This is a genomic window from Janthinobacterium sp. LS2A (genome assembly GCF_036543145.1).
Taxonomy (GTDB): domain Bacteria; phylum Pseudomonadota; class Gammaproteobacteria; order Burkholderiales; family Burkholderiaceae_D; genus Janthinobacterium; species Janthinobacterium aestuarii.
In genome coordinates this window covers 339,698-455,040 of record NZ_JAZHPB010000005.1, presented here as the reverse complement: position 1 = coordinate 455,040, position 115,343 = coordinate 339,698, and the positions used below count along the sequence as shown (strand labels likewise).

94 protein-coding genes and 1 pseudogene (2 of these 95 running past the window's edge) are annotated in these 115,343 nt (G+C 63.1%); 65 read left to right on the top strand and 30 right to left on the bottom strand.

The genetic code is table 11. The features are described from left to right. The 3 genes in view from V3C40_RS17400 to V3C40_RS17390 are tightly spaced (each overlapping or abutting the next) and all read left to right on the top strand, a layout consistent with a single transcriptional unit that may run on beyond the window. Window positions 1–606, top strand: the 3' portion of a protein-coding gene (locus V3C40_RS17400) for an efflux RND transporter periplasmic adaptor subunit (protein WP_331778084.1). Its footprint begins 561 nt before the window's first position; 606 of the gene's 1,167 nt are visible here — the last part of the coding sequence; its start codon lies beyond the left edge, outside the window; the stop codon is at window positions 604–606. After that, a complete protein-coding gene (locus V3C40_RS17395) occupies window positions 606–3,794 on the top strand; it encodes an efflux RND transporter permease subunit (protein ID WP_331778083.1) in 3,189 nt (1,062 codons plus the stop codon). The genes V3C40_RS17400 and V3C40_RS17395 overlap by 1 nt, the downstream gene beginning before the upstream one ends. Beyond that, the gene (locus tag V3C40_RS17390) at window positions 3,791–5,284 is read left to right on the top strand and encodes a TolC family protein (protein WP_331778082.1); all 1,494 of its coding nucleotides are present in this window, start codon (window positions 3,791–3,793) and stop codon (window positions 5,282–5,284) included. Before V3C40_RS17395 ends, V3C40_RS17390 begins: the two co-directional genes overlap by 4 nt. Before the next feature lie 22 nt (window positions 5,285–5,306). Here V3C40_RS17390 and V3C40_RS17385 read toward each other — a convergent pair whose 3' ends face one another. The 3 genes from V3C40_RS17385 to V3C40_RS17375 are packed head-to-tail and all read right to left on the bottom strand — an operon-like array spanning window position 5,307 to window position 7,047. Next, window positions 5,307–6,146 carry an MBL fold metallo-hydrolase gene (locus V3C40_RS17385; RefSeq protein WP_331778081.1) on the bottom strand — a complete coding sequence of 280 codons (840 nt, stop codon included), beginning with the start codon at window positions 6,144–6,146 and terminating at the stop codon, window positions 5,307–5,309. Window positions 6,147–6,167: 21 nt separating this feature from the next. After that, window positions 6,168–6,494 (bottom strand): hypothetical protein, encoded by a 327-nt coding sequence (locus tag V3C40_RS17380; protein WP_331778080.1) that lies wholly within the window; start codon window positions 6,492–6,494, stop codon window positions 6,168–6,170. Between the two features lie 7 nt (window positions 6,495–6,501). Beyond that, window positions 6,502–7,047: a sugar ABC transporter gene (locus tag V3C40_RS17375; RefSeq protein WP_331778079.1), complete on the bottom strand. Its 546-nt coding sequence runs from the start codon at window positions 7,045–7,047 to the stop codon at window positions 6,502–6,504. A gap of 158 nt (window positions 7,048–7,205) precedes the next feature. Here V3C40_RS17375 and V3C40_RS17370 point away from each other — a divergent pair, with 158 nt between their 5' ends. From V3C40_RS17370 to V3C40_RS17355, 4 genes are all read left to right on the top strand, one after another. After that, on the top strand, window positions 7,206–8,114 hold the full coding sequence (locus V3C40_RS17370; RefSeq protein WP_331778078.1) for a LysR substrate-binding domain-containing protein: 909 nt from the start codon (window positions 7,206–7,208) through the stop codon (window positions 8,112–8,114). Window positions 8,115–8,301: 187 nt separating this feature from the next. Next, window positions 8,302–10,314: a S9 family peptidase gene (locus V3C40_RS17365; RefSeq protein ID WP_331778077.1), complete on the top strand. Its 2,013-nt coding sequence runs from the start codon at window positions 8,302–8,304 to the stop codon at window positions 10,312–10,314. A 479-nt stretch (window positions 10,315–10,793) separates the two neighbouring features. Further along, a complete protein-coding gene (locus V3C40_RS17360) occupies window positions 10,794–18,410 on the top strand; it encodes a putative Ig domain-containing protein (protein WP_331778076.1) in 7,617 nt (2,538 codons plus the stop codon). 165 nt (window positions 18,411–18,575) lie between these two features. Further along, a complete protein-coding gene (locus tag V3C40_RS17355) occupies window positions 18,576–18,869 on the top strand; it encodes a DUF6916 family protein (protein ID WP_235194233.1) in 294 nt (97 codons plus the stop codon). Window positions 18,870–18,932: 63 nt separating this feature from the next. On the opposite strand, the gene V3C40_RS17350 is transcribed toward V3C40_RS17355, so the two are convergent. The 4 genes and pseudogenes from V3C40_RS17350 to V3C40_RS17335 all read right to left on the bottom strand — a co-directional run. Then, entirely contained in the window at window positions 18,933–19,466 is a 534-nt protein-coding gene (locus tag V3C40_RS17350) for a phage tail protein (RefSeq protein WP_331778075.1), read from the bottom strand. Window positions 19,467–19,514: 48 nt separating this feature from the next. Then, a complete protein-coding gene (locus tag V3C40_RS17345; protein ID WP_331778074.1) occupies window positions 19,515–20,048 on the bottom strand; it encodes a phage tail protein in 534 nt (177 codons plus the stop codon). Between the two features lie 30 nt (window positions 20,049–20,078). Then, on the bottom strand, window positions 20,079–20,336 hold the full coding sequence (locus V3C40_RS17340) for a phage tail protein (RefSeq protein WP_331778102.1): 258 nt from the start codon (window positions 20,334–20,336) through the stop codon (window positions 20,079–20,081). Window positions 20,337–20,435: 99 nt separating this feature from the next. Then, a pseudogene (locus V3C40_RS17335) lies at window positions 20,436–20,579 on the bottom strand (phage tail protein); the annotation flags it as partial. Window positions 20,580–20,935: 356 nt separating this feature from the next. On the opposite strand from V3C40_RS17335, the gene V3C40_RS17330 reads away from it, so the two are divergent. Then, the gene (locus tag V3C40_RS17330; RefSeq protein WP_331778073.1) at window positions 20,936–28,570 is read left to right on the top strand and encodes an IPT/TIG domain-containing protein; all 7,635 of its coding nucleotides are present in this window, start codon (window positions 20,936–20,938) and stop codon (window positions 28,568–28,570) included. 73 nt (window positions 28,571–28,643) lie between these two features. Here the strand turns inward: V3C40_RS17330 and V3C40_RS17325 are convergent, their stop codons facing one another. The 6 genes from V3C40_RS17325 to V3C40_RS17300 form a co-directional block, all read right to left on the bottom strand. Beyond that, a complete protein-coding gene (locus V3C40_RS17325) occupies window positions 28,644–29,672 on the bottom strand; it encodes an acyl-CoA dehydrogenase (protein ID WP_331778072.1) in 1,029 nt (342 codons plus the stop codon). A 128-nt stretch (window positions 29,673–29,800) separates the two neighbouring features. Continuing rightward, a complete protein-coding gene (locus tag V3C40_RS17320) occupies window positions 29,801–30,409 on the bottom strand; it encodes a hypothetical protein (protein ID WP_331778071.1) in 609 nt (202 codons plus the stop codon). A 141-nt stretch (window positions 30,410–30,550) separates the two neighbouring features. Then, window positions 30,551–32,614, bottom strand: a complete 2,064-nt coding sequence (locus V3C40_RS17315) for a methyl-accepting chemotaxis protein (protein WP_331778070.1) — start codon at window positions 32,612–32,614, stop codon at window positions 30,551–30,553. Window positions 32,615–32,671: 57 nt separating this feature from the next. Continuing rightward, complete coding sequence (locus V3C40_RS17310) at window positions 32,672–33,463, bottom strand: TorF family putative porin (protein WP_331778069.1); 792 nt, start codon at window positions 33,461–33,463, stop codon at window positions 32,672–32,674. Window positions 33,464–33,703: 240 nt separating this feature from the next. Then, a complete protein-coding gene (locus V3C40_RS17305) occupies window positions 33,704–34,117 on the bottom strand; it encodes a hypothetical protein (protein ID WP_331778068.1) in 414 nt (137 codons plus the stop codon). An 81-nt stretch (window positions 34,118–34,198) separates the two neighbouring features. Then, the gene (locus tag V3C40_RS17300) at window positions 34,199–34,912 is read right to left on the bottom strand and encodes a FadR/GntR family transcriptional regulator (RefSeq protein ID WP_331778067.1); all 714 of its coding nucleotides are present in this window, start codon (window positions 34,910–34,912) and stop codon (window positions 34,199–34,201) included. A gap of 139 nt (window positions 34,913–35,051) precedes the next feature. Here V3C40_RS17300 and V3C40_RS17295 point away from each other — a divergent pair, with 139 nt between their 5' ends. The 4 genes from V3C40_RS17295 (at window position 35,052) to V3C40_RS17280 (ending at window position 39,798) form a co-directional block, all read left to right on the top strand. Beyond that, entirely contained in the window at window positions 35,052–35,843 is a 792-nt protein-coding gene (locus V3C40_RS17295) for a (Fe-S)-binding protein (protein ID WP_034752112.1), read from the top strand. After that, window positions 35,840–36,556: a LutC/YkgG family protein gene (locus V3C40_RS17290; RefSeq protein WP_331778066.1), complete on the top strand. Its 717-nt coding sequence runs from the start codon at window positions 35,840–35,842 to the stop codon at window positions 36,554–36,556. Before V3C40_RS17295 ends, V3C40_RS17290 begins: the two co-directional genes overlap by 4 nt. Then, entirely contained in the window at window positions 36,553–37,998 is a 1,446-nt protein-coding gene (locus tag V3C40_RS17285) for a LutB/LldF family L-lactate oxidation iron-sulfur protein (RefSeq protein ID WP_331778065.1), read from the top strand. The genes V3C40_RS17290 and V3C40_RS17285 overlap by 4 nt, the downstream gene beginning before the upstream one ends. 93 nt (window positions 37,999–38,091) lie before the next feature. Then, window positions 38,092–39,798, top strand: a complete 1,707-nt coding sequence (locus tag V3C40_RS17280) for a lactate permease LctP family transporter (RefSeq protein WP_219327463.1) — start codon at window positions 38,092–38,094, stop codon at window positions 39,796–39,798. Window positions 39,799–39,856: 58 nt separating this feature from the next. Here V3C40_RS17280 and V3C40_RS17275 read toward each other — a convergent pair whose 3' ends face one another. Together V3C40_RS17275 and V3C40_RS17270 are read right to left on the bottom strand one after the other, a co-directional pair. Continuing rightward, the gene (locus V3C40_RS17275; protein WP_331778064.1) at window positions 39,857–40,384 is read right to left on the bottom strand and encodes an NADPH-dependent FMN reductase; all 528 of its coding nucleotides are present in this window, start codon (window positions 40,382–40,384) and stop codon (window positions 39,857–39,859) included. A gap of 98 nt (window positions 40,385–40,482) precedes the next feature. Further along, window positions 40,483–40,716 carry a DUF3563 family protein gene (locus V3C40_RS17270; RefSeq protein WP_080698581.1) on the bottom strand — a complete coding sequence of 78 codons (234 nt, stop codon included), beginning with the start codon at window positions 40,714–40,716 and terminating at the stop codon, window positions 40,483–40,485. 436 nt (window positions 40,717–41,152) lie between these two features. Between V3C40_RS17270 and fucP the strand changes: the two genes are divergently transcribed. Beyond that, window positions 41,153–42,454, top strand: coding sequence for an L-fucose:H+ symporter permease (gene fucP, locus V3C40_RS17265; RefSeq protein WP_034752146.1), 1,302 nt, complete (start codon window positions 41,153–41,155; stop codon window positions 42,452–42,454). A gap of 51 nt (window positions 42,455–42,505) precedes the next feature. On the opposite strand, the gene V3C40_RS17260 is transcribed toward fucP, so the two are convergent. Beyond that, on the bottom strand, window positions 42,506–43,399 hold the full coding sequence (locus V3C40_RS17260; RefSeq protein WP_331778063.1) for a LysR substrate-binding domain-containing protein: 894 nt from the start codon (window positions 43,397–43,399) through the stop codon (window positions 42,506–42,508). A 159-nt stretch (window positions 43,400–43,558) separates the two neighbouring features. Here V3C40_RS17260 and V3C40_RS17255 point away from each other — a divergent pair, with 159 nt between their 5' ends. After that, a complete protein-coding gene (locus V3C40_RS17255; RefSeq protein WP_331778062.1) occupies window positions 43,559–45,055 on the top strand; it encodes a succinate CoA transferase in 1,497 nt (498 codons plus the stop codon). A 61-nt stretch (window positions 45,056–45,116) separates the two neighbouring features. On the opposite strand, the gene V3C40_RS17250 is transcribed toward V3C40_RS17255, so the two are convergent. After that, window positions 45,117–45,488 carry a hypothetical protein gene (locus tag V3C40_RS17250; protein ID WP_331778061.1) on the bottom strand — a complete coding sequence of 124 codons (372 nt, stop codon included), beginning with the start codon at window positions 45,486–45,488 and terminating at the stop codon, window positions 45,117–45,119. Between the two features lie 96 nt (window positions 45,489–45,584). After that, entirely contained in the window at window positions 45,585–46,247 is a 663-nt protein-coding gene (locus V3C40_RS17245; protein WP_331778060.1) for a TetR/AcrR family transcriptional regulator, read from the bottom strand. A 302-nt stretch (window positions 46,248–46,549) separates the two neighbouring features. On the opposite strand from V3C40_RS17245, the gene V3C40_RS17240 reads away from it, so the two are divergent. Then, a complete protein-coding gene (locus tag V3C40_RS17240) occupies window positions 46,550–47,671 on the top strand; it encodes a M14 family metallopeptidase (protein ID WP_219327459.1) in 1,122 nt (373 codons plus the stop codon). Window positions 47,672–47,683: 12 nt separating this feature from the next. Continuing rightward, window positions 47,684–48,148, top strand: a complete 465-nt coding sequence (locus V3C40_RS17235) for a CYTH domain-containing protein (protein ID WP_219327458.1) — start codon at window positions 47,684–47,686, stop codon at window positions 48,146–48,148. Between the two features lie 165 nt (window positions 48,149–48,313). On the opposite strand, the gene V3C40_RS17230 is transcribed toward V3C40_RS17235, so the two are convergent. The 5 genes from V3C40_RS17230 to V3C40_RS17210 all read right to left on the bottom strand — a co-directional run bounded on the left by V3C40_RS17230 (window position 48,314) and on the right by V3C40_RS17210 (window position 55,257). Then, window positions 48,314–49,567, bottom strand: coding sequence for a DUF2863 family protein (locus V3C40_RS17230; RefSeq protein ID WP_072452577.1), 1,254 nt, complete (start codon window positions 49,565–49,567; stop codon window positions 48,314–48,316). A 213-nt stretch (window positions 49,568–49,780) separates the two neighbouring features. Then, the gene (gene acnA, locus V3C40_RS17225) at window positions 49,781–52,501 is read right to left on the bottom strand and encodes an aconitate hydratase AcnA (protein ID WP_331778059.1); all 2,721 of its coding nucleotides are present in this window, start codon (window positions 52,499–52,501) and stop codon (window positions 49,781–49,783) included. Window positions 52,502–52,589: 88 nt separating this feature from the next. After that, entirely contained in the window at window positions 52,590–53,144 is a 555-nt protein-coding gene (locus tag V3C40_RS17220; protein ID WP_331778058.1) for a hypothetical protein, read from the bottom strand. Between the two features lie 13 nt (window positions 53,145–53,157). Further along, a complete protein-coding gene (locus tag V3C40_RS17215) occupies window positions 53,158–54,156 on the bottom strand; it encodes an HpcH/HpaI aldolase/citrate lyase family protein (RefSeq protein WP_034752086.1) in 999 nt (332 codons plus the stop codon). A 111-nt stretch (window positions 54,157–54,267) separates the two neighbouring features. Then, complete coding sequence (locus V3C40_RS17210) at window positions 54,268–55,257, bottom strand: malate dehydrogenase (RefSeq protein ID WP_034752084.1); 990 nt, start codon at window positions 55,255–55,257, stop codon at window positions 54,268–54,270. Window positions 55,258–55,562: 305 nt separating this feature from the next. Between V3C40_RS17210 and V3C40_RS17205 the strand changes: the two genes are divergently transcribed. The 29 genes from V3C40_RS17205 (at window position 55,563) to V3C40_RS17065 (ending at window position 89,388) form a co-directional block, all read left to right on the top strand. Then, window positions 55,563–56,453: a GntR family transcriptional regulator gene (locus V3C40_RS17205; RefSeq protein ID WP_331778057.1), complete on the top strand. Its 891-nt coding sequence runs from the start codon at window positions 55,563–55,565 to the stop codon at window positions 56,451–56,453. 306 nt (window positions 56,454–56,759) lie between these two features. After that, window positions 56,760–57,182, top strand: coding sequence for a succinate dehydrogenase, cytochrome b556 subunit (gene sdhC / locus V3C40_RS17200; protein ID WP_034752080.1), 423 nt, complete (start codon window positions 56,760–56,762; stop codon window positions 57,180–57,182). A gap of 2 nt (window positions 57,183–57,184) precedes the next feature. After that, complete coding sequence (gene sdhD / locus V3C40_RS17195; protein ID WP_034752078.1) at window positions 57,185–57,550, top strand: succinate dehydrogenase, hydrophobic membrane anchor protein; 366 nt, start codon at window positions 57,185–57,187, stop codon at window positions 57,548–57,550. A 2-nt stretch (window positions 57,551–57,552) separates the two neighbouring features. Continuing rightward, window positions 57,553–59,334, top strand: coding sequence for a succinate dehydrogenase flavoprotein subunit (sdhA, locus tag V3C40_RS17190; RefSeq protein WP_035820761.1), 1,782 nt, complete (start codon window positions 57,553–57,555; stop codon window positions 59,332–59,334). 9 nt (window positions 59,335–59,343) lie between these two features. Further along, window positions 59,344–60,054 carry a succinate dehydrogenase iron-sulfur subunit gene (locus tag V3C40_RS17185; RefSeq protein ID WP_034752075.1) on the top strand — a complete coding sequence of 237 codons (711 nt, stop codon included), beginning with the start codon at window positions 59,344–59,346 and terminating at the stop codon, window positions 60,052–60,054. A gap of 117 nt (window positions 60,055–60,171) precedes the next feature. Beyond that, window positions 60,172–60,453: an FAD assembly factor SdhE gene (locus V3C40_RS17180; RefSeq protein WP_034752073.1), complete on the top strand. Its 282-nt coding sequence runs from the start codon at window positions 60,172–60,174 to the stop codon at window positions 60,451–60,453. Window positions 60,454–60,575: 122 nt separating this feature from the next. Further along, window positions 60,576–61,877 (top strand): citrate synthase, encoded by a 1,302-nt coding sequence (gltA, locus tag V3C40_RS17175; protein ID WP_034752071.1) that lies wholly within the window; start codon window positions 60,576–60,578, stop codon window positions 61,875–61,877. Between the two features lie 99 nt (window positions 61,878–61,976). Next, window positions 61,977–62,318, top strand: a complete 342-nt coding sequence (locus V3C40_RS17170; protein WP_072452581.1) for a winged helix-turn-helix transcriptional regulator — start codon at window positions 61,977–61,979, stop codon at window positions 62,316–62,318. A gap of 216 nt (window positions 62,319–62,534) precedes the next feature. Next, window positions 62,535–63,077 (top strand): NAD(P)H-dependent oxidoreductase, encoded by a 543-nt coding sequence (locus V3C40_RS17165; RefSeq protein WP_331778056.1) that lies wholly within the window; start codon window positions 62,535–62,537, stop codon window positions 63,075–63,077. A gap of 231 nt (window positions 63,078–63,308) precedes the next feature. Next, a complete protein-coding gene (locus tag V3C40_RS17160; protein WP_072452583.1) occupies window positions 63,309–64,283 on the top strand; it encodes a LysR family transcriptional regulator in 975 nt (324 codons plus the stop codon). 257 nt (window positions 64,284–64,540) lie between these two features. Beyond that, window positions 64,541–67,393 carry a 2-oxoglutarate dehydrogenase E1 component gene (locus V3C40_RS17155; protein WP_034752063.1) on the top strand — a complete coding sequence of 951 codons (2,853 nt, stop codon included), beginning with the start codon at window positions 64,541–64,543 and terminating at the stop codon, window positions 67,391–67,393. A 117-nt stretch (window positions 67,394–67,510) separates the two neighbouring features. Then, window positions 67,511–68,767 carry a 2-oxoglutarate dehydrogenase complex dihydrolipoyllysine-residue succinyltransferase gene (gene odhB / locus V3C40_RS17150; protein ID WP_072452587.1) on the top strand — a complete coding sequence of 419 codons (1,257 nt, stop codon included), beginning with the start codon at window positions 67,511–67,513 and terminating at the stop codon, window positions 68,765–68,767. A 94-nt stretch (window positions 68,768–68,861) separates the two neighbouring features. Next, window positions 68,862–69,251, top strand: coding sequence for a PspC domain-containing protein (locus tag V3C40_RS17145; RefSeq protein ID WP_034752060.1), 390 nt, complete (start codon window positions 68,862–68,864; stop codon window positions 69,249–69,251). Beyond that, window positions 69,241–70,671, top strand: coding sequence for a dihydrolipoyl dehydrogenase (gene lpdA, locus V3C40_RS17140; RefSeq protein WP_034752057.1), 1,431 nt, complete (start codon window positions 69,241–69,243; stop codon window positions 70,669–70,671). The genes V3C40_RS17145 and lpdA overlap by 11 nt, the downstream gene beginning before the upstream one ends. Before the next feature lie 70 nt (window positions 70,672–70,741). Continuing rightward, window positions 70,742–71,839 (top strand): cell division protein ZapE, encoded by a 1,098-nt coding sequence (zapE, locus tag V3C40_RS17135; protein ID WP_072452591.1) that lies wholly within the window; start codon window positions 70,742–70,744, stop codon window positions 71,837–71,839. Window positions 71,840–71,855: 16 nt separating this feature from the next. Next, entirely contained in the window at window positions 71,856–72,575 is a 720-nt protein-coding gene (locus V3C40_RS17130) for a hypothetical protein (RefSeq protein ID WP_219327454.1), read from the top strand. Between the two features lie 128 nt (window positions 72,576–72,703). Next, window positions 72,704–72,904: a YdcH family protein gene (locus V3C40_RS17125; protein WP_034752051.1), complete on the top strand. Its 201-nt coding sequence runs from the start codon at window positions 72,704–72,706 to the stop codon at window positions 72,902–72,904. A gap of 43 nt (window positions 72,905–72,947) precedes the next feature. Continuing rightward, window positions 72,948–75,002, top strand: a complete 2,055-nt coding sequence (locus tag V3C40_RS17120; RefSeq protein WP_034752050.1) for an ATP-dependent DNA helicase — start codon at window positions 72,948–72,950, stop codon at window positions 75,000–75,002. 270 nt (window positions 75,003–75,272) lie between these two features. Then, window positions 75,273–75,878, top strand: a complete 606-nt coding sequence (locus tag V3C40_RS17115) for a toll/interleukin-1 receptor domain-containing protein (RefSeq protein ID WP_034752049.1) — start codon at window positions 75,273–75,275, stop codon at window positions 75,876–75,878. A gap of 19 nt (window positions 75,879–75,897) precedes the next feature. Beyond that, window positions 75,898–78,363, top strand: coding sequence for a tetratricopeptide repeat protein (locus tag V3C40_RS17110; protein WP_331778055.1), 2,466 nt, complete (start codon window positions 75,898–75,900; stop codon window positions 78,361–78,363). 95 nt (window positions 78,364–78,458) lie between these two features. Next, the gene (gene surE, locus V3C40_RS17105; RefSeq protein WP_230519001.1) at window positions 78,459–79,196 is read left to right on the top strand and encodes a 5'/3'-nucleotidase SurE; all 738 of its coding nucleotides are present in this window, start codon (window positions 78,459–78,461) and stop codon (window positions 79,194–79,196) included. A 9-nt stretch (window positions 79,197–79,205) separates the two neighbouring features. Further along, entirely contained in the window at window positions 79,206–80,096 is an 891-nt protein-coding gene (locus V3C40_RS17100; RefSeq protein ID WP_331778054.1) for a protein-L-isoaspartate(D-aspartate) O-methyltransferase, read from the top strand. A gap of 42 nt (window positions 80,097–80,138) precedes the next feature. Beyond that, complete coding sequence (locus V3C40_RS17095; RefSeq protein ID WP_331778097.1) at window positions 80,139–81,059, top strand: peptidoglycan DD-metalloendopeptidase family protein; 921 nt, start codon at window positions 80,139–80,141, stop codon at window positions 81,057–81,059. A gap of 8 nt (window positions 81,060–81,067) precedes the next feature. Continuing rightward, window positions 81,068–82,099, top strand: coding sequence for an RNA polymerase sigma factor RpoS (gene rpoS / locus V3C40_RS17090; RefSeq protein WP_128142399.1), 1,032 nt, complete (start codon window positions 81,068–81,070; stop codon window positions 82,097–82,099). A 132-nt stretch (window positions 82,100–82,231) separates the two neighbouring features. After that, window positions 82,232–83,572 carry a 23S rRNA (uracil(1939)-C(5))-methyltransferase RlmD gene (gene rlmD / locus V3C40_RS17085; protein WP_219327452.1) on the top strand — a complete coding sequence of 447 codons (1,341 nt, stop codon included), beginning with the start codon at window positions 82,232–82,234 and terminating at the stop codon, window positions 83,570–83,572. A 482-nt stretch (window positions 83,573–84,054) separates the two neighbouring features. Then, entirely contained in the window at window positions 84,055–86,001 is a 1,947-nt protein-coding gene (locus V3C40_RS17080) for a glycosyl hydrolase family 18 protein (RefSeq protein WP_331778053.1), read from the top strand. Window positions 86,002–86,078: 77 nt separating this feature from the next. Beyond that, entirely contained in the window at window positions 86,079–87,113 is a 1,035-nt protein-coding gene (locus V3C40_RS17075) for a cupin-like domain-containing protein (protein ID WP_331778052.1), read from the top strand. Between the two features lie 240 nt (window positions 87,114–87,353). Further along, window positions 87,354–88,514: a cyclopropane fatty acyl phospholipid synthase gene (gene cfa / locus V3C40_RS17070; RefSeq protein ID WP_442907279.1), complete on the top strand. Its 1,161-nt coding sequence runs from the start codon at window positions 87,354–87,356 to the stop codon at window positions 88,512–88,514. Between the two features lie 28 nt (window positions 88,515–88,542). After that, window positions 88,543–89,388: a LysR family transcriptional regulator gene (locus V3C40_RS17065; RefSeq protein WP_331778050.1), complete on the top strand. Its 846-nt coding sequence runs from the start codon at window positions 88,543–88,545 to the stop codon at window positions 89,386–89,388. A gap of 58 nt (window positions 89,389–89,446) precedes the next feature. Here the strand turns inward: V3C40_RS17065 and V3C40_RS17060 are convergent, their stop codons facing one another. Next, window positions 89,447–90,133 carry a Bax inhibitor-1/YccA family protein gene (locus V3C40_RS17060; protein WP_034752039.1) on the bottom strand — a complete coding sequence of 229 codons (687 nt, stop codon included), beginning with the start codon at window positions 90,131–90,133 and terminating at the stop codon, window positions 89,447–89,449. Window positions 90,134–90,354: 221 nt separating this feature from the next. Here V3C40_RS17060 and ndk point away from each other — a divergent pair, with 221 nt between their 5' ends. The 19 genes from ndk (at window position 90,355) to V3C40_RS16965 (ending at window position 109,060) form a co-directional block, all read left to right on the top strand. After that, window positions 90,355–90,771, top strand: coding sequence for a nucleoside-diphosphate kinase (gene ndk, locus V3C40_RS17055; protein WP_034752036.1), 417 nt, complete (start codon window positions 90,355–90,357; stop codon window positions 90,769–90,771). Window positions 90,772–90,896: 125 nt separating this feature from the next. Next, the gene (gene rlmN, locus V3C40_RS17050; RefSeq protein WP_034752035.1) at window positions 90,897–92,072 is read left to right on the top strand and encodes a 23S rRNA (adenine(2503)-C(2))-methyltransferase RlmN; all 1,176 of its coding nucleotides are present in this window, start codon (window positions 90,897–90,899) and stop codon (window positions 92,070–92,072) included. Window positions 92,073–92,083: 11 nt separating this feature from the next. Beyond that, complete coding sequence (gene pilW / locus V3C40_RS17045) at window positions 92,084–92,872, top strand: type IV pilus biogenesis/stability protein PilW (protein ID WP_331778049.1); 789 nt, start codon at window positions 92,084–92,086, stop codon at window positions 92,870–92,872. A 13-nt stretch (window positions 92,873–92,885) separates the two neighbouring features. After that, window positions 92,886–93,854 (top strand): RodZ domain-containing protein, encoded by a 969-nt coding sequence (locus tag V3C40_RS17040; RefSeq protein WP_331778048.1) that lies wholly within the window; start codon window positions 92,886–92,888, stop codon window positions 93,852–93,854. 38 nt (window positions 93,855–93,892) lie between these two features. Continuing rightward, entirely contained in the window at window positions 93,893–95,167 is a 1,275-nt protein-coding gene (ispG, locus tag V3C40_RS17035; RefSeq protein ID WP_070301527.1) for a flavodoxin-dependent (E)-4-hydroxy-3-methylbut-2-enyl-diphosphate synthase, read from the top strand. 66 nt (window positions 95,168–95,233) lie between these two features. Beyond that, a complete protein-coding gene (gene hisS / locus V3C40_RS17030) occupies window positions 95,234–96,595 on the top strand; it encodes a histidine--tRNA ligase (protein ID WP_070301526.1) in 1,362 nt (453 codons plus the stop codon). Between the two features lie 54 nt (window positions 96,596–96,649). Continuing rightward, the gene (locus V3C40_RS17025) at window positions 96,650–97,318 is read left to right on the top strand and encodes a YfgM family protein (protein WP_034752031.1); all 669 of its coding nucleotides are present in this window, start codon (window positions 96,650–96,652) and stop codon (window positions 97,316–97,318) included. 85 nt (window positions 97,319–97,403) lie between these two features. Further along, a complete protein-coding gene (gene bamB, locus V3C40_RS17020; protein WP_331778047.1) occupies window positions 97,404–98,549 on the top strand; it encodes an outer membrane protein assembly factor BamB in 1,146 nt (381 codons plus the stop codon). Window positions 98,550–98,553: 4 nt separating this feature from the next. Beyond that, entirely contained in the window at window positions 98,554–99,900 is a 1,347-nt protein-coding gene (der, locus tag V3C40_RS17015) for a ribosome biogenesis GTPase Der (RefSeq protein WP_034752028.1), read from the top strand. 241 nt (window positions 99,901–100,141) lie between these two features. Beyond that, window positions 100,142–100,378, top strand: a complete 237-nt coding sequence (gene hfq / locus V3C40_RS17010) for an RNA chaperone Hfq (protein ID WP_008450615.1) — start codon at window positions 100,142–100,144, stop codon at window positions 100,376–100,378. A 114-nt stretch (window positions 100,379–100,492) separates the two neighbouring features. Further along, window positions 100,493–101,716: a GTPase HflX gene (gene hflX / locus V3C40_RS17005; RefSeq protein ID WP_034752026.1), complete on the top strand. Its 1,224-nt coding sequence runs from the start codon at window positions 100,493–100,495 to the stop codon at window positions 101,714–101,716. Between the two features lie 2 nt (window positions 101,717–101,718). Continuing rightward, a complete protein-coding gene (gene hflK, locus V3C40_RS17000) occupies window positions 101,719–103,014 on the top strand; it encodes an FtsH protease activity modulator HflK (RefSeq protein ID WP_035820706.1) in 1,296 nt (431 codons plus the stop codon). Further along, the gene (hflC, locus tag V3C40_RS16995; RefSeq protein WP_331778046.1) at window positions 103,014–103,901 is read left to right on the top strand and encodes a protease modulator HflC; all 888 of its coding nucleotides are present in this window, start codon (window positions 103,014–103,016) and stop codon (window positions 103,899–103,901) included. The genes hflK and hflC overlap by 1 nt, the downstream gene beginning before the upstream one ends. Before the next feature lie 269 nt (window positions 103,902–104,170). Beyond that, complete coding sequence (locus tag V3C40_RS16990) at window positions 104,171–105,331, top strand: ATP phosphoribosyltransferase regulatory subunit (RefSeq protein WP_034752022.1); 1,161 nt, start codon at window positions 104,171–104,173, stop codon at window positions 105,329–105,331. A 3-nt stretch (window positions 105,332–105,334) separates the two neighbouring features. After that, window positions 105,335–106,648, top strand: a complete 1,314-nt coding sequence (locus V3C40_RS16985; RefSeq protein WP_034752021.1) for an adenylosuccinate synthase — start codon at window positions 105,335–105,337, stop codon at window positions 106,646–106,648. 66 nt (window positions 106,649–106,714) lie between these two features. After that, window positions 106,715–107,260, top strand: a complete 546-nt coding sequence (locus V3C40_RS16980) for a phosphoribosyltransferase (RefSeq protein ID WP_034752020.1) — start codon at window positions 106,715–106,717, stop codon at window positions 107,258–107,260. A 65-nt stretch (window positions 107,261–107,325) separates the two neighbouring features. Beyond that, on the top strand, window positions 107,326–107,835 hold the full coding sequence (locus V3C40_RS16975) for a GNAT family N-acetyltransferase (RefSeq protein WP_331778045.1): 510 nt from the start codon (window positions 107,326–107,328) through the stop codon (window positions 107,833–107,835). Continuing rightward, a complete protein-coding gene (locus V3C40_RS16970) occupies window positions 107,832–108,758 on the top strand; it encodes a WD40 repeat domain-containing protein (RefSeq protein WP_331778044.1) in 927 nt (308 codons plus the stop codon). Before V3C40_RS16975 ends, V3C40_RS16970 begins: the two co-directional genes overlap by 4 nt. Further along, window positions 108,755–109,060 (top strand): NIPSNAP family protein, encoded by a 306-nt coding sequence (locus V3C40_RS16965; protein ID WP_034752016.1) that lies wholly within the window; start codon window positions 108,755–108,757, stop codon window positions 109,058–109,060. Before V3C40_RS16970 ends, V3C40_RS16965 begins: the two co-directional genes overlap by 4 nt. A gap of 19 nt (window positions 109,061–109,079) precedes the next feature. Here the strand turns inward: V3C40_RS16965 and V3C40_RS16960 are convergent, their stop codons facing one another. The 4 genes from V3C40_RS16960 to V3C40_RS16945 form a co-directional block, all read right to left on the bottom strand. Continuing rightward, a complete protein-coding gene (locus V3C40_RS16960) occupies window positions 109,080–109,739 on the bottom strand; it encodes a glutathione S-transferase family protein (protein ID WP_331778043.1) in 660 nt (219 codons plus the stop codon). A 115-nt stretch (window positions 109,740–109,854) separates the two neighbouring features. Next, complete coding sequence (locus V3C40_RS16955; protein ID WP_331778042.1) at window positions 109,855–111,288, bottom strand: Dyp-type peroxidase; 1,434 nt, start codon at window positions 111,286–111,288, stop codon at window positions 109,855–109,857. 61 nt (window positions 111,289–111,349) lie between these two features. Next, a complete protein-coding gene (locus V3C40_RS16950; protein ID WP_152546463.1) occupies window positions 111,350–111,808 on the bottom strand; it encodes a hypothetical protein in 459 nt (152 codons plus the stop codon). A 275-nt stretch (window positions 111,809–112,083) separates the two neighbouring features. Further along, entirely contained in the window at window positions 112,084–113,145 is a 1,062-nt protein-coding gene (locus V3C40_RS16945) for an AI-2E family transporter (RefSeq protein WP_331778041.1), read from the bottom strand. Between the two features lie 197 nt (window positions 113,146–113,342). Here V3C40_RS16945 and V3C40_RS16940 point away from each other — a divergent pair, with 197 nt between their 5' ends. Continuing rightward, complete coding sequence (locus tag V3C40_RS16940) at window positions 113,343–113,969, top strand: flavin reductase family protein (protein WP_331778040.1); 627 nt, start codon at window positions 113,343–113,345, stop codon at window positions 113,967–113,969. A gap of 2 nt (window positions 113,970–113,971) precedes the next feature. On the opposite strand, the gene V3C40_RS16935 is transcribed toward V3C40_RS16940, so the two are convergent. Next, window positions 113,972–115,306, bottom strand: a complete 1,335-nt coding sequence (locus V3C40_RS16935) for an MFS transporter (RefSeq protein ID WP_080698578.1) — start codon at window positions 115,304–115,306, stop codon at window positions 113,972–113,974. Window positions 115,307–115,340: 34 nt separating this feature from the next. Beyond that, window positions 115,341–115,343: the end of a substrate-binding domain-containing protein gene (locus V3C40_RS16930; RefSeq protein ID WP_331778039.1), read on the bottom strand. It continues 801 nt past the right edge of the window; only the last 3 of its 804 coding nucleotides appear in the window; the start codon falls outside the window, past its right edge; its stop codon occupies window positions 115,341–115,343.

The following is a 115,343-nucleotide window of genomic DNA, read 5'->3' as shown; positions in this document are numbered from 1 at the left end:
ACCGAGGGCAACTACGTGGCCAGCGGCGTGACGCCTCTGACGACCATCGTTTCCATCGATCCCCTGCACGTCTATTTCGATGTCGATGAACGCACCTATTTGCGCTCGCTCGCCGCCGGCCGGGCCAGCGCCACCGCGCGTGGGGCGCAGGCGGCCAAGGTCATGGTGGCGCTGGCCACGGACAAGACATACTCACGTCCCGGCCGTGTCGATTTCCTGGCCAACGCCGCTGACCGCGGCACGGGAACGGTGCGTGTCCGCGCCGTGGTCGACAATCCCGATGGAAAACTCACGCCCGGCCTGTTTGCCAAGGTCAGGCTGGAGACAGGGGCACAGCAAGCCAGAGTGCTCGTTTCCGATCAATCGATAGGCACGGACCAGGGGCGCCGCTATGTGCTCGTGGTCGGCAAAGGCGACAAGACGGAGTTCCGGCCCGTCGAACTCGGCCCGATGGTCGACGGTTTGCGCGTGATCGAGCAGGGGCTGCAGCCCGGCGAGCGCATCGTCGTCAAGGGCCTCGTGCGCCCTGGCATGCAGGTGACGCCGCAGTCGGCCGCGATTGACGGCACGCCCATCGCCGTGCCGAAAACCTCGGGGGCCGCGTAATGTCCTTCCCACGTTTCTTCATCGACCGTCCGATCTTTGCCATCGTCCTCTCGGTCCTGATGGTGCTCGCCGGCATCGTTGCTTTCTTCCAGATGCCGCTCAGCGAATATCCGGCCGTGACGCCGCCGACCGTGCAGGTGAGCGCTGCCTATCCTGGCGCCAATCCCAAGGTGATCGCCGAAACGGTGGCGGCGCCGCTCGAGCAGGCCATCACCGGAGTCGAGGGCATGCAGTACATGTCGTCGCAATCGGCAACCGACGGCCGCATGACCTTGACCGTCACTTTCGCGCAGGGGACGAACGCCGACATGGCGCAGGTCCAGGTGCAGAACCGGGTCGCGCGCGCGCTGCCGCGTTTGCCTGAAGAAGTGCAGCGCCAGGGCGTCGTCACGCAGAAAACGTCGCCGGACATCCTGATGGTGGTGCACCTGCTGTCGCCCGACAAGCGCTACGATCCCCTGTACATATCGAATTACGCCTACCTCCAGGTGCGCGACGAGCTGTCCCGCATTCCCGGCATCAGCGACGTCCTCGTCTGGGGCGCGGGCGAATACAGCATGCGGCTGTGGCTCGATCCGAACCTGATCGCCGCACGCGGCCTGACGGCCGGCGAGGTGATTGCCGCCGTGCGCGAACAGAACGTACAGGTGGCCGCCGGTTCCGTCGGCCAGTCTCCCGACTCCAGCGCCGCCTTCCAGGTGACGGTCAACACGCTCGGACGCTTGACCGACGAGGAACAGTTCGGCGACATCATCATCCGCACGGGCGCCGAAGGCCAGGTGACGCGTTTGCGCGACGTGGCCCGCATCGAAATGGGTGCCGACGCGTATGCGCTGCGCAGTCTGCTGGACGGCGAGCCGGCCGTCGCCCTGCAGATCATTCAAAGCCCAGGCGCCAATGCGCTCGATGTTGCGCAGGCGGTACGCGATACCATGCAGCGGCTGGAGGAAAATTTCCCGGCGGGACTGAGCTCGCGCATCGCCTATGACCCGACGGTCTTTGTGCGTGCCTCGCTGGAATCGGTGGCAACGACCTTGCTCGAGGCGATCATTCTCGTCGTCATCGTGGTGGTGCTGTTCCTGCGCAACTGGCGCGCGTCGCTGATTCCTCTCATGGCGGTGCCGGTGTCGCTGATCGGCACCTTCGCCGTCATGCATTTGATGGGCTTTTCGCTCAACACTCTGTCTCTGTTCGGTCTGGTGCTGTCGATCGGCATCGTCGTCGATGACGCCATCGTGGTGGTCGAGAACGTCGAGCGCCACATCGAAAATGGCGAGGAGCCCAGGCAAGCGGCAAGGCGCGCCATGGATGAGGTCACGGGCCCCATCATCGCGATCACTTCGGTGCTTGCCGCCGTGTTCATTCCGACCGCCTTCCTGAGCGGCTTGCAGGGCGAGTTCTACCGCCAGTTCGCGCTGACGATCGCCATCTCGACCATCCTGTCGGCCGTCAATTCGCTCACGCTCAGCCCGGCGCTTGCCGGCATTCTGCTCAAGCCAGGCAAGGTCAAGGCCGGGGCCGAGGCCGTGCATGATCCACGCAGCCTGCGTGGCCGCGCCGAGCGCCTGTTGCAGATGCTGGGCCGGCCGTTCCAGCGCGCGCCGGATGCGTATGGCAACACCGTGCGCAAAGTCGTCAGGGTCAGCGGCGTGGCCTTGCTCGTGTACGGCGGCCTGCTCGCGCTGACCTTCTTCGGCTTCAAGGCCGTGCCGCCGGGCTTCGTGCCGATGCAGGACAAATACTATCTGGTGGCGATCGCTCAGCTGCCCAACTCGTCATCGCTGGACCGGACCGACGCGGTCGCCAAGGAAATGTCGAAGATTGCGCTGGCCGAGCCTGGCGTTGAAAGCGTCGTCGCCTTCCCCGGCTTGTCGATCAACGGCTTCGTCAACGTGCCGAACGCGGCCGTTATGTTCGTCATGCTCGACCCGTTCAAGGCGCGCACGACGCCCGACCTCACCGCGAATGCGATCGCCGGGCGCCTGCAGGCGAAGTTCGCTGGCATTCCCGACGGTTTCCTCGGCGTGTTCCCGCCGCCGCCGGTCCCCGGCCTTGGCGCGACCGGCGGTTTCAAGATGCTGGTCGAGGACCGTGGCAGCGCCGGGCTCGATGCCCTGGTGCAGCAGACGCATATCCTGATGACCAAGGCCAGCGAGTCGGGACAGGTGGCCGGCCTCATGACCAGCCTGGACGTCAATGCCCCGCAGCTCGAGGTCGCCATCGACCGTACCCAGGTCAAGAGCCAGGGAGTGCGCCTGGCCGACGTGTTCGAATCGTTGCAGATCTACCTCGGTTCCCTCTACGTCAACGACTTCAACCGCTTCGGCCGGACCTACAAGGTGACGGCCCAGGCCGATGCCGAGCATCGCATGCAGGCCGAGGCCATCGGCCGCTTGCAGGTACGCAATGCGGCCGGCGACATGCTGCCTTTGTCGTCGTTTGTCACCGTCACGCCCAGTTCCGGTCCGGACCGCGTGGTTCACTACAATGGCTATCCCTCGGCCGACATCTCGGGCGGCGCGATGCCAGGCGTCAGTTCGGGGCAGGCCGTGGCTGTCATGGAACGGCTGGCGAAGGAGGTGCTGCCTGAAGGCATGAGCTTTGAATGGACCGACCTTACCTACCAGCAAAAGCTGGCCGGCGATTCGGCGCTGTTCATCTTCCCGCTGTGTGTGCTGCTCGCCTATCTGATCCTGGCCGCACAGTACAACAGCTGGCTGCTGCCGCTGGCCGTCCTGCTGATCGTACCGATGTGCTTGTTGAGCGCGATCATCGGCGTGTGGCTGGCGGGTGGCGACAACAACATTTTCGTGCAGATCGGGCTCATCGTGCTTGTCGGACTGGCGGCCAAGAACGCCATCCTCATTGTCGAGTTCGCCCGTAGCCTGGAAATGGAAGGGGCGAGCGCGCTCGATGCGGTCATCGAGGCTTGCCGGTTGCGGCTGCGGCCCATCCTGATGACCTCGCTTGCCTTCATCGCTGGCGTCGTGCCGCTGGTTTTTGCCAGTGGCGCCGGCTCCGAGATGCGCCAGGCCATGGGCATCGCGGTGTTCGCCGGCATGCTGGGTGTGACACTGTTCGGACTGTTCCTCACGCCCGTGTTTTATGTGGTGATGCGCGCCCTGGCGGTCCGCTTCGAACGCCACACGCCAATTACCAAGACAAGTATGGACAGGAGCACGACATGAATCGCCCGTATCAAACAATTTTAGTCTCATTGAGTGGGCTCACGTTGCTGGCCGGCTGCGCGGTCGGCCCCGATTATGCGACGCCTTTGCCGCCGCCGCTGTCCGCAGCGCAGTTTTCCGGCAGCGCAGGCCAGGCCCAAGCCGGTCTTGTGCCGGGAGCGGTCGAGGTGGAGTGGTGGCGCAGCTTCGACGACCCGGCGCTGGTCACCCTGATCCAGCGGGCGCTGGCGGCCAACCACGACGTCGGCATCGCTGCCGCCCGGCTCGCGGAGGCAAAAGCCTTGCTGCGCGAAGACCGGCAGGGCTTCCTGCCGCAAGGTGGCGCCGCGCTCGGGTATGAGAAGCGCCGCCTGAGCAAGGCCGAAACGCTGCCCGGCCAGCCGCGCCAGAGCGAAAGCTATCGCGGCACCGTCGATGCGTCCTGGGAGATCGACCTGTTCGGCCGCGTGCGGCGGTCCGTGGAGGCGGGCCAAGCGCAGGCGGGCTCGCGCGAGGCCTTGCTGCGCGGCGTGCAGGCGGGTGTTGCCGCAACGGTGGCGGCCACCTGGTTCGAGCTGGGCGGCATCGAAGCTGAACTCGATGTTGTTGCCAGCATCCGGCAAAGCCAGCGCGACAGCCTGGCGCTGGTCGAGCGCATGGTGAGCGCAGGCTCTGCCAGCGAGTTCAACCGCCTTCGCGCCGAGGCCTTGCTGCGCTCGGTGGAGGTGGCCGCGCCCGAACTGGAGCGCCGCCGCGCGGCCTCCGTCAACGCGCTGGCCGTCCTGCTTGGCGAAGTGCCGCAGACGTTCAGCCTTCCCGCTGTCGCGCCGGCAAGTGAAGCGCTGACGGTGCGGACGATTGCCGTGGGCGATCCTGCCGGGCTTCTCGCGCGGCGCGCCGATATTGCGGCGGCAGAACGTAACCTGGCCGCCGCGACCGCCCGCATCGGGGTGGAGACGGCAGGCCTGTATCCCGAGGTCCAGGTAACGGGCTCCATCGGACTCGTCGCGGGCAGTCTCGATGCGATGGGCGACGCTGGCATGCAGTCGAGCTTCCTCGGCCCCGTCATCCGCTGGAATCTGCTCGATACGGGGCGCGTGCGCGCCCGCATCGCCGCCAGCGAGGCACGCGCCCAGGCAGCTCTGCTCGTCTACGACCAGACCGTCTTGCGCGCACTCCAGGAAACGGACGATGCCTTCAAAGCCCACGGCACGGCAGGCAGCACGCTAGGCTTGCGGCTGCTTGAAGCGGCGGCAAACCGCGAGGCTGCGCGTCTTGCCAGGCTACAGTTTTCCGCAGGCGCAGGCCTCTACCTGGACGTGCTCGAAGCGGAACGGGCCGACTTTGCCAGCCGGCGCGCGCTGGCCGTCGCGCGCACCAACCAGCGGCTTGCCGTTGTCAGCATCTACAAGGCGCTGGGCGGCGGCTGGGAGATCTGCGCGCAGGCAAGCTACGACTGTGAGGGCGCCGGGTCGCTTCCCCGGACGAAGCAACTCGCCGGCAGGCCTTGACCTGACTGCGCGCGGGCAGCCGCTAGGCTTCGTAGACTATCTTGTAGAGATTGCCTTTGCGCCGGATGCGCGCGAAGCCGAGTTCGCCAAGGTGCATGCCGGCGATGAGGATGTTGTCGGCGCTGACCACATCGAGCAGTGTTGAGCGTGTTGCGGCCGACAGCAGGGGATCCTGGTCGAAGGCAATGGATACATCGGGACGCGCAATCTGGATTTGGGGGAAATGCACAATATCCCCCCAAATCAACAGACTGCGGCCACCGGATTCGATGCGATAACCGGAATGCCCTGCGGTATGTCCGGGAAGCGGCATCGCACTAATGCCCGGGAGAACTTCGTTTTCAGTGAACAAGCGCATCTTTTCCCGGTACTTTTCAAACACCTTCCGGGCAAACAGAAAGTTGCCGCGAGCGCGATCACTTGCCCGGCTGAGATTGCCATCGTCCTCCCAGAAAGAAACCTCATGCTGGTGAACCACCAGCTGCGCGTCGGGAAAGGCGGCTTCTCCTGACGCATAAAGCAGCCCGCCGACATGATCGGGATGCGCATGCGTCAGCAGTATCGTGTCGATGTCGGAAGGTTGTACGCCAGCCAGCGCAAGATTGACTTTCAGCTTGCCGCCCCATTGCTTGAATCCGCCTGCACCCGCATCAATCAGGATTGTGCGGCCACGGCCGCGCACCAGGTAGCAGTTGATATGGATGGAAGAGGGATCGTTCACCCCCGCGTCTTGCTGCAATTTTGACGCATGCATCACATCGATATTGGAGAGCAAATCCAGACTGGCGGACAGGTGGCCGTCACTGATGGCCGTGATCGAAAACTCGCCTATCTGCTGGCTGGGAAATGGTATGTGGTTCATTGCCGTATTCCTATCTGATAATCAATTGCGTGCATGAATGGCCTGGGTCGCATAGCCAAAACAGCGGATGCGTGCGGCAAGGCCGGTATTTGCTTTGATGATGCCCTCCAGCCTTTCCATGAACACATCCATGACTGCTTTCGTCCTGAACGGTACAAGCCGGTATTGGATTTCCGCATAGGCCGGATTCCCCCGGCCATGATGGACACCGACATAGATGATGTGCACGTTCACCAGCGCAGCTTCAAGCATCCCTGTGCAGAGTTCGGTACATTGGTCGGTGAGTGCCGCCAGATTTGCATCCGGCGGCATCTTTTCTGTTGGCATGAAAATCGTCACGTTGGGCATGTGGGCTCTACCGCGAAATGTGCGCGGCGATGTCGCTGCCGCTCGTCAACTGACCGGTCATGGGCGCATACAGATGGACGCCCTCCGGCAGCTGATGCATGCCGGGGCCAGTGGCGCGCCCCATCTTCGCCACCCATCGATATTCAGGAAACCTTTCCAACGCGACAGCCTGCATCCGACAGGGAGCGAGGCCCATGTCGATAAGCGGCTCCGGGCCGACCGTACTCGTCACCAGATAGTCGTCTGCGCCGATGGCCGGTGCGCGCTCAAGGCCGGCATACAGATTGCGGTGCCAGTCGCTGATGTGTTGCTGCCAGCGCGCGAAATTGCCGCCGCCTTTCTGCCGATACTCTTCTCCCTGAAGCACATCGAGACTGTCGATCGTATGCATGGCGAGATAGACAGGGCAACCGGCGCTCAAGGCCTTGAAGCGCTGCGAGGTATGGAAGCCGCTCACCGAAATGAGGGCGGGCAGTTTTTCCAGGCTATAGAAATGATTCCACTGCGCTTCACTGGCTGGATCGGCAAAGCTGCATTCGACGGTATATATCATGAGATCGCTCGTGACCGGACGCTGTGCGCACCGGCCTTCCTTGTTGATGTTCAGTCATTGTGCGCCTTGAATTTCACCGTATAAATCGATTTTTTGGTATCCTTCCATGATCAAACATCAAGTTGAGCCGCTTGCCTGGCTCTGTATCAGGAACTCTCATGCGCCGCAAGATCCCCAGCAACGCCGCACTGATGGCCTTCGAGGCCGCTGCCCGCCATGGCAGTTTCGCCCGGGCGGCGGCGGAGTTGTCGCTGACGGAAGGGGCCATCAGCCGGCAGATTGGCCGGCTGGAAGTCTTTCTTGGCGTTACCTTGTTTGAACGAGTCGGCAATCGTGTCCGGCTATTGCCGAACGGGGAGCGTTATGCGGCGCAAGTGCGCGAGTCGCTCGACCGGCTGGAGCGAGACAGCCAGTATCTGATGGGACAGCCCATCGATGGTGCAAGTCTCGACATTGCCGTCATCCCGACGTTCGCGATGCGGTGGCTGATTCCCCGCTTGCCACAATTCCAGCAGCAGCATCCGCACATTTGCGTGCATCTTGCAGAGCGGATGGAACCCTTCGCTCTTGCCGGCAGCGGCTTCGATGCCGCCATCCATTTCGATCATCCGGCCTGGACAGGAATGCGTACGTATCCGTTGCTGCATGAGGTGCTGGTGCCAGTTTGCCATCCCGCACTTCTGAAAGAGGGCAAAGGAGCAACGGCACTGGACACGCTGCCGCGGCTGCATCGGCGGCAGAACCCGGATGCCTGGGAACGTTATTCCCGGGAAACCGGGGTCGCGCTGAGCAATCCTGCGATCGGTGCGCGCTACGATCTGCATGCCATGCTGATCGAGGCGGCATTGGCCGGCCTTGGCGTTGCCCTGGTGCCGCGCCTTTACGTGGAAACCGAGTTGGCGCAAGGCCGCTTGGCCGCTCCATGGCCCGATGGAAAAACCATCTCCAAGACCTTTTGCATTGTCCTTCCCGGGCCCATCGGCTTGAGCGGAAAATCGGTCCAGGCCTTTGCGCAATGGATACTGGCCGAGGCGAAGAACACAACGATGCTTGGAGCGCAGACCTAGCCGATCAAGCGCGGCCCAGCGTTGCGATGTTCGCCTGCGTCGCGGTCCATTCTCTCTTTCCTGCATTCCATCCCCCGATTTGCGTTCTTCATCACTGTCATCAACTGGATGGCATGGCTTTGGCCTATGATGTGCTGGCACATGCACAATTAGCATGTTTTCCTTCATCCACAACCATGAGGTGTCCATGATTCGCTATGTCCTGCCTGTCCTGTTGTTCGCCAGCGCACTGCCGGCGCACGCCCAAGCCCCTGTCAAGGAAACGCCGCTGATCGAGCGGGCCAAGCTGTTTGGCAATCCCAGCAAGTCCGGCGGCAAGCTCAGTCCCGATGGGCAGTGGCTGTCGTGGATCGCGCCGCGCGATGGGGTGCTCAATGTATGGGTGGCGCCGGCAGGCGACTTGGCGCAGGCGCGTCCGTTGACGGAAGAAAAGGTGCGGCCCATCCGCAGCAGCTTCTGGTCGCCCGATTCGAAAACCCTGTTGTTCATCCAGGACAAGGGCGGCGACGAGAATTTCCTGCTGTACGGCGTGAACGTGGCGAGCGGCAAGCAGATCAACTACACGCCGTTCGAGAAGACGCGCGTGCGGATCGTCCAGATCAGCAGCAAGGTGAAGGACCGCATCCTCGTCGGCATCAATAACCGCGATGCGCGCTGGCACGACGTGTACAGCCTGGACCTGGCCAGCGGCAAGCTGACCCTGGTGCAGCAGAACGATGGCTATGGCGGCTACCTGGCCGATGAACTGCTCAATCTACGCATCGCCAGCAAGGCACGCGCCGATGGCGGCATGCAGTATTTCCGCCTGGCGGACGGCAAGGTCGAGAGCACGCCGCTGGCTGAAGTCGGCCTGGAAGACTCGCAGACGACGGCGCCGCTGGCCTTCACGGTCGATGGCAAGACCCTGTACTGGACCGATTCGCGCGGCCGTAATACTTCGGCGCTGCTGGCGCAGGACGTGGCCAGCGGCAAGAGCACGGTCGTGGCGCAAGACCCGCGCTCCGACATCGCCGATGCGCTGTACGACACGCGCACGGGCCAGGTGCAGGCCTATACGGTCAATTATCTGCAGCAGGAATATCTGCCGCTGACGAACGACCTGAAAGCCGACCTGGCCTTCCTGAAGAAAAACACGAAGGGCCAGTTCACAGTGACGTCGCGCACGGATGCCGACGACAAGTGGCTGGTGTCCGTCGATGCCGTCACGGCGCCGCCATCGAGCTGGCTGTACGAGCGCAAGACCAAAAAGCTCACGCGTTTATATGTGACGCGTCCGGAACTGGAAGGCGCGCCGCTGGTGCCCATGTATCCGCAGCAACTCAAGGCGCGCGACGGCCTGACCCTGGTGTCCTATCTGACCTTGCCGCAGGCATCGAAGGCGACGGCTGGCGGCAAGGCCACGCAGGCGGTGCCGATGGTGCTGCTGGTGCATGGCGGCCCTTGGGCGCGCGACACCTATGGCTACAACGGCTACCACCAGTGGCTGGCCAACCGCGGCTACGCTGTGTTGTCCGTGAACTTCCGCGGCTCGACGGGCTTCGGCAAGCAGTTCATCTCGGCCGGCGACCTGCAGTGGGGCCGCAAGATGCATGACGACTTGCTCGACGCCGTGCAGTGGGCCGTCAAGAGCGGCGTGACCACGGCCGACAAGGTGGCCATCATGGGCGGATCGTACGGCGGCTACGCCACCCTGGCCGGCATGGCGTTCACGCCGACGACGTTTGCCTGCGGCGTCGACATCGTCGGCCCGTCGAACCTGTTTACCTTGCTGCAAACCATCCCGCCGTACTGGGAAGCGGGCAAGCAGCAGTTCTACAAGCGCATGGGCGACCCGACCACGGAAGAGGGCAAGGCGCTGCTGAAGGAGCGCTCGCCGCTGAACTTTGCGCAGAACATCCAGCGTCCGCTGCTGATCGGCCAGGGCGCCAACGATCCACGCGTCAACGTGGCTGAATCGGACCAGATCGTGGCGGCCATGGCAGCGAAGAATATCCCCGTCACGTATGTGCTGTTCCCCGATGAAGGCCATGGCTTTGCCCGGCCCGTCAACAACATCGCCTTCAATGCCGTGACGGAGAACTTCCTGGGGCAATGCCTGGCTGGCCGCGCCGAGCCGATCGGCGCCACCCTGAAGGCGTCCACGGCGCAGATCAAGCATGGCGCCGAGTTTGCGCCGGGCTTGCAGCAAGCCATGCAGTAAGCGGCCACCAGGTGGTGCGGCCTGCCGGGCAAACTGCCTGGCAGGCCATGCCGCCCGCCGGCAAGAATTATGGGCGGGTGGCTTGCAAGATGACAGTCTCCGGCGTTGCGTGCGTACAACTGACTTTGGGGTGCGCAACGCCGGTTCGCTGCCCCCACGCCCGATGAACCACTGGCATGACACACGGCGAGTTGGTCAATCCAGCCCTCCATGAGGCATTCTCTTTCAATTCTGTTGCCAGATAAATACACCATTTCAACAATAATTGTTTTTCGTTAAAAAACTTCCCTATTTGATAATATCTCGCAGTTACTTTCCTTGTAAGTCGTAGTAGCATAGATTGACGTAAAGCAAGGTTCAATCATGCTGGGAAGCCATCTTCAGGCCTGTTGAAGGTTGCTGTTATCGGCGTGCAGGTTTGCCATGACCGTTATCCGTACAAGGTCCAGCGTCAAGATAAATGTATCGAGGGAAGACAAATGTTTCTAAATTTCACGAAATTTGGATGGCTGTTCACGCCTGTCCGCGGTGTTGACGGCTGCATTGCCGGGATCCATGGCGCGCCGCCAGCTCAAGGCTTGGGGCCATCGTGGCTGATGCGCCTGGCGGGAACCCTGCTGTTTCTTTTGCTGTCCCTCTTATCCAGCCAGGCTTCCGCCGCCAGCACCTGCCCGAGCCCGCGCGCCGTCAGCATCGTCGCGGGGGGCGAGTATTACGAGGATTACACCAATGCGCCTTGCTCTCAGTTCGGCCTGACGGGCACTCTGGTGGCGCCGCTGTATGGCACGCTGGAAGATTCGAATGCCACGAATGCCGTGCGCTACCGGAATACCAATCTCAGCGCGACCTCGGACACGTTTACCGTCAGGGACGATGTGGGGCAGCCCATCGTGTACAACGTCACGATCACCTCCGCCATCGTGCTGGCGCCGGCCACCGCGCCGAATGCCACGGTGGCCCAGCCTTACTCCACAACAACCGTGACGGCGACGGGTGGCGCGGCGCCGTACACCTATGCCATCAGCGCTGGCGCCTTGCCGGCTGGCATGAGCTTGAGTGGTAGCGGTGTGCTGTCGGGTACGCCGACAGCGGGCGGCACCTTCAACTTCACCGTGCGCGCCACCGACTCGCTGGCCGTCAATGGCACGCGCGCCTATACCTTGACGGTCTCCGCGCCCACCATCGCCATCCTGCCGACGACCCTGCCGGCAATGACAGCCGGTCTCGCCTACAGCCAGACGATAGCCGCCAGCGGCGGCACCGGCACGTACACCTATGCCAGAACGGCCGGCAGCCTGCCCGCAGGCTTGACCCTGGCATCGAACGGCACCCTGTCCGGCACGCCCACGGCGGCCGGTGCCTACAGTTTTACCGTCACCGCCACCGACAGCAGCACCGGCGCCGGACCATACTCCGGCGCACGCGCCTATTCCGGCACGGTGGCTGCCGGTGCGCCGACGGCCGGTGCTGTCAGCGCCACAGTGGCCTACGGCAGCAGCGCCAACCCGATCACCCTGAACCTGGGCGGCGGTGCGGCGACGTCCGTGGCGGTGGCGTCCGCCGCCAGCAACGGCACGGCAAGTGCCAGCGGCACCAGCATCACCTATACACCGACGGCAGGTTACGGCGGGCCGGACAGCTTTACCTACACGGCATCGAACGGCATCGGCACCTCGACGCCGGCCACCGTGACGATCACGGTCAGCGGACCGACCATCACGCTTGCGCCAAGCACCGTGCCGGCGGCAACTGTGGGGACGGCCTACAGCCAGAGCGTGACCGCCGCGAACGGCGGCGCGCCATATACTTACGCGATCAGCGCCGGCGCCTTGCCAGCCGGGTTGAGTCTGAATACCGCCACCGGTTTGCTGTCGGGCACGCCGACGGCTGGCGGCGTCTTCAACTTTACCGTGCGGGCCACGGACAGCTCGACTGGCAGCGGCCCGTATTCCGGTGCGCGCGGCTACTCGCTGACGGTGGCGTCGCCGACGCTCGGCGTCGCCCCGTCGACCCTGCCGGTGCCGACAGTGGGCGTGGTCTACAGCCAGGGCATTACCGCCAGCGGCGGCACGGCAGCGTACAGCTATGCCGTCACCGCCGGCAGCGTGCCTGCGGGCTTGACCCTGGCGGCGAACGGTACCTTGTCCGGCACGCCCACAACTGCTGGTGCCTACAGCTTTACGGTCACCGCGACCGACAGCAGTGGCGGCGTCGGACCCTATACGGGTGCGCGTGCGTATTCCGGCACGGTAGCGGCCGGTGCGCCGACGGCCGGTGCTGTCAGCGCCACAGTGGCCTACGGCAGCAGCGCCAACCCGATCACCCTGAACCTGAGTGGGGGTGCGGCAACTTCGGTGGCCGTGGCATCCGCCGCCAGCCATGGCACGGCGACATCCAACGGCACCAGCATCACCTATACGCCGACGCCAGGCTACGGCGGGCCGGACAGCTTTAGCTACACGGCCAGCAACGGCATCGGCACCTCGGCGCCGGCCACCGTGACGATCACGGTTGGCGGACCCACGATCACGATTACGCCAAGCACCGTGCCCGCAGCAACTGTGGGGACGGCGTATAGCGAGAACGTGACCGCCGCGAATGGCGCCGCGCCCTACACCTATGCGATCAGCGCTGGCGCCTTGCCGTCCGGGGTGAGCCTGAATACGTCCACAGGTTTGCTCTCGGGCACGCCGACGGCGGCAGGCACGTTCAATTTCACCGTGCGCGCCGAGGACAGTTCGACGGGCAGCGGCCCGTATGCTGGTGCGCGTTCCTATTCGCTGACGGTGGCGGCACCAACGATCAGCATCGCGCCGTCGACCCTGCCGGCCATGACGGCAGGCGTCGCCTTCAGCCAGGCTATCACCGCCACGGGCGGTACGGCAGCCTATAACTATGCCGTTACCGCTGGTAGCCTGCCCGCCGGCTTGACCCTGGCGGCGGACGGTACTCTGTCCGGCACGCCGGCGGCAGCGGGCGCTTACAGCTTCACCATTACCGCCACCGACAGCAGCACCGGCACAGGCGCTCCCTTCTCTGGCTCACGCGCCTATTCCGGCAGCGTGGCACCGGGTGCGCCCATTGCCGGCAATGTCAGCGCCACGGTAGCCTACGGCAGCAGCGCCAACCCGATCACCTTGAGCCTGAGCGGTGGCGCGGCAACCTCGGTGGCGGTGGCATCTGCCGCCAGCCATGGCACGGCGACGGCCAGCGGCACCAGCATTACCTACACGCCGACTGCCGGTTATGGCGGGCCAGACAGCTTTACCTATACGGCCACGAACGGCATCGGCACCTCGACGGCGGCCACCGTGACGATCACGGTCAGCGTGCCCACCATCACGATTGCGCCAGGCAGCGTGCCCGCGGCCACGGTGGGTACTGCTTACAGCCAGAACGTGAGCGCCGCGAACGGTGCCACGCCATACAGCTACTCCATCAGTGCTGGCGCCTTGCCTGCCGGCGTGACCTTGTCCAATGCCGGTTTGCTGTCGGGCACACCGACTGCTGTTGGCACCTTCAACTTTACCGTGCTTGCCACGGACAGTTCGATGGGCAGCGGCCCATATACTGGCGCGCGTGCGTACTCGCTGACGGTGGCTGCGCCAACGATCAGCATCGCGCCGTCTGCCTTGCCGGCCATGACTGCCGGCGTTGCCTTCAGCCAGGGCGTCAGCGCCACCGGCGGCACGGCAGCGTATAGCTATGCCGTTACCGCCGGCAGCTTGCCCACCGGCTTGACCCTGGCGGCGGACGGCACCCTGTCCGGTACGCCGGCGGCGGCGGGCGCATACAGCTTCACCATCACCGCTACCGACAGCAGCACTGGCGCAGGCGCTCCCTTCTCTGGCTCGCGCGCCTATTCCGGCAGCGTGGCACCGGGTGCACCCATTGCCGGCGCCGTCAGCGCCACGGTGGCCTACGGCAGCAGCGCCAATCCGATCACCTTGAGCCTGAGCGGCGGCGCGGCAAGCTCGGTGGCGGTGGCATCCGCCGCCAGCCATGGCACGGCGACGGCCAGCGGCACCAGCATCAGCTATACGCCGACGGCCGGTTACGGCGGGTCAGACAGCTTTACCTACACGGCCAGCAACGGCATCGGCACCTCGACGGCGGCCACCGTGACGATCACCGTGGGCACGCCGACGGTGACGATTGTGCAAACCAGCATCGCTAGTGCCACAGTCGGTGCGGCCTACAGCCAGACCCTGACGGCCGCGAACGGTCTTGCACCCTACACCTATGCCGTCAGCGCCGGCGCCTTGCCGGCCGGCGTGACCTTGTCCAATGCCGGTCTGCTGGCGGGTACGCCGACGGCGGGCGGTACCTTCAACTTTACCGTGCTCGCCACGGACAGTTCGACGGGCAGCGGTCCCTATGCTGGCTCGCGGGCTTATTCGCTGACGGTGGCGGTACCGGCGATCAGCATCGCGCCGGCGGCCTTGCCGGCCATGACGGCCGGCGTGGCCTTCAACCAGGGCGTCAGCGCCACGGGCGGCACGGCAGCGTACAGCTATGCCGTGACGGCTGGCAGCCTGCCGATGGGCTTGAGCCTGGCGGCGAACGGGACCCTGTCCGGCACGCCGACGGTGGCGGGTGCGTACAGCTTCAGCATCACGGCCACAGACAGCAGCAGCGGCAGCGGACCATATACCGGTGTCCGTGCCTACACCGGCACGGTGGCGGTCGCCGTGCCTGTCGCCGGCGCCGTCACCACGACGGTGGCCTACGGCAGCAGCGCCAACCCGGTTCCATTGAACCTGGGCGGCGGCACTGCGGCCTCGGTGGCCGTGGCATCGCCACCCGCACATGGCACGGCGACGGCCAGCGGTACCGGCATCACGTATACGCCGACGACCGGCTACGGCGGCAGCGACAGTTTTACCTATACGGCCACGAATGGCAGCGGCACCTCGGCACCGGCCACCGTGACGGTCACCGTGGGCGCGCCCGCGGTCAGCCTGATCCCGGCCACCTTGCCCAATCCCGTGGCGGAATCCCCCTACAGTGTCAGCGTCACGGCGACGGGCGGCATGGCGCCCTATACCTACAGCGTGACCAGCGGCAGCCTGCCGGCCGGCTTGACCCTGAATGCATCGACCGGCGTACTGTCCGGCACGACGAATGTGGCGGGCAGTTTCCCGTTCAGTATCAAGGTCACGGACAGCAGCACGGGGGCAGGGGCGCCGTTCAGCGCCACCAACAGCTACACCCTGAGCGTCGGCGCGCCAACCATCACGGTCACGCCATCCACCTTGCCGGCAGCGACAGCGGCCACGGCGTACAGCCGGCAACTGACGGCCAATGGCGGCGTCGCTCCGTATGCCTATACGGTGTCGAGCGGCAGCCTGCCGGCGGGCCTGACTCTGAGCGGCAGCGGCTTGCTCAGCGGTACGCCAACGGCGGCCGGCAGTTTTACGTTGACCGTGCAGGCGGAAGATGCGCACCAGTTCACCGGCACGCAAAGCTATACGCTGACGGTCGCGTCAGCCTCGGTCAGCCTGACCCCGGCCAGTCTGCCCAACCCGACGGCCGAAGCGGCCTACAGCGCGACCCTGACGGGGACGGGCGGCACGGCGCCCTACAGCTATGCCGTGGTGGGTACCTTGCCCGTCGGCCTGAGTTTGAATACGACGACTGGCGTGCTGTCCGGCACGACGAATGTGGCGGGCAGCTTCCCGTTCAGCATCAAGGTCACGGACAGCAGCACGGGCGTGGGGGCGCCGTTCAGCGCGACCAACAGCTATACCTTGGCCGTCGCGGCGCCGATCCTGACACTGACGCCGGCCAGCCTGGCGGCGATCCGCGCCGGCGATGCGTATAGCCAGACCTTCACGGCCGGCGGCGGCGTGGCGCCGTATGCGTATGCCGTGAGCGGCGGCGCTTTGCCGACCGGCCTGGCGCTCGATGCGGCCACCGGCATCGTCAGTGGCACGCCGACGGTGGCGGGCAGCTTTGCCTTTACCTTGCAGGCCAAGGATGTGCACCAGTTCACGGTGCAGCAAGCGCTGACCCTGCAGGTGAACCAGGCGCCGCCACCGGTACCGAATGAAACGGCAACCACCTCGGCCAACCAGGAAGTGAGCTTGACCATCGCTTCCACCGATGGCAGCCCGATCACGGCGGTGACCATCGTCACGCCGCCGCAGCATGGCACCGTCACGGTGGTGTCGAGTGGCGCGGCGGGCGGCGGCAGCGGCCGCTCTTTCAAGGTGACGTATGTGCCGAATGCCAACTATTTCGGTCCTGACGCCTTCAGCTACACGGCGACGGGCCCGGGCGGCACCTCCGCGCCCGCCACGGTCAGCGTGACGGTGGCGCCGCAGCCGGTGCCCGTACCTGTCGCCAAGACGGCGACGGTCCTGGCCGGCACGCCAGTGACCTTGAACGTGACGCAAGGCGCCACGGGCGGGCCGTTCACGGCGGTGGCCATCACGACGCAGCCGGCCAGCGGCACGGCGGTGGTCAATGGCATGGACATCGTCTACACACCAGGCATCAATACCAGCGGCGAGATCCGCATCGGCTACACCGTGTCGAACGCGTTCGGCACCTCGGCGCCGGTGACGTCGACCATTACCGTCAATCCGATGCCGCAAGTGCTCAGCCAGAGCGTCACCGTGGTGGCCGGCCTGACGGTCACTGTCGATCTGACGGCGGGCGCCACGGGCGGACCGTTTACAGCGGCCAATATCCTGAGCGTGGCGCCGGCGGAAGCGGGCAAGGTGGTGGTGCGCGATATCGGCACGGCCGGCAAGCCGTCGTACCAGCTGAGTTTTGCGGCCTCGGGCAAGTTCGCCGGCGCGGCCGTCGTCAGCTACACCCTGAGCAATGCCTTTGCCACCTCGAAGCCGGGCGTAGTCAACGTCACCGTGACGGCGCGGCGCGACCCGTCGGTCGATCCGGAAGTGATCGGCCTGCAGGCGGCGCAAGCCGATGCGGCGCGGCGTTTCGCCAGTGCGCAGCTGTCGAACTTCACGCAGCGCCTGGAAAGCCTGCATGGCGATGGCTGGGGACGCTCGAGCTTTGGCCTGAGCCTGACGCCGCCGAACGACAGCGGCAATCCGACGGCGGCGCTGGCGCGCTGGCAGGCGGACGAAGCGGACCGCGTGTTCGGCACGGCCGTCAAACCATTCATGCGCAAGGCGGCCTTACGCCAGCATGACGCCGGTTTCAGCGGCGAGCGGCAACAGATGGACGTCAGCGGCGCTGCCAGCGGCTTGCCGGACATGCCGCAAAAGCCCGATACGCAGAAGCAGGCCTTAGCGCTATGGCTCGGTGGCGCGGTCGATTTCGGCCAGCACTATGTGAATGGCCGCGACACGGGCTTCCGCTTCCGCACCAACGGCGTGAGCGTGGGCGGCGATTACCGCCTCAGCGACCTGGTGACCCTGGGCGTGGGCGCCGGTTTCAGCCATGACCGCAGCGACGTGGGCCAGAACGGCAGCCGCAGCACGGCCGACAGCGCCGTGGCGGCCGTGTATGGCAGCCTGCGTCCGAGCAAGGGCGTCTTCCTTGACGGTGTGCTCGGCTACGGCACCTTGCAATACGACGCATCGCGCTACCTCGCCGATGGCAGCGGTTTCGCCACGGGCGAGCGCGACGGCAAGCAGGTGTTCGGCGCAGTCGTCGGCGGCATCGAGATGCGCCATGACACCTGGATGTGGTCGCCGTACGGCCGCGTGGAACTGATGTCGGCCAAGCTCGATCCGTACACGGAAAAGGCGGGGGGCATCAACGCCCTGAGCTACTTCAAGCAGACCGTGCGTTCGCGCATCGGCGCGCTCGGTGTGCGGGCCGAGGGCATCTATGTGGGCGGCCTGGGCACGTGGTTCCCGCGCGCGCGGCTCGAGTACCGGCACCAGTTCCAGGGCGCCGACGATGCGCGCCTGGCGTATGCCGACCTGGTGGCCGACGGTCCCGTGTACGTGATCCGCACGGTGCCGCAGCAGACGGGCAACTGGGCGGCGGGCCTGGGCGTCAAGCTGCTGCTGTCGAACGGCATGACCATCACGCTGGACTACAACAGCAATCTGAATATCGATAGCGGACGTACCCAGTCCGTGATGTTCGGTATCGCGATGCCGCTCAAGTAGCGTTGTGAATCAAGGAAGTGACGCCGCGGGGCGGGAGCCGGTGCTTCCGCCCCGCGGCGCATGTGGCGCCTGGTTTTTCATGTCATTGCCGTGCCGGGACAGCAATGATTCCATTAGAATCAGGCATCGTCTTCACCACACTGCTTACGGAATGGAATGCCTGGAATGATGACTGTCCTGACCCTTGAACATTTTGCCGCGCGCATCAACGAGACGTTTATTGCGGCCAGTGACGGCAATGCCGCCTTTGTCCTGAAGGAAGTGCAGCCGCTGCCGTCAGCGACCCTGGAGGGCTTGATGCGCAAGCCGTTCAGTCTGCTGTTTCACCATAGCTCCCCCATCCTGTTCAGCCAGAAAATCTTCCAGATGCAGCATGAGGCGTTTGGCGAGGTGGGTATCTTTTTGGTGCCGGTGGCGCGTGACAGCCACGGCTTTCTGTACCAGGCAGTATTCAACTGAGGCCGGTACGCGAGAAGGGCAGGGCGGCACCGCGCTGGCGCCGCCTGCCTGGATGAATCCAACTTAGTCGAATGACGGGAATTCGCCTTGCAGCGCGATGCAGAAATTCAACGCCAGCATCGGCTGGCGGTTTTCGTGCGCCTGGCCGCCACCGGCACTACCGATCGCGGTCGGGGACAGCGATACATTGGGTGGCGTTGCCGGCACGAACGCGGACGTGCCGCCAAGCGCAATCAAGCCATCGCCCGGAAGCGGTGTGTTGTGCTGCAGGGCGGCGGTGGGCTGGCGGTACACATTGAGTTGGTGGGCGTGGTTCGGCATTTCCGTGGTGTTCAACGTGACGCTGTTGGTGCCGAAGGTCTCGCCCATCACGCGCGGTGTCAGGCCCGGCCCCTGGCCCTGGCTGCACGGCGCGCGTCCCGTGAAGTTGGGCAACTGGAAGGTGGTGGTGCCATTGCCGCCATACTGCGTGCCGATCAAGGAAAACAGGGCTGAATATTGCTGTATCTGCAGGGTGGCGCCATTGCAGCTGGCCCATCCGTAGGGTGTGAAATTGAAGCCGAAGACTTGTATTTCGCCAAGGTATGGTGAGGTCACGGTAGGTTCTCCTGATCGATTTTAGGGGCTGCGCTTGCGTGCCGGCTGTTATTGCGGCGATGGGAAAATGCCTGCCCATGCGATGCAAAAGGACGCTGTCAGGGTTGGCATGGTGTTCTCGTGCGGCAGGTTGCCGCCTGTCGCGCCCGTGGAGGCCGGTGCCAGTGCATAGGCGGTCAGGCCGGTCAGATCGCTCGTGTACATCTTGTCGTTATTCGACGGGGCAGTCAGCAGCAGGTTGGCCGCCGGCACGTTCGACGTCGCCAGGGTGCTGTTCACACTGAACGGGTGCGTATGCAAAGGAAGCTGGGTCGGCAGCAGGGTCACCGATTCGCTGCCGCTTCGTTGCCCGAGGGGACGGTTGCTCAGGCCGGGGCCGGTACCCATGTGCAGGGGAACCTGGCCGCGCAGGTCGGGCACGGCAAAGGTGTTGACCCCGTCGCCGCCGTAGGTGGTGCCCAGCAGGACGAACAGGACTTCATTCTCGGCGATCGATTTCAGGCTGCCGTCGCAGGCGAACCAGCCGCTGGGAATGCGGGAAAAGGCAAACAGGCGAATTTCGCCGACATAGGGTGTGGTCATGACTATGCTCCGTAAGAGGTGGCGGATTCGTTAGTTGCGCGACGGGAAGATACCGCTCAAAGCGATATTGAAGTTGATGACCGAGAACGGCTGCATGTTGGGATGCGCCTGGTTGCCGCCGGCCAACGCCAAGGTCTGGCTGGACAGGGTCACTTGCGGTCCCGCCGAACCGTAGATGGATTCCGCGCCACTGCCGCCAAACAGGGTATTGGTGGGGTTTTTCGAGGTGCCCGGCGTCGTCACCGCATTGGCCGCATGCGTGTGCGGCGGAATTTGGGTCGGTAGCAAGGTGACAGCCTCCTGCCCCGCCCGCGTACCGGTCTGGTATGGCGATGGTTGCCACGCGCCATCGACCGAAGCACCCGCGCCAACCGGGGTACAGCCTTGCAAGTTAGGCAAGGCAAAGGTGTTACTGCCGTTCCCCCCGTAAGCGGTACCCAGCAGTGCAAACAGCGCCTGATTCTGCGCAATGGGCAGCAATTGCCCGTTACATGCTGCAAAGCCACGCGGCGCAAAATTGAAGCCGCCCATCATGATTTGTCCTAGATACACATCAGCCATCATCGTTCTCCCACGGTTGGAATGCAGCTCAATGGCAAACGAATAATATTTTCCATTTGCAATCAATGTTGCGTTTTAAAAAACCCTTTTTGTTATAGTTACTTTATTGAAATCTCGGAGTAGCATACGTTGTCATATGGCAAGCGTCAACATATGTTGGCACTGTAGAAGAGCCCGGAATGGGCAGCGCTGACGGCCTGAAATCACCTTCATTTTTGTCTGAAAAACTCTGTATTGGAGAAACTATGTCGCGTATTTGCAACGACATCATCGGCCGTCCGGCACTTTCTTTTCTGCTCGCCTTGTTTGCTGGAAATCGGAAACGAATGTCGGATCGCGGCGCCAGCGGGACGTTGTTAGCTTGCCGTCTCGGGCAGTGGTTCGCTGCGCTGTGCCTGCTGATGCTTGCGTTCGTCGCCAATCCTGCGCAGGCCGTGCCGAGCGTGAAATGTACGGCCAGCCAGAGTTTTTCAGTCGCCTCGGGCGGCTCGCATATCATCGACCTGTCGTCCTGCAGCGGATTCGGCCTGATTGACAATAACGCGACGCCCTTGCACGGCACGATTACAGGCCTCGTCAATAACAGCGATGGCATCGCCACCTATATCAACAATGGCGACGGGGCGCTGTCCGACAGTTTTATCCTGCTCGACGAGGATAGCAAGGAGGTGACTTTCACCGTGACAGTCGCGCCCGCGGCGGCCGCCTTTACGGTGTTGCCGGGCAGTTTGACCGCGCCCGTGATCGGCACACCTTACAGCCAGACAATGTCGTCGAGTGGCGGCATCGCTCCATACACCTATGTGCTCGATTCCGGCACCTTGCCACCCGGTATCAGCGTATCGCCGAGCGGCGTGATTTCCGGCACCGTGACGGCTACCGGCGCCTATGTGTTCGGCGTCAAGGTTACCGACTCGACCCCGGGCACGCCGCAGGTGGTCATCAAGAACTATTCCGTGTCGATCGCCGTACCGATCTTGTCCATCACCCCCACCACCCTGACGGCGGGAGGCTTGGCGACGCCCTATAGCCAGCAGATGTCGACCGCGAATGGCACCGCGCCCTATACCTATGTGGTGGAGTCGGGTGCCTTGCCCACGGGCCTGAACATGTCGAGCAGCGGCCTGCTTTCGGGCACGCCCACCGCCCTGGGTACCTATAACTTTGTGATCAAATCCACCGATGTCACGGGCGGCAATGGACCGTACAACACGTCCAGAAGCTATTCCCTTGTGATCAATGCCCAGCCGCCGCCGACCATCACAGGCGTGACGCCTGCGTCCGGCCCCAGCACTGGCGGCACGGCCGTCACCATTACCGGTACCGGCTTTACGGGCGTCACGGCGCTGAAGTTTGGCGCCAACAATGGCGTCGCCATTACCGTCGTCAACGCCACGACCATGACCGCCACGTCGCCAGCCGGCAGCGCCGGCACCGTGAACGTCACCGTCACCGCCAGCGGCGGCACCAGCGCCACCGGCGCCGCCAACCAGTTCACGTATATTCCTGCGCCGACGGTCACCAGCATTTCACCCACGGCAGGTCCTACCGCCGGCGGCACCAGCGTCACCATCACGGGCACGGGCTTTACGGGCGCCACGGCCGTGACCTTCGGCGCCACGGCAGCGACCGGCTTTACGGTCAACAGCGCCACGCAGATCACGGCGACGGCACCGAGTGGCAGCGGCACGGTCGACGTACGCGTGACCACGACGGGCGGCACCAGCGCCACCAGCGCGGCGGACCAGTTTACCTATGTGGCGGCGCCGACGGTGACGAGCATTTCGCCCACGGCCGGCCCGGCCACTGGCGGCGGCACGGTCACCATCACCGGTACGGGCTTTAGCGGCACGACGGCGGTGACCTTCGGCGCCACGTCGGCGACGGGCTTTACCGTCAACAGCGCCACGCAGATCACGGCGACGGCGCCAGCGGGCACGGGTACCGTGGATGTACGCGTGACCACGGCGGGCGGCACCAGCGCCACCAGCGCCGCCGATCAATTTACCTATGTGGCCGCACCAGTGGTGAGCAGCATTTCGCCCACCGCCGGCACAACTGCCGGCGGCACCACGGTCATCATTACAGGCACGGGCTTTAGCGGCACGACGGCCGTGACCTTCGGCGCCACGGCAGCGACCGGCTACACGGTCAACAGCGCCACGCAGATCACGGCGACGGCGCCGGCGGGCAGCGCCGGCACGGTCAACGTGCGCGTCACTTCGGCCGGCGGCACCAGCGCCACCGGCGCCGGGAATCAGTACACCTATGCGGCGGTGCCGGCGGTGACGAGCATTTCGCCCGCTGCCGGTCCGGTTACCGGCGGCACGAGCGTCACCATCACGGGCTCGGGCTTTACGGGCGCCACGGCCGTGACCTTTGGCGCCACGGCGGCGACTGGCTACACGGTCAACAGCGCCACGCAGATCACGGCCACGGCGCCAGCCGGCAGCGCCGGCACGGTCGACGTGCGCGTCACGACGACGGGTGGCACCAGCGCGACCAGCGCGGCGGACCAGTTCACGTACGTGGCGGCACCGGTGGTCAGCGGCATTTCGCCGACGGCGGGGCCCACGACGGGCGGCACCACGGTCATCATCACCGGCACGGGTTTTGCCAGTACGACGGCGGTGACCTTTGGCGCCACGGCGGCCACGGGCTTTACCGTCAACAGCGCCTCGCAGATCACGGCAACGGCGCCGGCCGGCACGGGTACCGTGGATGTGCGCATCACCACGGTTGGAGGCACCAGTGCCACCAGCGCGGCGGACCAGTTCACGTATGTGGGTGCACCGGTGGTGAGCGGTATTTCACCCACCTCGGGTCCTACCACCGGCGGCACCACGGTTATCATCACCGGCACGGGGTTTAGCGGCACGACGGCTGTGACCTTCGGTGCCACGGCAGCCACCGGCTTTACAGTCAACAGCGCCACGCAGATCACGGCGACGGCGCCTGCCGGTAGTGCAGGCACGGTCGACGTGCGCGTGACCACGGCGGGCGGCACGAGCAATACCAGTGCAAATGATCAATTTACCTATGCGGCGGTGCCGGCAGTGACGAGCATTTCGCCGACTGCCGGTCCGGCCACCGGCGGTACCACGGTCACCATCACGGGCACGGGTTTTAGCGGGACGACGGCGGTGACCTTCGGCGCCATGGCGGCGACCGGCTTCACGGTCAACAGTGCCACGCAGATCACGGCCACGACGCCCAGCGGCACCGGCACGGTGGATGTGCGCGTCACCACGACGGGTGGCACCAGCGCCACCAGCGCGGCGGATCAGTTTACGTACGTAGCGGCACCGGCGATCAGCAGCATTTCTCCGACGGCAGGTCCCACGACGGGCGGCACCACGGTCACCATCAGCGGTTCGAATTTCAGCGGCACGACGGCGGTGACGTTTGGCGCCACCGCGGCGACCGGCTTTACGGTCAACAGCGCCACGCAGATCACTGCGACGGCGCCTGCCGGCACGGGTACGGTCGATGTACGCATCACCACGGTTGGCGGCACTAGCGCCACCAGCGCGGCGGACCAGTTCACGTATGTGGGGGCACCGGTGGTAAGCGGCTTGTCGCCCGCGGCCGGTCCAACGGCAGGCGGCACCAGCGTCATGATCACCGGCACGGGTTTTACCGGCGCGACGGCAGTGACGTTTGGCGCCACGGCGGCGAGCAGCTTCACGGTCAACAGCGCCACGCAGATCACGGCCACGGCGCCAAGCGGCTCCGGCACGGTCGATGTGCGTGTCACCACGACCGGTGGCACCAGCGCCACCGGTGCGGCGGACCAGTTCACGTACGTGCTGGCACCGGCGGTCGCCAGTATTTCTCCTGTCAACGGACCGGCCACGGGCGGCACCAGCGTCACCATTAACGGCTCCGGCTTTACCGGTGCCACGGCGGTCACCTTTGGCGGCACGGCGGCCACTAGTTTTACTGTGAACAGCGCTACGCAGATCACGGCGACGGCGCCAAGTGGCTCTGGCACGGTCGATGTGCGCGTCACGGCCATTGGCGGTATCAGCGCCACCAACGCCGCCGATCAATTTACGTATGTCGCTGCACCGGTGGTGAGCGCTTTGTCGCCCACGGCCGGTCCTACGACGGGTAGCACCAGCGTCACCATTACCGGCACCGGCTTTGCCGGCGCCACGGCGGTGACTTTCGGCGCCACGGCGGCGACCGGCTTCACCGTCAACAGCGCCACACAGATCACGGCAACGGCACCGGCCGGTTCCGGCACGGTCGATGTGCGCATCACGACGGTTGGCGGCACCAGTGCTGCCGTTGCTGCGGATCAGTTCACGTATGTGGGCGCCCCGGTGGTGAGCGGTCTGTCGCCCGCAGCTGGTCCAACGGCGGGCGGCACCAGCGTCACGATCACCGGCACGGGTTTTACCGGCGCGACGGCAGTGACGTTTGGCGCCACGGCGGCGAGCAGCTTCACGGTCAACAGCGCCACGCAGATCACGGCCACGGCGCCAAGCGGCTCCGGCACGGTCGATGTGCGTGTCACCACGACCGGTGGCACCAGCGCCACCGGTGCGGCGGACCAGTTCACCTATGTGACGTTACCGGCAGTTGCCGGTGTTGCGCCCGCTTTCGGTCCCATTGCCGGCGGCACCAGCGTGATCGTCACCGGCACGGGATTTGGCGGTGCCACGGCGGTGCGATTCGGTGGCGCCAATGCCACCAGCTTCACGGTCAACAGTGCTACGCAGATCACGGCCACCAGTCCATCGGGCAGCCTGGGCGTGGTAGACGTGAAAGTCACCACGGTTGGTGGTACCAGTGCCAGCAACGCTGCGGATCAATTTACGTATATTCCGACCGGCGTCATCACGTTTGCAACACCGACTGCGGCATCGGTCCCATTGGGAAATAGCTTGACCAACGTGGCGACTTCCAGCCTCGCGGGCGGCAGTTATGGCGCCATCAGCTATACCAGCTCAAATGCTGGCGTGGCCACCGTCAGCAGCTCTGGCGTCATCACGACCGTGGCCGCAGGGACCAGCAACATCACCGCGACGCAGGCCGCAGTGGCTGGCGTGAATACCCAGGCAGCGCAAAGCTATATCTTGACGGTGACGGCCGCGATGGGCATCTCGCCAGCCAGCTTGCCGGGCGCTACTGTTGGTACGGCTTACAGCCAGCAACTGACGGCCAATGGCGGTATCGGGCCATACGCGTTTGCGGTCACCGGTACCGTTCCAGCCGGCATGACGCTGAGTACCAGCGGTGCACTGAGCGGTACGCCAACAGCAGCCGGCAGTTTTGCGCTGAGCGTTACAGTGACGGATACACGTCAGTTCACGGTAACGAAAAACTATGTCTTGCCTGTGGCGTCGGCAACACTGGCCCTGACCCCGGCCAGCCTGCCCAACCCGACGGCGGAAGCGGCCTACAGCACGACCCTGACGGCGACGGGCGGCACGGCACCCTACAGCTTCGCCGTGATTGGTTCGCTGCCAGCGGGCCTGAGCCTGAACGCATCCACCGGCGTGCTGTCCGGCACGACGAATGTGGCGGGTAGTTTCCCGTTCAGCATCAAGGTCACGGACAGCAGCACGGGCGTGGGGGCGCCGTTCAGCACGACCAACAGCTACACCCTGGCCGTCGCGGCACCCACCTTGAGCCTGACGCCGGCCAGTTTGGCGGCGATCCGTGCCGGCGACGCGTACAGCCAGCCATTCACGGCTGGCGGCGGCGTGGCGCCGTATGCGTATGCCGTGAGCGGCGGCGCCTTGCCGACGGGCCTGGCGCTCGATGCGGCGACCGGTGTGTTGAGCGGTACGCCGACGGTGGCGGGCAGCTACAACTTCACCTTGCAAGCGAAGGACACGCACCAGTTCACGGTGCAGCAAGCCTTGACCCTGCTGGTGAACCAGGCGCCGCCGCCGGTGGCCAATGAAACGGCGACGACGTCGGCCAACCAGGAAGTGAGTTTGACCATCGCTTCCACGGATGGCAGCCCGATCACGGCAGTGACCATCGTCACGCCGCCGCAGCATGGCACCGTCACGGTGGTGTCGAGCGGCGCGGCGGGGGGCGGCAATCGCGCCTTCAAGGTGATGTATGTGCCGAATGCCAACTACTTCGGTCCGGACGCCTTCAGCTACACGGCGACGGGCCCGGGCGGCACCTCCGCCCCCGCGACAATCAGCGTGACGGTGGCGCCGCGGCCCGTGCCCGTACCGGTGGCGAAGACGGCCACGGTCCTGGCCGGCACGCCGGTGACCCTGCCGGTGACGGACGGCGCCACGGGCGGGCCGTTCACGGCCGTGGCCATCACGACGCAACCTGCCAGCGGCACGGCGGTGGTCAATGGCATGGACATCGTCTACACGCCAGGCATCAATACCAGCGGCGAGATCCGCATCGGCTATACCTTGTCGAACGCCTTCGGCACCTCGGCGCCGGTGACCTCGACGATTACCGTCAATCCGATGCCGCAAGTGCTCAGCCAGAGCGTCACGGTGGTGGCCGGCTTGACGGTCACTGTGGACCTGACGGCGGGCGCCACGGGTGGCCCGTTCACGGCGGCGAATATCCTGAGCGTGGCGCCGGCGGAAGCGGGCAAGGTGGTGGTGCGCGATATCGGCACGGCCGGCAAGCCGTCGTACCAGCTGAGCTTTGCGGCCTCGGGCAAGTTCGCCGGCGCGGCCGTCGTCAGCTACACCCTGAGCAATGCGTATGCCACCTCGAAGCCGGGTGTCGTCAACGTGACGGTGACGGCGCGGCGCGATCCGTCGGTCGATCCGGAAGTGATCGGCCTGCAGGCGGCGCAAGCGGATGCGGCGCGGCGTTTCGCCAGCGCACAGCTGTCGAACTTCACGCAGCGCCTGGAAAGCCTGCATGGCGATGGCTGGGGACGTTCCAGCTTTGGCCTGAGCCTGACGCCGCCGAACGACAGCGGCAACCCGACGGCGGCGCTGGCGCGCTGGCAGGCGGACGAAGCGGACCGCGTGTTCGGCACGGCCGTCAAACCGTTCATGCGCAAGGCGGCCTTGCGCCAGCCAGGCGCCGGTTTCAGCAGCGATGAACGGCAGCAGGTCGATGTCAGCGGCGCCACGAACGGCTTGCCGGACATGCCGCAAAAGCCCGACACGCAGAAGCAGGCGCTGGCTCTGTGGCTCGGTGGCGCAGTGGACTTTGGCCAGCACTATGTGAACGGCCGCGATACGGGCTTCCGTTTCCGCACCAACGGCGTGAGCGTGGGGGGCGATTACCGCCTCAGCGACCTGGCCACCCTGGGCGTGGGCGCCGGCTTCAGCCATGACCGCAGCGACGTGGGCCAGAATGGCAGCCGCAGCACGGCCGACAGCGCGGTGGCGGCCGTGTATGGCAGCCTGCGTCCGAGCAAGGGCGTCTTCCTTGACGGCGTGCTCGGCTACGGCACCTTGCAATACGACGCGTCGCGCTACCTCGCCGATGGCAGCGGTTTCGCCACCGGCGAACGCGACGGCAAGCAAGTGTTCGGCGCGCTGGTGGGCGGTATCGAGATGCGCCAGGACACCTGGATGTGGTCGCCATACGGCCGCGTGGAACTGATGTCGGCCAAGCTCGATCCGTACACGGAAAAGGCGGCGGGCATCAACGCTCTGAGCTACTTCAAGCAGACCGTGCGTTCGCGCATCGGCGCGCTCGGTGTGCGGGCCGAGGGCATCTATGTGGGCGGCCTGGGCACGTGGTTCCCGCGCGCACGGCTCGAGTACCGGCACCAGTTCCAGGGCGCCGATGATGCGCGCCTGGCATATGCCGACCTGGTGGCCGAAGGCCCCGTGTACGTGATCCGCACGGTGCCGCAGCAGACGGGCAACTGGGCGGCGGGGCTGGGCGTCAAACTACTGCTGTCGAACGGCATGACCATCACCCTCGACTACAACAGCAATCTGAATATCGATAGCGGACGTACCCAGTCGGTGATGTTCGGTATCGCGATGCCGCTCAAGTAATCATCCAGTCAGACTAGTCCTGATCGCCGGCCCGGAGTCCATCCGGTCCGGCGATTTTTTTGTCTGCGCGCCCTCACAGCGTCCACGGATGTTCTTCCGCGCCGGCGACGATGCCGCCCAGCACGGCCTGGTCGCGTTCCGCATGGCTCTGGCGCAGGAAGACTGGCAGGTCGGCCGCCAGGCGCGCGAAATGGGCATCGCGGCACAGGGGACCGGCACCCAGCGCGCGCGTGGCCAGGTGCAGCACCAGGGTGGCCGCGTCTTCCACGGCCAGGCGCAGGCGCAGCGCCAGGGCCATGGCGTCGCGTTGCGGATGCGCGTCGATCTCGGCAGCGCCTTCGCGCAGCAGGGCGCCGGCCGCGCGCAGGGCGCAGTCGATCTGGCCCAGTTGGGCCAGGCGCACGGGATCGGGGGCGGCGTGCTGCGCGCGCGCATGCAGGTGGCTGGCGATGGCGCAGGCGGCGCCATACCACGCGGCCGCGATGCCGGCGCTGCCATGCCAGTAGCCGGGCCGCTCAAGATAGGCGCCTGGCGCGCCGACGGGAAAGACGCGCGCAGCGGAAAAGGTCACGTCGACGCTGGCGCAGGCGCGCATGCCGATGGCTTGCCAGCCTTCGTCCGTGACGCGCACGCCGGGCTGCGACAGGTCTACGGTGGCCAGGCAAGCCTGGTGAGCGTCGTTCCAGCAGCTGATCAAGGCATGGCTGAGGCCATGTGCGCCGGCACACCAGGCCTTGCGCCCGTCGAGCACATGGCGGCCATCGGCCATCTGCCGCAAGCGCACGCGCGCGTCCGGCATGTCCGCGCTCCAGACGCCCCAGCTGCTGCCGGCCGGCGCGCCGGGGCCGCCGAGTTCCGCTAGGATGGCCAGCGCATCCGTATGGCCTTCGTACAGCTTGAGCAGGGACAGGTCGATGGCGGCGATGGCGGCCAGCATTTGCCAGCGCCGCAGGGTGGCGCCGTGGCCGGGCAGCGGCAGCTGGTCCAGGCCCGCGTCGCGCAGGCGCCGCAAGCCGTCGATGGGGGTGAAGGCGCTGTCCTGCGGCGGCAAGAGGGTGGCCAGCGCGGCGTCGGACGGCAGGGAGAAAGCGTTGGTCGACATGGCAAGCTCCTTTTTTAACAGGATAGCTTTCTGCTTTTGCAATGTCTGTTCGATTCTACACCTACCCTCGCTGACGGGCTCGAGGCCATGAAGCAGCAGGGCCGTGGGCCCCGCAGCCAGTCACGCGCTTATTTTTTCACGTACAGCATGTCGGGCTCATAACTGCTGCCGTTATGCGATAAGGTGTAGAGCTTGTTGTCGCGCAAGAGGATGCCGCCTTTAATGGTTTGCGCCGGGCGCATGCCTTCGTCGAGCAGGCAGGTGGAGCCGCCTTCATATTCGATGCACCATTGCTGTTTGCCATCTTTCTTCACGTATTGCACGCCAGGTCCCGTGACGTTGAAGGTATAGGCGGGCATGGACAGGTTCAGCTTGTCGATGCGCACATTGCTGGCGGCTCCATTCTCCGTCAGCTTGACGAGAACATCGGCCACGCCATCCGGTGTCGCGCTCATCTTTGCGGTCATGGTTTCCGTGCCCAGCAAGGTGCCGCTGCAGCCGGTCTTGAGATAGGTTTCGATGGTGGAGGTCAGTTCCATCGCGCCGCTGCCATCGGCCTTGGCTGCGACCACCATGGTCTGGCGTTCATGTTCGTCGCACGGCGCTTGCCAGGTACCGACGTAGGGTGCCAGGGTCGAGCCTGCATTGGAATTGCCTGGATCACTGCTGCCGCCACCGCCGCAGCCAGCCAGCAGTGCCGTGCTTGATGTCAGGAATATTGCCACGAATTTTTTCATGCTCCATCCTTTTATTCCGGCAAGCATGCGTGCCGTAGACGCGGCAACAGTATAAAAGGATGGATCAGGGGCAATTCTCACCGAATGTATTCGTGACTTGATATAGATCAAGGGCACTCGCAGCCGCCTGGCAAGACAGGCTTAAAACTCTTCCCAATCATCGCCGGCCGGCGCCTTGGCCTGCGCTCTTTCCGCGGGCGCCGGCTTGGCAACGCTCAGGCGCTTGGCTGGCAGCGGCGCTGATTTTTTCACCGCCGGCATTGCCTGCGGCGTCGTTTGCTGCTGTGCACCCAGCTTGAACACGCTGACCACCTCGGCCAGATGGCTGGCCTGGTCTTGCAGGCTTTCGGCGGCGGCTGCCGCTTCCTCGACCAGGGCCGCGTTCTGCTGCGTCACGCCATCCATTTGCGCCAGCGCCTGGTTGACCTGGGCGATGCCGTCGCTTTGCTCGGTGGTGGCGACGCTGATGTCGGCCATGATGGCGGTGACCTTGCGCACGCTGTCGACCACCTGTTCCATGGTGGCGCCGGCTTCGTCGACGAGCTTGCTGCCGGCCGCCACCTTGCCGACGGAGTCGTCGATCAGCAGCTTGATTTCCTTGGCGGCCGCCGCCGAGCGTTGCGCCAGGTTGCGCACTTCCGTGGCGACGACGGCGAAACCGCGGCCCTGTTCGCCCGCGCGCGCCGCTTCCACGGCCGCGTTCAAGGCCAGGATGTTCGTCTGGAAAGCGATTCCGTCGATGACGGAAATGATATCGACGATCTTGTTCGACGAGTCGTTAATCGAGGTCATCGTTTCAATCACCTTGCCGACCACTTCGCCGCTCTTTTGCGCCACGCTGGAGGCGGATGCGGCCAGTTGATTCGCCTGGCGCGCATGGTCGGCGTTTTCCTTGACCGTGCCCGTCAGCTCTTCCACCGAAGCGGCCGTTTCTTCCAGTGAACTGGCTTGCTGTTCCGTGCGGGCCGACAGGTCGTTATTGCCTTGCGCAATTTCCGCGCTGGCACGCGCCACGTTGTCGGCACTGGCCTGCACTTGCAGCAGCACGGCGTGGATCTTTTCCACGAAGGCGTTGAAACCCTTGCCGATCACGGCCAGCTCGTCCGTGCCCTTGACTTCCAGCTTGACGCGCAGGTCGGCGTCGCCGCTCGACAGGTCCGTCATGGTGCGACCCAGGGTGCGCAGGGGACGCGTCAACTGGTTGACGACCAGAATCAGAATGCCGGCCGTGGCCGCCGCGCACAGCAGGGCGACGATCAGGGTGTAGATCATCAGGTCGCGCGCAGAGGCCGTGGCCACGCTTTTCGGGAAATTCAGCTCCACGCTCCAGGGCGCGATATCGGGGTGGATCTGCAGCGGCTGCAGCAAATGGATGTAACCGTTGTCGTCCTCGTATTCATACGCCTGGCCCTGGCGCACTTTTTCCAGGCCGGCGGCAGGCACGTCGTCGGCCTTCTTGCCCAGCCGCTCGGGCACGGGGTGGCTCGCGTACAGGCCGCCGTTCGAGATCAGGGCCAGCTTGCCGCCCTCGATCACTTTCAGGTCGGCGAGGATTTTCGCCAGGCGCGTAAGCATGAAGTCGGCGCTGGCCACGCCCTTGAAGCTGCCGTCGATCATGATGGGCGCCACCAGCGAAGCCATCAGTACATTCTTGCCATCGACGGGGTAGATGTACGGTTCCGTAAAGTAGGTCTTGCCGGTGCGCTTGGGCACGTCATACCAGTCGTTGGCGCCCGGTTTCGGGTCGAAGACGATGGGTTCGACTTGCAGCTTGCCGCCGGCGCCCCGTGTCCAGTAGGGCATGAAGCGGCCGCTGGCGTCGTAGTTCGGCTTCTGGTTGGCGAACTCCGCATCCTTGCCGTCGAGCGCGTTCGGCTCCCACGTCACGGCCGAGCCCAGCAAGTCTTCCGAACTGGTCAATGTTGCCTTGGTCAGTTCATTGATCTGTTCGCGCTGCAGGGGCAGGCTGGCGCTTTTGGTGCCGCGCATGGCGCCGGCCAGGCTGGACACGCTGGACAGGTTGCTGGCGATGCGCGCCTGCAATGCACCCGCCACTTCGCGCGCCGACGTGCGCGCCAGGTCCAGCGCGGCCGCTTCGGCGCTGGCGCTGCTCTTGTAGCCGATCACGGCCGCCGTGACGCCGAGGCTGAGGATGGCGAGCGCGGTGGCGGCGACGCAGATTTTACTGTTCAGTGAGAGTTGCATGATGCTGTTCCTTGATGGGGAGGGGTATTGGTGTCATGGGCGTCGCGGGTGGCGCGCCTAGAACGTCTTGCTGATGGCCACGACCAAGGTGGTCGCGGCGGGATTCGACGTGTCGAACTGGCCGGCCGCATTCGGGATGCCCAAGGTGTAATGGTCGTAGGCATCGGTGGCGCCCCAGGCGCGCGTGACGGCGGCGCTGGCGCTCCAGCCGCCGTCGAAGGTCCGGGTGACACCGATCTTGGCGTCGCGCCAGTTCCACATGGCGTTGCCCGTGCCCGCCACCCGGCCATTGCCGGCGTGCAGGTTCAAGGTCCAGGCATTGCCCAGGTCGACATTCGCGCCCACGTCCAGGTAACCCGTGCCGCGCGCATTGGTGATGCCGAAGAAGTCCGGCGTGACCGTGCGGTTGTACTTGGCGTACAGCATCTTGTAGCTGAGGCCCAGCGACAGTTCGCCATAGTCGTACTTCACGCCCGTGGCGCGGTAGACGGCGCCCGGATATTTGTAATAGTAGGCCAGCACGCTGTAGCCGAGTTCACCGACCGTGCCGCTGTAGCCGCCGTACACGTCCCATTCGATGCTCGCATCCTCGATATAGCGGTCGCTGACGGTGGACGCCCACGTGCCCAGCGACCAGCCGCTCGGGTGCGCGTAGTCGGCCCCCGCCTGCAGCGCCGGCTTGCCCCAGGTCTGGCGAAAGCCGCGCGAAATGTATTGCGACGTGAGACTGGCATTGGCGGTAAAGGTGGCGGCCGGGATGTCCGTGGTTTGCGCCTGCACGGGCAGGGTGGCCAGCAGGAACAGACAGCCGAGCAAGGGTGTGGCAGGAAAATGGTGGTGCGATGGCATGGCAGTCAGCTCCGTATTTGCTGGCAGCGGCCGTTCAGGCGCGTTGCCCTGATGGTTGCAATAAAAATGCGGAATGGACTTTTTGGGAGGCAAGGCGATGCCGCCTGCATGCTCGCATGAACACGCACACATTCTCACCAAACGTAACTGAAAGGATAGGGGCTGGGGCTAGTGGAAGTCAACAAAGTTGCGTAGAGGAAAGCGTAAGTTGTTGTTTCCTGGCACTTTTTCATGCACCTGTCATCTTGCTGGTGCGCCCCGGCTGGCTGCCTGTTGCAAGCCGGCCAGCAAGCCGGGCAGGGCGGCATGCAGGGTTGGCAAGTCATCTGCCTGCATTTCCACCTGCATTTCCACCTGGCCCGATGGCTGGCCCCAAACGACCTGGGCGCTGAGCCGGGCGCCGGCATCGAGGCCCGTGACGCCGACCAGCAGGGCGACTTCTTCCGGGGCATCGTCGGGCACGTCTGCGAGCAGGCAGGAAATGCCGAAGTGATAATCCTGGAAGGCGCTGGCCGTGCCGCTGGAAAAGGCGAAGACAGAGGCGAGCGCCCGTGGCGCGGCGGCCGCTAGTGGCGATAGGGCGGCGCGAAACAGGGGCAGCAAGTCGTTTTCCAGCTGGAGCACCAGCGGATGGGTGTGGGCGAGGACGGTCATGGCAGGAGGGATCAGTTGGCGGCGCGCGATGGTAGCAGTTTTTGCGTCCGCTGTGCGCAGGTACTGGTCCTACCAGTGGCCTCAATCGTCATCGCTGGTGACGCGCGTGCGCACGAAATCGATGTGGCTTTGCATGGCCGTACGCGCTTCCTCGGGCTGGCTGGCGCAGATTGCTACGCACAGGGTGCGGTGCTGCGACAGCAGGTGCAGCGAGGTGGCCTCGTCCTGCTGGCGCAAGCCCGTGCCATTGATGGTGATGTGTTCGCGCAGCATGCCGATGATGCTGGTGTGCAAGTGTAAAAACATGGTGTTGTGCGACGCCTGCGCGATGACTTCATGCAGCCGCGCGTCGGCCTGCGCCTCGCCGTGCTTGTCGTCGCTGGCGCGCGCCTGTTCCAGCTCGGCCAGCAGCGCCATGATCTGCGCGCGCTCGTCCCCGCTGGCCCGCTGCGCAGCAAAGTAGGCGGTCGCCCCTTCCAGCACGCGGCGAAATTCCAGGATGTCGTCGCGCAGGGCGGGGTGGTCGGCCACCAGCTGGCTCCACGGCGAAGCCATGCCGGTGCGCAATTGATCGGTCACGAACACGCCGGCACCGCGCCGGCTGCGCACGAGGCCCCGCGCCGCCAGCCGCTGCACCGCTTCGCGCACGGTGTTGCGCGAGACTGCATATTGCTGCGCCAGCAGGCGTTCTGCCGGCAGCTGCGCCCCCGCTGGCAAGCTGCCGTCCAGCAGGGCCGTTTCCAGCCTGCGCATCACCATCTCGACCCTGCCCCGCGTTTGCATGCCTGTCGCCATCGATGTCTTCCGGTGTTGTTTTAAAGTGGTCCGAGCAATTTGAAGTGGCTTGCGGAAGCTGGAATTATGCGTGAACCGGTCATTCTTAACAACACACAGCGGCGCCGCAGCAACACACAGAGCGCCGGGGAGACAACGCATGCAGCCAGACCCGCGCCAGCCACGCCACTATCCATCGCCACCGCCGCAGGTGTACCTGTTCGCCACCTGCCTGGTCGACCTGTTCGTGCCGCAGGCGGGCCTTGATGCCGTACGCCTGCTGGAGCGGGAAGGCTTGCTCGTGCATTATCCGCGCGGCCAGAGCTGCTGCGGCCAGCCCGCTTACAGTAGCGGCAATCCGGAACAGGCGCGCGCCGTGGCCCGCGCCCAACTCGATCTGTTCGCGCAGCCGTGGCCCGTGATCGTGCCGTCCGGTTCCTGCGCCGGCATGATGCGCCACCATTGGCCGCAGCTGTTCCAGGACGACCCCGTCGCCGGCCCCAAGGCGATAGAACTGGCCGAACGCGTGTATGAACTGAGCGAATTTCTCGTCTGCGTGCTGCAGCTCGACCTGGCCGGCATGGGCGCCGCCGCGCAGGCCGATGAAAACGTGGTGCTGCATACCTCGTGCGGCGCGCGCCGCGAAATGGGTACGCGCACCCACGGCATGGCCCTGGTCGACGCCTTGCCCGGCGTGACGCGCATCGAACACCAGCGCGAATCGGAATGCTGCGGCTTTGGCGGCACGTTTTCATTGAAGCACCCCGATATTTCCGGCGCCATGGTCAGCGACAAGATCGCCTCGGCCTGCGCCACAGGCTGCGACCGGCTCGTCTCGGCCGACTGCGGCTGCCTGCTCAATATCGGCCACGCCGCGCAGCACCAGGGCGCGCCGCTACCCGTCGAGCATATGGCCAGCTTTTTGTGGCGCCGCACGGGAGGCGCGGCATGAGCGCGATCCTGACCGCCCGCGAACGCATGCTGGGACGCCTGCGCGCCGCTGCGCCCGCCGCACCGGAAGCGGTGGATGCCATCGATACGGCGATCGACCAGCACTACCTGGCGCGCCGCGCCGCGGCGCCGCTGCCGGCACGGGACAGGATCGCCGCCATGCAGGCCGCCTTGCGCGCTTCGCACGCGCAAGTCGACTGTGTGAGCGTGGACACCTGGCCCGCCCTGCTGGCGCAGCGCCTCGGTGACCACGGCGTGCGCCGTTTGCTGCTCGATACCGGCAGCGCCGAAGGGCGGGCCTTGCGCGCCGCCTTGCCACCTGCGGTGGAGACGCTGTCATTCACGCGTCCGCTGGCGCAGTGGAAAAGTGAACTGTTCGACACCGTCGATGCGGGTTTCACCATCGCCCGTTCCGGCATCGCCGCCACGGGCACCCTGGTCATCGCACCCGATGCGGCCACGCCGCGCACGGTGTCGCTGGCGCCGCCGCTGCATGTCTGCCTCGTGTATGCGAGCACCTTGCACGTGGACTTGCACGCGGCGGCGCGCGCCGAGCGCTGGGCGGACGGCATGCCGGCCAACCTGGTGCTGGTGTCCGGTCCCTCGAAAACCTCGGATATCCAGCAGACGCTGGCCTATGGCGCGCACGGCCCGCGCTGGCTGTGGGTGCTGATCATCGATGATTTGTCCGCCCATGAAGGAGGCCAGCCATGAACGCCAAGCCCCTGCAATTCGTCAAGCCGGCCGACTTCCATGCGCGCGCCCGCGCCGCGCTGGACGACCCGAAACTGCGCCAGAGCTTTCGCGGCGCCATGGATTTTTTACAGGACAAGCGCAAGACGCAATTCCCCGACGGCGACGAACTGGAACGCCTGCGCGACATCGGCGAAGCCGTGCGCCAGCACGCGCTGGCGCGCCTGCCCGATTTGCTGGTGCAGCTGGAAGACAAGCTGACGGCGGCCGGCGTGCAGGTGCACTGGGCCGAAGATGGCGAGCAGGCCAATGCCATCATCCACGCCATCGCCGAAAGGAACCGGGCGACGCGCTTCATCAAGGGCAAGTCGATGGCCAGCGAGGAAATCGAGCTCAATCACTACCTGGAAGCGCGCGGCATGACGTGCCTGGAATCGGACATGGGCGAGTACATCGTGCAGCTGGCCGGCGAAAAGCCGTCGCATATCGTCATGCCGGCCATTCACAAGACGAAGGCCGACATCGCCGGCCTGTTCGCCGAGCATATCCCCGACGCGCCCTACACGGAAGATGTCGACAGCCTGATCCAGACGGGGCGGCGCGCCCTGCGCCAGGCCTTCGTCGACGCCGATATCGGCCTGTCGGGCGTGAACTTCGCGGCGGCCGACACGGGCACCTTGTGGCTGGTGGAAAACGAGGGCAATGGCCGCTTGACGACGTCTGTGCCGGACGTGCACATCGCCATCATGGGCATGGAAAAAGTGGTGGCCAAGCTCGAACATATCGTGCCACTGACCAGCCTCCTGACGCGCTCGGCCACGGGCCAGGCCATCACCACGTATTTCAACCTGATTTCCGGCCCGCGCCGCGCCGGTGAAAAAGATGGGCCGCGCGAAGTGCACCTGGTCTTGCTCGACAACGGCCGCAGCCAGGCCTACGCCGACGAGCAGCTGCGCGCCACCTTGCAATGCATACGCTGCGGCGCCTGCATGAACCACTGTCCCGTCTACACGCGCATCGGCGGCCACGCCTACGGCACCACGTATCCGGGGCCGATCGGCAAGATCATCTCGCCGCATTTGCTGGGACTAGCTGCGACGGCGGATCTGGCCACCGCATCGAGCCTGTGCGGCGCCTGCGGCGAAGTATGTCCCGTACGCATTCCGATTCCACAGCTGCTGGTGCGCCTGCGCACGGAAGCCAACCGCAATCCGAACGAGGAAGTCAGCCATCCGCTGCGTGGGCAGGGCGCCAAGTTCAGCCGCGGCGAAAGCCTGATCTGGCGCTTCTGGAGCGGCGCCTTCGCGCGCCCCGCCAGCTACCGGCTGTTCCGCTGGGCCGCCACGCGGCTGCGCATGCTGACGCCGCGCGCGCAGCTGGGCTGGACGCAGCACCGCAAGCCATTGACGCCGGCGCCGCGCAGCCTGGCCGACCTGCTCAATGCACGGGGGCAGGAAGAATAGCCCGTTCCCGGAGCACCGCAAAAAACACGCTACACACAATTACATCAAAAGCCGTTTTTTCACTTAACCCGCATCCACCGGAGGAGACCCGACATGCAAACCTGGACCCAACTTTATACACCGCTCGGCAGCTTGTGGCTGTCGTCGCTGGCGGCAGCCATCCCCATCATTTTCTTCTTCATCGCCCTGGCGGCGCTGCGCATCAAGGGACATGTGGCGGCCGCCGTCACCCTGGCGCTGGCGCTGGCCGTCGCCATCTTCGCGTATGGCATGCCCGTGCCGCAGGCGCTGGCGGCGGCCGGCTACGGTTTTGCGTACGGCTTGTGGCCGATCGCCTGGATCATCGTCACGGCCGTCTTCCTGTACAAGATCGTCGTGAAAACAGGGCAGATCGACATCATCCGCGCGTCCGTGCTGTCCGTCACGGACGACCAGCGCCTGCAGGTGCTGTTGATCGGCTTTGCCTTCGGCGCTTTTCTGGAAGGGGCGGCCGGCTTCGGCGCGCCCGTGGCGATTACCTCGGCCTTACTGGTTGGCCTGGGCTTCAATCCGCTGTATGCGGCGGGCCTGTGCCTGATCGCCAACACGGCGCCCGTGGCCTTCGGCGCCATGGGCATCCCCATCATCGTGGCGGGGCAGGTGACGGGCATCGACCCGTTCCTGATCGGCGCCATGGCGGGCCGCCAGTTGCCGCTGCTGTCGCTGCTGGTGCCGTTCTGGCTGGTCTTCATGATGGATGGATTCCGCGGCGTGCGCGAAGTGTGGCCAGCCGCGCTGGTGACGGGTTTGAGCTTTGCCGTCACCCAGTATTTCACGTCGAACCATATCGGCCCTGAACTGCCGGACATCACCTCGGCCCTCGTCAGCCTGGTGTCGCTGACCCTGTTCCTGAAAGTGTGGCAGCCGAAGAATGCGAAAGTGGCGCATGCCGTCGGCGGCGGCACGGCAGCGCTGTCCGGCTTTGGCGGTGCGGGCGGTGCTGCGGCCGTGCGCGGCGGTGGCAACCGCGCCGCCTCGCCCTACACGATGGCGCAGACCATGCACGCCTGGGCGCCGTTCGGCCTGTTGACGGCCATCGTTACCGTGTGGAGCCTGCCCAGCTTCAAGGCACTGTTTGCCGCCGGCGGCGCCTTGTCCAGCCTGGTCATCAAGATCCACGTGCCTTACCTCGACAAGCTGGTGATGAAGACGATGCCCATCGTGGCAGAGCCGAAGGCGTATGACGCCGTGTTCAAGCTCGATCTGCTGTCGGCCGTGGGTACGGCGATCTTGCTGACGGCCGTGCTGTCGATGCTGATGCTGCGCATGAAGCCGCGCGATGGTCTGAAGGCGTTCGTGGAAACGATCGTGGAGTTGCGCCGTCCCGTGCTTTCGATCGGGCTCGTGCTGGCCTTTGCCTTTGTCGCCAATTACTCGGGCATGTCGTCCACCCTGGCCCTGCTGCTGGCCGGCAGCGGCGCCGCCTTCCCGTTCTTCTCGCCGTTCCTGGGCTGGCTGGGCGTCTTCCTGACGGGGTCCGACACCTCGTCGAACGCCTTGTTCTGCTCCCTGCAAAACACGACGGCGCACCAGATCGGCGTGTCCGACACCTTGATGGTGGCGGCCAATACGACGGGCGGCGTGACGGCGAAGATGATCTCGCCCCAGTCGATCGCCGTCGCCTGCGCGGCGACTGGCCTGGTGGGCAAGGAATCGGACCTGTTCCGCTTCACCTTGAAGCACAGCCTGTTGTTTGCCGTCATCATCGGCATCATCACCATGCTGCAGGCGTACGTGTTCACGGGCATGATTCCGCATTGAGCGGTCCGTAGAAGTACGTAGTAAAACTAGATGAATTGATAGTAAAACGTGCAGAAGGTCATGAAAATGACCTGATGCACTGCAACATATCGAGGATGGCCCGGCGCAATACCGGGTCCGCAGCGATGCCCTCGGCATCGAGACCCGACCCCAGCAGGGGCAAGCTGATGCAGGCGTCGTCGATCAGGCGCGCCGACATGGTGACTACCGTTTCGCGCAGGGCCGCCTGCGCATGCGTGGCGCGCGGCGAGGCGTTCAGCAGCACCAGCGGCTTGTCGATGAACGATTCATTTCCCACCATCCAGTCCAGCGCGTTTTTCATGGGGCCGCTCACGCCGTGCGCGTATTCGGGGCTGGCCAGCATCAGCACGTCGGCCGCCAGGATGGCGTCGCGCAGACCGGTCACGGCCGGCAGGCTGTCGGCATCGAGGTCGGGATTGAATAGCGGTAACTCACCGAGTCCCGAATAGATGCGGATGTCGAATGGCCGTGGCGCAAGCCCGGCGATGGCGCGCAGCAGGGCGGTGTTCAGCGAGGCGGCGCGCAGGCTGCCGGCGATGGCGAGAATGGTAATGGGCGTGTGCATCCCGCCTGTATAGCCCATCCTGTGCTCAAGCGCAAGGCGAGCAGGATGGCGCTATCGATGTTGCAACAGCCGGTGAGCGACTGGGTACTGCGTCACTCTTAACGGCTCAGGCCGCTCATCCAGCTTGGCTGCGGGTTGGCACGGGCCAGTTCGCGCATGCGGTATTCCAGGTCGTAACGATCCGTCGATTCGGCCAGGTAGGCTTCTTCGTAAGCGCGTTCGCGGCGGTCGCTGCTTTGGTTCAGCCAGGCGCCAACACGTTTGGCGGCGTGGACCAGGGTAGCGACGATATTGCTGTTTTGCGTGGTGTGGTAAGTAAATGCGGTAGACATGGCAGACTCCTTATGTGGCGTGCCGCGTTGTGCTGCACTGCAATATAAGTATAGCGATTCCAAGTTATAAGGCTACTTTTGATTTCAAATGTCGGCTATTCATTTTTAGAATAACAGGCGGGAAAGCTGCGCAATACGGGGCTTTAAGGCATAATGCGGGCGCAGTATCGTAGTTTTACTACAAGACTGTTTTCTCCTGAATGTTGTTTTCTGACGCGGCCCGCAGGCGTGCCGCGCCTACAAGACATCATTTTGGCGAGAAACGGTCGGCCGTGCGCCTGCCGCGCGCAAGCAGCGCCATGCCTGCCCCTGTTTTGCTGATGGCAGTCATGGCCCACGCTGATATCTGCGTGGCGCTTGCGCGTCCTGGTGCTGCCCGGGTGGAAACGCTTCCATGCCAGGCAAGATCAACTTGGAATTGAAAAATGGAGAAGGTATGGAATACGTAAAGCAAGGCCAGGGCGTACCGTCCGCACAGGCCGGCACGCAAAACAATACAGGCGCCCTGATCATTGTCACGGTGCTGTTTTTCATGTGGGGACTGCTGACATCGCTCAATGATGTGCTGATTCCCCATCTGCGCTCGATCTACACCCTGACGTATGTGCAGGCGATGCTGGTGCAGTTCTGCTTCTTTGGCGCCTACGCCATCGTTTCGCTGCCCGCCGGCATGCTGATCAAGAAGATCGGCTACCAGCGCGGCGTCGTCGCCGGCCTGCTGATCGCGGCCGCCGGCTGCGCCATGTTCTACCCGGCGTCGACCGGCAGCTATGCGCTGTTCCTGTTGTCCTTCTTCATCCTGGCGGCCGGCATCACCGTGCTGCAGGTGGCGGCCAACCCGTACGTGACGGAACTGGGCGACCCGCAGACGGCATCGAGCCGTTTGACCCTGACGCAAGCGTTCAACGCGCTGGGCACCACGGTGGCGCCTGCGCTGGGCGGCATGCTGATCTTGTCGGGCACCGTGCTGACGGTGCAGCAGTTCGACCTGCTGCCGGCGGCCGAGCAGCTGGCTTACCGCGCCAAGGAAGCGGCCTCCGTGCAAGGCCCGTACCTGGTGCTGGCCGCTACCCTGGTGATCCTGGCCGTGCTGTTCGCGCTGGCAAAATTGCCGAAGATTTCGCATGCCGACGATGCGGCCGCCCTGGCGCACGATGGCCACAAGGTCTCGATCTGGTCGCACCGCCACCTGGTGCTGGGCGCGCTGGCCATCTTCCTGTACGTGGGCGGTGAAGTCAGTATCGGCAGCTTCCTGATCAACTTCCTGGGCGAGAGCCATATCGCTGGCCTCAGCCACGCCGATGCCGCCTATTTCGTCAGCTATTACTGGGGTGGCGCCATGCTGGGCCGCTTCGTCGGCTTTGCTGTGATGCGCTATGTCAGCCCGGGCAAGACCCTGGCCTTCAACGCCGCCGTCGTCATCGCGCTGATCCTCGTTGCCGTGTTCTCCAGCGGTCACACAGCCATGTGGGCCTTGATCGCCGTCGGCCTGTTCAACTCCATCATGTTCCCGACCATCTTCAGCATGGCCTTGAACAAGCTGGGTGCGCAAACGGGACAAGGTTCGGGCATCCTCTGCATGGCTATCGTCGGCGGCGCCATCGTGCCGTTCATCCAGGGCTTCCTGGCCGACCACATCAACCTGCAACTGTCCTTCCTCGTGCCGGCCGTGTGCTACACCTTCATTCTGTACTTCGGCTGGAAGTACGCCAGCATGTACAACGACAGCGCCAAGTAAGCAAGGTGGCGTGATCAAGCAAAAGGGTGGCCTCGGCCACCCTTTTTTACGTCAGTGCGCGAACTGCGTGCCCAGCACGTCCTGGCATACCTCGAGCCAGGCGCGCGCCGCGTGCGACAGATAGCGCCCGCTCCAGATATGCGCCACCTGCCACGCCACCTCCGGCTCGACGATGCGCACGGCCTCCAGCGGTTCGCCAGCCAGGCGGTGGATGAACGGCTCGGGCAGCAGGGCCACGCCCAGGCCTGCCGAGGCCATCGCCACCAGCCAGTCCCATTGCCCGCTCTGGGCCGCGATCATTGGCGCAAAGCCCGCTTGCGCGAAATGCTGGCGCAGGCTGCGCGTGAGGGCGAAATCATCCTTTAACAGCACCAGCGGCAAGTCGGCCAGCGCCTTGAAGGGCAGGGTCGTGCGGTTTTTCTGGAACGTGCCCGGCTCGGCCAGGGCCCAGATCGGATAGTTGGCCACTTCCACGGCCACGAGATCGAGTTCCGGGTCGGCCGGCAGCACCGTCATGCCGATTTCCAGTTCGCCGGCCGCCACCTGGCGCTCGATCTGCTGGCCCGTGTCTTCCTGCAGCGTCAGGCTGATGTGCGGGTGGCGCGCGCGGAAGGCTTTTAACACAGGTGTGAACAGCACATTGATCATGGGCGGGATGCCGACCGTCAGGCTGCCGCGCTGCAAGGCCTGAGTGTCGCGCACTTCCAGGGTCAGCTGGCGCATGTTCGCCAGCATTTCCTGGCCGTGCTGGTAGACGATGCGGCCCGTGTCCGTCAGGGTCAGCTTGCGCCCGTCGCGCACCAGCAGCTGGGCGCCCACCTCGTCTTCCAGCTGGCGCACCATCTTGCTGATGGTGGACTGGGTCAGGTGCAGCGATTCGGCCGCCTGCGTAAAGCTCGACAGGCGCACGGTTTCGACGAAATAGCGCAGGGAACGGATATCCACGAGGGTGATCGGCGTTGGCAAGGCATGAAAATATCGACTGGATGTGGCGAAATTAATTCATGCCATGCATGTGACCGCGATTTTATACTGATTCCACTTATGGGGCTGGTGTATGACAGCCATCCAGTTTGAGAATATGAAGAAGATCAGGAGCATCAGATGTACGAGGACCGTATCCGCCACCCAGGCTTGCTCGGCAAAATCATGAGCGCCGATGAGGCAGCCAAATTGTTCCACAACGGCATGCGTGTCGGCATGAGCGGTTTTACCCGTGCCGGCGACGCCAAGGCTCTGCCGCGCGCACTGGCCGAACGCGCCCTGCAAGATCCATTAAGCCTGACCCTGATCACGGGCGCTTCGCTGGGCAATGGCAGCGACGGCTTGATGGCCGAGGCGGGCGTGCTGGCGCGCCGCATGCCGTTCCAGGTCGACCCGGTCTTGCGTGGCAAGATCAACAACGGCGAAGTCATGTTCATCGACCAGCATCTGTCGGAAACGGCCGAGCAGCTGCGTTCGGGCAACCTGGCAGCCGTCGATATCGCCGTCATCGAAGCGACAGCCATCACGGCGGCCGGCGCCATCATCCCAACCATGTCGGTGGGCAACTCCGCCGCCTTTGCCCAGCAGGCCACGCAGGTGATCATCGAGATCAACCTGTCCACGCCGCTGGCGCTGGAAGGCTTGCACGACATCTATATACCGCACACCTTGCCGGGCCGCGAGCCGATTCCCCTCACGCGCGTGGACCAGCGCCTGGGCAGCACGGCCATCGCCATCGACCCGGCCCGCATTGCCGCCATCGTCATCACGGACAGCCCCGACAGCCCGTCGAACGCCTTGCCGCCCGATGCGGAAACGCAGGCGATCGCCGGCAATGTGATTGCCTTCCTGCAAGGCGAAGTGGCGGCCGGGCGCATGGGGCCGGAATTGCTGCCGCTGCAGGCGGGCATCGGCACCATCGCCAACGCCGTGCTGCATGGCCTGATCGGATCGCCTTTCCGCAACATGACGATGTATTCGGAAGTGCTGCAGGACAGCGCCATTGAGCTGCTCGATTCGGGCCAGCTGGCGTTTGCCTCGGCCTCGTCGATTACCCTGTCTGCCGCCGTGCATCAAAAGCTGATGGACAATATCGACCATTACCGCTCGAAGATCGTGCTGCGCCCGCAAGAGATCAGCAACCATCCCGAGATCGTGCGCCGCCTGGGCATCATCGCGCTGAACACGGCGCTCGAGTTCGATATCTACGGCAACGTCAATTCCACGCACGTATGCGGCACGCACATGATGAACGGCATCGGCGGCTCGGGCGACTTCGCGCGCAACGGGCAAGTGTCGATGTTCGTGTCGAAATCGGCGGCCAAGGGCGGACGCATTTCCAGCGTCGTGCCGATGGTCTCGCATGTGGACCATACGGAGCATGACGTCGACGTGCTGGTGACGGAGTGGGGTTTTGCGGACTTGCGCGGCCTGGCGCCGCGTGAAAGGGCGCCGTTGATCATCGAGCGCTGCACACATCCCGATTACCGCGCGCAGCTGCGTGCCTATTATGACGCGGCATGCCAGCGCGGCGGCCACACGCCACACATCCTGCAAGAGGCCCTGGCCTGGCATGTGCGCTACCAGGAAACGCAGAGCATGCTGGCAGCGCAGTAAATCCTCGTCAGCGCAAAGACAGGGCAGGGCGGTGCGGCACCGCGCTGCCTTTTTACTTTCCTCAGTACATATGCAGCGCCTTGGCGCCCAAGCCCAGCAGGGCAAACGTGGTGGTGGCCTGTATGCCCATGAACCACAGGAAGTGGGTGTGCATGTGCTTGCGGATGTCGCCCAGTTCCGTGCGCAGGGCGTGGCAGTCGCCGCGCAAGTCGCCGCGAAATTGCGTCAGGTCGGCACGCAGCAGCTGTGATTCGTTGTGCAATTCCGTGCGTACCTTATCGAGGCCTTCGCCAAGACGCTGTTCCAGGGTCGTGAACCATAGCCGGTCATGTTCCCTGTCCGTTTCCAGTTTTGTCAGGCGCCCTTCCATGCGTACAGCATTGTTCGCGCTTTGCTGTTTGTCAAGCCGGTCCGTGGAATAGGCTTCGTTCATCTCGCACTCCTTCGCGCAAGCCGCGCTGCATCGGCGCAGGCGGCTTCACTCCACTGTCCGCCTTTTCCGTCCGCCTGGTTTGCGCTGGATCAAACGTCAGGAAGGCGGTGCAAAGCGCAGGCGTATGCCTGTCGTGACGACGGCGAGCAAGTCGTCGATATGCGCGTTCATTTCCGGGTGCGGCGTCCATGGGTCGCCCGCATCCATGACGATGCGCAGCGACACGAGGCCGTGCAGCGATTGCCAGAAGATTTGCGTCATCGTGTGCAGTGCCGGCTCGTCCTGGCGTACCTGGCCCGTTTGCGCCAGCTCGCCGAACAGGTGCAGCGCGTAGGCATACGGGTCTTGCTCGATATTGCCGTGTTCGACGTCGACGGCGTCGACTTCCGCGTGCGGGCGCAGCTCCATGAAGATCAGCGAATACTCGTCGGGATGCTGGAAGCCGTATTCGATGTAGGCGCGGCCGACCAGGCTGACGCGTTCCCATGGGTCAGTGCTGGTGTCGCAGGCCGTGCGCATGGCGCGCACCAGTTCCAGCAAGTCCTTGTCCATGGCCTGGGCGATCAGGGTGGCCTTGTCGCGGAACAGGGCGTACACGACGGTGGTGGAAAAGCCGGCCGCTTCGGCCACCTTGCGGATGGAGACGGCGCGCGCGCCGCCCTTCTTGATGAGGTCTTTGACGACGTCGATGATGTGCTCGCGCCGCGCCTGCGCCTCGCGTAATTTTCTTTCCTGAATATTGGTCAGCTTCTTGTCCACGACTCTTTCCTGGCGACTCTATGAAAGCAGGAATTATAGGGGGACGAGGGGCCGCCAATGTTTCCGGCATTGTTACAATTCAGTTTTTTGTCCGGTAGATGCGACAGCGGACCGTTTTTTCGCGCTTTTGCCCGGCGCTTTTCCAACGATGCCCCGGAATGGTGCATAAATCTCCGGGCCAGGCTTTGCGAACGGGGCCAAAGGGCGGAAAATAGCAGGATAGCTTACACTGCGTTTTTTAGCGCAACGGCGCTAGCCCACGAGGCAACGCCGGAACACTTACATTCGGACGGGATCATTACATGACCATTAAAATCAGCCAGAACTTCGACTCGGGCGCCATCGACGTGGTGAGCGCCACCAGCGCCGGCGCCATCGACCTGAACTTGCGCAAGGATAGCCACGCCGACATCCATCAGTGGTTCCACTTCCGCCTGCAGGGCGCGCGCGGCCAGGCATGCACGATGCGCTTCCTGAACGCGGGCCAGGCCACCTATCCGGCCGGCTATGAAGACTACCAGGCCGTGGCCAGCTACGACAGCGAAAACTGGTTCCGCGTGCCGACCACGTTCGACGGCCAGGTCATGACGATCTCGCACACGCCTGAACTCGACAGCGTGTACTACGCCTACTTCGAACCGTACTCATGGGAACGCCATTTGCGCCTGCTGGGCGAAGTGGCCGAGCATCCGCTGGCGCGCGTGTCCGACCTGGGCAGCACGGTCGATGGCCGCGACATGAACATGGTCACCATCGGCAATCCGCAGGCGGAAAAGAAGATATGGGTCATCGCGCGCCAGCATCCTGGCGAATCGATGGCCGAATGGTTCGTCGAAGGCTTGATCGACTCGCTGCTCGACGACGCCAACCCGATCGCGCGCAAACTGCTGCAGCGCGCCGTGTTCCACATCGTGCCGAACATGAACCCGGACGGCTCCATCCGCGGCAACCTGCGCACGAATGCGGCCGGTGCCAACCTGAACCGCGAATGGATGACGCCTTCGCTGGAATCGAGCCCGGAAGTGCTGTGCGTGAAAAACAAGATCCACGAAACGGGCGTCGACATGTTCTTCGACATCCACGGCGATGAAGCGCTGCCGTACAACTTTGTGGCCGGCAATGAAATGCTGGAAAACTTCACGCCCGTCCAGGCGGCGCACCAGAAGGCCTTCATCGAGCGCTACAAGCAGGCCAGCCCCGACTTCCAGGACAAGTTCGGCTATGCGGCCAGCAAGTACAAGTCCGACATGCTGACCCTGGCGTCGAAATACATCGGCCATCACTTCGGCTGCCTGGCGCTGACCCTGGAAATGCCGTTCAAGGAAAACGCCGACTTGCCGGATCCAAGCGTGGGCTGGAACGGCGCGCGCAGCGCGGCACTGGGCGCGGCCATGCTGCAGCCTATCCTGCTGTCGCTCGATTGAACGGCGTTGATCATGGGCGTCGAGATCGAGCGTAAATTCCTGCTGGCCGGCGATGCCTGGCGCGGCCTGGGCCAGCCGGTGCTGCTGCGCCAGGGCTATCTGTCGTCCGCGCGCGAGCGCGTGGTGCGCGTGCGCATCGAGGGCGAACAGGCGATGCTGACCATCAAGGGCGCCAACGTGGGCGCCACGCGCGGCGAGTGGGAGTATCCGATTCCGCTGGCCGACGCCGTCGAACTGCTCGACGGCCTGTGCGAACAGCCGCTGATCGAAAAGGTTCGCCACCGCATCGAACACGCGGGCATGGTATGGGAAGTCGACGAGTTCCTCGGCGCCAATGCGGGCCTGCTGGTGGCCGAGATCGAGCTGGCATCGGAAGACCAGCCCTTCGACAAGCCGGAATGGATCGGCGCGGAAGTGTCGGGCGACGCGCGCTATTACAACGCGAATTTGATCCGCCATCCGTTTTCGCAGTGGTGATGGTGTTGTAAATGACGTTGCAATGAAAAAGGCGGAACCGAGGTTCCGCCTTTTTTATGCGCCAACGCTGTTGTCGGATTACGCCGTGCCGGCTAATCCGACCTACGGCCCATACCGGCAGCGTAGGTCGGATTAGCGCGCAGCGCGTAATCCGACAAGCCTGTATTAATGGAAGTGTTCCGTACCTTGCGGCGTATCTTCCGGCATCTCCGCATGCGCCAGCTCGCCGACAGGGTCGGCAAACAGGGGCGCGCCGCAATCGTCGCAGTATTCACCGACAAAACGTTCCGCGTGGCGCTTGATCTGCGTCACGCCGGCGGCGTTCAGGTGCTCGATGATTTCATCGACCGGTGTCTTTTGCTTGTCCAGCGCGGCGATGCCGACCTGGATCAGGCCTTCGATCGGCGTGCCATCCTCGTCTTCCTGGCCGTACAAAGGCCAGACGATGCCGTAGATGACGTCCGGCGCCTGGCGCAGGGTGAAGGCGATGCGGTACTCGTCCACCTGGCCGTCGGCCGCTTCCTCGCCGAAGCCGGCGATGACGGCGCGCAGTTCCGACGGCTCGATGGCCAAGGTATGCGTCAGGTAGTGCACGGCGGCGCGCACGGAGACGGGACGTATCAGCTTGTCCGCTTCGCGGCAGGCCACGTAATACGCCTCCGGCAGCAGCAATTCCAGGCCGCAGCCGGGCAGCAGGCGGGCGAATGTCGGCGTCGCCTGCGTGCGCCATTGCTCCAGGGCGGCGCTGCGTTCGGCGATGAAGTCGAGCTGGCTCGAAGGCGTCTGCCAGCGGAACAGCGGCGCGCCGGCAGGGGCCACCACGGCCACCAGCAGGTAGCGCGTGTCGGCCAGGAAGGGCGCCGTTTCCGCTTCTTTGCCCGAGGGCTTGACGGCCGTGCCTTTCAGGGCGGCCAGGGCCAGCTTTTGCGTCTTGGCATAGGTTTCGACATGGCTGCGCGGCAACTGGTCGATCGAGTACAGCGTTGGCGCCATGGCCATCTTGGTGCCGTCGGCCAGCAGGTGGGCGGCGAAATGCGCCGACAGCACACCGTGCGCGTCGCCGGCCATGGGGCCGGAAGCGATGGAAAAGCGCGTCCACGCGAGGATGGGCACGGCGACGAGCAGGGCGTCGTAGCGTACGTCTTCATGCGTGACGACGGCCGATTCGCTGACGGCTTCAACGCAGTCCATCAGCACGTCATAGGCGTTCAAGTCATCCTTGAACAGGCTGCCCAGGGTGTTGTCGATGGTGTCCTGGTGGCCGGTTTTGAGTAATTTCTGGAGCTGCGTATCCAGGCTGTGTTCCCAGGACCGCTCTTCGAGACGGCTGGCTGCCTGTACGATCGCCTGGGCAAAGGTGACCAGGCGCTGGCTGTCGGCAGTCAGTTTATGGGATGAATCTTTGGAAGGACGACGCATAGCGGGATAAGAGTCTCGGAAAGTGAAAAAAATGGATCAGTCAAACAATGATAAACCCTTATAACCGTATTGTAGAGGATTCAGCCGCACGCAATACGTAAGCTGTCCTTAGATCATGCCAATAGTCGAAATTTCAAGTCGGAACGGGATGCAGGGACGAAAAAAAGCGCCGGTCGAAACCGGCGCTTTGATCTTGCATCACAGCTGGGGTGATTACTCGGCCAGCAGTTGACGCAGCACGAATGGCAGGATACCGCCATGCTTGTAGTAATCGACTTCGATCGGCGTATCGATGCGCAGCAGGACTTTGACTTCCTGGCTGGAGCCGTCGGCGCGGTGGATCACCAGGGTAGCCAGTTGCTGTGGCTTGATTTCGCCTTCGAGGCCTTTCAGGTCGAAGGTTTCCATGCCGGTGATGCCCAGGGTTTGCACGCTGTCGTCGCCGATGAATTGCAGCGGCAGCACGCCCATGCCCACCAGGTTCGAGCGGTGGATACGCTCGAACGAACGGGTGATCACGGCTTTCACGCCCAGCAGTTGCGTACCTTTGGCTGCCCAGTCGCGCGACGAGCCCGTACCATACTCTTCGCCGCCGAAGACCATGGTTGGCGTGCCTTCAGCAACATATTTCATTGCTGCGTCGTAGATCGACATTTCTTCGCCGGAAGGCTGGTGGATCGTGATGCCGCCTTCGACCGCCGAACCGTCCGCCTTGGCAGGGATCATGCGGTTTTTGATACGCACGTTGGCGAACGTGCCGCGCATCATGATTTCATGGTTGCCGCGACGCGAGCCGTAGGAGTTGAAGTCCGCTTTCAGGACGCCGTTTTCCTTCAGCCATTTGCCTGCAGGACCGTTTTCCTGGATCGAGCCGGCTGGCGAGATGTGGTCGGTGGTGATGGAATCGCCGAACACGCCCAGTGCGCGCGCGCCTTCGATGCCGGTGGCCACGGCCGCTGGCGTCATCGAGAAGTTGTCGAAGAACGGAGGTTCCGCGATGTAGGTCGATTTCGGCCAGTTGTAGACTTGACCGGACACGGTCGTGACTTTTTCCCACAGCTTGCCTGGCGCGCCCTTGACGTCCGCGTAGTTGTCCTTGAACACCTTGGCGTTCATGGCGAACTTCATCATGGCCGAGACTTCAGCCGAGGTCGGCCAGATGTCGCCCAGGTAGATATCCTTGCCGCCCTTGCCTTTGCCGACAGGTTCCGTCATCAGGTCGCGCGTCATGTTGCCGGCGATGGCGTAAGCGACGACCAGCGGTGGCGAAGCGAGGAAGTTCGAGCGGATGTTCGGATGAATACGCGCTTCGAAGTTGCGGTTGCCCGACAGCACGGCCGACGCGACGATGTCGTGCGTGGCAATGGCTGCGTTCAGCTCAGGCGTCAGGTCGCCCGCGTTGCCGATACAGGTGGTGCAGCCGTAGGCGGTGACGCCGAAGCCCAGTTTTTCCAGGTATGGCAGCAGGCCGGCAGCGGTCAGGTACTCGGTCACGACGCGCGAGCCAGGGGCCAGCGAGGTCTTGATGTGCGGAGCGACTTTCAGGCCGGCTTCCACGGCTTTCTTGGCCAGCAGGCCGGCAGCCAGCATCACGCTCGGGTTCGAGGTGTTGGTGCACGAGGTGATCGCGGCGATCAGCACGTCGCCGTTCGACACTTTCACGCCGTTCGTCGTTTCGTACACGGCAGCCAGGTCGGCCGGATTCTTGTTGAAGCCGTTTTCCGTGGTTGGCTTGGCGAACAGCTCGGCGAAGTTGGCCTTGACGTTGCCGATTTCGATACGGTCTTGCGGGCGTTTCGGGCCGGCCAGCGACGGAGCGACCGATGCCAGGTCCAGTTCCACCACGCGGGTGTAGTCGATGTCGCCGGCTTTTGGCACACCGAACAGGTTTTGCGCCTTGAAGTAGCCTTCGAACGCGGCGATTTCAGCCTTGCTGCGGCCGGTGCCCTTGAAGTAATCGATGGTGGCTTCATCGACCGGGAAGAAGCCCATGGTCGCGCCGTATTCCGGTGCCATGTTGGCGATCGTCGCGCGGTCCGTCAGGGTCAGCGATTCGGTACCTTCGCCGAAGAATTCGACGAACTTGCCGACGACTTTCTCTTTGCGCAGCAGTTCGGTGATGGTCAGTACCAGGTCGGTGGCGGTGCAGCCTTCGCGCAGCGCGCCCGACAGGTTCACGCCGATGACGTCAGGCGTCAGGAAGTAGACCGGTTGGCCCAGCATGCCGGCTTCCGCCTCGATGCCGCCCACGCCCCAGCCGACCACGCCGATGCCGTTGATCATGGTGGTGTGCGAGTCGGTGCCGACCAGGGTGTCAGGGTAGTACACGTCGCCGGCTTTCTTGCCTGCGTGGTGCACGCCGCGTGCCAGGTATTCCAGGTTGACCTGGTGGACGATGCCGAAGCCTGGTGGCACGACGCCGAAGGTGTCGAATGCCTGCATGCCCCATTTCATGAACTGGTAACGCTCGTTGTTACGCGAGAATTCCAGTTTCATGTTCAGGTCCAGCGCTTTCTTTTCGCGGTAGTGATCGATGGTCACCGAGTGGTCGACCACCAGGTCGACCGGTACCAGCGGTTCGATCTTCTTGGCGTTGATGCCCATCTTGGCGGCCACGTTGCGCATCGCTGCCAGGTCGGCCAGCAGCGGTACGCCGGTGAAGTCTTGCAGCACGACGCGCGCCACTACGAACGGGATCTCGTCGGTGCGCTCGGCGGTCGGGCCCCAGCTCGCCAATTGCTTGACGTGTTCTTCGGTGACTTTTTTGCCGTCGCAGTTGCGCAATACCGATTCGAGCACGATACGAATCGACACTGGCAGGCGGGAGACATTGATGCCCAGGCTTTTTTCCAGCGCAGGCAGGGAGTACAGCTTGCCCTTCTTGCTATCCGAAATATTAAAGTCCTTGAGCGTGTTCAGAGTGTTGCGGGACATGACCTCTCCTTGTTGGGTATCGTCTATTTATTGATTATTCAAATTACAAAACATGACTGAGCCCCCGAAGAGGCCCTTGCTACGCACATCAGCCGCCGGTGGCTGGCAAGACGCCCAGCGATGGCGCGGCTTCCACCACTGCCGTCGGCTTGGCTTGCTCCGCATCCTTGCATTCATTGGCCAGCTGGCGGCCCTGCTTGGAATCGAGCAGCATGCCTTTGGCCGGGATGCCGATCCACACGAGGCCGTACAGACGGTTCTCGAAGCGGTTCGCGCCGGTGGTGGTGCCAACGCGGCTCAGGCGGTGCAGGCGCTTCTTCCAGCGCAGGGCGATGTGTTTGTCGTCAGTAGCATTGGTGTAAATGGTAATTTTGTTACCAAGTTCGCAATTGAAATCGGTGGAAGCCGAGCCAGCGGTGTCCGGTTCGTCGGATTCTTCCTTGTCGGCGACCGACATGGCGAGTGGATGGGCTTCCTTGGCGGCTGCCTTGGCCTTGGTGGTCTTGGCCTTTGGCTTGGCCTTGACAGCCTTGACGGCCTTGGGATTTGCCTCTGCCGTGGCGGCGAAGCTGGCTGGCGCCAGCGTGAGTGTCATGGCGCCCAGCGCGACGCTGCAGGCAATTGCTAATTTGGAGAGGGACATCGTGTAATTCCTGTCAGTTTTCAGTGGTGCTGGAAGAGGGGGTGTTGAGTAATGCGGCGGCCGCCTCGGGCAGGCCGAGGCCTGCCAGTTTGGCGCGTTGCAAAACGGTCCAATAATATCGGTAGCTGGCGCGGTCGTGCAAGCGGCCATTTTGTGCAATCGGTCCCCAGTTGGCGCGCAGCGCCTCATTGAGGATGTTGCTCGCTTCGTTGACTTCGGACAGGCGCGGCGTAAAGGCCTTGATGATGGGCTTGATCTGGTCCGGATGGATGCTCCACATGCGCGTGTAGCCGAACTCGGCTGTCGCGCGCTGGGCGTCATTCGCCACCACGGCCGAATCGCGCACGTCCGTCGTCACGTTGTGCGACGCCACCTTGCCGTGCGCGTGGCAGGCGGCCGCCACTTCCAGCTTGGCGCGCACCACCAGCGGGTGCGTGAACTGGCCCGGCGTGCGCATGGCGGCGGCGGGAATGGCGCCGTAGTGGGCCGAAACGAAATCCATGATGCCGAAGGACAGGCATTCGACCTGGGGCAGGGCGGCGATCGCGTAGGCGTCGCGCAGCGCGCCATGCGTTTCGATCAGGATGTGCACGGGCAGGTTGTCGCGGCCGGCGCGGCGCGCGTGCAGGTTGATCAGGTCGATGGCCAGCATGGCATCCTGCACGCCGGCCACCTTGGGCACGGCGATATAGGCCAGGCGGGACGCGGCGCTGCAGATGATTTCCACGTCGCGCGCGAAAAACGGGCTGTCGACGTCGTGCACGCGCACGCCGATACGGTTGAACTGGTTTTCGCCGCTGGCCAGCAGGCCGGCGATCATCAGCGCGTGGGCTTCTTCGTTGCCGGCGCTGGCGCCGTCTTCGCAGTCGAACGTGATGTCGAACAGGGGGCCAAGCTCTTGTTGCAAAGCAATCGATTTACGCATCAGCTTTTCAGAGCCGGCGTAGTGGTCGCAAGCGGCGAGCAACAGCGGCTGGCGTTTGCCTTGGAATAAAACCTCGGAAGGGTGCATGCTTAAGGCATTTCTGCAGGTAAAGACTACTTGATAAAACAGCCGCGCCGCGACATGCGCGGGGCGGCCTTCTTTGGCGGGCGGCGCATTGCCGCGCCGCCAAAACTGGGCTTAGGCCAGCAGGTGTTTCACGCCTTCGCGCTCTTCGGTCAGTTCTTTCAGGGTCAGGTTGATGCGCTCTTGCGAGAATGCATCGATTTCCAGACCTTGAACGATGGTGTACTCACCGTTGTCGGTGGTGACCGGGAAGCCGAACACGGTGCCTTCAGGGATGCCATACGAGCCATCCGAAGGAACGCCCATGGTGGTCCACTTGCCGGCCGTGCCCAGCATCCAGTCATGGATGTGGTCGATGGCGGCGTTCGCTGCCGACGCTGCCGACGACAGGCCGCGCGCTTCGATGATGGCCGCGCCGCGCTTGCCGACGGTAGGCAGGAACACGTTGGCGTTCCATTCCTGGTCGTTGATCAGGTCTTTGACAGCCTTGCCGTTCACGGTGGCGAAGCGGTAGTCGGCGTACATCGTAGGCGAGTGGTTGCCCCAGACGGTCAGCTTCTCGATGTCTTTCACGGCGGTGCCGGTCTTGGCAGCGACTTGCGACAGCGCGCGGTTGTGGTCCAGGCGCAGCATGGCGGTGAAGTTTTTCGCTGGCAGCGATGGTGCCGATTTCATGGCGATGTAGGCGTTGGTGTTGGCAGGGTTGCCGACCACCAGCACTTTGACATTGCGCGAAGCGACGGCGTCGAGCGCCTTGCCTTGTACCGTGAAGATCTGGGCGTTCGCTTCCAGCAGGTCCTTGCGTTCCATGCCTGGGCCGCGTGGACGCGCGCCAACCAGTACGGCCACGTCGACATCCTTGAATGCGGTCAGCGGATCGGAGTGGGCGGTCATTTCCGTCAGCAGCGGGAAGGCGCAGTCGTCGATTTCCATCATCACGCCCTTGAGCGCCTTCTGGGCTTTTTCGTCCGGGATTTCAAGCAGTTGCAAGATGACAGGCTGGTCTTTGCCGAGCATGTCGCCATTGGCGATGCGGAACAACAGGGCGTAGCCGATCTGGCCGGCGGCGCCGGTCACTGCAACACGCATTGGGGTTTTAGCCATGATGAATCTCCAAAAATGGGAAAGAAAACGGGCTTGAAGCTGGGCTTACGCTTATCCGGAAAAACTGTAATGATACCAAAACCGGCCCGCGCCACCGAATTGCTGGTGTACGCTGCCGTCACGCTTGTGCTGCACGAGGCCAGAGTGGCTGGCCGACAACATAAAACGCTGGCTCACAAGTTTTATCGAGGGCAGTTTAGGCCTCTGATCCCTATCTGTCAATCATATCTTATGTCTTATATAAGACAGATAACTACGTCTGTTTTACTGGACGTGGGCAGTGATTTGTGTTGAAATGTCGGACTATGAATTCCGCCTCGTCCAATCTGACCAACAATGCCACTGCTGCAAGCGGGGCGGTCAGCCCGACCGCGGGCACCCCGGCCACGCCTGTCGCCACTGCGTCCAGCACCGCCGCCACCCCTGTCGCCAGCGTCAATGCCACTACCGCCGCCGTGTCCGCGCCTGCCGCGACCGCTTCTCCCACCTTCAGTCCCCTGTACCAGCAGATCAAGGCGCTCATCACGCAGAGCCTGCAATCGGGCGAATGGAAGCCGGGCGAGCTGATTCCCAGCGAAGTCGAACTGGCAGGCCGCTTCAAGGTCAGCCAGGGCACGGTGCGCAAGGCCATCGATGAACTGGCCGCCGAGAATCTCGTCATGCGCCGCCAGGGCAAGGGTACTTTCGTTTCCACCCACCATGAGGCGCGCGCGCATTTCCGCTTCCTGCGCCTGGTGCCGGACGAAGGCGTGCCGCATTATCCCGAAAGTAAGTTTATCGAAGTCAAGCGCGTGCGCGCGCCGGCCGACGTGGCGCGCCTGATGGACCTGAAGTCCGGCGACGCCGTCATCTTCATCAAGCGCGTGCAGTATTTCGACGGCGTGCCGACCATCGTCGAAGAGCTGTGGCTGCCCGGCCTGATCTTCAAGGGGCTCACGGCCGAGCGCCTGGTGGAATACAAGGGCCCCATGTACGGCCTGTTCGAAACGGAATTTGGCACGCGCATGATACGCGCGTCCGAACAGATCCGCGCCGTGTGTGCCGACGCGGGCGCCGCGCAATTGTTAAATATCGACCTCGGCACGCCCTTGCTCAGTTCCGAGCGCGTGTCGTTTACCTACGGCGACAAGCCGGTCGAACTGCGTCGGGGCTTGTACCTGACCAGTCGCCATCATTATCAGAATGAACTCAGCTGAAGCGGCGGGGCGCCTGCGGGCGTCCGAACAAGCAGCAAGGCTGAAGTGCATCGCTTGCAAGATGCCTGCCGCAAGGCGGGCAACGGAGACAACGGAAAGCGCAGCGACAGCATGGCCCGCCCCGGCGGGCCGTGTTTTGCCGGCGATTCTGTAATTAAATTACGTGAACTACGGAAAGTAGCGCGGTATTTTGTAGTAAAAAACCATTTTGGTTATATGTAACAATAGATATTGGTATGGGTTGCGAAAATCGGCGAAAATCGCGGCTTCAATATTTAGTTGAAATTCAAAGGGGAGGTTTTTGTTATGTCTGAAGCCGTAAGAGAAGTACCAAAAAAAGAACGGCCGCAATTCCGTAACATTCATGTTACCGAATTGTCGAACTACCGCATGGCTGTCGGCGCCATCGTCTCGATCCTGCATCGCATCAGCGGTTTCATCATTTTCGCCTTGCTGCCATGTATCCTGTACATGCTGGAACTGAGCCTGCGTTCCGAAATGTCCTACGCCTACTTCCAGGGCATCGCCTCGCACTGGTTCGTCAAGCTGATCACCCTGGGTCTGGTCTGGGCCTTCCTGCACCACTTCTGCGCCGGTATCCGTCACCTGTTCATGGATGTGCACGTTGCCATCGAAAAAGATTCGGCACGCAAGACCGCGTCGTCCGTGCTGGTCGTGAGCCTGGTGTTGACGGCCCTGGTCGCTTTGAAACTGTTTGGAGTATTTTAAACATGGCAGACAATAATATCGGACCGAAACGCCTCGTCGTCGGTGCCCATTACGGCTTGCGCGACTGGCTGGCGCAACGCGTTACCGCCATCGTCATGGTGGCCTATGTGGCCATCCTGCTTATTTCTTTCCTGACCGGTAGCAACTTCAGCTATGAAGGCTGGGCTGGTCTGTTCGCACAGCAGTGGTTTAAATTGTTCAGCCTGGTGACCTTCGTCGCCCTGTTCTACCACGCATGGGTCGGCGTACGCGACATCTGGATGGACTACGTGAAAAGCGCTGGCCTCCGTCTGACCCTGCAAATTGCCACCATGCTGTGGTTGATCGCTTGTGCCGGCTGGACGGTACAGATACTCTGGAGTGTGTAATCGTGGCAGCATATAAATCTGCAATCCCTACCCGCCGCTTTGATGCGGTTATCGTTGGCGCCGGCGGTTCCGGCATGCGCGCGTCGTTGCAGCTGGCTGAAGCCGGCCTGAACGTCGCAGTTCTGTCGAAAGTCTTCCCGACCCGCTCGCACACCGTTGCGGCGCAGGGCGGTATCGGCGCGTCGCTCGGCAACATGGCCGAAGACAACTGGTTCTGGCACATGTTCGACACCGTCAAGGGTGGCGACTATCTGGGCGACCAGGATGCCATCGAATTCATGTGCCGCGAAGCACCGAAGGTCGTGTACGAACTGGAACACTTCGGCATGCCATTCGACCGCAACCCTGACGGCACCATCTATCAGCGTCCATTCGGCGGCCACACGGCCCACTTCGGCGAAAAGCCGGTGCAGCGCGCTTGCGCGGCAGCCGACCGTACCGGTCACGCGCTGTTGCACACGCTGTACCAGCGCAACGTGCGTGCGCGTACGCACTTCTTCGTCGAATGGATGGCACTCGACCTGATCCGTGACGCCGAAGGCGACGTGATCGGTGTTGTCGCGCTGGAAATGGAAACCGGCGAATGTATGATCCTGGAAGCAAAAACGACGGTCATGGCAACGGGCGGCGCAGGCCGCATCTTCGCCGCGTCGACGAATGCGTTCATTAATACCGGCGACGGCATGGGCATGGCGGCACGCGCCGGCCTGCCGCTGCAGGACATGGAATTCTGGCAGTTCCACCCGACCGGCGTGGCCGGCGCGGGCGTATTGATCACCGAAGGCGTGCGCGGCGAAGGCGGCATCCTGATCAATAGCGAAGGCGAACGCTTCATGGAGCGCTATGCGCCGACCCTGAAGGATCTGGCGCCGCGCGACTTCGTCTCGCGTTCGATGGACCAGGAAATCAAGGAAGGCCGCGGCTGCGGTCCGAACAAGGACCACGTGATGCTGGACCTGCGCCATATCGGCGCCGACACCATCGCCAAGCGCCTGCCGTCGATCCTGGAAATCGGCCACAAGTTCGCCAACGTCGACGCGACCAAGGAACCGATTCCTGTCGTGCCGACGATTCACTACCAGATGGGCGGCATCCCGACGAACATCCACGGCCAGGTCGTCACCCCGACCGGTCCGGATAATTCGGCCAAGGTTGTCAACGGCCTGTACGCGATCGGCGAATGCGCCTGCGTGTCTGTGCACGGCGCCAACCGCCTGGGCACGAACTCGCTGCTCGACCTCGTGGTCTTCGGCCGCGCGGCCGGCAACCACATCGTCAACAGCGGCCTGAAAGCCAAGGAAAACAAGCCTTTGCCAGCCGATGCAGCCGAATTTGCCATGGGCCGCCTGGCGCGCCTGGAAAACTCGACCGGCACGGAAACCGTGCAGGGCGTGGCGAACGACATCCGCGCAACGATGCAGAAGTACTGCGGCGTGTTCCGTACCGACGAGATGCTGAACAAGGGCGTCGAAGAAATCATGAAGCTCGACGAGCGCCGCAAGCACGTCTCCTTCAAGGATAAATCGATGGTCTTCAACACGGCCCGCGTGGAAGCGCTGGAGCTGGACAACCTGATCGAAACGGCGAAAGCGACCATCGTTTCGGCGGCAGCGCGCAAGGAATCGCGCGGCGCCCACGCCCAGGACGACCATCCGCAACGTGACGACGACAACTGGATGAAGCACACTCTGTGGTATTCGGAAGGCAACCGACTGGAATACAAGCCAGTCGTGACCAAGCCGCTGACGGTTGATACCTTCAAACCGAAACCACGTACTTTCTAAGGCTATACCATGGCACGCACTCTTAAATTCAAAATCTACCGCTACGATCCTGACCAGGATGCCAAGCCGTACATGCAAGACCTGACGGTCGAACTGAAAGACACCGACAAGATGCTGCTCGACGCACTGCAGCGCATCAAGGCGGACGTCGATGACTCGCTGGCCCTGCGCCGCTCGTGCCGCGAAGGCGTGTGCGGTTCGGACGCGATGAACATCAACGGCAAGAACGGCCTGGCATGCACGACCAACCTGAACGAACTGTCGGAGCCTATCGTACTGCGTCCGTTGCCAGGTTTGCCGGTCATCCGCGACCTGATCGTCGACATGACGCAATTTTTCAAGCAGTACGATTCGATCAAGCCTTTCCTGATCAACGATTCGATCCCGCCTGAAAAAGAACGCCTGCAATCGCCGGAACAGCGCGAAGAACTCGATGGCCTGTACGAGTGCATCCTGTGCGCATGCTGCTCCACGTCGTGCCCGTCGTTCTGGTGGAATCCGGATAAATTCGTCGGCCCGGCCGGCCTGCTGCAAGCCTACCGCTTCATCGCCGATTCGCGCGACGAAGCCACTGGCGCGCGTCTGGACAACCTGGAAGACCCGTACCGCCTGTTCCGCTGCCATTCGATCATGAACTGTGTCGACGTCTGCCCGAAAGGGTTGAACCCGAACAAGGCGATCGGCAAGATCAAGGAATTGATGGTCCGCCGCGCGATCTGATCCCCCTGATCGCATCCGCCGGGCACCGTTTGCGGGAAGAGGGTATCCTCTCTTGCCTGCAGGCGGCGCCTGCAAAGCAGCACCGTGCCGCAAGGCACACGTAAAGTGGTAAACCAAATGACAGAATCAATTTTGTCCTCGCATCAGGCCGACCCGGCCAACCGCGCCCGCCTGCGCTGGCGTTCACGCCGTGGCCTGCTGGAAAACGATATTATCCTGACCCGTTTTCTCGATGCGTATGAAACCGAATTGACCGATGAAGAAGTTGACGCGCTGACGCGTTTGCTGGATTTATCGGACAATGCGTTAATGGATCTGGTACTGGCCCGTAAAGAGCCGGAAGGCGAAGTCGATCTGCCGCATGTGCGCGCACTGCTGCAACGACTGCGCATTGCCTAGACGCCTGGGCGATATATTGCAAACGGTGCGAGTGGCGCGCTGTAGCACTGCCGAATTGCGGTGCGAATTGCAGCCAGAATTTTTGATTTTAATTTCGACTCACTCCCGAGAAGGAAGAGCCCATGAATATCTCTGACACAAAAGCTACCCTGTCGTTCTCCGATGGCAGCCCATCGCTTGAATTTCCAATCTACAAAGGCACGGTTGGCCCGGACGTCATCGACATCCGCAAACTGTACGCCGGTAGCGGCAAGTTCACCTACGACCCAGGCTTTATGTCGACGGCCGCCTGTAACTCGTCGATCACCTACATCGACGGCGACAAGGGCGAGCTGCTGTACCGTGGTTACCCGATCGAACAGTTGGCCGTCAACGCCGACTTCATGGAATCGTGCTACCTGCTGCTGAACGGCGAACTGCCGAACGCGGCGCAGAAAGCCAAGTTCGTCGACACCGTCACCAAGCACACGATGGTGCACGAACAGATGCAATTCTTCTTCCGTGGCTTCCGCCGCGACGCGCATCCGATGTCGGTCCTCGTGGGCACCGTCGGCGCGCTGGCATCGTTCTACCATGACTCGCTGGACATCAACGACCCGCGTCACCGCGAAGTGTCGGCCATCCGCCTGATCGCCAAGATGCCAACCCTGGTCGCCATGACCTACAAGTACTCGGTCGGCCAGCCGTTCGTGTACCCACGCAACGATCTGTCGTACAGCGCCAACTTCATGCACATGATGTTCGCCAACCCGTGCGAAGAGTACAAGGTCAACGACGTGCTGGTGCGCGCCCTGGACCGCATCCTGATCCTGCACGCGGACCACGAGCAAAACGCATCGACATCGACCGTCCGTCTGGCCGGTTCGTCGGGCGCCAACCCGTTCGCCTGTATCGCTGCCGGTATCGCCTGCCTGTGGGGCCCTGCCCACGGCGGCGCCAACGAAGCGGCACTGAACATGCTGAAAGAAATCGGCACCGTCGAGAACATCCCTGCCTTCATCGCGCAAGTCAAGGACAAGAACTCCGGCGTCAAGCTGATGGGCTTTGGCCACCGCGTGTACAAGAACTTCGATCCACGCGCCAAGCTGATGCGTGAAACGTGCTACGAAGTGCTGCAAGAACTGGGTCTGCAAGACGACCCGCTGTTCAAGCTGGCGATGGAACTGGAAAAGATTGCACTGAACGACGAATACTTCGTTTCGCGCAAACTGTACCCGAACGTCGACTTCTACTCGGGTATCGTGCAATCGGCGCTGGGCATCCCTGTGTCGCTGTTCACCGGTATCTTCGCTATGGCCCGTACGATCGGCTGGATCGCCCAGTGGAACGAAATGATCGCCGACCCAGAGCAAAAAATCGGCCGTCCGCGCCAGCTGTTCGTCGGTTCGACCACGCGTGAAGTACTGCCACTGGACAAGCGTTAATCCAGAGCGGTATCTAGCGAACAAAAAAACGGGCTTCGGCCCGTTTTTTTATGCCGTGCTGTTATGCTCGGGCCCTGGTTTAACAGGAAACACAACGCGATGAATGAAGAAACCTGCGCCCCCGGCGGCGTGGCCCTTGGCGATACGGCATTCGGCTATACCTTGTCGCTGATCGGCGGCAAGTACAAGATGCTGATCCTGTATGCGCTGGCGGAAAACACGGTGCTGCGGCATAACGAACTCAAGCGCCATCTCGGCGGCATCGCCTTCAAGACCCTCAGCGTCGTGCTGAAGGAGTTGGAAGCGGACGCGCTGATCGTCCGCAAGGAATATCCGCAAGTGCCACCCAAGGTGGAGTATTCGCTCTCAGGCAAGGGCGCCTCGCTGATCCCCGTGCTCCACACCCTGTGCGAGTGGGGCGAACGGCACCAGCCAGCCTGATCCTGATGTGCATGGCAAGGCGCTTTTCTACAGCTAAGTAACTTACTTTTTGTATGGTATAAGCAGTAAATGTGCGTACTTGTGAAAAGTACTCAGCATGGTTATGCTGTTTTTGCCTCTGCGGGCGCAACCACGCGCTACGGGGCAGGGTACCGGCTTGCCTGCTTTTCTGTGAACGCGGGGCCGGTGCATCCATCCCATTTCAGGAAAAACAGCATGTTGAAAACCCTCGTTATCGTCTTCCATCCGTCCATCGACACGTCGGTGGCCAACAAGCGCTGGCTGCAGGAGCTGGCGCAGTATCCCGACCGCTACACCATCCACGATGTGCACCAGGCTTGCCCCGACGGCATCATCGACGTGGCGCGCGAGCAGGCGCTGGTGGAAGCGCACGCCAATGTGGTCTTGCAGTTCCCCTTGTACTGGTTCAACTGTCCGCCCTTGCTCAAGCAATGGCTCGACGAGGTACTGGCGTATGGCTGGGCCTACGGCACGGGCGGCGATGCCTTCAAGGGGAGAAAAGTGGCGCTGGCCGTGACGGCAGGCATCCGCCAGGAAGACTTCACGCCGGAAGGCAAGTGGAACGTTACCCTGGCGCAGCTGCTGGCGCCGTTCGATGTCACCCTGGCGTATATCGGCGCCGACAACCGCCGCTTCTTTGCCTTCTATGGCGCGGAAGACGGGCCGAAGGAGCCGGACTATGCCGGGCGGCTGGCACGCAGTGCGCAAGAGTATGAGCGCTTCCTGGCCGCCTTGTAAGAGCGCTGGTCCAGTCGCAGTGCAAGCAGGTGATGCTCGGGCGCTTGCCGCTGGCGGCGATGGTGTGCGCTAACTGCGCCGCACCGGAACGGTTTCCAGGGTGCGGGAGGGGCGGCAAGCATTTTGTTCTTTCTGTGCTGGATGCTCTCCCGTCTTTCGACCAGGCGCGGCAAATAGGGTAGATTGCGGTATTAGTTGCATGGATCGGATGAATCAAGGGAGTATCACCGCATGGACCGTATCACCGCCGCACAAGTATTCGTCGCCATCGCCGAGCGGGGCAGCATGGTGGCCGCCAGCGAGACGCTCGATATGTCGCGCGCCATGGTGACGCGCTATCTGGCCGAGATGGAAGAGTGGGCGGGGGCGCGCCTGTTGCATCGCACCACGCGCCGTCTGAGCCTGACGGATGCGGGCGAAACCACTCTGGCGCGCTGCCGCCAGATGCTGGAAGTGGCCGGCGCCATGGCCGTCACCTCGCCCGAGGGTCTCGATACGCCGCACGGTTTGCTGCGCATCACCTGCTCGCAATCGCTGGCGCAGACGGCGCTCGCTGGCGCAGTAACCGCTTACCTGCGACGCTACCCGCGCGCCGCCGTCGACCTGCAGATGGAGAACCGCGCCGTCAACCTGGTGGAGCAGCGCATCGACCTGGCGATCCGCATCACGAACGCGCTCGAGCCGAACCTGATTGCGCGCCAGCTGGCCAGCTGCGCCTCGGTGGTGTGCGCCGCACCATCGTACCTCGCAGCGCACGGCACGCCGCGCCGGGCGCAAGACCTGGCCCTGCACAACTGCCTGACGTACACGTATTTCGGCAAGAGCCTGTGGCAATTTACGCATGACGGGGAAGCGCTCACTGTCCCCGTCAGCGGCCGCCTGTCGGCGAATGAGTCGCTGGTCCTGCTGGTAGCCACGGTGGCGGGGGCGGGCATCGCCTTGCAGCCGCGCTTTTCGGCCGCGCCGCTGATCGCCAGCGGACAGCTGGTGGAGCTGCTGCCCGCGTACCAGCCGCAAGACATGGGCATCTACGGCGTCTACACCTCGCGCCAGCACATGTCGCCCCTGCTGCGCACCATGCTCGACTTCCTGGTGCAGTGGTTTGCCGGCGATGCCGAGTGGCTGGCCGCCATCGCGGCGCCGCCTTCGCCGGGCAGACCAGTTGGCCGCAAGCGGCACGCCGGCAGGGCCGCCGATGTGCCGTAAGCACAACAGTGACAGGCTTGCAAGCCCGGGAAAATCAACAACACAGCTTACATTTGCTTGCCAAATAAAATTCAACTAGTCGTTGTTGCGTTACAATACCGCGTGCTATTCTAAATGACGGTATGCAGAATGCTGGTGCAATAAAAAAGCCCTTCCCCACAACTTGATGTGCAATCCGCTAACCGGTCAGGCCGTGTCGCGGAAGGTTAGATTAACCCGCTAATTCCTCGCGAAGCGCGAAGAAAGGTGAGCAATATATGCAGCAATTAACGACCAACTCCTACCTGTTCGGTGGGAATGCTCCGTACGTGGAAGACCTGTACGAGGCGTATCTGAACAACCCAGGCTCGGTACCCGATAACTGGCGTTCCTACTTCGACGCAATGCAGCACGTGCCTGCCGTCGATGGCACCAACAAGCCTGACGTGGCGCATGCCTCCGTCGTCGCCTCGTTCGCCGAGCGCGCAAAAGCTGGTCCGATCCGCACAGTGACCGCTTCCTTCGATGCTGAAATGGGCCGCAAGCGCGTCGCCGCCACGCAGCTGATCGCCGCTTACCGCTACCTCGGTTCGCACTGGGCCAACTTGGATCCGCTGCAACGCCAGGAACGTCCGATGATCCCTGAGCTCGAGCCGAGCTTCTACGGTTTCACCGACGCTGACATGGACACCGTGTTCAACATCAGCAATACCTATTTTGGCCCCGAGACCGCCACCCTGCGCGATCTGCTCAACTATCTGCGCGATACCTACACGCGTTCGATCGGCGCCGAATTCATGTACATCTCCGACCCGGCCGAAAAGCGCTGGCTGCAAGAGAAACTGGAATCGATCCGCTCGACCCCGAATTTCACCCCAGAGAAAAAAATTCACATCCTCGACCGCCTGACCGCGGCTGAAGGCCTGGAACGCTATCTGCACACCCGCTACGTGGGCCAGAAGCGCTTCTCCCTGGAAGGCGGCGAAACCTTCATCGCCTCGATGGATGAAACCATCCAGCGCGCCGGCGAAAAAGGCGTGCAGGAAATCGTCATCGGCATGGCCCACCGCGGCCGCCTGAACGTGCTGGTCAACACCCTGGGCAAAGCGCCGCAGGAACTGTTCGAAGAATTCGAAGGCAAGCATGGCGACGACCTGCCTGCCGGCGACGTGAAGTACCATCAAGGCTTCTCGTCGGACATCTCCACCGCAGGCGGCCCGGTCCACCTGTCGCTGGCGTTCAACCCGTCGCACCTGGAAATCGTCAACCCTGTGGTCGAAGGTTCCGTCAAGGCCCGCATGGATCGCCGCGGCGACGCGCAGGGCGCGCAAGTGCTGCCTATCCTGGTGCACGGCGATGCCGCTTTCGCCGGCCAGGGCGTGGTCATGGAAACGCTGAATCTGGCGCAAACCCGCGGCTACCATACCGGCGGCACGGTGCATATCGTGATCAACAACCAGATAGGTTTCACCACCTCGGATCCGCGCGATGCCCGCTCGACCCTGTACTGCTCGGACGTCGTCAAGATGATCGAAGCACCGGTCCTGCACATCAACGCCGATGATCCGGAAGCCGTGGTGCTGGCGACGCAGATCGCGCTCGACTACCGCATGGAATTCAAGAAGGACATCGTCCTCGACATTATCTGCTACCGCAAGCTTGGCCACAACGAGCAAGATACGCCGGCACTGACGCAGCCACTGATGTACAAGAAGATCGGCCAGCATCCAGGCACCCGCAAGCTGTACGCGGACAAGCTGGTAGCGCAAGGCGTGATCCCTGCCGATGGCGGCGACAAGATGGTGGCCGCATTCCGCGACGCCATGGACGCCGGCAAGCATACCGTCGATCCGGTCATCTCGAACTTCAAGAACAAGTACGCCGTCGACTGGCTGCCCTTCCTGAACAAGAAATGGACCGATTCGGCCGACACCGCCGTGCCGATGACGGAACTGAAACGCCTGGCCACCCGCATCACCACCGTGCCGGAAGACTTCAAGGTCCACTCGCTGGTTGAAAAAGTACTGGGCGACCGTGGCACCATGGGCCGTGGCGAAATGAACCTGGACTGGGGCATGGGCGAACACCTGGCCTACGCTTCGCTGGTATCGTCCGGCTATGCCATCCGCCTGACCGGACAGGATGCCGGCCGCGGCACCTTCGTGCACCGCCACGCCGTGCTGCATGACCAGAACCGCGAGCGTTGGGATGCAGGTACCTACATTCCGCTGCAAAACGTGTCGGACAACCAGGCGCCGTTTACCGTCATAGACTCGGTCCTGTCCGAAGAAGCCGTACTGGCCTTCGAATACGGCTACTCGACCGCTGAACCGAACACGCTGACGATCTGGGAAGCCCAGTTCGGCGACTTCGCCAACGGCGCGCAAGTGGTGATCGACCAATTCATCAGCTCCGGCGAAGTGAAGTGGGGCCGCGCTTCGGGCCTGGTCATGATGCTGCCGCACGGTTACGAAGGCCAGGGTCCTGAGCACTCGTCCGCACGTCCTGAACGTTTCCTGCAGCTGTGCGCAGACAACAACATGCAAGTGGTGCAGCCGACGACGGCTTCGCAGATCTTCCATTTGCTGCGCCGCCAGATGGTGCGCCAGTTCCGCAAGCCGCTGGTCATCCTGACGCCGAAGTCGCTGTTGCGCAACAAGGATGCCGGTTCGCCGCTGACCGACCTGGCCAAGGGCGGTTTCCAGACCGTCATCGGCGAAGTCGACGACAAAATCGACGCCAAGAAAGTCAAGCGCGTGGTCGCCTGCTCGGGCAAGGTCTATTACGACCTGGTCAACGCACGCAAGACCCGCGGCCAGACCGACACGGCCATCGTGCGGCTGGAACAGTTGTATCCGTTCCCGCACAAGTCGTTCGCTGCTGAACTGAAGAAGTTCCCGAACCTGGTCGAAGTCGTCTGGGCACAGGACGAGCCGCAAAACCAGGGCGCCTGGTTCCAGATCCAGCACAACATCTTCGAAGGCCTGGAATCGGGTCAGCGTCTGGCCTACGCCGGCCGTCCTGCTTCGGCGTCGCCTGCTGTCGGTTACTATGACAAGCACTACGCCCAGCAAAAAGATCTGCTGGAAACGGCATTCTCGAAGCTGAAGGGTTTTATCCTGACCAAGTAAGTGGCAGGATAAGGGGCGCCATGCGATTGCATGGCGCCTGCTTGCATACATCATGACGGAGCGCCGTCCTTGCTACGCAGGGGCGGCGCCGCAATAACAAAATAAACGGAGTTTTACATGGCACAAATCGAAGTCAAGGTTCCCCAGTTGTCGGAATCGGTTGCAGAAGCGACCCTGCTGGCATGGCACAAGAAAGTCGGCGAAGCAGTTGCGCGCGACGAAAACATGATCGATATCGAAACCGATAAAGTCGTGCTGGAACTGCCGGCGCCAGCCGCTGGCGTGATCGTTCAAATCATCAAGGCTGACGGCGCCACCGTTGTCGCCGGCGAAGTCATCGCCATCATCGACACCGACGGCTCGGCCAAGGTCAGCCCGATGGAAGTGTCGGCCGTGCCTGCGCCAGCCCTGGCTGCCGCCGCCCAAGATACCGCTAGCGCTTCGGCGCCAGCCGTCGCGACCAAAGGCGATGTCGCCATGCCTGCCGCTGCCAAGATCCTGTCCGAAAAAGGCCTGTCCGCTGGCGACGTCGCCGGTTCGGGCAAAGACGGCCGCGTGACCAAGGGCGACGCCCTGGCCGCTTCCGCCAAGCCAGCTGTCGCGCCGCTGGCGCCAGCCGCTGCCAAGCCAGCGCTGCAACAAGTTGCCACGCCATCGGCCGCCAACCTGGGTGACCGTCCTGAAGAGCGCGTGCCGATGAGCCGCCTGCGCGCACGTATCGCCGAGCGCCTGCTGCAATCGCAATCGACGAACGCCATCCTGACCACGTTCAATGAAGTGAACATGCAGCCGGTCATCGACCTGCGCAACAAGTACAAGGACAAGTTCGAGAAAGAGCACGGCGTCAAGCTGGGCTTCATGTCCTTCTTCGTCAAGGCCGCCGTCGCCGCCCTGAAAAAGTACCCGATCATCAATGCCTCCGTTGACGGCAACGACATCGTCTACCACGGCTACTTCGACATCGGTATCGCTGTCGGTTCGCCACGCGGCCTGGTCGTGCCTATCATCCGCAACGCGGACCAGCTGTCGATCGCCGACATCGAGAAAAAAATCGGTGAATTCGGCGCGAAAGCCAAGGAAGGCAAGCTGACCCTGGACGACCTGACGGGCGGCACGTTCTCGATCTCGAACGGCGGTACCTTCGGCTCCATGCTGTCGACCCCGATCATCAACCCGCCACAATCGGCCATCCTGGGCGTGCATGCGACCAAGGACCGCGCTGTTGTCGAAAACGGCCAGATCGTGGTACGTCCGATGAACTACCTGGCCATGTCCTACGACCACCGCATCATCGACGGCCGCGAAGCCGTCCTGGGCCTGGTGGCGATGAAAGAAGCGCTGGAAGATCCTGCACGCCTGCTGCTGGACCTGTAAGCACTGTAGTCCCCCGGCGTAGCCGCCGGGGCAATGTAGCTGATACCCCTTGCCAGAAGACGCAGCTGGCTGATCTCAATGAAAGAGGATTCCTATGAACATCTCTGAAGAAATCAAGCGTCTGCACGAGTTGCACCTGGCGGGCGCTCTGAGCGACGCGGAATTCGCGCAAGCGAAAGCCAAGCTCCTGAGCAATATCAACCTGGACAAGCCGGGCAGCACGTCCGGCGCCGGCGCCGATGCGGCGGCCGGTCCGGCGAACGACCTGGTGCAGGAATTCAACCGCCTGCGCCGTTCGCGCAACGACCGCTGGCTCGGCGGCGTCTGCGGCGGCCTGGGTCGCGCTTCCGGCATGGAAGCGTGGATCTGGCGTCTCGTCTTCGTCCTGTTTACATTGACCTTCGGCTTCGGCGTGGTGATTTACCTTCTATTGTGGATTTTCGTACCAGACGAAGAGATTGGAATAACAAAACATGAGTACTAAACAATTTGACGTAGTTGTCATCGGTGCGGGCCCTGGCGGCTACATCGCCGCCATCCGCGCAGCGCAGCTGGGCTTTTCCGTCGCTTGCGTCGACGAGTGGTCGAACGCCAAGGGCGGCGCCGCTCCTGGCGGTACCTGCACCAACGTCGGCTGCATCCCGTCGAAAGCGCTGCTGCAATCGTCCGAGCACTTCGAACACGCGGGCCACAGCTTCGCCGAGCACGGCATCGACGTCGCCGGCCTGAAGCTGAACCTGGGCCAGATGCTCAAGCGCAAGGACACCGTCGTCAAGCAAAACAACGACGGCATCCTGTACCTGTTCAAGAAGAACAAGATCGCCTTCTTCCACGGCCGCGCCGCTTTCGCCGCTGCCGCCGCTGGCACGTATGACATCAGCGTGACGGGCGAAGCCAACGAAACCCTGACGGCCAAGCACGTGGTCATCGCCACGGGTTCGAACGCGCGCGAACTGCCGGGCGCACCATTCGACGAGAAACTGATCCTGTCGAACACGGGCGCACTGGCCATCGACGCCGTACCAGCCAAGCTGGGCGTCATCGGTGCCGGCGTGATCGGCCTGGAAATGGGCAGCGTATGGCGCCGCCTGGGTTCCGACGTCACCGTGCTCGAAGGCCTGCCGGTCTTCCTGGGCGCCGTCGACGAGCAGATCGCCAAGGAAGCGTCGAAGCTGTTCACCAAGCAAGGCTTGAAGATCAACCTCGGTTGCAAGATCGGTGCGATCACGCCAGGCAAGAAAGACGTCACCGTGGAATTCGTGGACGCCAAGGGCGAAGCGCAAAAAGCCGTGTTCGACAAGCTGATCATCTCGATCGGCCGTACGCCGAACACGAATGGCCTGGGCGCTGACAAAGTCGGCCTGCAGCTGGACGAGCGCGGCTTCATCGCCGTCGACGGCGACTGCAAGACCAACCTGCCGAACGTCTGGGCGGTGGGCGACGTCGTGCGCGGCCCGATGCTGGCGCACAAGGCCGAAGAAGAAGGCGTCGCTGTGGCCGAGCGTATCGCCGGCCAGCATGGCCACACCAACTTCAACACGATTCCGTGGGTGATCTACACCTCGCCGGAAATCGCGTGGGTCGGCAAGACCGAGCAAACCCTGAAGGCCGAAGGCATCGCCTACAAGGCCGGCACCTTCCCGTTCATGGCCAACGGCCGTGCGCGCGCGCTGGGCGACACCTCGGGCATGGTGAAATTCCTGGCCGATGCGACGACCGATGAAATCCTCGGCGTGCACATCGTCGGCCCGATGGCGTCCGAACTGATTTCCGAAGCCGTCGTGGCGATGGAATTCAAGGCCTCGGCCGAAGACATCGCGCGCATCTGCCACGCTCACCCATCCCTGTCGGAAGCGACCAAGGAAGCGGCATTGGCTGTTGACAAGCGTACGTTGAACTTTTAATTGTAGTTAGTCCTGCAGGGGCGCTCGCGGATTTTTTCCGCCGGCGCCCTTGTGCGTTAAAGCGAATCCCATGAACGTAGAAGAGTTTTACCAGCACGCGCTGCAGAAGCGTGATTTCAAGGCCGATGCCGCCCAACGGCGCGCGGTCGACCGCCTGCAGCTGTGCTATGACGAGTGGGTGGCCTACAAGGGCCAGCGCTCGAGCACCTTCAAGCGCCTGCTGAACCGTCCTGCCGTGCCGAAAGGCGTGTATATGTGGGGCGGGGTGGGGCGCGGTAAATCGTTCCTGATGGACAGTTTTTACTCGGTCGTGCCCCTCGTGCGCAAGACGCGTTTGCACTTCCACGAATTCATGCGCGGCGTGCACCAGCAGCTCGATGAATTGAAAGGCGTGGCCGACCCGCTCGACGAGGTGGCCAAGCGCATCGCCAAGAAATACCGCCTCATCTGTTTCGATGAATTCCACGTTTCCGACATCGCCGACGCGATGATCCTGTACAACCTGCTGTCGGCCCTGTTCGCCAATGGCGTGTCCTTCATCATGACGTCGAATTACGATCCGGACCTGCTGTATCCGGACGGCCTGCACCGCGACCGCATGCTGCCGACCATCGCGCTGCTCAAGGACAAGCTCGACGTGATGAACGTCGACGCCGGCGTCGATTACCGCGGCCGCGCGCTGGAACAGGTGGAAAGCTACTATACCCCGCTGGGCGCGGAGACCGACAAGGCCCTGCGCGACGCCTACACGCGCATCGCCGAGACGGCCGACGAAGACGCGCGCATCCGCATCGAGAGCCGCGAAATCCATTGCCTGCGCCGCGCCGGCGGCATCATCTGGTTCGATTTCGCCACCTTGTGCGGCGGCCCCCGTTCGCAAAATGATTACCTGGAAATCGCCAGCCGCTTCCATACGGTGATATTGTCCGGCATACCGGCCATGTCGGCGGCGCAGTCGTCCGAGGCGCGCCGCTTCACGTGGCTGATCGACGTGTTTTATGACCAGAAGGTCAAGCTGATCATGTCGGCCGAAGTGCCGCCGGACCAGCTGTACACGAACGGCATGCTGGCCAACGAGTTTCACCGCACCGTTTCGCGTATCATCGAGATGCAATCGCGCGAATACATGGAAAAAGAACAGCGCGGCGCGGCCGACGCGATCGTTTGAGGCAGGGATAATGAACATGATGGCAAATACACTATACAAGCTGGGTGCGGCGCTGGGCCTGGTCCTGGCGTTGTCCGCCTGCGCGCACCAGGGCGCCGCGGCATTGGATGAGGTCGGTGCACCGCAGGTGCCCGCCACCCTGTCCGTGGAAGAAGCGGACGCCAAACTGAAGCAGTCGGCCAGCGAGCGCGAAGCGGCGGAAAACGAGTTTGCCGCGCGCGAACTCGCGTGCTACGACAAGTTTTTCGTGAATAACTGCCTGGACAAGGCCAAGGAAAAGCGCCGCCTGATCCTCGTGCGCCTGCGCGCCGTCGATGCGGAAGCGAACTATTTCAAGCGGGCCGAATCCGTGCGCCTGCGCGATATCGACCTGGCCAGGACGCAGGAAAGTGCGCGCCTCGACGCCGAGCAGCGAGCCGCCGCCGTGCCCAAGCCCGTGAAAGTGGTTACGCCCGAGCCGGCGCCGCCCAAGCCGCAAGGCAAGAGCCTTGCCGAACGCGAGGCCGAGCAAGCGGCGAAGGTGGCGAAACAGGCTGCCGACGATGCGGCCGAAGCACCGCGCCGCGCGGCCCGTGAAGCCGCCTATGCGAAAAAACAGGCGGATGCCGTGGAGCGCCAGAAACGGGTGGCGCAACGCCTGGCCGAGCGCCAGGCCGAAGCGCAGGCCAAGGCTGCCAAGGCGGCGGCCGCCGCTGCCAGCGCGCCGGCCGTTGTGCCTGTGCCGCCGGCCAATTAAGACTGCCGTGCAAGGGTGCGCCGGAAATGGCGTGCCCTAAGGCGCGCGGCAGGTTAAACTACGCACCATGGCTGCCTGCGCGCGCCGGTTTCCCAACATTGTTACTAACACTGCCTGGAACGCAACACATGAGCGATGCACAGCAAATAGAGCGGCGCCTGATTGAACTCAACGTGGAACACCGCGACCTCGATGCCGTCATCGAGTTGCTGATACTCGATGGCCACCATGACGAGCTGCAGCTGCGCCGCCTGAAAAAGCGCAAATTGCAATTGAAGGATCACATCACCTTGCTGAAAATGCAGTTGGTGCCCGACGTTCCCGCCTGAGGGGCGCCAGTAGCGTCCAGTCCAGCCTTCACCTAAGTATATTTTGACCGATCACAATTCATTGCCAGTAAGCCCAGATGGCCAGCCGGCCGATCTGCAAGCCAGTCTGCCAGCCGAACCGCAGGCGGCGCCTGGCAAGCACGATGCCGACATCGAGCGCCTGTTTGGCGCCGGCGGCCCGCTCGGCCCCGCCGTGGGCAGCTACAAGCCGCGCCGTTCGCAAACGGAAATGGCGAAAGCCATCGCCAGCGCCATCGACAGCCAGACGACCCTGATCGCCGAGGCGGGCACGGGCACCGGCAAAACCTTCGCTTATCTGGTGCCGGCCCTGATGTGGGGCGGCAAGACCATCGTATCCACGGGCACGAAGAACTTGCAGGATCAATTGTTCCTGCGCGATATCCCCACCGTGCGCGCCGCGCTGCAGGCGCCCGTTTCCGTTGCCTTGCTCAAGGGCCGCTCGAACTACGTCTGCCACTATCATTTGGAACGCACGCTGCAGAACGGCCGCATGACGTCGCGCGACGACGTGGGCCATCTGCGCGAAATCTCGCGCTTCATCAAGATGACCAGTTCCGGCGACAAGGCCGAGCTGGCCAAGGTGCCGGAAAACGCCATGATCTGGAACCTGGTGACGTCCACGCGCGATACCTGCATGGGCGCCGAGTGCCAGTACTACCAGGATTGCTTCGTGATGAAGGCCCGCAAGGAAGCCCAGCAGGCTGACGTGGTGGTGGTCAACCATCATTTGTTCTTTGCCGACGTGGCCCTGAAGGACACGGGCGTGGCGGAATTGCTGCCGTCGGCCAATACCATCATCTTCGATGAGGCGCACCAGTTGCCCGATACGGCGACCTTGTTCTTCGGTAACACGGTGTCGACCTCGCAAATCCTCGAGCTGTGCCGCGACGTGCTGGCCGAGGGCCTCGCGCACGCGCGCGGCATCGACTGGGCCAAGACCGTCACGGTGGTGGAAAAGGCGGCGCGCGACCTGCGCCTGACCTTCCCGCAGGATATCGTGCGCCTGTCCTTGCCGCAGATCGCCCCGTCGAGCGACTTTTTCCCCGCGCTCGATACCCTCAAGGATGAGCTCGACGGCATGGTGGCCGTGCTGGAAACCCAGGCGGAACGGGCGGAAACGCTGGAGCAGTGCAGAGTGCGCGGCGTCGAGCTGGCGCAGCAGCTGAGCGGCTGGAAGTTCGATCCGAAAGCGAAAGTGGCGGCTGGCGAGGAAGCCGTGTTCTGGGTGGAAGCGTTTTCCAGCTCCTTGCAGTTGCATAAAACGCCATTGTCGATCGCGCCGATCTTCAACAACCAGCGCGAAGGCACGCCGCGCAGCTGGATTTTCACGTCCGCCACCCTGGCCGTGAAAAACGATTTCAAGCATTTTTCCGAACAGATGGGCTTGACGGGCGAGCCGTCGCATACGTGGCCGTCGCCGTTCGACTATGGCCAGCAGGGCTTGCTGTTCGTGCCGCAAAACCTGCCGCAACCGAACTCGCTCGGCTACACGGACGCCGTCATCGACTGCGCCTTGCCCATCATCGAGGCGGCGGGCGGGCGCACCTTCTTCCTGTGCACCACCTTGCGCGCCGTGAAACGGGCCGCCGAGCGCCTGGCCGACGAATTCAGGCAGCGGGGCCTGAACTTCCCCCTGTTCGTGCAGGGAGAAAAGGGCCGCACGGAATTGCTCGACCAGTTCCGCGCGGCCGGCAATGGCGTGCTGATCGGTAGCCAGAGCTTCTGGGAAGGCGTCGACGTGCGCGGCGATGCGCTGTCCCTCGTGATCATCGACAAGCTGCCGTTCGCGCCGCCCGACGACCCCGTGCTGGCCGCGCGCATCGAAGTGATGGAAAAGCAGGGCAAGAATGGTTTCATGCACCACTCGCTGCCGGAAGCCATCATCAACCTGAAGCAGGGCGCGGGCCGCCTGATCCGCGACGAGGGCGACCGGGGCGTGCTGATGATTTGCGATCCGCGCCTCATTTCCAAGCCATATGGCAAGCGCATCTGGCAAAGCCTGCCGCCGTTCAAGCGCACGCGCGATACCGCCGAAGTGGTGGAGTTCTTTCGCAACCTGCCCGCCAAGGGCGCTTAAGTTCCGCTTGCCGGCGCCATCCGCGCGCCGGCTTATTTCCCTTTGTTATCAAGCGAGTAGCGTTTTCCGTGCGGCGCCCGCTTGCGCGCCTGGTATGCCAGAAAGCGGCGCGATCACGCCAGTTTCTGGCATTGTGACGCATGTCCAGGACGCCAGACACATCTTTGCGCCAGCGCAAAAAGGTTGTTGCTGAGCGGTCTACAGTGAGCCCATGCCTTACAGGGGCAAGGCGCGGCGATGGCAGGGCCGCACGGGGAACAGGGGGATGCCATGGAGATCCGCTACGGCTGTTTCTTGAGTTATGCACACGGCCAATATGCGTTCATGAACAAGTTCAAGAATGACCTCATCGAGGCGCTGGCGTGCTATCTGGAGCCGCACCTGGACCGCGAGGAGGTCCTGTTCATCGACAGCGAGCAGTTGGGCGGCGGCGACGATATCGACCTGCGCGTGGCGCGCGCCATGTGCCAGAGCGTCTGCATGATCGTGCTGTACACGCCCAAATATGAAGCGCACGGCTATACGCGGCGTGAATTTGCCGCCATGCAGCTGATCGAACAGGAGCGGCGCGCCTGGTATGAACTGCCCAGCCACCTGATCATCCCCATCATCATGACGCGCCATCCGGACGGCTTGCCGCCGCAAATCACGGAGTCGGGCCTGTACGTCGATTTTTCCGGCTACACACTGGCCAGCGGCGACCTGAAGTCAAACCCCCAATACCTGCCCGACATCGAACGCATCGTGCAGCGCATCGCCACGCATTACCACTTGCTCAAGCGGTCAACACCGCCCGGCCACGATTGCAGCCGTTTCGTGTTGCCCGATATTCCACCGGAATGGCGCGCCATTCCGCCTCCCCACTTTCCACGTTAATCACGTAAAAGGTCCTGTCATGGAATGCCAACGCCTCTCCCTGCCGCCTTTGAGCGCCCCTGGCGAAGTCGTCACCTTCTATTCCTACAAGGGCGGTACCGGCCGCACCATGGCCCTGTCGAACATCGCCGTCCTGCTGGCGCGCCGTGAAAACGCCAGCGTGCCCGTGCTGATGCTGGACTGGGACATGGAAGCGCCGGGCCTGCACCATTATTTCGAGCAGCACGAAGAGCGGCCGGGCGTGCTCGAGTTCTTCGAAGCGTGCCGCCAGCAGCTCGAACGCATCAGCCTGGAAACGGCGGGCGGGCGCGCCGGCGGACAGGGCACAGGACGCGAGGACGCGGCGCTGGCCCAGCGCGTGCTCGACGCCATCGACTGGCAGCAGTACGTGGTGCGCGTCGACCAGGGCAGTCCGCTGTACCTGATGCGCGCGGGACGCTTCGACGCCAGCTACAGCGAGCGACTGGCGCAGATGCGCTGGGATCAATTGTTCGACACGTGCCCGGCCCTGTTCCGCTGCTTCGCCGATACCCTGGCCCAGCATTTCCGCTATGTGCTCGTCGATTCGCGCACGGGCCGCACGGACAGCGCCGGCATCTGCACCACCTTGCTGCCGAAAAAGCTTGTGGTGGTCTTCACGCCGAACCGGCAAAGCCTGGAAGGCGTCGACGCGCTCGTCACGCGGGCCATCGAGTACCGCCGCAGCCATGAAGACGAACAGCGCCCGCTGCTCGTGTATCCCTTGCCCTCGCGCATAGAAATGGGCGATGGCGCGCAGCGCGCCGAGTGGCGCCGCGGCGACGCGCACAAGGGCATCGCCGGCTTCCAGCCCATGTTCGAGCGCCTGCTGCGCACCTCCTACGGCTTGCCGCAGATCGCCCTCGACAGCTATTTCGACGAAGTCCAGCTGCAGCAGACGAAAACCTTTGCCTATGGCGAGCAGCTGGCCGTGCGCATCGACCAGGGCGGCGACCGCTTTTCCCTCACGCGCACCTTCGAAGCCTTTTTGCAGTGGCTGACGGGCGGCTACTTCCCCTGGCAGTCGAGCCGTGAAATCGCCTTGCTGGGCGCCATCAGCGAAGCGCGCCAGGCCTTGCTGGCCGAGCCGGGCCGCGCCGTGGCCTTGCCGCTGGCGCGCGACCTGGCCCGTTTGGGCGAGCTGTACCGCAAGGATGGGCGCAGCGCGCAGGCGCTCGACGCCTTTCGCCAGAGCGTCGAGATCCGCGTGCGCCTGTTGGGCGAGGAGCATCCCGACAGCCTGGCGTGCAAGAGCGGCATGGCGCGCCTGCTGCGCCAGCTGGGCAAGTTCGATGAAGCCCGCTTCCTGGAAGAAGACGTGCTCGACGTGCGCGAGCGCGTGCTGGGCAGCGAACATCCCGACACTCTGGCCGCCCGGGCCTTCCTGGCGCAAACCCTGTTGCTGCAGGGCGAACTGGCGGCGGCGCTGCTGCTGCAGGATACGGTGCTGGCCACCTATGCGCGCCAGCTGGGCGGCGAGCATCCGCTGACCCTCGATGCGATGGATGGCCGCGCCGCCACCTTGCTGCGCATGGGTCGGCTGGCGCAGGCGCAGCAAGTGCTGGCCACGGTGGTGGCGGCGCGCGAGCGCCTGTTTGGCGCCGAACATGGCGATACCTTGCGCAGCAAGCTGGCCCTGGCGCAGGCGCTGGGGCGCGAAGGCGACCTGGAGGGTGCGCGGCGCCTGCTCGCCGCCGTGCTGCAGGTACAGGAGCGGCGCCTGGGCAGCGACCATGCGGCCACCTTGTCCACGCGCGACTTGCTGGCCGACGTCGTGGCCGGGCAGGGCGACTGGGCCGGCGCGCGCCAGCTGCACGAAGACCAGGTGGCGGCGCGCGAGCGCACGCGCGGGCTCGACCATCCGGAAACCCTGATGAGCCAGCGCAAGCTGGCCGAGGCGCTGCTGCGGCGCGGCGAGCTCGATGCGGCGCGCAGCGTGCAGGAGCAGGTGCTGGAAGTGCATGCGCGCCTGCTGGGCGAAGACCACCTCGACACCTTGCACAGCAAGACGCAATTGGCCGGCACCCTGCAGCAGCAGGGCGACAGCGAGGCGGCGCGCCTGCTCGAAGACGCCGTGCTCAGCGGTAGCGACCGGCTGTTGAACGCCCCCGTCACCGGGCATGCGGACAGCGTGCTCGACGGCGCGCGGCATTTGCAGGAAACCATCCTGGCCGGCCGCGCCAACGGCCACGAAGGGGCCGAGCCGGACACCCTGGCCAGCATGATCTCGATGTTGCAAGGCATGATCGAGCGGGAACAGTATGCGCAGGCGGGCGAACTGGCCGAACATTTGAAGTCTTGCCTGCTGCGCCCTGGCGTGCCAGGCAAGCTGCGCCGGCGCGGCATGGCGCAGTTGAAAAGGATGTACAAGTTGCAAGGCGACCTGAATGCCTTGCTGGCCTTGCAGGAAGATGAAGTGCAGGCGCTGGAAGGGGCGTTGTCGGAAGCGCGCATCGAGCAGCGCTGACCTGGGTGCGCCATCTTCGCGCGGCGGCACAAAAAATGCTGCCTATCGGCGTGCGGCATGCGCAGTGTGGGCATTGCTTCAGGTAAAATCTCGTTATGAGAATTCTTATCAGTAACGACGACGGTTACCTGGCGCCCGGCCTGGAGGCATTGGCCGACGCGCTCGCACCCATCGCCGACATCGTCGTGGTGGCGCCCGACAGCAACCGTTCGGGCGCGTCCAATTCGCTGTCCCTGGACCGGCCCTTGTCCGTGCACAAGGCCGCCAACGGCTTTTACTTTGTCAACGGCACGCCCACCGACTGCGTGCACGTGGCGCTGACGGGCATGCTCATCGAGCGCCCGGACCTGGTGGTCTCCGGCATCAACAACGGCCCCAACATGGGCGACGACACCCTGTACTCGGGCACCGTCGCGGCCGCCACGGAAGGCTATCTGTTCGGCATTCCCGCCATCGCCTTTTCCCAGTCGCAGTTCGGCTGGGCCAATCTGGACGCGGCCGCCCGCGTGGCCAGGGAAATCGTCGAGCGCCAGTTTGACGCCCTGCAAAAACCGTATCTGCTGAACGTGAACATCCCGGCCATCCCTTATGAGCAATTGCAAGGCGTGGTGGCCACGCGCCTGGGCAAGCGCCATTCGGCCGAGCCCGTCATCCGCGCGCTCGACCCCCGTGGCCGTGAAATCTTCTGGATCGGCCCGGCCGGCGCGGCCAAGGAAGGCGGTCCGGGCACGGACTTCCATGCCGTTGAACATGGAAAAGTATCGATCACGCCGTTGCAGATCGACCTGACCCATACCACCCAACTCGATGCGCTGGCAAAAGGCCTGGCATGACCGCTCACTATGACTGACAAGCCGCGTACCTTCCCCCTTTCCCTCGATTCGCTGGCCGGCAAGCCCGCCAGGCAGGGCGGGGGGCAGTCGCTGGCCCAGTCCCGGATCGCCACGCCGCAGACGGCCACGCAGAATGCGGCGCAGAACGCGGCGCGCGGCGTGGCGCAGCCGTATGGCGCGCATGCGGCCATCGCGCCGTCGCGCGCGCAAGCGATCGCCAATGAGCGGGCGCAGCCGGCCGTGGTGTCGCCGCCGCGGCAAAACCCGCTCGTCTCGGAAGCTGTGCGCCGGGCCATGGTGGCCCGCGTGGCGAAGCAGGGCGTCAAGGACCAGTTCGTGCTCGACGCGCTGCAAGCCGTGCCGCGCCATATGTTCATGGACGAGGCGCTGGCGTCGCAGGCGTATATCGACGCCTCCTTGCCCATCGGCCACCACCAGACCATTTCGCAGCCGTACATCGTGGCGCGCATGATCGAAGTGATGCGCCAGGGCGGCAAGCTGCAGCGCGTGCTGGAAATCGGCACCGGTTGCGGCTACCAGGCCGCGGTGCTGTCGCTGGTGGCGAACGAGGTGTATTCGATCGAGCGCATCCGGCCTCTGCACGAGCTGGCGAAGGCCAATTTGCGCCCGCTACGCGTGTCGAATCTGCGCTTGCAGTACGGAGATGGTATGCTTGGCCTGCCGCAGGCGGCGCCCTTCGACGGGATCATCCTTGCCGCAGCCGGCCTGGAAGTCCCGCAAGCCCTGCTGGAACAGCTGGCGCCCGGCGGGCGTCTGGTTGCGCCGGTGGGGGCTAAATTGCAACACTTACAACTCATTACCCGGGTGGGGAAAATGGAATGGACCAGCCAGACCCTGGAAGACTGCCATTTCGTGCCTTTGCGCCCGGGCACCATATGATCCCCGGATCAGCTAGCAAGCAGGACATACAATTACATGCGAATGATTAAGAAAAGTAACATACTTCTATGTAGCATCACCTTGGCCGCGCTGTTGAGCGGTTGCGGCACGACGGGCGTCCAGGCGCCCGTCGTGGAGCGCCACCCATCGAGCAGCAGCGCCGCCGCCAGCGATCCGCGCGACCGCGACCCGGCCTATTACACGGTCAAGCGCGGCGACACCCTGCTGCGCATCGCCCTCGAGCACGGCCAGAATTACCGCGACCTGGTGACCTGGAACGACTTGAGCAACCCGAACGACATCAAGGTCGACCAGGTGCTGCGCGTGCTGCCGCCAACTGGCGACACGGGCGGCGCGCAAACGTCGGCCATCGTCATGCCGCCGTCGACGGAAATCAAGCTGGCCGCGCCTGTCGTGCCGAAGAAAACGGGTCCGCGCGGCGAGAAGCGCGCGTATTCCGACGCCACCCTGGCCGAGCTGCGCGCCGATGGCGGCACCAGCGACGCCAAACCGGCGCCAGCGCCGGCGGCAACTGTCGCCGCTGCACCGGCCGCCGCCGCCGCGGCAGCCCCTGCGGCATCGGCGCCTGGCGAAGACAAGATCAGCTGGATGTGGCCTTCCGAAGGCAAGGTCATCGGCACTTTCGACGAAGGCAAGAACAAGGGCGTCGATATCGCTGGCAAGGCGGGCCAGCAAGTGGTGGCCGCCGGCGCGGGAAAAGTCATGTATGCCGGGAGCGGAATCCGTGGTTATGGTAATCTTGTCATCGTGAAGCACAGTAATAGTTTATTGTCGGCGTATGCGCATAACCGCAGCATCCTGGTGAAGGAAGGGCAGAACGTCAATAAAGGCCAGGCCATCGCTGAAATGGGCGATTCCGATGCCGACCGCGTGAAGCTGCACTTTGAAATCCGACAGCAGGGCAAGCCCGTCGATCCTTCGAAATTCCTGCCTAACCGTTAGGTAAAGCAATGACACACGCGCCGCACGATCAGCTGGACGATGACCCGGAACTGCCGGAAGACGGGGCAGACGAAGTCGTGACGGACGATATCGGCGAGCTCGACGGCATTGACGCCGTCGACGCGGGCGAGGGCGGCGAGGTGGCCAGCGTCAGCGTGGTGGTCGAAAGTGTCGATGAATTGAAAAAAGTGCTGGCGGCCGAGCTGTCGACCGATACCACGCAGCACTATCTGAACCAGATCGGCACGCGGCCCCTGCTGACGGCGCCGCAAGAGGTGCATTACGCCACCCTTGCCAAGCAGGGCAATTTCGAAGCCCGGCAAACCATGATCGAGCACAACCTGCGCCTCGTCGTGTCGATCGCCAAGCATTACATCAACCGCGGCGTGGTCTTGCTCGACATGATCGAGGAGGGCAATATCGGCCTGATGCGCGCCATCGACAAGTTCGAGCCCGAACGCGGTTTCCGTTTCTCTACCTACGCCACCTGGTGGATACGCCAGAGCATCGAGCGCGCCATCATGAATCAGGCGCGCACGGTGCGCCTGCCCGTGCACATGGTGCGCGAACTGAACCAGATCCTGCGCGGCAAATACCACCTGGAAGCCCAGCACCACGACGGCAAGGATGCCACGGCGGAAGACATCGCCCATCTGGTGGGCCGTCCCGTGGAAGAGGTGCAGGATATCCTGGCCCTGTCCGAGCATGCCACCTCGCTCGACGCGCCGCTCGACAACGACCCGCAGTCGTCCTTGATGGACATGCTGCCCGGCGCCAGCGAAGACAGCCCCGACGCGCGCGCCGAACACCATGAAATGACGGTGCTCGTGCGCGACTGGCTGACCAAGCTGCCCGACAAGCAGCGTGTCGTCATCATGCGCCGTTTCGGCCTCGATAACGACGATCCGGCTACGCTGGAAACCCTGGCCGAGGAAATGGGCGTGACGCGCGAGCGCGTGCGCCAGATCCAGCAGGAAGCGCTGATTAAACTGAAACGCGCCATGGCGGCACGCGGCGTCGTGCGCGACTCATTATTGTAGGACGCCCGGTCCCGGTATTTCCGGGGCCGCATCTGCTATCATACGCCCCGCTCGCGGCGCCTGACCTTTCCCCCATTCTTTCAAGTTCCAGCGCGGCCCTGCGTCCTGGCCCACTCTTACCTATTGATCGCTATGCAAGAAAATATCATCGAAATCAAATCGCTCGACATGGACGCCCGTGGCGTTGGCCATATTGAGAACGAAGACGGCTCGCCGGGCAAGGTCGTGTTTGTCGAAGGCGCATTGCCGGGCGAGCGCGTCAGCTTTGTGACGTTCAAGAAAAAGAAGAACTGGGAAATGGCCCGCATGACGGCGCTGCACCGCGAATCGGCTATGCGCGTGACGCCCAAATGCAAGCATTTCGACAATTGCGGCGGCTGCTCGATGCAGCACCTGGAACCGTCGGCGCAGGTGGCGATCAAGCAGCGCGTGCTGGAAGACAATCTGTGGCATATCGGCAAGGTGCGTCCGCAAAGCATCATGCGCCCCATGTATGGCCCGACCTGGGGCTACCGCTACCGCGCGCGCCTGTCCGTGCGCCACGTCAAGAAGAAAGACGCTGTGCTGGTGGGTTTCCATGAAAAGAAATCGGCGTTTGTCGCCGACATGGATAGCTGCGAAATCCTGCCGCCGCATATCTCCGCCATGCTGCTGCCCCTGCGTGCGCTGATCGGTTCGCTGTCGATTTTCGACCAGATGCCGCAGATCGAGCTGGCCGTGGGCGAAGACGTCACCGCCATGGTCTTGCGCATCATGGCGCCGTTGACGGCGGATGACGAAACGAAATTGAAGGCCTTTGCCGACGAGTATGGCGTGCAATGGTGGTTGCAGGTGAAAGGCCCGGAAACGGCCGTGCCGTTCTACCCGCTCGACAAGCAATTGCACTACCTGCTGCCGGAATTCGGCGTCAAGATGCCGTTCAAGCCCGTCGATTTCACGCAGGTGAACCACCACATCAACCGCGTGCTGGTATCGAAAGCACTGCGCCTGCTGGAAGTGCAGCCGACGGACCGCGTGGCCGACCTGTTCTGTGGTCTGGGCAATTTCACCTTGCCGCTGGCCACGCAAGGCAGCGAAGTGGTCGGCATCGAAGGCAGCACCACCCTGACGGAGCGGGCGCTGGAAAACGCGCTGGCCAATGGCCTGGCGGAAAAAACCTCGTTCTCGACGCGCAACCTGTTCGAAGTGACGACGGATGATCTGATCGCGCTGGGCAAGTTCGACCGCATCCTCGTCGACCCGCCGCGCGACGGCGCCATGGCCCTGTGCCAGGCGCTGGTCGGCCTGTCGCAAGTGCGTCCTGACCTGCTGCCGAAACGCATCGTCTACGTCTCGTGCAGCCCATCGACTCTGGCGCGCGACGCCGGCATCCTGGCGCTGGAAGCGGGTTATGTGCTGAGCAAGGCGGGCGTGGTCAACATGTTCCCCCATACTTCCCATGTAGAGTCGATGGCCGTATTTGATCTGCTCTGATGGCACACCTGAGAAAACGTCCATAGCTGCGTTGCCTTGCCTAGCCGTACTATTCGTACTGTCTTCGGCAAGGCGCCTTGCTCTGAACGTTTTTCAGGCGCGCCGAGGGTATCCCGGCCGCTTGCACAGATTCCACCCTTTGTTCTGCTTCCACCCCAATACCACTTACACCGTGTTATAAAACTGGTCTGTCTTTTCCCGATCCAGCGTCTTTTTTCATCCTCCCTCTGCCGTTTTTTGATTGTCCAGTAGGACAACACGCCGTTTGCACCCTCCGCTGCGCTTTCTGTTCGAAGTGGTATTGCTCACTTTGATGCCACTTCAAAACCACTTGACCGCCTATTTTTTCAGCAGCATGCTGTTCTTGCAACTGCAAAAAAACAAGATCACAGGGTAGTTATTTACGAAGCAGAGTGGCATTTCTGCAAACCTGAACAGGAGACAACGTGGAAAATTTAATAATCAAAAAAACAATCAGGAACATGATGGTATGTCTGGCCAGCGGTGGCGTGCTGGCGGCATGCGGCGGTGGCGGCGACGCCAGCACGTCCGGCGGCTCGCAATTGCTGGCGGCCAGCACGGTGGTCGCTTGCGTGCCGTGGCAAGAGGGCGGTACGTATAACGCGGGCACGGTGGTCACTTATCTGGGCGCCAACTATACGGCCCTGGTGACGCAGACCGATCACGTGGGCTCGGGTTGGAATCCCGTTTCCACGCCGAGCCTGTGGAGCGCCGGCGGCACCTGCGACGGCGGCACCACGCCGACCCCGACACCGACGCCCACCCCGACACCGACGCCCACCCCGACACCGGAGCCTACGCCGACTCCAACACCGACTCCGACGCCGACGCCAACCGGCGGCACCTGCGCCCTGGCGTGGGTGGCCGGCACGGCTTACAGCGCGGGCGCCACCGTCAGCTACGCGGGCACGAACTACCGCGCCAATTACTGGACGCAGGGCGACAACCCGTCGACCAGCAGCGGCGGCGCCGGCACGGGCAAGCCATGGACCAGCCAGGAGATCTGCAGCACCACGCCGACTCCGACTCCAACGCCAACTCCGACTCCGACTCCGACTCCGACTCCGACGCCTACTCCGACACCTACGCCAACCCCAACGCCGACACCTACTCCAACGCCAACGCCAACGCCAACGCCAACGGGCCGCGAAGTCGGTTCCTATTTCGCGCAGTGGGGCGTGTATGGCCGCGACTATGAAGTGGCGAACGTGCACACGAGCGGCGTGGCTGACAAGCTGACCTTCATCAACTACGCCTTCGGCAATATCTACCCGAAAAACGGCGGTTATGAATGCGGCATGATCACCAAGGCCGAGCCGGGCGCGACAAATCCGAATTCGCCCGATGCGGGCACGGGCGGCGATGCCGAGGCCGACTACATCCGCACGCCGAAGCGCACCGTCGATGGGCAGGTCATTCCATGGGACGCTCCATTGTCGGGCAACTTCCTGCAGCTGAAAAAGCTGAAGGCGGCGCACCCGAACCTGAAGCTGTTCATTTCGCTGGGCGGCTGGAGCTGGTCGAAGAACTTCTCCGTCGGTTCGGCCACGGATGCGCTGCGCAAGCAGATGGTGCGCTCGTGCATCGACATCTACATCAAGGGCAACCTGCCGGTGCAGGGCGGTCGCGGCGGCGTGGGCGCGGCGGCCAACATCTTTGACGGCATCGACATCGATTGGGAATATCCGGTCGGCGGCGGCCAGCCGTACAACACGGTCAGCCCCAATGACAAGCGCAACTTCACCTTGCTGATGGCGGAATTCCGCAGCCAGCTCGATGCGCTCGGTGCGGCCAACGGCAAGCGCTACCTGTTGACGGCGGCGGTCGGCGCCGGCAAGGACAAGATCGACAACACGGAACCGGCCCTGTACTCGCAGTACATGGATTGGATCAACCTGATGACCTACGACTTCCACGGCGGCTGGGAAACGAGCACCAACTTCAACGCCCAGCTGTTTGCCGACCCTGCCGATCCGTCGACGGGCATGGCGCGCGAATACGTGGGCGACAAGGCGGTACAGTACATGATTGCCGCCGGCGTGCCGCGCGACAAACTGCTGCTGGGCATACCGTTCTATGGCCGCGGCTGGACGGGCGTGGCGCCAGGGCCGAACGGCGATGGCCTGTACCAGGCGGCCACGGGCACGGCGCCGGGCACCTACGAGTCGGGCATCGAGGACTACAAAATCCTCGTGGCCAAGGCTGGCACGCGCTACTACCATCCCGTGACCAAGCAGCTGTACCTGTACACGGGTGCGGGCGGCCAGTGGTGGAGCTATGACGATCCGACCGTCATCGGCACCAAGGTGAAATACGTGAAGGACCAGGGCTTGCGCGGCGCGTTCTCGTGGGAACTCGATGGCGACGCGAATGGCGTGCTGGCGACCGAGGTGTGGAAAGTGCGGTAACACTGGAGTAGAGTAAGACGCGGCCGGGCGGCATTGCTGCCCGGCCGCTTGTTCACATAAAAAACAGGAGACGGGCGATGGCGGCGGTATCGACATTCGGAGTAAAACATCCGGAACAGGAACTGAGCCGCGAGTGGCGCAGCTGGATTGCGGAAAACCTCATGCTGGGCAGCCACCCGTCGGCGCTGATGCCGGTGCTGCAACAGGCCGGCATCGCGGAGCCCCTGGCGCGCCGCGAAATCGAGCTGGCGCTGCAAAGCCCCTATCTTGCCGGCGCCGTGCGCCTGTCGAACCGCCTGGCCAAGCGCGACTGGGTGATCGATATCCAGCGCAAGCTGAACCAGCTGCGCGACCCCGAGATCCCCCGCCGCGACAAGCTCTCCGCGCAGGAATTCCTGGATGAATACTACTGCACCAACCAGCCCGTCATCATCACGGGCATGATGGACGACTGGTCCGCCATGGCCAAGTGGAGCCCCGCCTATTTCCGCGAGCATTACGCGCAGCGCGAAGTGGAAGTGCAGTTCGGCCGCGAGGCGGACGATCAGTACGAGATGAACAGCGTGGCCCACAAGCGCAAGATGGCGTTCGGCGAGTATGCGAGCCTGGTCGAGGGCAGCGGCGCGACCAACGATTTCTACATGACGGCAAATAACAATTCGCAGAACCGGCAAGCCTTGCGCGAGCTGTGGGACGATATTGGCCAGCTGCCCGAATACCTGAAGCAAGATGGCGGCCCCACGGGCTTTCTGTGGTTCGGCCCGGCCGGCACGGTGACGCCATTCCACCACGACCTGACGAACAACTTCATGGCGCAGGTCAAAGGGCGCAAGCGCCTGCGCATCATGGCCGCCTGCGAGGTGGCGCGCGTGTACAACCAGCGCCACTGTTTTACGCCCGTCGACGGGCGCGACATCGACCTGCGGCGCTACCCGCTGATGGCCGACGTGCAGGTGCGCGAATGCGTGCTGGCGCCGGGCGAGATCCTGTTTTTACCCGTCGGCTGCTGGCATTTCGTCGAAGCGCTCGACGTATCGATGACGGTGGCGTTTACCAATTTCAAATGGGATAACGATTTTTACAGCAAGTATCCATCGAATCACGACTTCTGATGGCGGGGCCAAGATGCCGCGAACAGCCGCCTTATGGGCGGCTTTTTTCATGCTACGGTGCGCTTCTTGTATAAGATATTTCCATAAAATAATTGATTCAAGTCATTTTGCAGCAATTATTTTGATATGAATGGCCATGATGTTTCATTATCCAGATAGCGGTGGCGGGCGGATAATTTGATGGCTGGCGCGGCGCCAGTACCAACCATCTGGAGGCGGCAGGGCATGAACACGCAGCACATGACACAGTTACAGCAAGCACCAGCAGATCGTACTGAACTTCGGCTCGATACAAGGCTGACCCGCGAAGCGGCCGAGCTGCTGGCCAGGGCCGATATCCATTTGAATGGCCGCGCCGCCTGGGACATGCAGCTGCGCAAGCCGGGCGTGCCCGAGCGCGCCTTCGCCAGCGGCAACCTGGGCCTGGGCGAAGCCTACATGGATGGTGACTGGGATGCGCAGCAGCTCGATGAATTCTTTTGCCATTTGCTGCGCGCCAGGGCGGCCGATGACGTGCGCCCCATGCGCCTGGCCTTCCACGCCCTGACCGCGCGCCTGTTCAACCTGCAGACGGAGCGCCGCGCCTGGATGGTGGGCAAGGAACACTACGACCTGGGCAACGCCTTCTATGCGGCCATGCTCGATCCGCGCATGACGTACACGTGTGGTTACTGGAAGGATGCGGCCAATCTTGCCGAGGCGCAGGAAGCCAAGCTCGATCTGGTCTGCCGCAAGCTGCGCCTGGAGCCGGGCATGCGCGTGCTCGACATCGGCTGCGGCTGGGGCAGTTTCATGCGCTATGCGGCGGAAAAATACCAGGTGCGGTGCGTGGGCGTGACGATTTCGCAAGAGCAGGCCGCGTATTCGCGCGCCATGCCGGGCGGCGAGCACCTGGACATCCGCCTGCAGGATTACCGCGACACCGATGAAAAATTCGACCGCATCGTCAGCATCGGCATGTTCGAGCACGTGGGCCACAAGAATCACCGCACCTTCATGGAAGTGGCGCACCGCTGCCTGGAAGACGACGGCCTGTTCCTGCTGCACACTATCGGCAAAAACAAGCGCCATTCCACATGCGATCCGTGGATCGACAAATACATCTTCCCGAATGGCGACCTGCCATCGGTCGGCCAGATCGGCGACGCCATGGACGATCTGTTCGTGGCCGAGGACTTGCACAACTTCGGCGCCGACTATGACAAGACCCTGATGGCCTGGCATGCAAATTTTGAGATGGCGTGGCCGCGCTTTGCCGCCCAGCTGGGCGGGCGCTTCCACCGCATGTGGTCCTACTATCTGCTGTCCTGCGCCGGCGCCTTCCGCGCGCGCGACCTGCAGCTGTGGCAATGGGTCTTGTCGAAGCAGGGCGTGCTGGGCGGCTACGAGCGTGTCAGTTGAGATGCTCGGCAGCTGATATGATGGATTGATGGATATCAATCAAGCGCGTACCTTCCTCGAAGTGGCGTCCTGCGGCAGCTTCATCATGGCCGCCGAACGCATGCACGTGACGCAGACGGCCGTCAGCGCCCGCATCCGCACCCTGGAGCAGCAACTGGGGCGCCAGCTGTTCGTGCGCAACAAGGCCGGCGCACGGCTGACGTCGGCCGGCGAGCGCTTCATGCGCCATGCGGCCACCATGGTGCAGGTGTGGGAGCGGGCGCGCCACCAGGTGGCCTTGCCGCCGGGGCGCGATGACGCCATCAGCATCGGCTGCGAACTGAGTCTGTGGCAGCCGCTGCTGGGCGACTGGCTGATCCGCATGGCGCGCGATTGCCCCGAGATCGCCCTGCGCGCGGAAGTCGACAGTTCCGCGCGTCTGCTCGACGCCGTGCATGACGGCTCGCTCGACCTGGCCGTGCTGTACAACCCGCCGCAGCGTCCGGGCTTGGCCAGCGAATTGCTGGCCGAGGAAAAGCTGGTGATGGTGACCACGCGCGCCGACGGGCAGATGCATGCCGATGCCTATGTGTACGTGGATTGGGGGCCGGCGTTTGCCGCGAACCACCAGGCCGCGTACCCGGAGCTGAGCAGTCCGCCCGTGTCGATCTCGCTGGGGCCGCTGGCCCTCGTCTATCTGCTGGACGTGGGTGGCGCCAGCTATTTCCGTATCGGCAGCGCGCGACCCTATCTCGATGCCGGTTTGCTGCACCGCGTGCGCGACGCGCCCGAATTCTCGCATTCCGCCTACGCCGTCTACGCGGCCCAGCGCGGCAACCCGACCCTGGACCGTGCCCGCGCCTGCCTGCTCGAGGTGGCGGAGAGAATCAAGTAGATGCGACAGACGTAAAAAAAGCCGACCCGAGGGTCGGCTTTTTGTTTAAGCGCAATGCTTAGTCGCGGCTGCCGCCAGCGAAACCTAAAAGCGACAACAGGCTGGTGAAGATGTTGTACACGTCCAGGTAGATGCGCAGGGTGGCCGAGATGTAGTTGGTCTCGCCGCCGTTGATGATTTGCTGCACGTCATACAGGATGTAGGCTGAGAAGATGGCGATGGCGACCATGGAGATCACGATCGACAGTGCCGACAGGCCCAGGAAAATATTCGCCACCGATGCGAGGATCAGCACGATCACGCCGGCGAACAGCCATTTGCCCATGGCCGAGAAGTCGCGCTTCGAGACCGTGGCGATCGTCGCCATCACGGCCAGGATGGTGGCCGTGCCGCCGAATGCCGTCATGATCAGCATGCCGCCGTTCGAGTAGCCGAGCGTGCGCGTCAGGATAGGCGTGAGCATCAGGCCCATGAAGAAGGTGAAGCCCAGCAGGACGGCGACGCCGAGGCCCGAGTTCTTCGTCTTTTCAATCGCGTACATGAAGCCGAATGCGACGGCCATGAAGATGATGAAGCCCATGCCGCCGGTCAGCATCGGCAAATGCATTTGCACGCCGATGAAGGCGCCCAGCACGGTCGGGATCATGGACAGCGCCAGCAGCCAGTAAGTGTTGCGCAAGACCTGATGGCGGACTTGCTGCATGCCCCCCGACAGGTCAAAGGTGCGTTGCATGTTCTGATTCATAGTGCCTCCGTGTTGTCAATTCAAATTACTGCTTTACTCAAGGATAGCATGAGGGCCGGAATTTGCCAAAAAAGCAGCTTAAGATTTCATTAAACAGGGGGAGGGCGGCAAGATGCCCCCTGCCTGTCTGGGTGATATGGGGTGGAGTATGGTAAAATCAAAGGTTGATTGAGTTCTCAATTTACCGTTTTAAACCTTACTTTTTATTGGAGTTTTCACACATGGCAATCGAACGCACCCTGTCGATCATCAAACCAGACGCAGTTGCAAAAAACGTAATCGGTCAAATCTACTCGCGTTTTGAAAACGCTGGCCTGAAAATCGTTGCAGCACGCATGACCCAACTGTCGCGCGAACAAGCTGAAGGCTTCTACGCAGCGCACAAAGAACGCGGCTTCTTCAAGGATCTGGTCGACTTCATGGTTTCCGGTCCAGTCATGATTCAAGCCCTGGAAGGCGAAAACGCCGTTCTGGCCCACCGTGACCTGATGGGCGCGACCGATCCGAAGAAAGCAGAAAAAGGCACGATCCGCGCCGATTTCGCCGATTCGATCGACGCAAACGCCGTACACGGTTCCGACGCTGTCGAAGCTGCTAAAGTGGAAATCGCTTACTTCTTCCCAGAACTGAAGGCTTAATTGCCTTAGATAACGTTATTTCCTGGCGTTATCTGTGAAATAACTTATCACCCCCTGTTCCCGCTGCGCTGTGGAGTTTTCGCTCCGGATGCGCGCGGGGACGGATTTTTAGAATAGACAAGATCATGAATACGACGACCCTCACCAACTTGCTGGACCTCGATCCCGCGCAACTCATCGCTTACTGCGCCGAGTTGGGAGAGAAACCGTTTCGTGCGAAACAATTGCAACGTTGGATACACCAGTTTGGCGCCTCTGATTTCGACGCCATGACGGACCTGGCCAAGTCGCTGCGCGACAAGCTGGCCACGCGCGCCGAAGTGCGCGCCCCGGCCATCATCAGCGACCACACGTCGACGGATGGCACGCGCAAGTGGCTGGTCGACGTGGGCAATGGCAATGCCGTGGAAACCGTGTTCATCCCGGAAGAAAACCGCGGCACCCTGTGCATCTCGACCCAGGCCGGCTGCGCCGTGAACTGCCGTTTCTGCTCGACGGGCAAGCAAGGCTTCAACCGCAACCTCAGTGTCGGCGAAATCATCGGCCAGCTGTGGATGGCGGAATTTGAATTGCGCCGCACCAAGGGCATCGAACCGGGTCCGAAAGGCGAGCGCCAGATCACCAACGTGGTCATGATGGGCATGGGCGAGCCCCTGCTGAACTTTGAACCGACCGTCACGGCCCTGAAATTGATGCTCGACGACAACGCCTACGGCCTGTCGCGCCGCCGCGTGACCCTGTCGACGTCGGGCGTCGTGCCGATGATGGATAAGCTGTCGCAGGAAGTGCCGGTGGCCCTGGCCGTCTCGCTGCACGCCTCGAACGATGCCTTGCGCGACGGCTTGATTCCACTGAACAAGAAATACCCGCTGAAGGAATTGATGGCGGCCTGCAAGCGCTACCTGGAATTCGCCCCGCGCGATTTCATCACGTTCGAATACTGCATGCTCGACGGCGTCAACGACAGCGACGAGCACGCGCGCGAACTGCTGGCGCTGGTGCAAGACCGCGAGTTCGGCGTGAACTGCAAGTTCAACCTGATTCCATTCAACCCCTTCCCCGAGTCGGGCCTGTTCCGCTCGAAAAACCCGCGCATCAAGGCCTTCGCCCAGGTGCTGATGGACGGCGGCATCATCACCACCGTGCGCAAGACACGCGGCGACGATATCGACGCGGCCTGCGGCCAGCTGGCCGGCGAAGTCAAGGACCGCACCCGGGTGCAGGAACGCATGGAAAAGATGACTGAGTATCAACAGAAATTTGGTGCCAATTTCGGCAAGATCGTGGAGATCCGCTCCTGATGAGGGAAGGCATGGCTTACCAACGCTCGCTCGCTGTGGCCGCTGTTTGCCTGGCCGTGCTGCTGGTCGGCTGTGCCTCTTCCACGCCGCAGACTGTCGCCAGGGACGTGCAGGCGGGCGCGCCGGAGCGTGCCGCGCTGCGCTTGCAGCTGGCCAGCGCGTACTATGCGCAAGGCCAGCTCGACGTGGCCCTGGCCGAAGCGCAGCAAGCCGTGCAACTGGCGCCGAACGATGCGCAAGCGTATGGCGTGCGCGCCCTGATCCTCGCGGCCCAGCGGCAAACTGCGTCTGCCGAGAAAGATTTCCTTTACGCTTTGCGCCTTGCGCCCCACAATCCTGAGTTGAGCAATAATTACGGCCTGTTTTTGTGCCAGACGGGACGCGCCGCGCAATCGCTGGCGTATTTCGATGCGGCATTGGCGGACGCGGCGTATGTATCGCCGGAAAAGGCGCTCAACAATGGGGGCGCTTGCAGCCTGGCCCTGAACGATTACCCGCGTGCGGGCGCGTATTGGATGCGCGCCGTACGCATCGCACCGGACGTGGCAGTGACGAACGCCGGCCTGGTGCGCGTGTATTACCAACAGCAAGACTACCGGCAGGCGGCTTATTATTTGCAGCGGCTCGGTAAGATAGTAACAATGGAGAGCCAGACGGCCGATGTGCTGTGGCTCGGGATCAAGGTGCAGCATAAGCTCGGGGATGCGGGTGCGGAAGCTGGCCTGGGGGCGCATTTGCGCAACCACCATGCCGGCTCCCCCGAATATGCTGCTTATCAAAATGGGGCGTTTGATGAGTGAGACAGGGATACCAATGAATTCAGAGTGGGCAGAAACGCCTCAGCAGCAGCCCCAGGGCAATCTGGCGTTGGCAGGCGCGCAGTTGAAGGCGCAGCGCGAAGCGCTGGGCTGGCCGGTGGAGCAGGTGGCCGACCAGCTCAAGCTGGCGCCGCGCCAGGTGATCGCGCTGGAAGAGGGCGACATGGCGGCCTTGCCGAACCTGGCCGTGGTGCGCGGTTTCGTGCGCGCCTACGCCAAGGTCGTGCGTCTCGACGCGGCACCGCTGGTGGCCATGATCGAAGTCCACCCGGCGCCGGCGCAAGACCCGGCCGCGCCCGTACGGCGCGAGATTTCCGCCACGTTTTCCGAATCGCGCTTCCCGTCGATGACGCAGCGCTCGTCGAACCAGACGCCCCTGTGGATCGCCGGCGCCGTGGCCGTCGTCGTGGCGGCCGCCTTTGGCGCGTATAAACTCGGCTACGTGCCGGCCAGCCTGCTGTCTTCGCAGGCCGGGAAGGAAACATCGCAAGTGGGCCCCGTGGAAACGACCCTGATCAAGCCGGGCCAGGACTTGACGCCCGTGCAGTCACCATCCGTGCCCCTGATTTCCGTACCGCCGCCACCAGGCAACGATACGCAGACGGGCGCTCCGGCTTCCGCCATCGCTTCGGCGCCGGCCGCCGCCGTGCCGCCAGCCGCCGTGCCAGCCCCTGCGACAGCCGCGACGGCCTCCGCCACGCCGCCCGTGGCTGCCCCTGCCGTGGGCGCGAATGCGCTGGTGCTGAAAGTGGAGCAGGATTCCTGGGTGGAAATCCGCCGCCCTGGCAGCACGCCGCTGATTTCGCGCATGGTCAAGGCGGGCAGCACGGAAACGTTCGATATCACGGGCCCGGCCACCCTGGTGGTGGGCAAGCCCGGTGTGGTGCAGGCAACCTTGCGCGGCGCCAAGCTGGAGCTGCCGACCGTTGCCGGCGGCACGATCTCGCGCGTCAGCATCAAATAATTGCAGTAACCGTTCAAGCAAACTCAGAAGATAATATTATGGCTACCTCGAAAACAGCGATCGGCTCCGGTCCATCCGGCCGGCGCGACAGCCGCAAGGTGCTGATCGCGCACGGCCAGCGCCAGATCTGGGTGGGCGGCGACGCCCCCGTGGTGGTGCAGTCGATGACGAACACGGATACGGCCGACGCCATCGGCACGGCGATCCAGATCAAGGAACTGGCGCGTGCCGGTTCGGAACTGGTGCGCCTGACGGTGGACCGTCCGGAAGCGGCTGCGGCCGTGCCCTACATCCGCGAGCAGCTCGACAAGATGGATATCGACGTGCCGCTGGTCGGCGATTTCCACTATAACGGCCATACCCTGCTCAACGACTACCCCGATTGCGCGCGCGCGCTGTCGAAGTACCGCATCAATCCGGGCAACGTGGGCAAGGGCGCCAAGCGCGACACGCAATTTGCGCAAATGATCGAAGCGGCTTGCCGCTACGACAAGCCGGTGCGCATCGGCGTGAACTGGGGCAGCCTCGATCAAGCCTTGCTGGCACGCATCATGGATGAAAACGCGGGCCGCGCCGAACCGTGGCCGGCGCAAGCCGTCATGTATGAAGCGCTGGTGACGTCGGCGATTGAAAACGCCGTGCGCGCCGAAGAACTGGGCCTGGCGCGCGACAAGATCATCCTGTCGTGCAAGGTCTCGGGCGTGCAGGACCTGATCGCCGTGTACCGCGAACTGGCGCAGCGCTGCGATTATCCGCTGCACCTGGGCCTGACGGAAGCGGGCATGGGCAGCAAGGGCATCGTCGCTTCGACGGCGGCCCTGGCCGTGCTGCTGCAGGAAGGCATCGGCGACACCATCCGCATTTCGCTGACGCCCGAACCGGGCGGCGACCGCACGCGTGAAGTCATCGTCGGCCAGGAAATTTTGCAAACCATGGGCTTGCGCAAGTTCGCGCCCATGGTCATCGCCTGTCCCGGTTGCGGCCGCACGACGTCGACCACCTTCCAGGAGCTGGCCGACAACATCCAGACGTATCTGCGCGAGCAGATGCCGGAGTGGAAGAAATCGTATCCGGGCGTGGAAGCGATGAACGTGGCCGTCATGGGCTGCATCGTCAACGGGCCCGGCGAATCGAAGCATGCGAACATCGGCATCAGCCTGCCCGGCACGGGCGAGTCGCCGGCCGCGCCCGTGTTCGTCGACGGCGAAAAAGTCGTCACCCTGCGCGGCGAACGCATCGTCGAGGAATTCCAGGACATCGTCCTCAATTATGTTAAAAGCCATTACGGCGCCGCCGCCACGGCAACGGCGTAGGTCAGGTAGGTCGGATTAGCGCTACGCGCGTCATCCGGCAATCAAGTTAAAGCAAAGAAGAACACTATGTCCGAAAATAAAAAGCTCGACAAAATCACCGCTGTCAAAGGCATGAACGATATCCTGCCAGCTGACGCCCCGCTGTGGGAATTGTTTGAAAACACGGCGCAATCCGTACTGCAAAGCTATGGCTTCCAGCAGATCCGCACGCCGATCGTGGAAGAAACGAAATTGTTCGCGCGCGCCATCGGCGCCGTGACCGATATCGTGGAAAAGGAAATGTATTCGTTCACCGATTCGATGAACGGCGACAACCTGACCCTGCGTCCTGAAGGCACGGCCGGCGTGGTGCGCGCCGTCGTCGAGCACAACCTCGTCTACGAAGGCCCGAAACGCCTGTGGTACAAGGGCCAGATGTTCCGCCACGAGCGTCCGCAAAAGGGCCGCTACCGCCAGTTTCACCAGTTCGGCGCGGAAGCCATCGGCTTCACGGGCCCGGACATCGACGCCGAGCTGATCATGATGACGCGCCGCCTGTGGGATGACCTGGGCCTGGAAGGCATCCGCCTGGAACTGAACTCGATCGGCGACGCGGCCGAGCGCCTGCGCCACCGCGCCGACCTGATCGCCTACCTGGAAAGCCACAGCGAGCTGCTCGACGAAGAAGCCAAGCGCCGCCTGCACAGCAATCCGCTGCGCATCCTCGATACCAAGAACCCTGCCATGCAGGATCTGGTCAATGGCGCGCCGAAGCTGCTCGAGTACTTGGGCGAGGAATCGCTGGCCCATTTCCACGGCGTGCAGAAGATTCTGAACCACAACAATATTCCATTCATCATCAATCCACGCCTGGTGCGCGGCCTCGATTACTACAACCGCACGGTGTTCGAGTGGGTCAGCGACAAGCTGGGCGCGCAAGGCACGGTCTGCGCCGGCGGCCGCTATGACGGCATGGTGGAAATGTTTGGCGGCAAATCGACGCCCGCCGTCGGTTTCGGCATGGGCGTCGAACGCCTGGTGCTGCTGATGAAGGACGCGGCCGAGCCGGAGCAGCCGGCCCAGTGCGACGTCTACCTGGTGCACCAGGGCGAGCAGGCAGGCTTGCAAGCGTTCGTGCTGGCCGAGCGGATTCGCGATGCCGGCCTGGACGTTGTGCTACATTGCGCAGCGAGCAACGGTGGCGGCAGCTTCAAGACGCAAATGAAAAAGGCGGACGCCAGCGGTGCGGCATTTGCCGTGATCATGGGCGACGATGAAATCGCCAACCATGTCGCGACGGTGAAAGCCATGCGCGAAGCCGATGCGGGCGCACAGCAGAACACGGTGCCGTTCGACGATGTCGTCGATTACGTGGTAGACCAGATCATCGGCGACCACGATTGCGGCCATGACCACGGTCCTGGCGGCCACGTGCATCATCACCACTGATTTGACGCAAGACCGTTCTACCCTCGATCAACTACTCATTAAAACTGACGACCCATGGCATACGATCACGAAGAACAAGAACAACTGGCAACCCTCAAAGCCTGGTGGCAGCGCAATGGCAATCTGACCTCCTGGGTCCTGATCGTGGCGCTGGCAGGCTACAGCGGCTGGGCTGGCTGGCAGTACTACCAGCGCACGCAGGCTGCGCAAGCGGGCCAGTTATACGACGAACTGCAGAACGCCATCGCCGCCAAGGACACGGCCAAGGTGATGCGCGCGGCTGGCGACATGCAATCGCGTTTCAGCGGCACGGCATACGCGCAGATGAGCGCCCTGGCCGCGGCCAAGGTGGCGTTCGACGCGAACGACCTGAAAACGGCCAAGACCCAGCTGCAATGGGTGGCCGAGCATGGCACGGAAGAGTACAAGGCCATCGCCAAGCTGCGCCTGGCCGGTGTTCTGCTGGATGAAAAAGCCTACGATGAAGCGCTGAAAGTGCTGGCAACGGCTTCCGTGGCGCAATTTGCCGGCGCCGTGGCCGACCGCAAGGGCGACATCCTGGTGGCGCAAAACAAGCTGGCCGACGCCCGCACGGCTTACCTGGCCGCTCTGGCCGCGACGGACAAAAACAATCCAGGCCGTCAGCTGATCCAGGTCAAACTGGAAGCGATCGGCGGTACGGTACCGGAAGACAAGGCCAAGGCTGACAAGGCCGCCGCCTGACAGGAACACTGATGGCAGGGCCGGGTGGCGTTGTGCGCCGCCCGCCTTGCCCTTACAAGTACAAGAAAAAGGTTGGATAACACTTATGCGTGTCACTGAAAAGCTGGTAGCTGCAAGTCTGTTGGCCCTGATGGCCGGTTGCTCGTCCTGGAACCCGTTCGCCTCGAAAGATCCGAAAACCGAGCCGGCCAAGCTGGTCGAGTTAAAATCGAGCATCGCCGTGCGCGACGCCTGGAAGTATTCGATCGGCAAGGCTGGCGTGTACGCGTTTACGCCTGCGCTGGCTGGCAGCAGCCTGTACGTGGTCAGTGCCGATGGCGCGCTGGCGCGCCTCGATGCGGCCAGCGGCCGTGAAACGTGGCGCGTCAAGGCCGGCAGCGACATCACGTCGAGCCCCGGCAGCGATGGCACGGTCGTGGCCGTCGGCGCCGCCAAGGGCGCCGTGCTGGCGTTTGACGCCGATGGCAAGCAGCTGTGGAAGGCGCAGGCGTCCAGCGAAGTATTGACGGCGCCCGTCGTGGGACAGGGCGTGGTCGTGGTGCGCAGCGTGGATAACCGCATCGTCGGCTTCGACGCCAAGACGGGCGAGCGCAAGTGGACGGTGCAGCGCGTCACGCCGGCATTGACCTTGCGCAATGCGCCGGGCATGGCGCTGGGCGGCGCGAACATCTACGTGGCCCAGCCGGGCGGCAAGCTGCTGGCACTGACGGCGGCCACCGGTGTGGTACGCTGGGAGGTCGTCGTCAGCGAACCGCGCGGCGCCACCGAACTGGAGCGCGTCTCCGACATCGCCGGCACGCCGGTGGTGTACGAAGGCGAAGTGTGCGCTGTCACATACCAGGGCAAGGCGGGTTGTTTCGATGCCGCCACGGGCGTGCCGCGCTGGACCAAGCCGATCTCGTCCGATGTGGGCGTGGCCGTCGACCAGCGTTTCGTGTTCACCGCCGATGACCAGGGCGCCGTCGTGGCGTTCAGCCGCGAAGGCGGCCAGAGCGCCTGGAAGAATGACGCGCTGGCGCGCCGCCGCCTGTCGACGCCGGCCTCCTACGGCCGCAGCGTCGCCGTTGGCGATTATCAAGGTTACATCCACTTCCTGTCACGGGAAGATGGTGCATTAATAGGTCGTGTCAGCACCGACGGTAGCCCGATTGTTTCGGCTCCCGTTGTTGCCGGTTCGAATTTGATTTTTCAAACCCAATCAGGGACAGTGACCGCTCTCGCGGTCGAGTAATACAATGAAGCCGGTAATTGCACTAGTAGGTCGACCCAATGTTGGGAAATCGACTTTATTCAATCGTCTGACCCGCTCGCGCGATGCGCTGGTGGCGGATTTGCCTGGGTTGACGCGCGATCGTCACTATGGCGAAGGCCGTGTCGGCGAACGTCCCTTCCTCGTCATCGATACGGGTGGTTTCGAACCCGTCGCCAAGGAAGGCATCATGCACCAGATGGCACTGCAGACCAAGCAGGCCGTGGCCGAGGCCGACGTGGTGGTATTCATCGTGGACGGCCGTCAGGGCCTGACCCCGCATGACAAGACCATCGTCGACTTCCTGCGCAAGAGCGGCCGTCCGGTCTTGCTGGTAGTCAACAAAAGCGAAGGCATGCGCTACACGGCCGTCGTGTCCGAATTCTATGAATTGGGCATGGGCGATCCGTATGCGATCTCGTCGGCGCATGGCGACGGCGTCAACGACCTCGTCGAAGTGATGCTGGACCTGGCGTTCGCGCAGCGTCCGGATGAGCCTGAAGAGCTGGAAAAGACCGACCGCGGCATCAAGATCGCCCTCGTCGGCCGTCCGAACGTGGGCAAGTCGACCTTGATCAATACCTTGCTGGGCGAAGAGCGCGTGATCGCCTTCGACATGCCGGGCACGACGCGCGATTCGATCGAAATCCCGTTCGAGCGCGATGGCCAGCAATACACCTTGATCGACACGGCCGGTATCCGCCGCCGCGGCAAGGTGTTCGAAGCGATCGAGAAATTCTCTGTCGTGAAAACGCTGCAGTCGATTTCCGAAGCCAACGTGGTCGTGCTGATGCTCGACGCGCAGCAGGATATCTCGGAGCAAGACGCGCATATCGCCGGCTTCATCCTGGAATCGGGCCGCGCGCTGGTCGTGGCCGTGAATAAATGGGATGGCTTGCAATCGCACGAGCGCGATGAAATCAAGATCGATATCGACCGCAAGCTCGATTTCCTGTCGTTCGCGCAGATGCATTTCATTTCCGCGCTGAAAGGCACCAACATCGGTCCATTGATGAAGTCGCTCAACGCCGCGTATGCGGCCGCCATGTGCGATTTGTCGACGCCGAAGCTGACGCGCGCCCTGATCGAAGCGGTGGAGAAGCAGGAGCCGCGCCGCAAGGGTTCGATCCGTCCGAAGCTGCGCTATGCGCATCAGGGCGGCATGAACCCGCCTGTGATCGTTATTCACGGCAATGCGCTCGACGCCGTCGGCGACCCGTACAAGCGTTATCTGGAAAAACATTTCCGCGATACGTTTGCCCTGGTCGGCACGCCGCTGCGTATCGAATTGCGTACGGGTAAAAACCCGTTTGCACGCACGCCAAGCAAGTAATGTTTTAAATGCTGAATTAAGTGCATATTAAGGCGCCGCGGAGATAATGCGGCGCCGACAGTCATTTAATGGCTGTTTGCACGAAAATAATAAAGTGTTAATGCGCCATGCGCGACAGCGATCGCGAAAACAGGTTACAGTAGCTATGACGCATCTTTCTTTCTTTGAAAGGTGTGAGAGCACTTGAAATCAAGCGAGTCGCCTCCAATTCTTACACAACAACATAAACAACGGAGCTGTTATGAGCAACAAAGGGCAACTGTTACAAGACCCATTCCTCAATGCATTACGCAAAGAGCATGTTCCTGTCTCGATCTATCTGGTCAATGGCATTAAATTGCAGGGCCATATCGAATCGTTCGATCAATATGTCGTATTGCTGCGCAATACAGTGACACAGATGGTGTACAAGCATGCCATCTCGACAGTGGTGCCGGCCCGTGCCGTCAATCTCAATATTGAATCTGAAGCGGAGTAAAGCGTTGAGCTTGACGGCCCAGCGCCTTTCACCGTCCATCGCCCCCGTCCGCGCCAGCGGCGCTGATGCGTTTGCATCGGCGTCGGCGTCCGCCACAACTTATCAGATGCCATCATGCGCGCGGCACTAGTCGGAGTTGACTTCGGTCACAGCGACTTCGCCGCCAGCATGGAGGAACTCATGCTGTTGTCGCGTTCGGCTGGCGCCGACCCGATTTCCACCATCACGGCCAAGCGTTCGAGTCCCGATTCCGCATATTTCGTCGGCAGCGGCAAGGCTGATGAAATTGGCGACGTCGTCGTCAACGATGGCCTGGAAATCGTCATCTTCAATCATGCCCTCTCGCCTGCCCAGCAGCGCAATCTGGAAAAGCGCCTGAATGTGCGCGTGCTCGACCGTACCAGCCTGATCCTCGACATCTTCGCGCAGCGCGCCAAGAGCCACGAGGGCAAGCTGCAAGTCGAACTGGCCCAGCTGCAGCATCTGGCCACGCGCCTGATCCGCGGCTGGACCCACCTTGAGCGGCAAAAGGGCGGTATCGGCTTGCGCGGTCCCGGCGAGACGCAGCTCGAGACCGACCGCCGGCTGATCGGCGACCGCGTCAAGGCCTTGCGCGCCCGTCTGGAAAAGCTGCACAAGCAGCGCGAAACGCAGCGCCGTGCGCGCGGCCGCAATCACACATTCTCCGTGTCCCTGGTCGGCTATACCAATGCCGGCAAGTCGACCCTGTTCAATGCCGTGACCAAGGCCGGCGTGTACGTCGCCGACCAGTTGTTCGCCACGCTCGACACCACCTCGCGCCGGGTTTACCTGGGGCAGGAAGTGGGCAACGTGGTGATCTCCGACACGGTCGGCTTCGTGCGCGAATTGCCGCATCAGCTGGTGGCCGCATTCCGCGCCACGCTCGAAGAAACCATCCATGCCGATTTGCTGCTGCACGTCGTCGACGCCGCGTCGCCGGTGCGCATGGAGCAGATCGAGCAGGTCAACCTGGTCTTGAAAGAGATCGGCGCCGATCATATTCCGCAAATCCTCGTGTGGAACAAGATCGATGCGGCCGGGCTGGAGCCTTCGGTGGAGCGCGACGAATATGCTACGATCAGTCGCGTGTTCGTCAGTGCGCAGAAGGGCAGCGGGCTCGACCTGCTGCGCGATGCGATCGTCGAGATGGCCAGGAAGGCGCCCGGTTCGGCCCACCTGTATCAGAACGACGAGGCACCGCAGGAAGATCAGTTTGACGGTCAGTACGACCAGCACGATGGCGCCGCCCCGGACCAGGACGAAGAGCCTGGCGAGGACGATAGGATTTCCACCCACTCCCAAGTCGGAACACGATAGTTATGCTTGTCTCCCTACTCAAAAAAACAGGCTTGAAGTTGTCCCTGAACGATCCCCGCTGGGGCAATCGCAAGGACGACGGCAAGAAAGCCCAAGAAGGCAAAAAGCCCGGCGAAGGTCCGCCGGACCTCGATCAGTTGTGGCGCGATTTCAATCAGCGCCTGAACGCCTTTTTCGGACAGAAGAACCGTCCCGACAATGGCGGCAATAACAACGGCGGTGGCGGTGGTCCGCGCCCAGACATGAAGGGCGCCGGCATCACCGCAGGCGTGGTCGGCGTGATCGCCGTCTTCATCTGGCTCGCCAGCGGCGCCTTCATCGTGCAAGAGGGCCAGAGCGGCGTCGTGCTGACGTTTGGCCAATACACGCGCACGGCGCCGGCCGGTCTCAACTGGCGCTGGCCGTATCCGTTCCAGACCGATGAAACCGTCAACGTGTCGCAGGTGCGCACGGTGGAAGTCGGGTATCGCACGTCGCTGCGCAACAAGCAGGCCAGCGAGTCGCTGATGCTGACGGACGATGAAAACATCATCGACATCCAGTTCGCGGTGCAGTACACCTTGAAAGATCCGGTGGAATGGCTGTTCAGCCTGCGCGACCAGGAAGACACCTTGCGGCAGGTTGCCGAAACGGCGATCCGCGAAGTGGTCGGCCGCAGCAAGATGGACTTCGTGCTGTATGAAGGCCGTGAAAAAGTGGCCTTCGACACGCAAAAATTGATGCAGCAGATTCTTGAAGATTACAAGTCTGGCGTGTTGATCAACAACGTGACGATGCAGGCCGTGCAGCCGCCGGAGCAGGTGCAAGCCGCCTTCGACGATGCCGTCAAGGCAGGCCAGGACCGTGAACGCCAGAAGAATGAAGGCCAGGCCTACGCCAATGACGTCATTCCGAAAGCACGCGGCGCGGCATTCCGCCTGGTGCAGGAAGCAGAGGCCTACCGGGCCATGGTGACCGAGAACTCCGAAGGTAATGCGTCGCGCTTCAAGCAGGTGCTGGTCGAGTACCAGAAGGCGCCGGCCGTCACGCGCGACCGCATGTACCTGGAAACGATGCAGCAAGTGTTCAGCAGTGCCAGCAAGGTCATGGTTGACGCCAAGACGGGCAGCAATCTGCTGTATCTGCCGCTCGACAAGTTGATCGCCCAGCAGGCGGCGTCGGACGCCTCGGCCGCGGCAGCGCGCGCCACAGCGGCCGCACCCGCAGCCAATACCGTAATGCCACAGGAAGCCATGCAGACAGTAGAAGTCAATTCGCGTCGCGACAGCCGCTCTTCGCGTGAACGGGAGAGCCGCTAATGAACCGTATCGTCGCCGCCCTGATCGCGGGCTTTATCGCGATCATGCTCCTTTCCTCGACCGTGTTCGTGGTCGATCAGCGTAAATACGCCATCGTCTTCGCCCTGGGTGAAGTCAAGGACGAGATCAGCAAACCAGGCTTGTACTTCAAGCTGCCGCCGCCGTTCCAGAACGTCATCTACCTGGACAAGCGCATCCTGACGCTCGACACGCCGGAGCCGGAGCGCTTCATCACGGCCGAGAAGAAGAATATCCTCGTCGACGCGTATGTGAAGTGGCGTATCGTCAATCCGAAGACTTATTTCCGCAGCTTTGGCGGCGATGAAAGCCGCGCCCGCAACCGCATGTCGCAAATCGTCAAGGCCGCGCTGAATGATGAAATCACCAAGCGCACGGTGCGCGAAGTGATCTCGGGCGAGCGTGGCAAGGTGATGCAGGCGATCAAGGCCAAGGTGGCGGCCGAGGCCGAGGCCATCGGCGTGGGCATCGTCGACGTGCGCCTGAAGCGCGTCGATTACGTCGAGCAGATCAACAACTCCGTGTACGAGCGCATGAAGTCCGAGCGCGTGCGCGTGGCCAACGAGCTGCGTTCGACCGGTTCGGCCGACTCCGAGAAGATCCGCGCCGACGCCGACAAGCAGCGCACGGTGATCCTGGCCGAAGCGTACCGCGAAGCCGAGAAGATCCGCGGCGAGGGCGACGCCAAGGCATCGCAGATCTATGCGGAAGCGTTTGGCAAGAATCCGGAGTTCTACAAGTTTTACCGCAGCCTTGAAGCCTACCGCGCCACGTTCAAGGACAAGGGCGACGTGATGGTAGTCGATCCGAGTTCGGAATTCTTCAAGTACTTCAAGGGCGGCGGCGCAGCCGGTTCGGCCAAGAAGTAAGACAGCATCGGGACTGCCCCCGTCCGCAACGACGGGGCAGTAGCAGCGGGGCCGGCATCATTGCCGGCCCCGTTTTTTTGTGCCCGCCAGGCTGTTGCGGGAAGGCGTAAAATTCCCTGTTTTTAGGGCTGCGCGGCAGCGTTTCGGACAACTTATCCCTAAAGGCCCGTGTTTTCGCGTAAAATATCAGGTTCGGCCTCTTGCCTGGCGCGCCCGCCGCTGCCTCGCATGATGCATTTTTTCAACTTTCTTCCGTATCTCGCTCCCTCATGCCGAATTGGCTTTTGCCCGAAAATATTGCCGATGTTCTGCCGTCGGAAGCGCGCAAGATCGAAGAGCTGCGCCGCCTCATGCTGGATAATTTCCGTCTGTACGGATATGAACTGGTGATGCCGCCGCTGCTCGAGTATCTGGAATCGCTGATGACCGGCGCTGGCAAGGATACCGACCTGCGCACGTTCAAACTGGTCGACCAGCTGTCGGGCCGCATGCTCGGCCTGCGCGCCGACATGACGACGCAAGTGGCGCGCATCGACGCCCATCTGCTGAACCGCGCCACCGTCACCCGCCTGTGCTACGCCGGCAGCGTGCTGCATACCCGTCCGTCGGGCTTGCACGCCACCCGCGAACCGCTGCAGATCGGCGCCGAAATCTATGGCCACGCCGGCCTGGAAGCCGATGCCGAGATCCAGGAACTGGCGCTCGCTTCGCTGGCACTGGCCGGTTTCGATAGCGTCCGCCTGGATTTGTCGCACGTCGGCCTGTTGCGCGCTATCATTGCGCAAGACGCCGCCGCCGAGCGCGACGAAGCTGCGCTGTACGCCTTGCTGCGCGCGAAAGATGCGCCGGGCCTGCGCGCCCTGACGGCATCCTACGATGCCGTCACGCGCGATGCGCTGCTGGCCTTGCCGAATCTGTATGGCGACATCGACGTGCTGGCGCGTGCGCGCGAAGTGCTGCCGCCGTTGCCGGGCGTGTTGAAGGCGCTGGCCGAACTGGCCGCGCTGGCAGGATCTGCCCTGGGCCGCGCCGAAGTGGCGATCGACCTGGCCGACCTGCGCGGCTACCAATATGAAAGTGGCGCGATGTTTGCGCTGTATGTACCTGGCTTGCCGAACGCGGTTGCGCGCGGCGGCCGTTATGACCACGTCGGCGAAGCGTTCGGCCGGGCACGTCCCGCGACCGGCTTCTCGCTCGATTTGCGCGAACTGGCGCGCCTGTTGCCGACCGCGGAACGGAAGCATTCGATCCGCGCGCCGTGGGGCAGTGCGCCAGAATTGAAGGAAAAAATCGCCGAGTTGCGCAAGGCGGGCGAGGTCGTGATCCAGAGTATGCCGGGTCACAGTAATGAACAAGACGAGTTCGAGTGCGATCGCGTGCTGGTACTTGCCGATAATGGTAGTAGCTGGATTCTTAAAAACTTAGGTTAAGTGATGTCAAAGAAAATTATGGCAAAGAACGTCGTTGTCATCGGCACCCAATGGGGCGATGAAGGTAAAGGCAAGATCGTCGATTGGTTGACCGATCACGCCCAAGGTGTGGTGCGCTTCCAGGGCGGCCACAATGCAGGCCACACGCTGGTCATCGGCGGCGTCAAAACCGCGCTGCAACTGATCCCGTCGGGCATCATGCGTCCAGGCGTCGCCTGCTACATCGGTAACGGCGTGGTCGTTTCCGTGCCGGACGTGCTGCGCGAAATCGACAAGCTCGAAGCCGTCGGCGTCGAAGTCGCCTCGCGCCTGAAAGTGTCGGACGCGGCGCCCGTGATCCTGCCTTACCACACCGCGATCGACCTGGCGCGTGAAGCCAAGCGTGGCGATGCGAAGATCGGCACCACCGGCAAGGGCATCGGCCCGGCCTATGAAGACAAAGTGGCGCGCCGCGCGATCCGTATCGCCGACCTGCTGAACGAGAAGCGCTTTGCCGAAAAGCTGGCTGAAAACCTCGATTACCACAACTTCGTGCTGGAAAACTACCTGAAGGCGCCGAAAGTCGACTATCAGAAGACCCTCGACGACGCGCTGGCCTATGTGCCGCGTCTGCGTCCGATGGTGACCGACGTGTCGAGCGCGCTGTACAAGGCGCACAAGGCCGGCGCGAACCTGCTGTTCGAAGGCGCGCAGGGCTCCCTGCTCGACGTCGACCACGGCACCTACCCGTTCGTCACCTCGTCGAACTGCGTGGCCGGCAATGCCGCCGCCGGTTCGGGTGTCGGTCCTGGCATGCTGCACTACATCATGGGCATCACCAAGGCTTACACGACGCGCGTCGGTTCCGGCCCGTTCCCTTCGGAACTGCCAACGGATGCGGGCGTCGGCCACCACCTGGCGCAAGTCGGTCATGAATTCGGCACCGTGACGGGCCGTGCCCGCCGCTGCGGCTGGTTCGACGCCGCCTTGCTGCGCCGCTCCGTGCAGATCAACGGCGTGACGGGCATGTGCCTGACCAAGCTGGACGTGCTGGATGGTATCGAAACGCTGAAACTGTGCACCGGCTACACCATCGATGGCGTAGCCACGGACATCTTCCCATCGGGCGCCGAAGAAGCCGCCCGTTGCGTGCCGGTGTACGAAGAGATGCCAGGCTGGACGGAAAGCACGGTCGGCGCGAAATCGCTGGCGGCGCTGCCGGCAACGGCGCGCGCCTACATCAAGCGCATCGAAGAACTGGTCGGCGTACCGGTGGACATGGTTTCGACCGGTCCGGATCGTGAAGAAACGATCGTGCTGCGTCACCCATTCGAGTAAGCTGCTGGACACAATCCGCCGCAAGGCGGATTTTTTTAATCACGCTAATAATAAGATTCCACTATCATGACTACCCCACAATCGAACGATCAACACCTCTGGGTCAACTGGGAAGAATACCACCGCCTGATCGAGCGCCTGGCGCTCAAGGTCTACGAATCGGGCTGGAAATTCGACCAGGTATTGTGCCTGGCGCGCGGCGGCGTGCGTCCCGGCGACGTATTCTCGCGCATTTTTGATTTGCCACTGGCCATCCTGTCGACCAGCTCCTACCGCGAAGACGCGGGCACGGTGCGCGGCGACCTCGATATCGCCAAGTACATGACCATGACCAAGGGCCCGCTGGCCGGCCGCATCCTGCTGGTCGACGACCTGGCCGATTCGGGCGTCACGCTGGACAAGGTCACGCGTCACCTGAAGGAAAACTTCCCTGACGTGACCGAAGTCAAATCGGCCGTGATCTGGCTGAAGGGCTGCTCCGTCGTGCGTCCCGACTACTTCCTCGACGAATTGCCGCACAATCCGTGGATCCACCAGCCATTCGAAGACTACGACGGCCTGCGTCCGCACCAGCTGGCGGCGTGGATCAAGAAGGGCGAAGCAGGCAAGTAATTGCGTGCGCGCTTGCAAAAAAAAGACGATCGTGTATCGTCTTTTTTTTCGTCCAAGGAAATGCGATGACCATACTCACGACGGCGCGCCTGCGCCTGGAACCGATCATGGAAAACCATTACGAGCGCATGCGCACGCTCAACACCGATCCCGAGGTGATGACCTACCTGAACGCGGGCCAGCCCGAAAAGGAAGAGGACACGCGCGCCGCCGTCAAGCGCGTCACGGGCCGCTGGGCCGAGTGGGGCTATTCGTGGTGGGCGCTGATACGCCTCGATGATGGCGAGATGGTGGGCATGGCCTGCCTGCAGCATCTCGATGGCGACAAGAGCAAGCCGCACGAAATCGGCTGGCGTCTGGCCCGCACGGGCTGGGGCCAGGGCTATGCCAGCGAAGCGGCAGCCGCCATCGTCGCGCATGCGTTCAAAGTCGTCGGCGCGCCCGAAGTGGTGGCCGTGGCGCACCCGGACAACGCGGCCTCGATCAAGGTCATGACGCGTCTGGGCATGCAGTACGCGGGCATGGAGCGCCATTACGATATCGATAGCGTCGTGTACCGTCTGGCACGCCCATGAAGGTAACGCGCAAGCCCCTGAAGCTGGGCTGCGCCTACGGCGTGCGGTTTTCGCCCGATGGCACGCGCCTGGCCGTGCTGGGGCGCGACCTGGTCCTGTGGGACGTGGCGGCACGCCAGAAACTGTGGCGCGGCAAATTCATCGCCCATTGTTCCAGCATGGCGTTCTCGCCTGACGGCAGCCGGCTGGCCATCAAGAGCACGACGGGCCAGCAGGCCGTGGTGGATGCGCTGGCGGGCCAGGTGCTGCTGAACTTTCAGAACAAAAAGGATGGCGAAGGCTGCGGTCCCGCGTGGTCGCCGTGCGGCCAATATCTTGCCGACGGTGGCTGGGATGGCCGCCTGCGCGTGCGCGACACGCAAACGGGCGAAGTGCTGTTCATGCACGAGCACCCTGGTGAAATGCTGCGTGCAATCTACGCCATCGATGGCGGGCGGCGTTTGCTGGTCCTGCATGGCATCAAGTCGGTGGAGGAAGGACAGGTGCAGCCGCCCGACTATTGCAGCGTGTGGGACTGGCCGCTGCAAGCGAGAGGCGGCCGCGTGGTGCTGTCGCTGCCCAAGCTGGCGTCGTGCGTACCATCGCCCGATGGCGCGCGTCTGGCCGTGCTGCATTACGCAGGCAGCGAGGAATTCTTATCGGTGCATGCGATGGACGATGGCCGCTGTCTGGCCACGGCGCCCGTGGAAGCGGGCGGCGGCACGGGCGACGCCCTGCGCTGGCTGCCCGACTGCAGCGCGCTGGGACGCATCGGCAAGGGCAAGCTGCTGTTCTATGCCTGGCCGGGGCTCGGCGTCGTGGCGCAGGAAGATTTTACGTATCCCTGCGCACTGGACTTTTTGCCTGGCTCGCCATTGGCCGCCATCGGTTCCTGGGAATCTGGCATGCTGATGGATCTGAACGTTCACAAGGAAAATACATGATCACCTGTTACCTGCGTTACATCATCGACCCGTATAAATTGCGGGAATTCGAAGCCTACGGCAAGCTGTGGATACCGCTGGTCGAACGCTTCGGCGGCCAGCACCACGGCTACTTTTTGCCATCGGAAGGCGCCAGCAACGTGGCGCTGGCCATGTTCTCGTTTCCCAGCCTGGCCCTGTACGAGCAGTACCGCAGCGACTCGATGCAGGACGCCGAATGCCAGGCCGCCTTCCGCTATGCGGAAGAGACGCGCTGCATCGTCAGCTATGAGCGCAGTTTTTTCCGGCCCGTGTTTGCCTGAACGGGCTCACTGAACAAGGTCAATCGCGCTGCGGCGCGCCCAGTGGGAAGAGGTGGCGGTACGGTCGCGCCTCGTCCACCGCGCGGGCGAACGACGGGCGGGCCAGCAGGCGCGCGCGGTAGGCGCGCAACAGGGGCAGCGCCGCGGGAATCGGCTGCGTCCAGTCCGCATAGAACAGCGAGGGCGCGGCGGCGCAGTCGGCCAGCGTAAAGTGGTCACCGGCGGCCCACGTCTTGCCGGCCAGGTGGGTTTCCAGCCAGGCGTAGGCGAGGTCCAGCTTGTCGCTGGCGAACGCGCGGCCTTCCTCGGTCTTCGCCGAGTCGCCGCTCAAGGCGGCACCGACGGCATGCTGCACCGGTGTCATGACGTGCAAGTCGAAATAGCGGTCGAGAAAACGCACGTCCAGCGCCTGCATGGCGTCGTCCGGCAGCAGGCGCAGGGGGGCCGAATGGGCCAGTTGCAGGTATTCGATGATGATGCTGGTCTCGGCGACGTTGCGCTCGCCGTCCACCAGCAGCGGGAATTTGCGCAGCGGCCAGCGCTCCAGCCATTGCTGCAGGTGCTCGGGCATGTCCGGCGCCAGGCAGCGGAAATCGAACGGTATGGCGTTTTCGTACAGGGCGATGAGTACCTTTTGCGTGTACGAGGAAAAGGGATGGCCGTAGAGGATCAGCGACACGGTGGGATCTCCTGTGCAAGGTTGGCAACACGCGCGTGTGGCAACGATAGTGCAATGACAGGATCAATGCAAGCGGTCCGGGCCGTTCCGCTTGCATCTGCTGCCCGCCCGCCGCCTAACTCAGGTTTGCCAGGTAGCGCAATCCCGTGATGCTTGGGAAGAAGCAATACACGCCGCCGCGCGTGATGACGCTGCGCGAAAAATGCTGCAGTTTCGTATTGCCGCTGCCCTTGGCGCCCACGCCGGGCAAGGTGAAGGAACTGACGCTCGGGTCGTTGATTCCCAGGAACACGTCCTGGCCGCTGATGTTGAGCGTGGCATTGCCCGCCTCGGGACCGGCCGGGCCGACGGCCGATTTGACGAAGGTAGCGTCATCGTTCCATTGCTGCATCAGGAATTCGAACTGATTGCGCAGGTTGGCGTTGATGAAATAGCCGACCAGTCCCCGCTGCTCTGCAATGGGTGTCACCGGATCGTATTCGCTGCCGTAGGGCATGGCCCGCCGCACGATGCGGTGGTGGCGGGCCGAAGTGCCCACGACGCCTTCGTCGCGCGGGTTGTTGCGCCGGATATGCGCGCCGACCGGGCATTTCAAGCCCAGCGTGTCGTCCCGTTCCGGCTGCGCATCGACATAGTGAAAGCGGTTCAGGCTGGCGTTCGGCAGCACGGGCCCCGGTTCGTCCGGCGCGAGCACGAGCGGATTGCCGTTGCGCCAGCGCCCGCACATCTTGGCGGCCACCATCTCGGTACTGAGTCCGGAGCTGGCCGCGCCCTGGCTCAGAATACTGTCGAACAGGGGTACGTCCTGCTCCAGGATGCGGAAGGCGGCATAGCTGCCATTGGTGGACAGTTGTGGCGGCTGCACCTGGTAGGTGCCGCCGTTTTCATTCGGATAGCCAAGCAGGAATTCGCCCGTCTTGACGCTGTTGAGCGGGTCCGGGTCGTATGCGCGTTCGTGCTTGCGCGGCGGGGCGCCGTCGACGTCGGGCTGGGCGATATTGTCGCGGTAGCCGAAATGCACGCGGTTGCCTGGCAGGGCCACGCCGTCGTGCGCATACAGTTCATGCCAGCCGGCGGCAAAGGCGCCACGCAGCTTGGCCGACGTTGCCTGCAGCACTTCCTCCGATTCGCTGACCCACAGGCTCAGCATCGCATGCACCTGGCCGGCTGTGGTGGCCGGCCCCAGGTTGCCGAGCCAGTGTTCGGGGGCGCTGTCGCCCACGTCGCCCACGGCGGCGACGCTGGCCGGATCGACCGCACCCCGTTGAAATGCCTGGTCAAAGGTGGCCAGGTCGGCCGCGGTTATCCCCAGAGCCGACAGGCCGGGAGCGGTAAAGCTGAGGTTCAGGAAGCAGGGCGGCTTGGGGTGGATATGGCGCGCGGTGGTAATGGACGGCAGCCCGTCGCTGCCGTCGAGCAGGGCCGCGATAGTGCGCCGCGCCTGCGCCGCATCCGTGATGCTGAAGATGAAATGGCGCGCCAGGTTGACGCGGTAGCCGCGCAGGATCGTGCCTTGCACGTCGTCGTAATCGATGGTGGGATCGGCCATGCTGTTTCTCCGGGGGCTGGGGTGATGGGGCCGCTTGCGCAGCCCCGGCGTGGCGTTTTCTTTAGACGGAAGCGAGGATTTGCTGGACGGTCTGCGGATAGGCGTTATACAGGCCCGTGTTGGGCACGTGCTGCGCGGCGTCGTTGGCGGTGATGAAGGCTTCGAATGCGGCCACATGGTCGGCAACGGGCATCAGCGCCTTGCCGCCCACGACAAACTGCAGCAGCGCGTCGAATACTTCGCCCAGCTGGGCCACGAAATCCTCGATGTAGCCGTTGAAGCTGCCGTCATACTCGGTGATGACGCCGATGATCAGGGTATCGGAAGTGCCCGTCTTGCCAATGTTGGGCAAGAGATTGGCCTGCGAGCGGTCAAACAGGACGAAGCGGGCAAAGTGCACGGTACCGATGTTGGTGAGGGCGGTATTGATCTTCGTCTGGTATTCCTGCAATGCTGCGGCGATGGAGATCGGATTGGTGCCGGGTAGTACCGGCATCATTAAGCACAGTGGATTTGCCATGGAAGGCTCCTCATTACGTGGTTGTCGGGACGACCGACACTACGCCGCGGCTCCTGCTGCGTCAAAAACTATATTTTTGCATTTGTTGCTAAATGTATACTATTGCAACATGATAGTTGCTATGAAATGTGGTCTCATGTGGATAGTTGCCGAGGCTGGCCGGCGCCGGCGGACACTCTGCCGCCAGGCGGTTCTTGCCTGATTCTGGAAGCGCAAGTGGCGCCGCCCGCAGGCCGGGTTCCGGATGGTTTATTTTTGCAGGCTGGGACGGCGCCTCAATCCTCGGCCTGGAACTCGCTGGCCGAGACGAACAGGTCCCACGAGGCGATGAACAGGGCCGCGACCACGGGGCCGATGACAAAGCCGTTCAGGCCAAACAGGGCCATGCCGCCCACGGTCGACAGCAGCACCACGTAGTCGGGCATCTTGGTGTCCTTGCCCACCAGGATAGGGCGCAGCACGTTGTCGACCAGGCCGATGACGAAGACGCCGAAGGCGGCCAGGCCCGCGCCTTGCCAGATGGCGCCCGTGGCCAGGAAGTAGACGGCCACGGGCGCCCAGACGAGGGCGGCGCCGACGGCCGGCAGCAGCGACAGGAAGGCCATCAGCACGGCCCACAGCAGGGGTGCCGGCACGTCGAGGAACCAGAACGCCAGGCCGCCGAGGGCGCCTTGGGCGATCGCCACGAGGATGTTGCCTTTCACCGTGGCACGGATCACGGTGGTGAAATTGGTGAACAGGCGCTGCTTGTACTTGCGGCTCAGCGGCACGGCACCCTTGATGCGGGCCGACAGGGTCGAGCCATCGCGCATGAGGAAAAACAGCAGGTACAGCATGATGCACAGGCTGGTGAGAAATTCGAAGGTGTACAGGCCCACGTTGATGGCTTTCACCGCCACCACCTGGCTCACCTGCGTGGCGCCCTCGGCCAGCTTGTCCTGCAGGCTGGCCAGGCTGGTCAGGTTGAAACGGTCGAGCAAGTTGATCAGCCATTGCGGCAGCACCGCCATGATTTTATTGAAGAACATGGCAACCGTGATTTCGCCCGAACGCACCATTTCCACGACGCTGGCCGCCTGGTTCACGAGCGAGACGGAAATGAGCGACAGCGGCAGGATCACGATGACGATGATCAGCAGCAAGGTCAGCAGCGACGCCAGGCCGGCGCGTCCCTTGGTTTTCAGCAGCAGCCAGCGGTACACGGGCGCGAACAGGATCGCCAGGATGACGCCCCAGAAGATGGCGCCCGCATACGGCGCCAGTATCCAGCCGAAGCCGATGGTGACGATGCTCAGGAGGAGTAGGAACACTTTCTGGTGCAGCGTGAGGGTAGGCATGGGCGGTAGCGGAATGATAAGGGTTGAGTTGTCCCATCATAAGCGAGGCATGGTGCGGCGCGCCATACAATTGTCTCGATGCGTGCGCGAGCGCACCTGGCGCCGGCGGTCTGACAGCGCGGTGGCGGCAATTCCAGTAAGCTGTCGTTCCAGGCGTTCCATCCCGGGCGCTGTTGACTTTGACTTCAGGAACGCGCGTGGCCGACAATATTCACTTTTATGAACCTGCACAGGGCCATGGCTTGCCGCATGACCCTTTCAATGCCATCGTGGGGCCGCGGCCCATCGGCTGGATCGCCACGCAGAGCAGCGAGGGCGTGCTCAATCTGGCGCCGTACAGCTTTTTCAACGCCTTCAATTACCATCCGCCGCTGATCGGTTTTTCCAGTATCGGCAGCAAGGATACCCTGCGCAATATCGAACAGACGGGCGAATTCGTGTGGAACCTGGCCACCCGCCCACTGGCCGACGCGATGAATACCAGCTGCGCGCCGGCGCCGCCCGAAGTCGACGAATTCGCGCTGGCCGGCCTGACGCCGGCCGCCTCGCGCATCGTCAATGTGCCGCGCGTGGCGGAAAGTCCCGTCTCCTTCGAATGCCGGCGCACGCAGATCATCGAGCTGCAAGGCGTCAATGGCGACGGTGTCGGCAGCTGGCTGGTGCTGGGGGAAGTGGTGGGCGTGCACATCGCGCGCCACCTGCTCAACGATGGCGTGTACGACACGGCGGCCGCCGCGCCGATCTTGCGCGGCGGCGGTCCGGCCGATTATTTCGAGATCGGGCCGGACAGCCTGTTCCACATGCGCCGGCCCGCCTGGCCGTAACATCATGCAGGGAGCGGATGGCGCTCCCTGACGATGCCGCGATAGATCAGCCACGTCGCCACCAGGCTGATGGCGCCGGCGCCGGCCATCCAGTAGCCTGGCGCCGCCTTGTCGCCGGTGCTCTCGATCAGCAGGGTCGATACCAGCGGTGTCATGCCGCCGAACAGCGCGGTGGCCAGGCTGTAGGCCAGCGAAAAGCCCGTGGTCCTGACGCTGGCCGGGATGATTTCCGTCAGCGCGACGATGGTGGCCCCGTTGTAGCTGCCGTAGAGGAAGGACAGCCACAGCTCCACCATCAGCATGTGGTCGAAACTGGGATGGGCGACCAGCCACGACAGGGCAGGATACGCGGTCAGCACCGTCAGCGCCGAGCATACGGCCATGATGGGCCAGCGGCCGATCCGGTCGGACAGCGCACCCATGACGGGCAGCCAGATGAAGTTCGACAGGCCGATGCACAAGGTGACAAGCAGGCTTTCCTCGGTGCTCAGCTTGAGCACGTTCTTGCCGAAGGTCGGCGTGTAGACGGTGATCAGGTAGAACGCGACCGTCGTCAGCACGATCAGCATCGTTCCGGTGACCACCAGCGGCCAGTTGAGGGCGATCGTCTTGAGCATTTGCCGGAACGTGGGATGCGATTTGCGCGTCAGGTAGGCCTCGGTCTCCTGCAGCGAACGGCGGATGTAGAACACCACGGGGATGATGGAGCAGCCGATGAAGAACGGGATGCGCCAGCCCCAGTCCGCGATGAATTCCTTGCTCAAGGTTTCGTTGAGATAGTAGCCGAGCGCGGCGGAAAAGATGATGGCCACCTGCTGGCTGGCCGATTGCCAGCTGACGTAGTATCCCTTGTTGCCGGGTGTCGCCATCTCGGACAGGTAGACGGACACGCCGCCCAGCTCCACGCCGGCGGAAAAGCCTTGCAGCAAACGCCCGATCAGCACGAGGAATGGCGCCAGTAGCCCGATTGTGGCATAGCCGGGCACGAAGGCGATCAGCGCCGTGCCGGAAGCCATGATGGCCAGGGTCAGCACCAGGCCCTTGCGGCGGCCGATGCGGTCGATATAGCTGCCGAGGATGATGGCGCCCAGCGGCCGCATGAAAAACCCCGCGCCGAAGGTGGCGAACGTCATCATCAGGGCCGCGTATTCGCTGGTGGCGGGGAAGAAGGCCTTGGCAATGTACGTGGCGTAAAAGCCGAACAGGAAAAAATCGTACATTTCGATGAAGTTCCCGCTCGTCACCCGGATGACGGTGGCGATGCGCGAGGGCGGACGCACTTGCGCGCGCGGCGTTGCGGCCTTGGCGATGGGTGCGGCGGTGGAGGGAATGTCCATGATTTACCTATTGATGAAAGATGAGTGACGTCGCCTA

What these genes read in the sequence shown, in the direction of transcription:
- V3C40_RS17395 (WP_331778083.1), top strand. Translation starts at nt 606, where the DNA reads ATGTCCTTCCCACGTTTCTTCATCGACCGTCCGATCTTTGCCATCGTC.
- V3C40_RS17390 (WP_331778082.1), top strand. Translation starts at nt 3,791, where the DNA reads ATGAATCGCCCGTATCAAACAATTTTAGTCTCATTGAGTGGGCTCACG.
- V3C40_RS17385 (WP_331778081.1), bottom strand. Translation starts at nt 6,146, where the DNA reads ATGAACCACATACCATTTCCCAGCCAGCAGATAGGCGAGTTTTCGATC.
- V3C40_RS17380 (WP_331778080.1), bottom strand. Translation starts at nt 6,494, where the DNA reads ATGCCCAACGTGACGATTTTCATGCCAACAGAAAAGATGCCGCCGGAT.
- V3C40_RS17375 (WP_331778079.1), bottom strand. Translation starts at nt 7,047, where the DNA reads ATGATATATACCGTCGAATGCAGCTTTGCCGATCCAGCCAGTGAAGCG.
- V3C40_RS17370 (WP_331778078.1), top strand. Translation starts at nt 7,206, where the DNA reads ATGCGCCGCAAGATCCCCAGCAACGCCGCACTGATGGCCTTCGAGGCC.
- V3C40_RS17365 (WP_331778077.1), top strand. Translation starts at nt 8,302, where the DNA reads ATGATTCGCTATGTCCTGCCTGTCCTGTTGTTCGCCAGCGCACTGCCG.
- V3C40_RS17360 (WP_331778076.1), top strand. Translation starts at nt 10,794, where the DNA reads ATGTTTCTAAATTTCACGAAATTTGGATGGCTGTTCACGCCTGTCCGC.
- V3C40_RS17355 (WP_235194233.1), top strand. Translation starts at nt 18,576, where the DNA reads ATGATGACTGTCCTGACCCTTGAACATTTTGCCGCGCGCATCAACGAG.
- V3C40_RS17345 (WP_331778074.1), bottom strand. Translation starts at nt 20,048, where the DNA reads ATGACCACACCCTATGTCGGCGAAATTCGCCTGTTTGCCTTTTCCCGC.
- V3C40_RS17330 (WP_331778073.1), top strand. Translation starts at nt 20,936, where the DNA reads ATGTCGGATCGCGGCGCCAGCGGGACGTTGTTAGCTTGCCGTCTCGGG.
- V3C40_RS17325 (WP_331778072.1), bottom strand. Translation starts at nt 29,672, where the DNA reads ATGTCGACCAACGCTTTCTCCCTGCCGTCCGACGCCGCGCTGGCCACC.
- V3C40_RS17320 (WP_331778071.1), bottom strand. Translation starts at nt 30,409, where the DNA reads ATGAAAAAATTCGTGGCAATATTCCTGACATCAAGCACGGCACTGCTG.
- V3C40_RS17315 (WP_331778070.1), bottom strand. Translation starts at nt 32,614, where the DNA reads ATGCAACTCTCACTGAACAGTAAAATCTGCGTCGCCGCCACCGCGCTC.
- V3C40_RS17310 (WP_331778069.1), bottom strand. Translation starts at nt 33,463, where the DNA reads ATGCCATCGCACCACCATTTTCCTGCCACACCCTTGCTCGGCTGTCTG.
- V3C40_RS17305 (WP_331778068.1), bottom strand. Translation starts at nt 34,117, where the DNA reads ATGACCGTCCTCGCCCACACCCATCCGCTGGTGCTCCAGCTGGAAAAC.
- V3C40_RS17300 (WP_331778067.1), bottom strand. Translation starts at nt 34,912, where the DNA reads ATGGCGACAGGCATGCAAACGCGGGGCAGGGTCGAGATGGTGATGCGC.
- V3C40_RS17295 (WP_034752112.1), top strand. Translation starts at nt 35,052, where the DNA reads ATGCAGCCAGACCCGCGCCAGCCACGCCACTATCCATCGCCACCGCCG.
- V3C40_RS17290 (WP_331778066.1), top strand. Translation starts at nt 35,840, where the DNA reads ATGAGCGCGATCCTGACCGCCCGCGAACGCATGCTGGGACGCCTGCGC.
- V3C40_RS17285 (WP_331778065.1), top strand. Translation starts at nt 36,553, where the DNA reads ATGAACGCCAAGCCCCTGCAATTCGTCAAGCCGGCCGACTTCCATGCG.
- V3C40_RS17280 (WP_219327463.1), top strand. Translation starts at nt 38,092, where the DNA reads ATGCAAACCTGGACCCAACTTTATACACCGCTCGGCAGCTTGTGGCTG.
- V3C40_RS17275 (WP_331778064.1), bottom strand. Translation starts at nt 40,384, where the DNA reads ATGCACACGCCCATTACCATTCTCGCCATCGCCGGCAGCCTGCGCGCC.
- V3C40_RS17270 (WP_080698581.1), bottom strand. Translation starts at nt 40,716, where the DNA reads ATGTCTACCGCATTTACTTACCACACCACGCAAAACAGCAATATCGTC.
- fucP (WP_034752146.1), top strand. Translation starts at nt 41,153, where the DNA reads ATGGAATACGTAAAGCAAGGCCAGGGCGTACCGTCCGCACAGGCCGGC.
- V3C40_RS17255 (WP_331778062.1), top strand. Translation starts at nt 43,559, where the DNA reads ATGTACGAGGACCGTATCCGCCACCCAGGCTTGCTCGGCAAAATCATG.
- V3C40_RS17250 (WP_331778061.1), bottom strand. Translation starts at nt 45,488, where the DNA reads ATGAACGAAGCCTATTCCACGGACCGGCTTGACAAACAGCAAAGCGCG.
- V3C40_RS17240 (WP_219327459.1), top strand. Translation starts at nt 46,550, where the DNA reads ATGACCATTAAAATCAGCCAGAACTTCGACTCGGGCGCCATCGACGTG.
- V3C40_RS17235 (WP_219327458.1), top strand. Translation starts at nt 47,684, where the DNA reads ATGGGCGTCGAGATCGAGCGTAAATTCCTGCTGGCCGGCGATGCCTGG.
- V3C40_RS17230 (WP_072452577.1), bottom strand. Translation starts at nt 49,567, where the DNA reads ATGCGTCGTCCTTCCAAAGATTCATCCCATAAACTGACTGCCGACAGC.
- acnA (WP_331778059.1), bottom strand. Translation starts at nt 52,501, where the DNA reads ATGTCCCGCAACACTCTGAACACGCTCAAGGACTTTAATATTTCGGAT.
- V3C40_RS17220 (WP_331778058.1), bottom strand. Translation starts at nt 53,144, where the DNA reads ATGTCCCTCTCCAAATTAGCAATTGCCTGCAGCGTCGCGCTGGGCGCC.
- V3C40_RS17215 (WP_034752086.1), bottom strand. Translation starts at nt 54,156, where the DNA reads ATGCACCCTTCCGAGGTTTTATTCCAAGGCAAACGCCAGCCGCTGTTG.
- V3C40_RS17210 (WP_034752084.1), bottom strand. Translation starts at nt 55,257, where the DNA reads ATGGCTAAAACCCCAATGCGTGTTGCAGTGACCGGCGCCGCCGGCCAG.
- V3C40_RS17205 (WP_331778057.1), top strand. Translation starts at nt 55,563, where the DNA reads ATGAATTCCGCCTCGTCCAATCTGACCAACAATGCCACTGCTGCAAGC.
- sdhC (WP_034752080.1), top strand. Translation starts at nt 56,760, where the DNA reads ATGTCTGAAGCCGTAAGAGAAGTACCAAAAAAAGAACGGCCGCAATTC.
- sdhD (WP_034752078.1), top strand. Translation starts at nt 57,185, where the DNA reads ATGGCAGACAATAATATCGGACCGAAACGCCTCGTCGTCGGTGCCCAT.
- V3C40_RS17185 (WP_034752075.1), top strand. Translation starts at nt 59,344, where the DNA reads ATGGCACGCACTCTTAAATTCAAAATCTACCGCTACGATCCTGACCAG.
- V3C40_RS17180 (WP_034752073.1), top strand. Translation starts at nt 60,172, where the DNA reads ATGACAGAATCAATTTTGTCCTCGCATCAGGCCGACCCGGCCAACCGC.
- gltA (WP_034752071.1), top strand. Translation starts at nt 60,576, where the DNA reads ATGAATATCTCTGACACAAAAGCTACCCTGTCGTTCTCCGATGGCAGC.
- V3C40_RS17170 (WP_072452581.1), top strand. Translation starts at nt 61,977, where the DNA reads ATGAATGAAGAAACCTGCGCCCCCGGCGGCGTGGCCCTTGGCGATACG.
- V3C40_RS17165 (WP_331778056.1), top strand. Translation starts at nt 62,535, where the DNA reads ATGTTGAAAACCCTCGTTATCGTCTTCCATCCGTCCATCGACACGTCG.
- V3C40_RS17160 (WP_072452583.1), top strand. Translation starts at nt 63,309, where the DNA reads ATGGACCGTATCACCGCCGCACAAGTATTCGTCGCCATCGCCGAGCGG.
- V3C40_RS17155 (WP_034752063.1), top strand. Translation starts at nt 64,541, where the DNA reads ATGCAGCAATTAACGACCAACTCCTACCTGTTCGGTGGGAATGCTCCG.
- odhB (WP_072452587.1), top strand. Translation starts at nt 67,511, where the DNA reads ATGGCACAAATCGAAGTCAAGGTTCCCCAGTTGTCGGAATCGGTTGCA.
- V3C40_RS17145 (WP_034752060.1), top strand. Translation starts at nt 68,862, where the DNA reads ATGAACATCTCTGAAGAAATCAAGCGTCTGCACGAGTTGCACCTGGCG.
- lpdA (WP_034752057.1), top strand. Translation starts at nt 69,241, where the DNA reads ATGAGTACTAAACAATTTGACGTAGTTGTCATCGGTGCGGGCCCTGGC.
- zapE (WP_072452591.1), top strand. Translation starts at nt 70,742, where the DNA reads ATGAACGTAGAAGAGTTTTACCAGCACGCGCTGCAGAAGCGTGATTTC.
- V3C40_RS17130 (WP_219327454.1), top strand. Translation starts at nt 71,856, where the DNA reads ATGATGGCAAATACACTATACAAGCTGGGTGCGGCGCTGGGCCTGGTC.
- V3C40_RS17125 (WP_034752051.1), top strand. Translation starts at nt 72,704, where the DNA reads ATGAGCGATGCACAGCAAATAGAGCGGCGCCTGATTGAACTCAACGTG.
- V3C40_RS17115 (WP_034752049.1), top strand. Translation starts at nt 75,273, where the DNA reads ATGGAGATCCGCTACGGCTGTTTCTTGAGTTATGCACACGGCCAATAT.
- V3C40_RS17110 (WP_331778055.1), top strand. Translation starts at nt 75,898, where the DNA reads ATGGAATGCCAACGCCTCTCCCTGCCGCCTTTGAGCGCCCCTGGCGAA.
- surE (WP_230519001.1), top strand. Translation starts at nt 78,459, where the DNA reads ATGAGAATTCTTATCAGTAACGACGACGGTTACCTGGCGCCCGGCCTG.
- V3C40_RS17100 (WP_331778054.1), top strand. Translation starts at nt 79,206, where the DNA reads ATGACTGACAAGCCGCGTACCTTCCCCCTTTCCCTCGATTCGCTGGCC.
- V3C40_RS17095 (WP_331778097.1), top strand. Translation starts at nt 80,139, where the DNA reads ATGATTAAGAAAAGTAACATACTTCTATGTAGCATCACCTTGGCCGCG.
- rpoS (WP_128142399.1), top strand. Translation starts at nt 81,068, where the DNA reads ATGACACACGCGCCGCACGATCAGCTGGACGATGACCCGGAACTGCCG.
- rlmD (WP_219327452.1), top strand. Translation starts at nt 82,232, where the DNA reads ATGCAAGAAAATATCATCGAAATCAAATCGCTCGACATGGACGCCCGT.
- V3C40_RS17080 (WP_331778053.1), top strand. Translation starts at nt 84,055, where the DNA reads ATGATGGTATGTCTGGCCAGCGGTGGCGTGCTGGCGGCATGCGGCGGT.
- V3C40_RS17075 (WP_331778052.1), top strand. Translation starts at nt 86,079, where the DNA reads ATGGCGGCGGTATCGACATTCGGAGTAAAACATCCGGAACAGGAACTG.
- cfa (WP_442907279.1), top strand. Translation starts at nt 87,354, where the DNA reads ATGACACAGTTACAGCAAGCACCAGCAGATCGTACTGAACTTCGGCTC.
- V3C40_RS17065 (WP_331778050.1), top strand. Translation starts at nt 88,543, where the DNA reads ATGGATATCAATCAAGCGCGTACCTTCCTCGAAGTGGCGTCCTGCGGC.
- V3C40_RS17060 (WP_034752039.1), bottom strand. Translation starts at nt 90,133, where the DNA reads ATGAATCAGAACATGCAACGCACCTTTGACCTGTCGGGGGGCATGCAG.
- ndk (WP_034752036.1), top strand. Translation starts at nt 90,355, where the DNA reads ATGGCAATCGAACGCACCCTGTCGATCATCAAACCAGACGCAGTTGCA.
- rlmN (WP_034752035.1), top strand. Translation starts at nt 90,897, where the DNA reads ATGAATACGACGACCCTCACCAACTTGCTGGACCTCGATCCCGCGCAA.
- pilW (WP_331778049.1), top strand. Translation starts at nt 92,084, where the DNA reads ATGGCTTACCAACGCTCGCTCGCTGTGGCCGCTGTTTGCCTGGCCGTG.
- V3C40_RS17040 (WP_331778048.1), top strand. Translation starts at nt 92,886, where the DNA reads ATGAATTCAGAGTGGGCAGAAACGCCTCAGCAGCAGCCCCAGGGCAAT.
- ispG (WP_070301527.1), top strand. Translation starts at nt 93,893, where the DNA reads ATGGCTACCTCGAAAACAGCGATCGGCTCCGGTCCATCCGGCCGGCGC.
- hisS (WP_070301526.1), top strand. Translation starts at nt 95,234, where the DNA reads ATGTCCGAAAATAAAAAGCTCGACAAAATCACCGCTGTCAAAGGCATG.
- V3C40_RS17025 (WP_034752031.1), top strand. Translation starts at nt 96,650, where the DNA reads ATGGCATACGATCACGAAGAACAAGAACAACTGGCAACCCTCAAAGCC.
- bamB (WP_331778047.1), top strand. Translation starts at nt 97,404, where the DNA reads ATGCGTGTCACTGAAAAGCTGGTAGCTGCAAGTCTGTTGGCCCTGATG.
- der (WP_034752028.1), top strand. Translation starts at nt 98,554, where the DNA reads ATGAAGCCGGTAATTGCACTAGTAGGTCGACCCAATGTTGGGAAATCG.
- hfq (WP_008450615.1), top strand. Translation starts at nt 100,142, where the DNA reads ATGAGCAACAAAGGGCAACTGTTACAAGACCCATTCCTCAATGCATTA.
- hflX (WP_034752026.1), top strand. Translation starts at nt 100,493, where the DNA reads ATGCGCGCGGCACTAGTCGGAGTTGACTTCGGTCACAGCGACTTCGCC.
- hflK (WP_035820706.1), top strand. Translation starts at nt 101,719, where the DNA reads ATGCTTGTCTCCCTACTCAAAAAAACAGGCTTGAAGTTGTCCCTGAAC.
- hflC (WP_331778046.1), top strand. Translation starts at nt 103,014, where the DNA reads ATGAACCGTATCGTCGCCGCCCTGATCGCGGGCTTTATCGCGATCATG.
- V3C40_RS16990 (WP_034752022.1), top strand. Translation starts at nt 104,171, where the DNA reads ATGCCGAATTGGCTTTTGCCCGAAAATATTGCCGATGTTCTGCCGTCG.
- V3C40_RS16985 (WP_034752021.1), top strand. Translation starts at nt 105,335, where the DNA reads ATGTCAAAGAAAATTATGGCAAAGAACGTCGTTGTCATCGGCACCCAA.
- V3C40_RS16980 (WP_034752020.1), top strand. Translation starts at nt 106,715, where the DNA reads ATGACTACCCCACAATCGAACGATCAACACCTCTGGGTCAACTGGGAA.
- V3C40_RS16975 (WP_331778045.1), top strand. Translation starts at nt 107,326, where the DNA reads ATGACCATACTCACGACGGCGCGCCTGCGCCTGGAACCGATCATGGAA.
- V3C40_RS16970 (WP_331778044.1), top strand. Translation starts at nt 107,832, where the DNA reads ATGAAGGTAACGCGCAAGCCCCTGAAGCTGGGCTGCGCCTACGGCGTG.
- V3C40_RS16965 (WP_034752016.1), top strand. Translation starts at nt 108,755, where the DNA reads ATGATCACCTGTTACCTGCGTTACATCATCGACCCGTATAAATTGCGG.
- V3C40_RS16955 (WP_331778042.1), bottom strand. Translation starts at nt 111,288, where the DNA reads ATGGCCGATCCCACCATCGATTACGACGACGTGCAAGGCACGATCCTG.
- V3C40_RS16950 (WP_152546463.1), bottom strand. Translation starts at nt 111,808, where the DNA reads ATGGCAAATCCACTGTGCTTAATGATGCCGGTACTACCCGGCACCAAT.
- V3C40_RS16945 (WP_331778041.1), bottom strand. Translation starts at nt 113,145, where the DNA reads ATGCCTACCCTCACGCTGCACCAGAAAGTGTTCCTACTCCTCCTGAGC.
- V3C40_RS16935 (WP_080698578.1), bottom strand. Translation starts at nt 115,306, where the DNA reads ATGGACATTCCCTCCACCGCCGCACCCATCGCCAAGGCCGCAACGCCG.